Here is a 115,343-nt window from a genome sequence, read left to right on the forward strand (position 1 = left end):
ATCCCTTCCAGTTCTTCCAGGGCGGATTTATAGCTTTGTGTTTCCATATTTTAATTCACTGTACTTTCAATGGTATAATTGGCTGTTCGGGTTTGAATGACATCACCTTTCTCTGGTTTATTTTGCTCAGAGAGCACTTTTCCACCAAAGGTGGTCATAGAATAGCCGCGTTTTAGTAATTTTTTAGGATCGAGTAGTTGTATGTTTTTTTGTAACCACGCTAATTTTTGTTCTTCTTTTTCGATAATCAGCTTTGGCGCTTTTTTAAGCCGATCCCTGAGGCTTTCCAGTATCAGGTTTTCCTTTTGGAGACTCAATCCTGCTTTCTGTGGAATGATGCGGTATAATTGCTCCAGATACTTTTCCTGCGCCCGGATATGCCCCGTTGCTGAAATCTGCAACTTATTACTTAGAAACTGGAGTTTGTCCTTGTCCTGTTGAAGGCGTTGGGCAGCATTCTGGCTGATGGTATTGACCAGATTGAGCACATTTTCTTCATAGCTTCGGAAGCCTTCAATCAGGAATTCTGCTACAGCCGTCGGTGTCTTCAGTTTGGTATGCGCCACCAAATCAGCAATGGTCTCATCCCGTTCATGTCCAATTCCGGTGAGCACCGGAAGTGGAAATTGGGCAATATGTGCACAAAGATCGTAATCGTCGAAACAATCCAGATCCGTTTGTGCTCCACCACCACGGATGATCACCACCACATCGAATTCCTCCACCCGGTCATAAATACTCATTAATGCCTTTATAATACTTTCCGGAGCGTTTTGTCCCTGCATCACCGAAGGGAAGAGTCTGCCCGTGATGGAGTAGCCGTAAATGTTATTTTTGATCTGATTTCTGAAATCCCCGAAGCCGGCCGCATTTTCCGCACTGATAATGGCGATGCGTTGCGGAACAGTGGGCAACAGGTGTTCTTTATTTAAATCAAAAATACCATCGGCCTGTAGCTGATCAATGGTTTCCTTACGTTTTCTGGCCCTTTCTCCAAGCGTATAGTTGGGGTCCAGATCCAGAATATTGGCAGAGATGCCATAAACCTCGTGAAACTGTACTTCTAACTTCACCAGCACTTTCATGCCATTGGCTAAATCAGAGCCGGTGTGTGTTTTAAACCAGGCGCTTAGATTCCGAAAGGTATAGGCCCAAATAGTGGCCCGAATCTGAGCTAAAAACTGCGATCCCTTTTTTTCTACCAGATTCAAATAACAGTGTCCTGCACCGTGTATCCGCATTTCGGCAATTTCTGCTACGACCCAATAGCTGGGGGCCATGCTACGTTGCAATACGGATTTGATTTCCTGATTGAATTGGGAAAGACTAATATGGGATTTGACTTTTTCCATAGGCGCCCAATTTAAGCATATGGGCACCGCTGATCAAGTTTTACTTGTTGCGGCTTCCGCCTCTTTTACGGTTTTCCGCATTCTTTAATAATTTTCTTCTGAATTCCGCCTCTAGTATCGGTACTTGCAGGGCGATGCCGGCGTCTAAAGCTTCCGCCATTTCGCTCAGGTATTTTTTTTGAATATCCACTTCTCTGGTTTTTAGCTCAAATACTTCCTGCAGGCCCTGTTCTTCTTTGTCGGCATAATTGCCCGTTTTAATGTCCTCAACCAGTCGGCGCATTTGTCTGCGCAAAGTTTCGGCTTCCTTATTCATTTTATTATAAACAGGCCAAAAGACTTCTGCATCCTGACTGCTCAGGTCAAGCTGTTCCGTAAAATAAGCCACTTTATAATTGTGTATTTTCTCCCGGTTATTACCCTGGGCAAAGCTCAGCTGTATCGTGCTACAGAACATTAAAACGAAAATCGTTTTGATGCTATTGGTTATAAATTGACGTTTCATTTTAAAAAATGTCATTGGTATAGTGAAAGTAATCGATTTCATATTGTAAATCCTCCTCCGTGATTTTCATTTTCAGATCCTGCTCCTCCATGGGTAGTGATTGGATCAATTCCTGTTCTTCAATATCCAGCCCAAGGGGCTGATTTTCTTCTCGCAGATAAGCATAAACTTCTTCTGGGGAGAATTCGGGTGTTGTCAGTCGCTGGTGACCAAAAGGCCAGCTGATCAGCAGGGCCAGCGTTGCGGCAATGCTGATGGAAGCCGCCACCCTGATGGCAGGATAATCCCATAGGGAGGGTTTTTCCTGCTGATGAATGCGCTGATCAATTTTTTCCGCTAATTGATTAAAATACCCATCCGGAGTGGAGTAGGGGTTCTTTTTGGGAATATCTGAAAGTTTCATAATGCCTTTATTGCTTTGAGGTTTCTAATCATCAATGGTTTAATGCTTTTCCAGTTGGGCTTCAATTTTTTTTACCGCATGATGGTAGTTCGCTTTGCAGGCGCCCACGCTTTTTTCGGTAATGCGTGCAATGTCCTCATATTTCAAATTCTCATAATATTTCATATTGAACACCAACTGTTGTTGCGGTGGAAGTCCTAATATAGCCTTGTGCAAGATCCTCTGAATTTCATCTCCATTAAAGGTGTTGCTGTGATCTATTTTTTGAATAAGCTCATTTTCCGCCTCCATCCAGGGCAGAAAGTGGCGCTTTTTCTTTTTGCGTAAAAAGTTGAGGCATTCATTACTGGCAATTCTATAAATCCAGGTAAAAAGGGCGGCATCTCCACGGAATTGGTCAAAATTCCGGAAAACCTTTACAAATGTTTCCTGCGTAAGGTCATCCGCATCCTCATGATCCACCACCATTTTTCTGATGTGCCAATACACCCTTTCCTGGTAATTTTCCACCAACTTGCGAAAGCCCAGCTCTCGCAGGTTGCATTGCTCAGATTTAAGGTGATAGAGGAGTGTTTCTTCTTTCAATGGAATATAAAAAATGATTTTTCCTTGGATGCGTTCAAAGTTAAAAGGTTTAACAGGCCAACTCAAAAAAATCAATTTTTCTTTTTTGTTATAGGGCAGGAGGTGCTGTTAAAGGAATGCTCCTTTTTGGCAAGGTGTTTGAAATCAGTTAATTGTAAACATCAAAACCAAAACAATGATTGATTTCAGCGCATATCTAAACGGAGAGAAAAAAATTTCGAAAGAGGAAGTTAATGAATTGCCATTGTGCAGATACGAAGGGAAAATCGTGACGGTGTCCAGTCGGGAAGCATTAATGGAAGCCGTAAAAGATTTAGCGCAATATCATCGTATAGGTTTCGATACTGAGACGCGACCATCAACCCAAAAGGGGTTTTCCAATAGTGTGGCATTATTGCAATTGTCTACACCCAAAACTGCTTATCTGATTCACCTTCACAAAACCGGTTTTCCCATAGAACTACAGTGGTTAATGAGTAGTGCGGATCACTTGAAAGTGGGAATTGCGCTCTTAGATGATATCAGAGGTTTGCAGGAATATGCTGATTTTGAACCTCAGGGTTTTGTGGATTTAGCGGAGGTGGCAAAAGAGAAAGGTTTTCAACAAACCGGAGCAAGAAATTTAGCGGGTATTTTGATGGGCGTTAGAATTTCCAAAACGCAACAAACTTCAAATTGGGAGAAGTATCCCTTGAGTCAGGGGCAAAAATTTTATGCGGCTACAGATGCTTGGTTAGGCCCGGAATTATTGCAGCGATTCGAGCAAATTTAAGTTATAATAGTAAAGTAAAAGAATATACTAAAGGCGACCAATTTGGTCGCCCTTTTTATTGTATCAGACAAGTCAGGAAGTGTGGTAATCGTATGCAACGATTCGGACGCACAATTTTTTTTCCAAGTTTTGTACTTTTTTCAATTCCTCATCGGTTAACTGGGCGGGTTTTGGAGGGGTATAGTAGGCCAAAAGCGTTTTGCCTGTTTCTTTTTCCAGCGCTTTGATTTTTTTCAGATCTTTCTCGGATAAATAATCCGCATACTTTCTTTCGAATTCCGGTAAATCTTCCATGAAATTGAATGGTTATGGTGTTGATAATGTTTGTTTGATTATTGTTCTATCATAATATTCGAGTTGCGGAAGTTTTTTGTTTTCACATCGGGATTTTTATTTCCTAACCTGATTGATCAGAAATTTCCTGTATATTTGACGCCATGAATCAGAAAAATCCCAAATTTTTGGTCATGCAGTCCGCATTTATAGGAGATGTCATTCTCACCACGGCTGCATTGGAAAAATTGCATCTATATTATCCCCACGCACAAATCGATTTTTTAGTAAGAAAAGGCAATGAAGGCTTGGTGAAAGATCACCCTTTCTTAAAAAAAGTATACGTTTTCGATAAGAAAGGTGGGAAATTCAAAGAAATGCGACGTTTGATCAGTGAGATCAGGGCGGAAGAATATGATAAGGTGATTAATTTCCAGCGCTTTTTCTCATCCGGATTGATGGCGGCCGCATCCGGTGCAAAGGAAATCATTGGTTTTAAAAAGAATCCATTGTCCAGTGCATTTGATGTGAAAGGGGAACACCACTTTTCCAGTATGGACTCGGACTATTATATACATGAAGTAGAACGGAATCAGGCTTTGTTAGCAGCTTTTACTGATGATGAAAAAAATCAGCCTAAGCTGTATCCCACTAAGGAGGATTACGAAAAAGTAGCACCTTATAAAAACAGCGATTATGTTTGTATGGCGCCTACCAGCGTTTGGTTTACTAAGCAGTTTCCTGCGGAGCGTTGGGTGGAATTGATGGATAAAATGCCTGCAGATCTGACGATTTATCTTTTAGGAGCTCCTTCGGATAAAGACGTTTGTGAGCAATTAAAAAATCAGGCTAGGCATCCCCATATTGTGAACCTGGCAGGTGCTTTACCTTTGTTAGCATCGGCGGCATTGATGAAAGATGCTTTGTTGAATTATGTGAATGATTCAGCCCCCATGCATTTATGTTCAGCCATGAATGCCCCGACGGTGGCGATTTATTGTTCTACCGTTCCGGCTTTTGGTTACGGGCCCTTGGCGGATTTTAATCGCATCGTAGAGGTGGAAAAGCCTTTGGAGTGTCGACCTTGTGGCGTTCACGGGCATAAAAAATGTCCGAAAGGACACTTTAAATGTGGTTTTGATATTGAAATGAATGCTTTGCTGAAAGCTTTGGAGGAAGCGAAAGCCTGGCGTTCTGATTTAATGGCGTAATGGATAATAAAAACCAACCAATTGGCATTTTTGATTCTGGTATCGGAGGGCTGACAGTGGCCAAGGCGATCAAAGAAGTGTTGCCTCAGGAGCGTATTGTTTATTTCGGGGATACAGCACATTTGCCCTATGGGGAAAAGTCTACGGCGGCCCTGCAGGCTTATGCCATTAAGATTTGCAATGTGCTGTTGAGCATGTCCTGTAAAATGATCGTGATTGCCTGTAATTCTGCCTCTGCCGCGGCTTTTGATTTGGTGAAGGAGTATGTAGGCTCGAAAGCGGTGGTGATGAATGTGATTGACCCGGTGGTGGATTATGTAGTAGAGCATTATCCGGATCAAACCGTAGGGCTCATCGGTACGCGCCAAACGATTTCCTCCAATATTTATCGCCAGCGAATACACCATTTCCAAAAAGGAGTTAGTCTGAAATCATTGGCGACTCCTTTATTGGCGGGTATGATTGAAGAAGGCTTTCACCATAATCAGATTTCTCGCTCGGTGATTAATGAATACCTGAGCCAAAAAGAGTTGGCGGACATTCGTTCTTTGATTCTGGGTTGTACTCACTATCCTTTGATCAAGGATGAAGTGGAGGACTTTTATAAAGGGAAGGTGGATGTGATAGATTCCCCGGCGATTGTGGCAGCCGCTATTAAGGATAAATTACTTGAACAGGGGATTCTAAGGAATCAGAAGCCGGCTCGTCAGGATTATTTCATGGTGTCGGATTATACCCAGTCTTTTGAAATGAGTTCAGCCCTGTTTTTTGGTGAAAGTGTTCAGCTCAACAAATACCCGCTTTGGGAATAATATGCTCAAAATTGCCTTTGATCAATCTTTTATTTTGCCACTTCCGGAAGGTCACCGGTTCCCCATGGCCAAATATGAATTGCTTCCCCAGCAGCTGTTGTATGAAGGAACGGTAAAAGAAGAGAATTTTTTTGTTCCTGAAATAGATGCTAGCCCATGGATTAGTCAAACGCATCAGGCTGATTATTTGGAGCGATTGGTCTCTGGAAAACTAAGCAAGGCCGAAATTCGTCGTTCCGGATTTCCATGGAGCAGAGAAATGGTAGAACGGGAATTTTTACTGGCTGCCGGTACGGTACAAGCCACGAAATTTGCTCTGAACTACGGCCTGGCCATGAATATTGCCGGAGGAACGCACCATGCTTATTCAGACCGGGGAGAGGGCTTTTGCCTCTTAAATGATCAGGCGATCGCGGCTCAATACCTTATTCAGGAGAAAGGATTCACGCGGGTATTAATTCTGGACCTGGATGTGCACCAGGGAAATGGCACAGCGGAAATTTTTCAAAATGAAGATAGGGTCTTTACTTTTTCCATGCATGGCGAAAAGAATTATCCGATGCATAAGGAAAAGTCTGATCTGGATGTGGCATGCCCCGATGGAATGGAAGATGCCGCCTACTTAGCTTTGTTGGAGGAAAAGCTGTTGGAGGTACTGGATACTTTTCGTCCAGAATTCGTTTTTTTTCAATCCGGGGTGGATGTGCTGGCTTCTGATAAATTAGGTCGACTGGCCTTAAGCATGGACGGCTGTCGGCGTCGGGATGCCATGGTGTTGCAAAATTGTTATCAAAGAAGTTTGCCTGTCATGATTTCCATGGGTGGCGGCTATTCCGAGAATGTATCCACCATTGTTAATGCGCATGCGAATACTTACCGTTTGGCTCAGGAAATTTATTTTTAAGCCGAATTAATAGGCTCAGATGTAGTAAATACTAAATCGTCTATTGTGAGGGTGTTGTGATTGATTTTGCTGATTTTTTAGCCGTTTAAATTTGCGGGACGATTCTTTCTCTTCAATCATCGGCTTTGTTAGGAAAAATTAGAGGTAGGTAAAATTTTTTCATTTTTCTCAATTTCACGGCTTTTCCTAAAACATTCAAATGAAGAGATCTTAGTAAGATCCAGTTCCATAAGAGGTTCTTTTTGGTTTGACTGCTTGTTAATAGTCAGGCTACGGTTTTTTACGGTAAAGACTTTATAAGGCAAAATCTATTTTTATCAACAGTCGGTCTTGGTCAATTGGTGAAAAACCAACGACGATGCTGCTGAAGAGATTTATCCTATCATTATTTTCTTCTATTTTCTCCCATTATCAATTATCGCCTTGATGGATTACGGAAGAAGGTTTGGTGACTCTCCGGAATTGATCATCGCCTTGATTTTTGCTTCCTTTTTTATCAACGAAGCTGAAGAAAAAGCGAGCTTGCCCAAATTGGGGTAGTCAATAAATTAGGAAGTGTAATCTTATTGTGTTGAAAATGAGTAGTCTGAGTTGGGTTGATGAATTTGGCGGGGAATAACTCGGCTTAAAGATTGGTTAATAAATAAAATGTATTGAATAGCCGATAGAGTTTTTTATGAGAAAGCCCTTTTTGCGCCTTTTAGCTGCAAGCGTATATAAGCATGAATAATTCGGCCTAAGTCAGATTACAATACTCCGTAGAGTTTTGAGCTATTGTAAAAAAAATGGTGACCTGTATATTTGTATCGCCAAACACCAACATACTAAGTCACCATCAAGAGCATCGAAACACTCCTAGCGCAAATATTCCATAAAATGTTAGACATTAACAAATGGGAGAGGGATTTCATGATAGAAAATTTGAAAGGACTACTGTCTTTCCGTGGTCGTAATAATTTCACCAACATGAGTCGGTATCTGCGGTACAATGAGGCCACGATTAGATCATGGTATGAAAAATATTTCAATTACCTTTTTTTCAATATTGAGCTCATTAAGACACTTAAAGATGAATTGCGCATCATTGCCTTTGATCCAAGTTATGTTTCCAAAAGTGGTCAACTCACCCCAGGTTTAGGGTACTTTTGGTCAGGCTGCGATAATTCAACAAAAAGAGGTCTAGAAATTACTGGAATAGCAAGTGTTGGCCTCGAAAGTAAAACCGCAATGCATTTAGAGGCCCATCAAACCTTTAAGAGTGAGGACGAGTCATTTAATTTGCTGACCTTTTATGCCAATTTGATTTTGTCAAATGTTGAATTGTACAAGCAAGTATCAGATAGTGTGGTTGTTGATGCTTACTTTTCGCGCTTTACATTCGTCGATCCAATAGTAGAAAAAGGGTTTATTGTCATTAGTAAATTGGCTAAAAACGCATTTCTTCGTTACAGAAATACCGAACCACCTACCGGAAAAAGAGGGCGACCCAAGGTCTATGGAGAAAAAGTGAAATTTAATAATCTTGACCAAAGACACTTTACACTATGTTTCAAAAATGAAAACTCGGAGGCTTTCGAAGCAGAGGTTCATAGTAAAAGTCTTAAACGATGGATCAAGTGTGTGGTCGTCGTTACTGAGCTTGACAATGGGAAAACCAGACGAGAAATTTTATTCAGTACAGACATTAATCAAAGCGGTTCCGCAATAATTGAGCGTTATCGACTTCGATTTCAAATTGAGTTTCTATTTCGAGATGCCAAACAATTCACCGGTTTGACTCACTGCCAAGCAAGGAGTAAAAATAAGATACATAATCACATCAATATGTCCCTAACGGCGGTGTCCGTGGCAAAAGCGCTTCACTATTTTGATAATAAAACCGAAGAAAAGGAACCCTTCTCATTATCAAGTATTAAGATGCTATATTTTAATCGAAACTATATCCAAAGAATATTTAAAGGGTTCGGGATTGCCCCCGAACCGTACAATAATTCAGAGCAAATGCTCCAAATAGAGAGATTTGGCTGTATTGCGGCCTAATTCTTTACGGAGTATTGAGATTAGAATGAGTGATGGAATGTACTTTTTAAGTCATTTATATAAAATCTTTTTGTTTTGTCCCTTTGGGAGAATCCTTTCAGGAATGATTACAGTTTATTAAATAGAATTGTAAATAAATATGAATCCATGATCGAGCAAGAATCCAAAATATTTTACAAAAGCCTGATATATACATTTGGCTTCGTTTCTCTATTGTGGGTAGTTCGGATTTTTGAATGGATAATGGGTCTGGACTTGGGCTTTTTGGGTATTTTACCCAGAACACTGAATGGTTCTATTGGGGTTATTACCTCTCCATTAGTGCATGGTGGATTTATGCATTTGTTATCCAATACTTTTCCCTTACTGGTTTTGGGTATTGGCCTTTTTTATTTTTATGAGCAAATCGCCAAACAGGTTTTCATCTGGATTTATCTGGTGACAGGTCTTTGGGTTTGGATGATTGCGCGTAGTGCCTACCATATTGGAGCCAGTGGGGTGGTGTATGGCTTAGTGGCTTTTATGTTTTTTTCGGGTTTGCTGAGAAAAGATTCGAAATCCGTTGCCATTTCTTTATCCGTCTTTTTTCTATATGGAGGGATGGTTTACGGGGTGTTGCCTACAGATCCTTCCGTTTCCTGGGAAAGTCATTTATTAGGTTCTTTTGCAGGTATAGTGGCCGCCATTCACTATCGGAATGTACCAGTCAGAATGTTGGATGGAAGTATTCCTACACAGGTAGTACATTCAGAGGTAGATCCAGCGCCTAAAGATCTGTTTGAAACTAAGGAAGTTCCCTTTTTTTATAACGCTTCAGATAATGTGAACTATCAGTATTCCTTTAAGTCCAAGGTTAAGTCCCAAAAAAACATTCCTCCCACCACACCCCATGCTGGGAATGAAGAAAGTTAAAAGCTTTCAGACTCTTGTAAAAATTACGGTGGTATTTTAAATAAGGGACTTTTTTTATTATTATTGCCCTCTCGATTAGGTGCGGGGCGCACCTTATTTTTAATACTAAATGATTAACCGTGAAAAATTTCAAGTTGGCAATTAATGGCCTTTTGGCAGGTGCAGTATTATCTTTATACGCGTGTAACCAACCGACTACCCCCGCTGGAAGCACTGCCGAAGTAGCCTCCGTAAACGCTTCTTCTGCCGCTGCTGCAGGCATGAAAGTAGCTTATATCAATACTGATACATTATTGAACAACTACGGATTTTTTAAAGAGAAGCAAGATGATCTTGCCAGCAAGACCGAGAAATACCAAAAAGAATTCCAAAATCGTGCGGAAGGCTTACAGAGTGAGTTTGAAGCGTATGATAAGACCCGTGGAAGTCTGACCATCAATCAGGCAAGATCTAAAGAAGAAGAATTAATGCGTAAGCGTGATAATTTGGCGCAATACGAAGCTTCATTGAATCAGACCCTGGCAATAGAACGTAACCAAATGTTGGCAGAATTAGACTCTGTAGTTACGGATTACTTGCAGAATTATGGTTCATCCAATGCATATGATTTGGTGTTGACCTATACAAAAGGGTCCGGCGTACTTTATGCTAATCCTAAGTTTGATATTACCAATGAGGTATTGAAAGGCTTGAATACTGAGTTTGAAGCCAGCAAGCAAAAATAATTGAACGGCAAAGTTCATTGAAAAGGCTCCCATTTGGGGGCTTTTTTTATTTATTTGGTTTTTATTGTACTATACATATTGAAACAATCCATGTTCACGTTACATTTTATTATATAGAGGGATAAAATTAATAAAAGTGAATATTTTATGCTCCATTCTAAATTTGGCACCACCCTTGTGTATTATAAACTGATATTTAATCGCATATGAAAATACTGTATTTAATATTTCTTTGGGTGAGTTTATTTGGATTCAATGGGGCTTCTGAAAAGAAGAAGCTTGCAAATGAAGGCGTTGCCGTGTCTTTAGAAGAGCAAATGTTGGGGAATAAAATTATTCCAGAAGAAATACTAGATATAGTGGAGGAGGTGATGCCGCAGTATCCGGAATTATGGGATACGCCGATTGAGTTTAAATTCACCAGCATAAAAGGAATGACCATGTGTGCGCAGCCCAAAGCCTCTGTTCTTTACAGGAGTACGGATAAACGTGGATATGTGATAAAAATGAGTAATAATGCAGATCCACTGAATGGAATGGTAGTGGCTGAAGCCCCCAGAGAAGTTTTGGTTGGTCTTATAGCCCACGAACTGGGGCATATTATGGATTATCAGCATAAAAGTAAATTGAGCATGCTGAGATTTGGTATTGGGTATGTTTGTTCCAAAAACTTCATGAGAAAGGCAGAGTATGCCGCAGACAGTTTTGCTGTTTCGAAGGGCTATGCCGCTCACGTTACCGCAATAAAAAATTATGTAATCGGGACGGAATGCTTTCCGGAGTCCTACAAAGATCGCTTGAGAAATTTTTACCCTTCCCCAGAGCAAATTGCTGTTTTGGAGGAGGAGTTTTTGGTGAAGTAGATAATGAGTTTAAAAATGAATAGGTTATAACTGAAAAAGCCGACAGTTAATGTCGGCTTTTTTGTTTCTTATGTTCTATTCTTAAGCTAAATTATTCATTCGAAATCCTCCTTTAATTGTTAAGCGGGAAAACTGAAGGAATGGTTTCCTGTTTTGGTTTTTCCAGCAAAGCAGATGAATAAGCAGGACATAAGCCCATTCAAATTTGAGCGATTTGAAATTCAAGCATGGCGATATCAAAGGGTTGTTATCGCATTTTTTAGCTGGACTATCGGAATCTAACAATGAATAAATAATGTGAATGAAAGCAAAGTGTGCGCCTAAATTAAGCTATTTTCAATCGTTCCCCACGATTAAGATAGGGCGGAATTATTGGTAAAAAAAATCCCCAAATCGCCTCAGATAATTTAAATTAAGCCGGACCGTATGCTTTAATTATACCATTAGCCTTTTGACCACATTTGGAATTTGTGATCCATTAAATCTGAAATTTTCTTGTAATTTCTCCAATTATCCTGAACGTGGTAAATGGAGGGTAATCCATTGGCCAGAACACTCTCATAATCCTTGAGAAACTCACCTGATGCATAATAATAATCAGCAAAGCTTTTGCCTTTTTCGTTTAAAAGATCATGACTTAAAGCACCTCCCCAAATTTCGCTTAAAAGCATAGGAGAGAGTTCCCTTAGTTTAAATCTGAAGATTTCTGTTTCTGCTTCTTCTTCAAAATATTCTGAATACAGTTCCTGATCAATGATCCATCCCATAAACATCCCTATATGTAGATAGGCATTTTCTATGGGTAGGCTTTCCGGAAATTTGTTCAGAAAGTGAAATTTTGCATGGTCAAATAGGTCGTTTTGCATGGTTGAATCTGCAAAAATTGTGTTGGGTACCATAGGCAGTATATTTACTACTTTATAAACGACTCATTATTAATAAGTTCAAATAAAGTAGTTCTATAGGTCAACTAATGGGCTAAATGAAAGAATTTCTTACGAATAGAAAATATAATAAATATTTATGCCATTCACTTCGAATTTGGTCAAACTTGATGAAAAAACAAATAGGCAATGAATATTGCGGCAATAATTCCAACAAAATCTGCTATTAGTCCACAAGTGATGGCATATCGTGTTTTACGAATATTGACTGCCCCAAAGTAAAGCGCCACTACATATAAAGTAGTTTCTGTGGACCCCTGCATTACGGATGTCAGTCTTCCTACAAAAGAATCGGGACCGTAATTACTCATGGCTTCCACCATGAGTCCACGGGCTCCTGATCCGCTCAGGGGTTTCATCAGAGCAGTAGGCAGGGCTGGTAGAAAATCAGCGTTTACGCCTATCATTTCAAAAGCCAGGCTCAATTGGTCAATTACAAAATCCATTGCACCTGATGCCCGGAATGCACCAATGGCCACCAGCATGGCCACCAAATAGGGGATAATTGCCACTGCAATCCCAAAAGACTCTTTTGCCCCTTCTATGAAGGCTTCATACACATTCACCTTTTTTCTCCAGCCAAAGGCCACGAATAAGGTAATGATGGTTAAAATGATCGCATTGGAAAAAATACGACTGTAAGTAGAAAGTTCTTCAGGACTTAGCAATGAAAAATAATAGAGCAGTCCCAGGATGAAAGCTGAAACTCCTCCCAAATAGGCCAATATGGTCGGGTGAAATAAATTGATCTTTTGATAAATGGATACCGCTATCAAACCGGCCAGCGTGGAAAGGAATGTCGTTAATAGAATTGGTATAAAAACATCAGCCGGATTGGCTGCCCCCATTTCCAGTCGGTAAGCCAATATACTCACCGGAAGGATGGTTAGCCCAGAGGTGTTCAAAACCAAAAACATGATTTGAGCATTGGAAGCGGTATCTTTTTGAGGATTGATTGATTGTAAACCTTCCATTGCTTTTAATCCCAAAGGTGTGGCGGCATTGTCCAGTCCCAGCATATTGGCAGAGAAGTTTAATAAAATGGGCGTGAGAACAGGGTGGTTTTCAGGGATTTCCGGGAAGAGTTTTCTAAAAAACGGGCCAACAGCTTTATTGACCACATTTATTAAACCGGCTTTTTCACCAATCCTCATGAGCCCCAGCCAAAAAGCCATGATACCGGTGAGCATAATGGAAATTTCAAATCCGGTTTTGGCCATCTCAAAGATTTTGTCCACCACAGCCGAAAAAACCTCATAGTTTTGAAAAAACAGGGCTTGAATAATGGCGGAGAGAAAGGCCAATAGAAAAAGCCCAATCCAAATGTAATTTAAAATCATAGATTGAAATGCTCGGGTATAAAAACACAAATTAAGCAAAGGAATTTTTAAATCCGTCTTTCTTTCAGGCTAAAGAAGAATTGTTTTTCTTTGTGCAATGCGTAGTGACCCGTGATTTCGGTTTTAATGAAGGGAGTTTTTTCCGCTTAGGGAGAGTAGTGTTATTTAAATATGGACTGGTTTCGCATTTTAGTAATAATTTAAGACATGAGGAAGATCGTTTTTTTTGGCCTGATGCTCGGGCTTTTTTTCAGATGTAGTTCCATTGATGATCCGCAGTTTAGCCCTGTGGAAGTCAGCAGAATGATGACTAATGATTCCATCAAATACTGGACTGCAGTACAGTATTTGATAGATGGGGCTCCGGCTGCATTGGATACCTGCAATGCAAATACCTTAATTGGAAGTGATTTTGTTTTAAATGCCAAATATGATGAGTTGCAGGAAGATTTCGGTTTTGAACTTGAAAATCCATTAGGGTATTGGGTGAAGAGCACGGAGGATTGCCCTGATTTTGAATCAGATTCCATTGCCATTATGGGGGTTTGGAATGTGACACACCGATCGGAATATCAGCCCTTTGTTTCTGATATTTTATTAGAATATTCCGTGGATACTATTCGGACTGAAATGAAAATTCTGGATTTAACCTCGAATAGAATTTCGGTGGAGTATTTCGATAAAAGAGTGGGGGAAGGAGGGGCAAATGTCCGACTGGATTTTATTCACCAGCAGGGAAGATAAAAATAATTGTTTTAACCGGGTTTTTAATCCGGTTTTTTTGTGTCTTTTCCATTCTTAAAAAGGAAACTGATGGATCTTTTGGGGATTTTAAATACAAATTTGGTATTTCAAGTATTCAATTACATTTTTGCGGATTGATTGTACTTTTTTTCGTTATATTCTTATAAAAGAGAATTAAAGCCTGGTCAATTGTTGTTTTTGTGTCAGGTGAAATAACAGAACCCAATTATATCTTATGGAAACTCAGAAAGAAAAATATTTTTGGAGGAAAAACTATCCATCAGGAGTCCCCTTTGAAATCGATCCGGAAAAATACAGCTCATTGGTTGATCTGTTTGAGGAGACGGTTTCGGTTTATTCGGATCGGATTGCTTTTAATAATTTTGATAAAGAAATAACTTATAAAGAGCTGGAGGTGTACTCCGCTCAGTTTGCTGGCTATTTACAAGGCGAATTAGGTTTAAAAAAAGGGGATCGAATTGCTATTCAGGTTCCCAATCTGTTACAATATCCAATCGCACTTTGGGGAGCCATACGTGCAGGCTTGATTGTGGTTAATACCAATCCCTTGTATACGCCCCGTGAAATGGAACACCAGTTTAAGGATGCAGGTGTGAAGGCATTGTTGATATATGAGAATTTCGCTTTCAACCTTCAGGGGATATTGAAAAACACTCCGATTGAGCAGGTGATCCTCACCGGAACGGGAGATATGCTGGGAGGTTTAAAAGGCTGGTTGGTGAATTTTGTAGTTCGTCATATTAAGAAATTAGTTCCTAAATTCAATTTACCCCAGGCTATCAGTTTTAAAGAAGCCCTGAAGTTGGGGAAATCTCATCCTCTGAAAAAGGTGGAGGTGGAGTCTGAGGATATTGCCTTTCTGCAATATACCGGCGGGACTACCGGACTTTCCAAAGGGGCTATGTTGACCCACAGAAATATTGTGGCAGCACTGGAAGGCTCCACGGCCTGGGTCCGACCGGTTTTGCCGGCAGAGGGAGCGGTGATCATGACCGCCTTGCCAATGTACCATATTTTCGCCCTGACCGCCAATTGTTTATTAGTTTTTAAATTGGGAGGAAAGAATATTTTGGTTACTAACCCAAGGGATTTACCGGCTTTTGTGAAAATTATGAAGAATAATACCTTCAACATGATTTCCGGTGTCAATACCCTGTTCAATGCGCTATTAAATCGAGAAGATTTTAAAACCATTAATTTTTCCCAATTAAAAGTGACGCTCGGTGGAGGAATGGCAGTGCAGGATGCGGTTGCCCAAAAATGGGAAGAAGTCACCAAATGTCCTTTGGCTGAAGCTTATGGCATGACGGAAACCTCTCCGGGAATCACTATTAACCCACTGGATGGTTCCCAACACATGGGAAGTATTGGCCTTCCTTTTCCTTCTACTGAGGTGAAAATCATGAAAGAAGATGGCACAGAGGCTGAATTTGGAGAGCCGGGAGAACTTTGGGTGCGTGGGCCGCAGGTGATGAAAGGTTATTGGGAAAGGCCGGAGGCTACCGCGGAAGTTTTTGAAGGGGATTGGTTAAAAACAGGAGATATAGCGACTGTTGATGAGGAGGGTTTTTTCAAAATTGTGGATAGGAAAAAGGAAATGATCCTGGTTTCCGGCTTTAATGTTTATCCTAATGAGGTGGAGAATATTGTAGCATCTCACCCTAAAGTACTGGAAGTTGGTGCTATTGGTATCCCTGATGAACGATCAGGAGAAAAAGTGAAGGTCTGTGTGGTGAAAAGTGATGATACTCTCACCAAAGAGGAATTAATTGAATTTTGTAAGCAGGAATTAACGGCTTATAAGGTGCCTAAAGAGGTAGAATTTATGGAGGAGCTGCCTAAGAGCAATGTGGGGAAAATTCTCCGGAGGTTGCTCAAAGAACGGGAGGAGGGGAGTTAATCTAAATAGATAAAAATCAAGCTAAGGCGTTTCAATCATTTGGAGCGCTTTTTTATTTGTAATGAAAATGTGTTTCAATATTTGCCGCTCTTTAGAGATTAAATTTTAATTTTGCGCCTTCATTTATTATTTAAACGATTTAATGAAAGCCATTAAACTTCCCTCCGCTTATACAATTCTATTGTCGATTATTGTATTCGTAGCTGTTTTAACCCATTTACTCCCTACTGGTAAATATGCCTACCAAAATGGAGAAGGGAAAAGACTTTCACCCCAAGAAGCGATGCGAGGGGTAGAGGACGGATTTTTGCCGCTACCCAATACTTATGAAGCAGTAGAGTCAAATCCACAGGGAATTTTTGAGGTGATCCTGGCACCAATTCAGGGATTTTATAAAGCCATTGACGTTTCTGTCTTCATTTTAATGATAGGAGGATTTCTCGGAGTAATAATGGCCACTGGTGCTATTGATGCTGGTGTGAAACAAGTGCTGAAGAAGTTAAAAGGGAAAGAACAATGGATGATTCCTGTGCTGACTGCTCTTTTTGGTTTAGGTGGCTCCACCTTTGGGATGGCGGAGGAGACATTGGCTTTTTATCCGGTCTTAATTCCGGTTTTTGCTTCAGCGGGCTTTAATGCGAGAACGGCTGTGGGGACAATTTTATTAGGAGCAGGTTTTGGCGTTTTATCTTCCACTGTGAATCCCTTTTCAACGGCAATCGCATCAGGTTTTGCCGGAATTTCTATAGGAGATGGTTTGGGAGTAAGAGTATTTATTTGGTTCGTGATGTGGGTGTTGACTTCGTCCTTTCTTTTAAGATATGCTAAATCCGTAAAAACAGCGCCCAAAATCGAGGAGGAGCAGAAAGAAATTGCATTGCCAGCACTCAGTCAAAAACAAAGCCTGGCTTTAATCCTTTTTGCCCTGACTTTTTTGGTGATGATTGTGGGCGTTATTCCTTTTGCAGATTTAGGGATAACGATAATGCCCACTTTAGGCTGGTGGTTCAATGAATTGAATGCCCTATTCTTATGCTCTGCTATTTTGATGGGAGTTTTGGTGGGTATGAAAGAGGATGAGATTGCCTCTAATTTTGTGAATGGGGCCCGGGATATGCTAGGCGTGGCCTTTATTGTTGGGATTAGCCGTGGAATCACGGTGGTCATGAATGATGGTTTGATTATCGATACTATATTAAATTATGCCGAAATGGCTATTTCGGGGTTAAGCAGTTCTGTTTTTATCTGCATGATGTTTATCCTGGAGGTTTTCCTCTCTTTTTTCATTCCTTCAACTTCAGGTCTGGCAACGCTGACAATGCCTATTATGGCTCCTTTAAGTTCCTTTGCGGGTGTTGAAGCGCATTGGGTGGTGACCGCTTATCAAACGGCATCAGGTTTTGTGAATCTATTTACACCCACTTCTGCAGTAGTGATGGGGGGACTCGCCATTGGGAAAATTGGGTATGGTGAATTTTTTAAATGGGTTTTGCCCTACCTTGTTGTAGTTTTCCTTTTAGTGTTACTCGTGTTGGGAGTAGGGGTAATGGTTTAGTCCATTTGCTTTAAAGTTTTTGAAAAATTGTGGTTTCTAATGAATTAAACACTTTTTCTATTGAAGATTATGGAATACAAAGCATTTAGAAATCGATATTTAATTAAGTTGACCATTATCAATATTTTGATGAATGGTTTAGTGGCAGCGATCATGTACCTGCCCAAAGATGAAATTTCTGTATTTGAGGGTAAAGGACTTTATGTTGATTTTTTAGGGACTGCTTTTTTTATGCCCTTAATTTTGGGCACCATTATTCAAAAAGATATTAACAATAGTTTAGCTAATTATTCTTTTCTGTCAGACTATAAACCAATGCTGCATAAGTGGCTTAATAATAGATTAGGTTCATTGCTATTGAATAATAGCAGACCTCAGTTGTTATTCAGTATTTTTAGTCTCGCTTTTTGGGGGATTATTTCGGCCTTAGGATTTTATGGGGTTCATTTGGTGTTGGTACTTCCCTGGGAAGGTGTTATAATGAAGGCACTTTTTGGAGGAATGGTGGCCTTGTCTTTGAATTTTTTAATGGCAACATTCTTCCTTGAAAAGCAGATATAAAAAAAGCCCTCTTCAGAGGGCTTTGTTGTTTTATCTTCTTCTTCGTTTTTTCGGTTTGTATCTTCTGGTACTTCTTTTTCTCTTATGCATCTTTCCTCCGGAGCCAAAGGAGAAAAAGTATTCAACCCGGAAATTCATCAGGAAGTAACCATCATTATTGTCCGGGTTTCCTCTTACCTGACTTTCTTCTGGTCGGTTTGATGGCCATCGGTCAGGATCATTAGGCAATATCTCCCTGGTTCTATCCGAAAGCTGTGACTCCAATGATTCGTTATCGAACGGCATATATCTAGGGCCAGAAACATCATCTAAATAATCAGTCCCAGTAAATCTATATCCCCCGTCCACAGCAATATTGACAAATGGAGAGACTCTGAAACTACAGCCGAATCCCATTGGAATCGTATAAGTAACAGCACCGTAGGACTGTCCGGGCTCCGTTTCAATATTTCTAAGATTGTACTTGGTGCCCTCTAGTTTCGTGGTCGGGTTAACGGTTACTCCGCCAATGCCAATAAAAAAGTAGGGGTTAACTGCTCGACGTGCATAGAACCGTGAAGGCACCGGAAATAGATCCACATGGAGCGTAGTGGCAAATTCCACGTTATGTGACATGAAATTTAAATTCCTATTTTTACGGCCAATGTCATTGGCCTTCGCATCATCACCTCTCAAGGTGAAATAAGTGATGTCTCCGGCAATACTGAGGCGATCCCAAAATCTGTACCTTAATCCAACGGTAAGATTGGGTTGCACCCAAAACTGCCCATCATTTGCAAGGTCACCATAATAGTTGGCTATACCTGTACCCGCCGTAAAAACAAATTTTCTGTCGGCTCCTCTGGCATAAAATGATTGAGCTGTTACCTCCAGAATACTTAAACAGGAGAAAATAAGTATTAATAAGGGGTATTTTAGTTTCATAGAATGAATGTTGGATGCAATGGTGTTAAAATAACTATTACTTGAGATAATTAATGTCCAAATAATAAATGTCTTTTCAAAAAAGCGAAAAATTTTAAAATTTATCACCAAATAAGGCTAAAAAAATAGGCTTTCCTGTAAGTTTTTTATAATACTTGAATAAAAAATAAGCGTTTTTATTCTTTTGACTGCGCAAAAGTTGATTTTATCCATATTATTATCACTTTTCGTTAGCCTTCTTCTGAAGATGTAGCTAAGTTTCCAATAGATTGGTCTATCATATACAGCGCTACTCCTTCATCACCGGCCACTTCAAAGAAGTCAAGTATTCTTCTTGCAGTCATTTCCTCCTCGCGTTGCTCTGTGGCAAACCACTGTAAGAAATTGATGGTAATAAAATCATTTTCCTGATAACAATGGCTCATTAAAGCATTAATCGACTGAGTTACCGAAACCTCATGGTTAAGAAAGGATTCGCAGAGGTTTTTCAAAGATTCATAGTCCTGGGGGATGTCAGTGATTTCAGGACTGATCGCCTGCCCACCTACTTCATTGAGATAATTAAAAATTTTGAGCATATGCATTCTTTCTTCATCTGACTGGAGGTAAAAGAATTTTGCGGAATGTTCAAATGCGTTTCTTTCACACCAGGAGGCCATTCCGAGATAGATGGCGGAAGCTTTTGCCTCCATGGCGACTTGTTGGTTCAATAATTCTTCTGTTTTTTTGCTAAGGCTGCGATATTCCATGGTTTAGTAGATTTTGATGGGAGAAACTAATTAAATTTCTGCACATATAAAATCAGTACCCAATGTTAGTTGAAATGTTTCCAGTGATCTAAATTTACCCTTAACAAGTCTTCTAGCTTTTCAATATCCTCCAAATATATTTCTTGAGTGATTTTGTTTTTGAGCTCTTTTGGGAATGAAGGTTTTTCAAGATTGGCATTTCTGGCATTATTCAGCCATTTTTTGAGGTGCGGTTGTCCTTTAATCATGTTCAAAAGACCGGGAGTTAGCTTTTCAACGGACTTTTTGACCACACTATTTTGTCCGATAATGGCATCCAGCTTTTTATTTTTGATATATCCGGATTTATTAAATTGCTGGTTGGTTTCAAATTCAAAAGGGGCTAAATCCAGGAATTCAATTAGCTGGTTTAAAACTTCTGAAGGTCTTTTTAGGAGGTCTTCATGAAACAATATTTTTATCTGATGCTCAGGGAAAAGGTCAAAATAACTTTTTAAATGATCTGCATAAAAGCCACTTGGAATAAGGTCAGGCCTTTTCCAATATATATTTCCTTTTTTTATTACATCATTAAAACTAACCTCAGGAGTCCTGTTTTCTCTAGCCAAATGCAAATATCTGGACCATAATCTTTCTGCGGGCTGCCTCAGCACTGCAATAAGTTTGGCCTCCGGGATCCTTTGTTTAATGCCTTCGGCCGCTTTTTTGCTGTATAAATACATGGTAGAAGCTTCGGCTTTGAGCTGGTGGGGTTCCGCTGAAGCGAACAAATCAAGGTATTCCTGAAACTCCGTGACCGCCCATGGATAGTGGAACATCTGTTCGGGGTCGTCTTTTTCACTAACCGGATCTATTCCTTCCAATGCAAAAAAATTGGGCTCCTTTACCTCAGAAAAGAAAATATCAGGATGTTGATCCAAATAATGATAAAGAGAGGTGGTGCCTGATTTTCCTGCGCCTATAATCAGGAAGTCAGGTAAGGTGATGTTGGCAATGTCTTTCATGTTTTTTAATACTCCTTATAAATCCGTAAAGTTTTAACAAAACCTACTATTTATTGCATTTAAGTAAGTGTGGGTGATGTAACATTTTGATTCGTTTCTGCTTTAGAAAGTTATAAGTGAATCATTATGGAAATTATTATTAGCCTTCTCCTGCTTTATTTTACATTTAATGCCTGTTACTGGCTGTTCTTCAGTTTGTCAGGACTGTTTTATACGACCTTATCGCCAAAGGAAAAGTCCGGCGATTTGTCTTCATTTTTGGTCCTTATTCCTGCTTATAAAGAGGATGGGGTGATTGAATCTGTAGTGAAGGAAAATTTGAACCAAAATTATCCTAAAGAGAAATTTGATATTATAGTTATTGCGGATTCATTTCAGGAAGATACATTGAAGCGGTTGGAGCATTATCCTGTTGAGCTCTTGGTAGTGGAGTTTGAACAATCTACTAAAGTGAAGGCACTTAATGCGGCTTTTGAAAGTCTGAAGCGGGATTATGAATATGCGATGATTCTGGATGCTGATAATGTAATGGCGCCCAATTGCCTGATGGAAATGCATAAAGTTTTCTCTGCCGCTAAAGTTCAAGCGGTGCAGGGGCAAAGAACGGCAAAAAATGATAATACCTCCATGGCGGTTTTGGATGGAATCAGTGAGGCGATTAATAATCATATTTACCGTTCCGGGCATGCAGCAGTGGGAATGTCCTGTCCGCTAATTGGTTCCGGAATGGCATTTGAATTTCATTTAGTGAAACGGATCTTAAATGAAATGATCTCCGTGGGAGGCTTTGACAGGGAACTGGAACTACGCCTGCTACGGGAAAATGTGAGTGTGAAGTATCAGGCTACCGCTATTACCTTTGATGAAAAAATTCAAAATACTTCCGGTTTTTATAATCAAAGACGCAGGTGGATTTCCACTCAGTTTGTGTATTTAAAAAAATATTTTTTTGAAGCCCTTATGCTATTGATGAAGGGCAATCTTTCCTTTTTTGATAATGCCGTTATTCGGAATTTGCAACTTCCCAGGCTGCTGTTTTTGGGTTTAATGGGGCTTTTTACCCTGCTAGCCCTGATCATTCCTCAATTTGTAGGCCCATTTTCGGATTGGGTGAAAATTTGTATTATCACATTACTGTCCATAGTGGTCGCCTTTCCCCGGAGGATGTTGAACAGAAAGCTTTTCGGGGCAATACTGCTTTTGCCTAAAACTTTTTTATTGATGCTATTGGCCTTATTGAAAGTAAAAGGCGCTAATAAGAAATTTATTCACACCACTCATTCCTCCAATAATGTCAAGTAATAAAAGCAAGGTTTCCATTATCGCGATCAATTATAACTCCACAGCATACACCATGGATTTTATTGCCTCTATTGATAAATATCACGGTAAAGAAGTGGAAATCATCATTGTGGATAATGCCTCGGAGGTTTCCCCAAAGGAAGAAATTCTGACTAAGTTTCCTGATGTGGTGGTTTTAGAATGCGAGACCAACCTGGGATTTGCCGGAGGCAATAATTTGGGCTATCGTCATGCTTCGGGAGATTTTATATTTTTCGCCAATAATGATACGCTCTTTACTGCGGGGCTGTTGGACGGATTAATGCAAGTTTTTCAGGATTATCCGGGTGTGGGTCTGGTTTGTCCTAAAATTAAGTTTTTTGAGCCCTATGGACTTATTCAGTATGCAGGTTCAACGCCTTTAAATCCCTGGACTGCCCGAAACAGTACTTATGGCGCAAAAGAAAAAGACCTTGGACAATATGACAAAACATATGAGACGGCTTTTCCACATGGCGCAGCTATGATGGTTCCCCGGGCAGTCATTGAAAAGGCGGGCATGATGCCTGAAGATTATTTTTTGTACTATGAGGAACTTGACTGGGGCGCGATGTTGAAAAGGGCAGGCTATAAGCTGATATACAACGGAAAAGTGGAAATCATTCATAGGGAGTCTAGTTCCATCGGCAAAAGCAATCCATTCAAAACTTATTATATGAATCGAAATCGCATATTATTTGTGAAGCGAAATTTTCCCAAAATACACCAGCTGTTTTTCAGTTTGTATTTTGGTTTACTAGCTTTTCCTAAAGGCTTACTTGTTTTTGCGCTAAAAGGAGAGTGGGAGCATTGTAAAGCACTTTGGAGTGCGGTGCGTTGGCATTTTAAATCACCACTCAGCAGGGCTGTAAAATATGAAAGTGTATGAGAATTGGTATTGAAGCAAGGCGGATTTTTCGCCCCAAGAAGCATGGTTTAGAGATCGCTTTACTGGAAACGCTTAAAGCATTGCAAGTGCTAGACCAGGAAAATGAGTACTTCATTTTTGCCAAACCCGACAGCGATTTATCCTGCATCACTTTTCGCGACAATTTCAAATTGGTCCTATTGCCTTCCCTGTCAGAATTAGATTGGGAACAGGTGGTGCTGCCATCTGCGGTTAAAAAATATAAAATTGATTTATTGCACTGCACCAGCAATACTGCTCCCATATTGGTGTCTGTTCCTTTAATATTGACGCTTCATGATATCATTTATTATCATGCTCCTACTTTTGAAGGAAGCCCTTACCAGATTATCGGAAATGCTTACAGGCGTTTTGTTGTTCCTTTTGCGGTTAAAAACGCGACCCATATTTTCACAGTTTCATCAAATGCCAAGGAGCAAATAAAAGATCGATTCCCTGTTGCGAATAATAAAATTTCAGTGAACTATAATGGAATTAATCCGGCATTTAAACGCTGTCAGCAATTCAAGCCGCTGGAGATTGTCAGGCTGAAATATAATTTACCTGAAACCTTTATTTTTTTTATTGGGAATGATCATCCGCGAAAGAATGCGATAAAGATGATCGAGGCGTATTGTTTGTATTGTCAAAATGTGAAAAACCCTTTGCCATTAGTTTGCCCAAATGTTCCTTCCGAAATGATAATGAATGTTTTGGAAGAAAATCAATTACAACATCTATGGCAGGATTTTATACAGCCTGAATATATCACTTTTGAAGATCTTCCTTTGGTCTATAATTTGGCCGAATTATTTGTTTTTCCTTCTCTGGAAGAGGGGTTTGGCCTTCCCATCATTGAAAGTATGGCCTGTGGGACTCCCGTGATCACATCGAATATTTCCTGTATGCCGGAAGTGTCAGGAGCTGCAGCCAAATTAGTCGATCCAAATTCTATACCTGCTTTAGCGGAGGCCATGGAAGAAATTTTGAAAAATCAGGCTTTTCGGAATCAACTTATTTCGGCCGGACTACAGCGTAGCCGTGATTTTTCGTGGAAGGCCAATGCGGAGAATTTATTAAGTCAATATTTAAAAATCGGTCAACAATTCCTCTACAAAAAAACGTCCACCTTAACCTCTGATTACCAATGGAAATAAATTTACTGACGACATCTGATCAGCTGACAATGGCAGAATGGATCTTTTGGACTGCTTTGGCTTTGGTTTTTTATACCTACGTGGGTTACGGCATGCTGTTGGGCTTTTTAGTAAGCCTGAAGAAGAAATTTTTTCCCGAAAAAATTTTTCATTTTGAGCAGGAGGACTTGCCTTCGGTCACCTTTATAGTGGCTGCCTATAATGAGGAGGCCTACATTCAGGAAAAAATAGATAACTGTTTATCTCTCGAATACCCTCAGGAAAAAATTTCTTATTGGTTCGTGACGGATGGTTCTAATGATGGTACCATGTCGATTATTGAATCCAATCCGGAAGTGCGATTGTTGCATCGGGAGGAACGGGCAGGTAAAATAGCCGCCATGCATCGGGCCATGGGGGAGGTAGAAAGCGATATTGCGATTTTTTCAGATGCTAATGCTCTATTAAATCCAGAGGCGGTAATGGAAATGGTGCAGTGTTATGCCAACCCTCGGGTGGGAGCCGTTGCCGGAGAAAAGGGGATTGCCATGGATGCAGAGGAAAAAGCCAGCGGGGCTGGGGAAGGAATTTACTGGAAATATGAGTCCCAGTTAAAAAAATGGGACTATCAATTATACTCGGTTGTGGGAGCGGCAGGGGAGTTGTTTTCAGTCAGGACAAGTCTTTATGAAGGTGTTGAGCCGGATACCCTTTTAGATGATTTTATGATTTCCTTAAGAATTGCCAAAAAGGGCTATCGGGTGGCTTATGCGCCAAACGCCAAGGCTACCGAAAAGGCTTCCCTAAATGTAGAGGAAGAAATGAAGCGAAAGATTCGCATTTCAGCCGGAGGCTTGCAATCCATTTCCAGATTAATCCCTTTACTTAATATTTTTAAGCATGGGTGGTTGAGTTTTCAATATATTTCGCATCGGGTTTTACGTTGGACGCTGGCTCCATTGGCTTTGCCGTTCATTTTTATATCCAATGGATATTTGGCGGTTCAGTCCGAGGAGTGGATTTATAGCTTATTGTTGCTTGGCCAATTGGGATTTTATTTTCTGGCCTTTTTAGGGATGATTCTACAGGATAAAAAAGTCAGGATTAAAGGTTTCTTTGTGCCTTACTATTTTGCCATGATGAACTGGTCCGTTTATTTGGGCCTGATTCGGCTGTTAAAAGGCCGTCAATCGGTGAAATGGGAGAAAGCAGTAAGGGCAACCACCACCTCCTGATGATTGCCCTGCCTTTGATGGATTAACCGGGCTACTATGGAGTAGAACTAGCCCGAATTATTCACCGGCATATTTATTAGTTGATTGTAAGTAATTTAATTTTAGTTCATTACAATTAATTTTCTTTGCTTTATAATAGCCCAAATTTGGGTAGGCTTGCATTCTCCTCATTCATCTGTTTCGTTGGAAAAAACTCGAAATAGGAAAAATTCCATCATTTTTTCCGCCTTACAGCTAAACGAGGATTTAAGCATGAATTATCCGGGCTAGTAGTTAGAGGATGTTTTACGATCAATTGATCTGCTGGTAAATTTGAAAGATTGTCAGCGACTTTTCTTTTTTTACCGGTAGGGAAGATTTTCTTTTCCAATATTCCTGTGGTATAGCCGCTTTCCAATCAAATTTTCGCGAGGAATCTTAGCTTTTAGCTTTATTCCTAATTTCCAATCTGCTCAACCTGTGCGGCTCCTGAGGTGGCAGCGTCTATGGTAGGGTTTCCTTCATAGAATATATTTGAGCTACCAGAGGCCTCTGCTTTCAGGTATTCCTGAGCAGAAAGTTTCACCGAACTTGCACCAGAGGAGGTGACTTCCGCATTTTTCACCCAGAATTCCTGCGCTTTCACATTTGAGGCTCCTGAGGTATTGAAAGCACCGAATTTGGCTTTTCCCTTCAGACTGATATTGGAAGCACCTTCCGCATTACCTAGTACTTCCTCATATTCTCCGAAGAGGTCGATGTTGGATGCCCCATTGGCGTAAAGACTGATGCTCTCTTCCTCTTTGAAATCCTGAATGATAACGTGAGTGCTTCCACCAGCTTCTATTGCTTTAATAGTTGGGCAGCCCACTAATATTTTTATTCGCTCATCAGAAAAAATATTTTTTAAACCACCATTAGATAAATTCAATGTGCCGTTTCTGCTCTTTATTTTACAATCTGCTATAGCCTCCTCGTTTCCAATGGCGATGACTTCAAAATCCTCACTCGGAAAAATTTCTGCTTTCAGACTGCCATTTACTTCTATTTTTTTAAATGGCGCTACCTCGAATTCCTCATAATAACCCGAAATCTGATTTTTCTTCACATTGGAATTATAATGAAATTGTTCCTTGGTAATGCAGGTAACACATTGTAATCCATCTCCGGTATACACCCACTCATTGTCGGCTAGTTGATTGACGCGGTAACCATTAGGACTTAGGGTGTTTCTTAATACAGTTCCCAATGCCGGAGACATTTGAAAATGCAGGCCAAAGGGAAGGTAGAGGGTTGTTAAATGTTTCTGATTTCGAAATTTCCCATTTTTATCCAGTTGGAAGAAGCGATCCAGTGATATTATACTTTCATTAACGGTGTAACCGTAAAGGATTTGTCTGGCATTATCCTCGGCCTCATAAGTAGACTTGCCTCTTGCTTCTAAGGTTTGTACCACTTTGATGTTGTCACCGGAATAGCCTCTTATCTTGAGCTTGGTTTCCGCCCAGTCAAAGCCCTTGTTTTTGTTCAAATTTAAAATGAGTAAACTGTCAGCCGGATAAGGAATGACTTCTGAAATTTCCACAGATCCACTTTTCTTAAATTGAGCCACTGTTTTTGGAATAAGAAAAAGACCAACAATCATAGCGATTCCCCACAGAGAAAGCATGGTAATGTGAAAAGCCCTGTTTCCAATGGATCTTTTGAAGAAAAATATCATCCCCAAAATAATCAGGTAAAATGCCGGGATGGCCATCAGGAAAAATCCCGTCACTACTAATGCCGGAGAGGTAACGGTGGTGATTAGTTCGGTGGGGAGAGGGAAATCCCCCACCACGATATCATTGCCCAGCCAGCCCATGCTTGCCACTGCAATGATGAGTAAAACCACCAGTGTAACAAATCCGGTAAAGGAGGTAATAAATCCCAGGAATACTCTGAAAATATCGGCCAGGAAAGTCAATAAAGGCCCTAACACACTCTGTAGAACGGTAAGAAGTTCCGCTAATATCCGAAAGGGAAACAAAAGTATTTTTGTGGCAATATTTTCTTCTCCTTCAATATTATTTAAACGTTTGCGAATATTGCTTTCAATATTTTCCAGGGTGATGGGTTGCCCCTGCATTTTTACCTTTTGGCTAGGGGTTTGTGCTTCGGGAAGAATGACCCAAAGTGCTGCATAGATGAAAATGGCGGTGCCTCCCAGAAAAATCAGGGCGATGAAGATGAGCCTCACAATAGTAATGTCAATACCATAAAAGGCGGAAAAACCAGCACACACGCCACCTAAAACCTTCTGATCCGGATCTCGATAGATTTTTTTCTCATTTTTCTGCTCAGGGAAATCATTGCGAGCTGGCATAATGAATATCAGGCAAAGGTAGACTAGGGCCAGAACAGTAGCCACAGAGGGAATGAAACTAAATCCAAAGAAAAGAATCAGAAATCCCAGGCGCATCCACAGCGGGTCGATTTGAAAGTATTGGGCAAGGCCCGCCAACACCCCTCCAAGCACTTTTCTGGATTCATCTCGGAACAGCCTGTTAGGTTCTTCGAAAAATTGTTCTTCTTCATTTTGGAAATAATCCCGATCTGTTCCGAATTCTTTTTCAATGGTTTCGAAATCATCCAGGCTACCCATGGTGGAAATGAGCTCTTCTACATCCTCTAAAATAATCGCCTGTTTGTTATCGGTTAATTTTGAGAAAAACAGTTCTGCGATGCGGTTTTCAATGTCGTCAATGATCTCATGGCTGTCCGGGTAGGCAGAAAAATGCTGCCGGATACTCTCCAGGTATTCATTTAAAATCAGGTAGCCGTCTTCTTCTATATGGAAAATAATTCCTCCGATGCTGATGCTTATACTTTTTTTCATAGGTCTTATTGAGCTTCGTCGGTCATGAATTCGTGTGTGGTATCTTCGATTTCTCCCCATTCTGCTTTTAAAGCAGCCAATTTATCGGCCCCTTTAGGCGTAATGCGGTATAATCTCATGGTAGGTTGATCCTCCGAACTGCTGTTTTCCTTGAGCAGATATTCATTTCTTTTCAAGTCAAAAAGAATGGGGAAAATGACGCCTTCCACCCATAATAAAGAAACTTCTTTCAATTTCTCAATGAGTTGATGAATGTCAATTTGTCCCTTTGACAACAATTGGAGGATATAAAACTCAATAAATCCTCTCTTTAGGATAAGATGGGTATTTCTTCTAATCATGAGATGCTCACTTGTTGATATATTGATATTACGGGGATTTTTAAATTAATGCAAAATAATAAACAAGGAATCTTCACATAAATACCCATTTTATTGATTGTATTCAATTGTTCTTATTGTAAAAGTTATATTTTGTTCGTGAGGGGACAGTGCGTTCAGTGAAAATTCTTTAGTTGATCGATTTAATTTTAGGGATGGTTTTCAATTAATCTGGGCGCTAGTGACTATAATTATTTATTTTTAGCTAATGGCTTTGATTGCTTTCATTAGCTTATAATTGAGGGGGTTGTGGGGTGGGATATGGGTGAACTACTCGTCTTCTCGAATATTTATTTCTATAAAAAGGCTTTTTAATTGAATTTACTTAGTAATTAATCCTTATTTTGTCTTTAGAAATTTTTTAACCTTATTTTATACCCCTATTTTATCTCAAAGTGAAGCGCGATATGCTGGGTTTTGATGATTTGATAATCTGAATTAAATGGTCATTTAGGCTAAAAATGATTAATATTGCAGCTTCAAAAATTATGACCTGATTTCATGATATTGTTTTTTTGAAACAATTTGAGGATAGGGTTAGATTTTTCCATGTCTGCAGAAGCGGTATTGGAAATATAATGCATATATGAAAAAGTTTATTTCTAAAGAGGAGTTTTTCGGAGCCCTGAACAAGGGAGATATTAAGTTGGACACCAAGTCTTTGTTTCAACCATTACATGCTTTGCAACAAGATAGTGAAGAGGGATGGGAGGAGATTTTGGATACTTTTTTCCAACAAGTGGAAATTGAGTTGGAGGTAGATCGCAAGGAATTGCGCAGAATTCCTAAATCAGGAACATTTATCACCATCAGTAATAATCCATTCGGTTTCGTAGATTTTGTTTCTCTAATGAAAGTGGTGAGAAATCGCCGTTTTGATTTTAAAATTTACGGAGAGCATGTTACCGGAGAAGAAGTGCTGGATCATTTTATCGCAGAGGAAAGCAATAGCTTTGAGGAATCTATTCAGCAGGCCATCAAAGAAGGTCATGGAATTGGTTTGTTTCCTTCCGGAGATGTGGAAAGTTTTTATACGGACGATAAAGAAATTGCGGACCGTCAATGGGATTTGGATCATATTGCAGCGGTGAAAAAAGCCGGTGTACCCATCATTCCGATATATATTCAGGGGCAAAATGATTTGTTTTTTCATTTGATGAAAGTATCCAATGGCGAGCTGGATTTGAATGAATGGATCAGTGAAGGGCCAAAGAAGTTACGTGTTATTATCGGTAATCCGATCAGTGCCGAGGAGCAAAATGAGTTTAAGGACTTTAACCGTTTTTCAAGGTTTTTGAGAGTAAAAACCATGATGCTGGGTTGCCGATTAGAATCCGAAATTACTTCAGATAAGATATTTGCTAAGAAGCAGTTAGAGCAAAAGCCGGTAGGGGTGGAGGAGATTATCCCCCCCGTTAGTCTTGAATTAATTCAGCAGGAACTGGATAATTCCCAAGACCAGCTGGTTGTGGAAAACGGCCCCTTTCAGGTTTATATTTGCAGCGCCAGAAGAGTTCCGAATATTCTCCAGGAAATTGGCCGGCTAAGAGAGATAACTTTCCGGGCCGTAGGAGAAGGTACCAATAAGGCACTGGATTTGGACGAATACGATATGTATTATCATCACCTTTTTGTTTGGGATAAGGAGAATAATAGCATCGTAGGAGCCTATCGAATTGGGAAGGGCGAAGAGATTATGAACAAATATGGGATCAAAGGATTCTATACCAGTTCGCTTTTCCAGATTGATGAAAAGTTCAGTCCCTATTTGATTCACGGTTGTGAGTTAGGTCGTTCATTTGTTCGTCAGGAATATCAGTTAAAACGCCTTCCATTGTTTTTATTGTGGCAAGGTCTATTGATGTTAATGTTGTCTGAGAATCATTATCAGTATTTGCTGGGGCCGGTGAGTATTTCCAATGAATACACTACGCTTTCCAAAAGTCTGATTGCTGAGTTTGTGAAGAAGTTTTATTTTGATCACGACTTAGCCAAATTTATTCAACCGTTGAATGAATTTAAAGTGCAGTTTGATGATTTCGATCATGAGCCACTTTGGGATTTTACAGGGGATGATTTTCAACGCTTTGATAAGTTGATCGGAGATGTGGATCCTGTTCACCACGGGGTGCCGATTTTGTTAAAGAAGTATATTAAGCAGAATGGGAAAATTCTGGCCTTTAATGTGGATCCGGATTTTAATGATGCATTGGATGGCTTTTTGCTGTTAAATATGCAGGATGTTCCGCAGGAGCAAATCGACGATTTGAAAAAAAATATTGAAATGTAAAAAAAGGCAGTACTTTGGTACTGCCTTTTTTGTTTTACCTTCTTCTTCGCCTTTTCCCCTTTTTCTTTGGGTTAGCAGATTGGAAAACCAGGCCGATGGAAATCTCATATCCTGAATAATCCAGTTGAGCATTGGCTTCACTGAATGCTTCACTGACGAAATCACCATTGGTATTCACACCTTCGACCGTTCCTTTCCATGCCCATTCGCTTTGGCCGGAAAGGTAATTGCCTTCTAGCGTAAGGCTGACCTGGGGGTTGATTTCCACGAGATAACTTAAGCCAAAGCGATAGCCATAGCCCAGTCCGTTTTTATTCTCTAGATCGGCATTGGCTAATATCCAGTCATTTTGTTTTTTATAAGCCCGGTCAAAGTTGCCTAGATGGGTTTTGGCATCCAAATTACCATAAACAAATCCTCCTCCTTTGAGTTGAAATAAGCCGATGCCTGTAGGAAGGCTAAATACAGCTTCTACCGGAATCATTAAGGAAAAGAAAGGATCGGTAAGGCTTTCATTGGTTTTAATGGCAGTTTCCTTAATATTCATGCCGGCCATACGAAAAAGTGTGAAGCCCGTTTCTACACCAAATAGTCCCCAGGATTGGCCCAGGCCCCGAAAACTAAAAGGTGTAACCGGGTTGGAAAATGAGCCATTCTTTGGTATAAAGTAAGTGGCGGATAAGCCGTACTGGGCTTGGGAGAACTGGCTGCATAAAAGCAGTGAGAAGAGTAGAAGGCTTTTTTTGATCATAGGGGTTTTGAGGTTGGCTTTCTGAAAGTAAAAAAGCTGCCCTTACTGACAGCTTTTTTTGTTTAATGTATTATTTGATCATCTTTTTACTTTTGAAGAGTTCTTCCTCTAATTGTCGGATCTTGTCCTCAAATTCATACTTTTCTGTTTCGTCAAACTGAATCCCTAACAGGCCGGTGATGCCCAGGTAATCAATAAAAAACGGCATTTTGATGGTTCTCAGGTATTTGGTTTTACCTCCTGAAAGGTCTACAGCCTCTGTTTGGCGATATTCCCGCGCTCCGGTTCTCATGATTTCCTTTTCTTCCTCAACCATCGGACGGCCTATTTCCTCACCAAAGAAGTCAAGGTCTGATTTACCTAAAAGGTCTTCCTCCGAACAGTTATGAGCTTTACAAACGGCTTCATTGACCATTATCATGCGACACTCATCATCTTTCATGAAAATCTTGTTGGGCACCACATTGAATATTTTCTGGAAGACCTTAGCGTGTTGCTGTATTTCTGTCACCATTTTTTCATGTTGCTCCTTTTGTTCATCCTGCATCCGTGTGATTTGCTCGTGCGTAGCGTGAAGCTCTTCCATGTTTTGGCGCATCTCTTCCTCCTGAGCCCTTAGTTGCTCCGTGGCTAATTGAGATTCTTCCAGTAACAGCTGAGTGCGTGCATTTATTTTATTGTTGATCAGGTAAGAGGCGACTGAATGGGATGCTTTTTGCAGGTATTCCATATGGTATTCATCCATCACCTGAAAGGCCGCTAGTTCAATCACTCCGACAATTTCTTCATTGTATTTCAAAGGCATAATTAAAATACAATTCGGATTCGCTTCTCCCAGGCCGGAAGTGATGGAAATGTAGTTTTCCGGAACCTCCGTCAGGTAAATGGTTTCTTGCTCCAGGTAACATTGCCCCACCAGGCCTTCGCCAATTTCAATTTTTTGCTCGTGGTACTTTTTGCGATTGTAAGCATAGCAGGCAGTAAGTTGTAAATGCAGGTCCTCACTTTCTCCTTCCACACTGTACAGGCCTCCCTGAATGGCGCCGGCATAATTTACAATTTCCCTGATGATTTGATCCTGTAGTGCATCGTCCTTTTCATTGGTGCGCAGTAATTGATCAATGGCCGAAACTCCTTGAGTGATCCATTGCCGTTTTTCATCAATGGCCTTTTGCTCCTTAATTTTGGATACATAATCCTCCATTTCTTCTGATTGTTTTACCAGGTCTTTTTGCTTTTGATCCATGTTATCCACCAACTCTTCATTGGATTTTCTTTGGAGGTGAGCAAAGTATTCCATTAATAAAATAATGGCGAAAAGCAAAAGGGTGAAAAAGCCCGCGGTTATTTTTCGGCTGATGGTATCTACTGGTCCGAAAATCAATCCTTCCGGTTGAAATGTTCCCGCAAAGAACAAAGGCCCCGCCAGCGCTAAAATGCTCAATCCAAAAGCTAGGAGCAAGTCTTTTGGGTTTCGGAAAGAGAGCAATAAAAATGGTATTGTGGCAATATTGACCTGATATAAAATCATTTCCAGCGTGGGCTCGGCACCAGCCGGGGTATCTGCACAGGAAATGATGCAGGCAAAGATGATACTGCTGTAAATAAGAATAGAACGAGCCGTTCGGTATGACTGGTTCAGATTGAAGGCCAGGCTTAGCAGTAATAAAAAAATGTGGGTAATAGGAATCCAAAAAAGGTTGCCGCCATTCCAATAATTCAGGGAGGCCAGTCCTAAATTAATGAGGATTAATAATGCAGCACAAAATTTGGTCGCCATCATACTGTTTTGTTGGTGAATCCCGATATTGCTATTGGGCTCACTTTTAAATAACTTAGAAAAGTTCATAATAGGGGGCGATAGGTAAAAAAACTATTTCTTTATGCCCAAATTTAGACTATAAAATTAATTTTTCAACGATAATTAAATAGAATGAAGGCTTATTCTATCAATTTGGATCAAAAAAAAATTGGCGCTTGTTTTTCCGGTGGCGGGGTGAAAGGAGTGGCCCATTTGGGGATGATCAAGGCCTTCGAAGAAGTTGGTGTTCAGTTTTCAGCAGTTAGTGGGACTTCCTCCGGAGCCATTGTGGCAGCCTTTTATGCCGCAGGTTATCCGGCGGAAGAATTGCTTGGGATCATTAAGTCGCTTTCTTTGACAAAGCTGGTTAGGCCTGCCTGGAGCAAAAAGGGCTTATTAAATATAGAACAATTGAAGCCTTTGTTTTATAAATACCTGGCAGTTGACAAATTTGAGGAATTATCCATACCCCTGACCGTTGCAGCGATTGATTTGGTGGATGGTCAAATATGTTATTTTGATACTGGAGATTTAATTTTGCCCTTAATGGCCAGCTGTGCGATTCCGGCAATTTTTGCGCCGGTACCTATTGATGGAAAAATGCTTATTGACGGAGGAATGTTAAATAATATGCCGGTGGAAGCCTTGGTTGGTAGAATGGATGTGACGGTGGGTTTTAATTGCAATGTAATACAGAAGGGGTGTACAGATTTTAGTTTGAAAAAGAATCTAGAGCGGAGTTTGTTGTTGGCAGTTAATGTGAATGTTCAACACAGTCAGCGATATTGTGATTGGTACCTGGAAGCTCCACAATTAGCCGGCTACTCTCCGTTGAAACTGGAGGGCTTGGATGATATTTTTGAAATAGGTTATCGCTACGCAAAAGATTTTTTGAGGCAACAGGAATTAAACGCTTAAGCCGAATAATTTGCAGCTGAATTAAGGTTGTGCGCTAAGCGGCTTATTTTCATTTTTCTAAAATTGTAATTAATGATTTGTTAATAGCCCCAATTGGGGCAAGCTTGCTTTCTCCTAATTTATCTGCTTCGTTGGAAAATTGCAATAGGGAAGTATTCCATCATTTTTTCCGCCTTGCAGCTAAACGAGGATTAAAGCATGAATAATTCGGGTTAATTTCTTCCTGCCTTTTATTTTACCTACTGAAAACCTAAGTTTGCAGCAAATTAATTGATTCATGTGGAAATTCATTTCAAAAATAATATTTAAAGTTTCCGGTTGGAAAATTGAGGGCGACAGCCATATTGGTTTAAAGAAAGCGGTGGTTATCGCTGCTCCGCATACCAGTAATTGGGATTTTATTTATGCCCGGGCAGCTTTTTTTCTATTGGGCCTTCCGGTAAAATATACCATAAAGCGCGAATGGACGGACAATAAAGTGTTTGGGGGATTGCTAAAACGCTTAGGGGCCATCGGTATTGATCGTCGCCCCAAAGGGATGCGAGACGATCAGAAGTTATCCATGGTGGAGGCGATGGCAAATTTGTACAAGGAAAATGATGAAATGATGATCATGATCACTCCTGAGGGTACGCGAAAATATGTGGAGAAATGGAAGTCAGGTTTTTATCGCCTGGCAGAAATGGCGGAGGTGCCCATTGCTTTGGGGTATCTGGATTTTGAACGTAAACGTGCCGGTATTCATAGTGTGTATCATCCCACAGGAAATTATGATCAGGATTTGGAAGAGATTATGTCTTTCTACCGAACAGTAAAAGGAAAACACCCTGAACTGGGGGTAAAGTAAAGATTAAAATTCCCTGAGGGGAATTTTTTTTTGTCCTAAGCCGAATTCTGCTTTCGTAAATCGTTGTCTTGCAGTTAACCGAGTTTTAAAGCATGAATACTCCGGCTTAAGAATTTAGAAAAATATACACCTAAATCATATAAGATAAGCTCTTTGGGTGGATTTGTTGATTCCTGTGGGCTGTAATTTGGCTTAGCCGGCCACACCTTCTTTTTACAGAAAAGGAGCCAGAGCAACCCTGTTTAGGCTCAAACAAATAATTTTCGAAAGAGTGTTTCTTTTTTTTGGGATTTATAAAATTGCCTTTAACTTTGTCAATGAGGACGGTTCTTCCGAGGAAGATGAAAAGGGAAGTTTGTGCAATTCAAACACTGTTCCCGCAACTGTAAATCCGTATTTTGAATATTTTACATCCCTCACCACTGCCCGTATGGGTGGGAAGGTCGTAAAGTGTTTCGGAAAGTCAGGAGACCTGCCGTAGCTCAAAGCTAATGATTTAACATTGCCCGGGATTTGGTAATGGTGAATGTATAGAGTTTGTCATTTCTGCAATATGCAAAATGCTTTATTTTCTTGAGAATAATCCCTAAAGCGGTGAATTTGCCTTAATTGGCTAGGTTTCGCTCTATTGTGGCTTTTTTGTGAATGGCTATAAAGTGCTTTGAAGCTTAGGACCTGTTATGTGCTCAGTTTTAAATAATAGCCAAAATTGAGGTGGAAAGGATTATTGGAAAGTCATTTTTTATAAAATGACAGACCCAAGAAAAAATTAAGCAGTTGATAATTGTTGAATTACCTTTTTTAAAATTTTGATGACTGAGTGGATCAAAGGCTTTGTAGAAAAAATAATGATTGATATTAAATAAAAAATAGTATAGATAATAGATACAAAATCTCATTGAGATGAAGTAAACAGGGATGAGCTTGAAATTCTGTCTCGAGTATATTTGAAGGTGGTCATGCCAAGCCCGTTTAAAAGATCCTGGATAGTTTTTGAAATCGGCAGGTTCCTGTACCTGCCGGTTCTTTTTCCCATCCAAAAAGTTCGATAGTTAATTTTCTTTGAGCCGATGTTGAAACACATCGGTTTTTTTTGTGGAATTTTTTCTAGAATTCTTCCTCCTTAATAATTTTTCCGCTTGTATTGTAGGAGTACCAAATTCCGGTTTTTTTGCTATTCTCGTATTGACCTTTCTGAATCAGGTTCCCCTCCTGATCATGGGCAAAGTATTTTCCTGACCCTTCAGATAGTAATTGATTCCCGTCTTCATCGAAGAAATTTTTAATAATAAATTGTTCTCGCTCACGGCCATTTTTTTGTTTTACCACTTCCCAGTGTCCCTCTTCTTTTAATTGGCCATTCGAGTACCACCATTGCCATAATCCTATTTTCTTTCCCTTTTCAAAATATTTGACCCCTTTAATGTTTCCATTGGGGTGAAAGTAAAAGAATTTACCATTTTCTTTACCGTTGATGATGGCTCCTCGGCGCATTATTTGGTGGTCAAGGTTGAAATCCTCGCACATGCTTTCAAGGCCTTCCTGCCGGTAGTAGGAGGCATGAGCTTTATCGCAAACGTTAAATCGCTTGTCAAGGTAAGTGGTGTCAGTAGTGACTTCAGTTTGAATTTGAAATAATAGCGATAGTAATAAAATTTTCATATGGCAATTTAGTGCCGAAAACTATTCCAATTCTATTGCGGATACCTTTGAGGTGAAAATATGTCAAAATCGGATAGACTGAACCCAAAAAAAGAGGAGCAGGGCTCCTCTTAAAATTCTTCATCATCAGATTGTAGATTGTTAAGTTCAGAAATCGTCTTGTTGACGTATTGAATGAACCTTTGATCTACCATACGCCTTGAATCATCTTCTGTGCAATCTATTTCTTTATATACCTTCCCGATTATTTGTCTGATGCCTTTCCAGTGCAGATCAAAATGATCTGCAATCTTTTGGACAGGCCATCCGTTTAGGTAAAGCCGAAATATTTTGAGGTATTTAACTTGCATAGGAGGAGTTCGAGGCCAGTTTATTGGATGATTTGCGCCGTATGTTCTTTGGTTTTTACTTTTTCTATGATTTCCTCCAGCTTTCCTTCTTCGTCAATGATGAAGGTGGTGCGGATGGTACCCATATAGGTTCTTCCATAATTTTTCTTTTCCCCCCAGGTGCCATACATTTCATGAACGGCTTTGTCCTCATCTGCAATCAGAGGAAATGGAAGTTCATGTTTGCTGATGAATTTTTGGTGGGAAGTTTCAGAGTCAGTTGATACCCCAATTACTTCATAGCCTTTTTCCATCAATGCTTCATAATTGTCTCGCAAATTACAAGCCTGGGCGGTACATCCTGGGGTATTGTCTTTTGGGTAGAAGTACAATACTACTTTTTTGCCTTTGAAATCTGATAATTTAATCAAATTACCATTTTGGTCTTTGCCCTCGAATGCCGGAGCGGCTTTGCCAATTTCTAATGCCATGGTTTGGATCGGTTTATGTTTGTGAATTTTGGTTTATTTGATCAAATGGGATTCGCAATATAAGCTTTCGTATACGTAAATAAAAGGATATTTCAGTCTATGGTATGTGCTTTTCATATATCTTTTTATTCCCGATTTGATCTGTGACTTCCACCCGTAACAGTCCTTTTAATGGGATAGTTTTGTCCAGTCTTTCGGACCAAATCATATTTGTTTTGTAGTCATAATGTAGTAAAAGCCATTGGTCATTGATCCAGGCGTTGTAGCTGCTGATGCCGGAACGCTCATCGGTGATTCTAAACTTACATTTTTTATTGTTTACTATTATAGGATGAATTTTTGGAGGGATACTATCGTATTTAATAGTAAACTGACCAAATGATCTGCTCTTGAACTTTATCACTTTTTCTTCTTCCCAGGTGCCTCCTATATAGCTATAGCCCTTTCCAACTTTTCGGTACACTGCTGCTTTTTCCTGTTCATACGCTTGCTGTAATTTTAATTCTGCGTAAAAGTTGCTTTTTAGAGGGATAGTCGTTTCGCCAATACTGAATATTTCCTCTTTTAATTTCTCATCATACTGATAGTCTGTATTTAAGTATAAGTCCTGAAACAGTGTGTTTTTGGTGAATTTTAATTTTAAATTCTTATGAAAGAAATTGATGTTACTGGCCGCCGGAATCTCAATTTGAAAGGGGGGGCGGATCGTGTTACTTGAAATTTTAATGGAATCTGGGATGCCATCGTATAAATCAATTAGATAATACTGGCTGTTTTCGTTGCTATAATCCGCCGTTTTTATTCTTCGGGCATGTCCTTCATATAAAAGGCTCTCCTTGTATTCGTCCGCTGGCTTTTGCTCCCAATACTTCAAAATATTCCCCGCAAGCTTAAAGCCATAGGGGGCTTTTGATTTGTCCATGCCCGGGATTTCACTTCTGTCAGGGGTTTCTCCCTGAATGGTGAACCTGACTTCGCGTTTATTTTGATAAGCATCTGTCATCCGGATCCTGATATGGTAAGTGCTGTCGGGTTCTACCCAAAAAGTACCATCTCCATAAGCCTGTTGCTGAAAAGCCAAATGATTCCCCTGATCCAGATATAATTTTGCGAAGCGTTGTCTTCTTAGTTTTTCGATTTCATAATTGGTGTGAACTAAAATCTGTCGGCTTTCCACAAATGACAATAAGTCTAAATGATGCTGGTAAGTCAGGCTGTCATTGATGAAAAGCTCAAAACTGGAAACGCCATTTTTGTTGGAGGCTCCGTTCAATCGGTCAAAGGCCATAATCTCTATGCCGAGTTTTCCGTTTGCCGCTATGGGATCTGTAATTTCGTAATGCCCGTTTTTTAAGCTTAGCGGCCAGTCGGTCCATTGGAACCCGTGATTGATTCGGCTATCGATTTCCATTGGGCGAAGTGCCAGTCGAACGGCCGAAGGGGGGGTGTCGTCTTTGATTTCTTTAAAGCCGTAGGAGAGGGGGTTCACCACTCTTTGTTCCTTATCACGAATTTCGAAATGTAAATGTGGGCCGCCTGATCCACCTGAGTTGCCGGAAAGTGCAATGACTTCCCCTTGTTTCACCGGAAAATCTTTGGGGTCAGGAAACATTTCAATGGTATAGGATTTTTCCTGGTATTGTTTTTTTAGGACTTCCTGGGCAATTTTATCATTAAAGGAAAGTAAGTGGCCGTATACAGTGGTGGAGCCATTGGGGTGAGCAATGTATAATGCCCAACCGTAACCTCCATGGGAGATTTTGATTCTGGAAATATATCCATCCGCTGCGGCATATACGGGTAAGCCCGTGACGCCTTTGGTTTTAATGTCAATGCCGGCATGGAAGTGCCCGGGTCTGAGTTCTCCCATGGTGCCGGAGAGAAAGTTAGTTTTGCCGGTTTGTATGGGGAAGATATAATAACCTTTTTCTGCTTCCACCTGTGCAAGTAGTGGGAAAGACAGGAGGTAGAATAGAAAGCTGAAAAAAAGGATAGGGGAGCATTTCATATAATGTATTCGAAGGTTATGGGTTAGAATAGTTCGCAATAAAAAAAATGACTGTCTCTTTATCAAACGAAAAAAAAGCGACAGTCATTAAGAGCGTGTTTAAAAGCCAAAATTCGTAAGGAAAATTTGATTATGGCAGAAGCCATACCCGATTATATTGAGGGATTAGTAGCGCTATTATTGAGAAATTATCCAAAATCACTACCAATAATTCGAATTTGCAGTCGGATAGTGCAGTTTTAAACACGCGCTAAGTTTTTTTATTTTTTCGGGATTATTTCACATCCACCTCCAGCATTTTCTTTTCACCAATGAAACACTCCAGCTTATCACCGATGTTCACCTTTCCTACTCCGGCAGGGGTGCCGGTGAAAATCAAATCACCTTTTTTGAGCATAAAAAACTTACTCATATGGGCAATGATTTCATCGATACTCCAAATCATATGAGAAGTATTACCTTTTTGTCGTTCTTCCTTATTCACTTTTAGAGAAAAATCAAGATTGGACAAATCCAGTTCATCTTTTGGTATAAAAGTCTGGGAAACCGGAGCGGAGCCATTGAAACCTTTAGCGGTGTCCCAGGGTAAACCTTTCGCTTTTAATTTGGCCTGAAGATCTCTGGCCGTAAAATCGATACCAATGCCCACCTCATCATAGTATTTATGCGCAAATTTAGGTTTGATGTTTTTTCCATTGTGATTAATCTTCACCACTATTTCTACCTCATGATGGACATCATTGGTCCAGTCCGGAATATAGAAAGGGTCCACCGAGCGAAGATAGGCGGTTTCGGGTTTGGTAAAAATCACAGGTTCGTCCGGGCGTTCATTGTTCAGTTCTTTAATATGGTCTACATAGTTTCTCCCGATTGCGATGATTTTCATAAAAGACGGATATTTATAGGTATAGCGAGGGCAGGGCCTCTGGAAAAATTTTTCTGAAATTTCCGCAAAAATAACTTTTTAATAGGATAAAATTCCGTTCTTTGGATGCAGAAATTAATTGTATTATGAGTAAGGTACTAAAAAATCTTGATCCGAAGGCAGTTGAAGCATTGAAAGCTGAATTTGCCGCTGCTGGCGTAAATCACCAAATTGTGGATGAGGGCGACAATAATGACGAAATGGTCAACTTTCGTTTTGTTGGCAAGCATGAAGGAGAAGAGGTGATCTTTGATGTGATGATGTCCACCCTTCGTTTGGAGCATGCCGGTGAGCTCTATGAAGAGGCCGAGAAAGAGGTGTTGAAGCGTTTTCCTAATCTTCCGCAGAATTCTGAGGAGTGGAACCTGACAGATCAGCAAATCGAAGAAGTAGAAGAAGTTTTGGCAGATGCCATGATGGAAGCTGAGGCAGAAGGAACCGTGAAGGTGAAAGAGCATGTTACTTTGGATTACAATTCCGATTTGGATACGGAAATTTATGTGGATGTAGCGTTGAATGTGGATGCGATCGACAATCAGGTAATTGCCAAGTTTGTGGATGATTATAATAGCGGTGCATTAAAACTTGATGACCAATTGTATTCCTTCGTTCACGAAGAGGATGAGCAATAATCAAAAGCTTATAAAAAAGGAAAGGCTAGCAATTTTGCTAGCCTTTTTTGGTTCATAGTGGTTCTGGTTATACAGAAACGCTTTTGCGTTCCTCGTATTCCTTTAATTTTCTCCTTAATATTTTACCCACATTGGATTTGGGTAATTCTTCCAAAAATTCAATATGTTTAGGTCGTTTGTAGGCAGTTAAATGTGCTTTACAATAAGTGAAAATTTCTTCTTTGGTTAGTGTCGGATCATTTTTGATGATAAATGCTTTTACGGTTTCATTGGATTTTTCATCCGGTATTCCAATAACCCCGGCTTCTGCAACTTTGGGGTGAGAAGTGACGGCAGCTTCCACCTCATTGGGGTAAACATTGAAACCGGAAACATTGATCATTTCCTTTTTTCGATCGACTAGCTTAATATAGCCCTCAACAGTCATATATCCAATATCTCCGGTCTTTAACCAATCCCCTTCCATGACCAGCGCTGTTTCGTCTGTTCTGTTCCAGTAGCCCCTCATTACCTGCGGGCCACGCACCCAGACTTCTCCATGTTCCCCGAAATCCATATCCTTTCCTTCGTCGGAAACGATGCGCACGTCAGTACTTGGCAAAGGCATGCCGATCGTCCCGATTTTTTCGGAGCCATCAATCGGGTTGCAGGCTACCACCGGGGAAGATTCTGTTAATCCATAGCCTTCGGCCAATGGGCACCCGGTTACTTTTTTCCACTTTTCAGCTACATGGTCCTGTACTGCCATGCCGCCGCCAATGGCCACTTTAAAATTGGAGAAATCAATATTTAAAAAGTCCTTCTGTAATAATAAGGCATTGAATAAAGTGTTCACGCCAGTAAAAACCGAGAATGGATGCTTTTTTAGTTCTTTGATGAAAGCGGGTAAATCTCGTGGATTAGTAATTAAAATGTTTTTTCCACCGGTTTTGAAGAACAGCCAGCAATTCACTGTGAGCGCAAAAATGTGGTATAATGGTAAAGCCGTGATTACAATTTCCTTCCCAGCTACCAAACCGGTCATCATCCATGCGCCATTTTGCTCCATATTGGCGATGATGTTCCGGTGGGTCAACATCGCGCCTTTGGAGATTCCCGTGGTGCCTCCCGTATATTGTAAAAAGGCCAAATCTTCCGGAGCCAATTCTACTTTTTCCAGCCGGAGCTTGCTGCCTTCTTTTAACGCGTCTTTAAAAGAAACATGCCCGTCCAATTGATATGGAGGGACCATTTTTTTAATATGTTTCACCACAAAGTTCACAATGTTGCCTTTTAAGCCGCCTAGTAAATCACCTAATTTGGTGACAATAACATGCTTAATGTCCGTGTCCGCAAGAATTTCTTCCAGATTCGAGGCGAAGTTGGCAACGATTACAATGGCTTTCGCTCCGGAATCTTTGAACTGATGTGCCATTTCATGAGTGGTATATAACGGATTGGTGTTAACCACGATCAGGCCTGCTTTCAACGCACCAAACATGGCGATGGGGTACTGCAGGAGATTGGGCATCTGAATGGCTATTCGATCTCCTTTTTTAAGACCCAGAGATTGTTGCAGATAGGCTGCAAAATCATCGCTAAGTTGGTCGATTTGGTTAAAAGTCATGGCGGCGCCCATATTTTCAAAGGCGGTTTTCTCTCCGTAAGTGTTGACCGCCTCTTCAATAAGTTCAATAAGATTGGTGTAAACCGCAGGGTTGATGTGCTCAGATACTCCTTGGGGATAGTTTTGGAGCCAGGGTTTGTTGTTCATAAGGTAATAGGGTTTCGGGCTAAAGTTGTATTAATATATGGTTATTGTTTTAAGGTCTTCATTTAAAATACATAATTTCCAGCATAATGATAAGGGAATTATAAAAAATATGCTGATTTTAGGTAAATTTTTAAATTTAGGGTCGCTATTTATCCATTCTTTTATTATTCTTGTATCGCGCCTTGCGAATGGATACCAAATGTTTTTTGAAAGTCACCTCTTAACAACTCTTTAGCTCTTTGGCTTTTTCTTTTCGGTTTTTTTTTAGCTGATCGTTAATGAGGAATAGGAGATTTTTTTATGATTTGTTAATTGCTTGGTGATAAAGTCGTCAAATATTCGGTGGATTGATGTTTTTTTTGAGAATTCCTTAAAAAAATCGCCAAATAAATACCTCAATCGCTATATTTGACTTGAATAATTCGGGGAATGATAATATTTTTGTGAAATGATGAATAAAAATTATGAGATCGATAATGTGGATATGAAGATCCTTTCACTGTTAACGGAGGATGCCAAGATGCCTTATACAGAGGTAGCGAAGCGTGTTTTCGTGTCAGGGGGTACTGTCCATGTTCGTATGCGTAAACTGGAGGAAATGGGGATAGTTCGTGGAACTACCCTGGATATGGATTACTCCAAGATGGGCTATGATATTACAGCATTCTTAGGGATTTATCTGGAAAAGTCGTCTTTGTATGATTCAGTGATCGAGCGCCTGGTGCAAATTTCGGAAATCGTCACCATTCATTACACTACGGGGAATTACAATATTTTCGTAAAAATGCACTGTCGTGATACCATGCACCTGAAAAATACTTTGCACGATAAGATTCAGCAGATTGAGGGGATTGAAAGAACCGAGACTATCATTTCTTTAGAAGAGTCTATGAATCGTCACATAAAGTTTGGTGAATAATTGACTCCAACTATAGATTGTTCAAATACAATCATAACAATTTATAATTGAATAAGCCCATTTTTACGAATGGGCTTATTTGTTTGCCCCTGTTTCTAATTCTATATTTGCAACAGTGAACAAACAGGTATTTTGCTGCAAATAACTTTTAAGTTAATCTTTTTATTACCTTTGCAGTTGAGTATTTATAAATAGTCTAAATAACGACATGAGTAAAGACGATCAAATTCTTGAGGAATTTACCCAGTCGGAATATAAGCATGGTTTCGTGACCGATATTGAGCAGGAATTTGCTCCTAAAGGTCTTAACGAAGATATCATTCGCTTTATTTCCGCCAAAAAGGAGGAGCCGGAGTGGCTGTTGGAGTGGCGCTTGAAGGCCTTCCGTCATTGGCAGACCCTCACGGAACCAGAATGGCCTAACGTAGATTACCCTAAACCAGACTTCCAGGACCTTCACTATTATGCGGCACCGAAAAAGAAGCCGGAGTTGGAGAGCCTGGACCAAGTGGACCCTGAATTACTAGATACTTTCAAACGCCTAGGAATCTCTCTGGAAGAACAAAAGAGATTAAGTGGCGTGAAAGTAGCGGTGGATGCAGTATTAGACTCTGTTTCCGTTGCCACTACTTTCCGCGAAACTTTGGCAGAGCAGGGGATTATTTTCTGCTCTTTTAGTGAGGCGGTAAAAGATCACCCTGAGCTAGTAAAGAAATATTTGGGTTCCGTAGTACCCTATACGGATAACTTCTATGCCGCTTTGAACTCGGCCGTATTCTCGGACGGTTCATTTGCCTATATTCCTAAAGGGGTACATTGCCCTATGGAACTTTCTACTTACTTCCGAATCAACGCAGCCAACACCGGTCAGTTTGAGCGTACGCTAATCGTTGCGGAAGAAGGTTCGAAGGTTTCTTATTTAGAAGGATGTACTGCACCTCAGCGTGATGAGAATCAATTACACGCTGCCGTGGTAGAGATCTTTGTAGAAAAGGAAGCTGATGTAAAATATTCCACTGTACAAAACTGGTTCCCTGGTGATGCAGAAGGAAAAGGAGGTATTTATAACTTCGTAACCAAGCGTGGTATCTGTAATGGCGCGCACTCGAAGTTGAGCTGGACGCAGGTAGAAACCGGTTCCGCAGTGACCTGGAAATACCCTTCTTGTGTATTGAAAGGAGACTATTCTATTGGTGAATTCTATTCTGTTGCAGTAACGAACAACTTGCAGCAGGCCGATACAGGTACCAAAATGATTCACATTGGAAAAAATACCAAGTCGCGTATTGTATCCAAAGGGGTTTCTGCCGGTAAATCGCAGAACTCTTACCGTGGATTAGTAAAAGTATTGAAGCGTGCGGAAGGTGCTCGTAACTTCTCTCAGTGTGATTCTCTTTTGATGGGTGATCAGTGTGGTGCACACACTTTCCCTTACATTGAGATTGACAATAAAACTGCACATGTAGAACACGAGGCGACTACCTCCAAAATTGGTGAAGACCAATTGTTCTATTGTAACCAGCGTGGTATAGATACCGAAGCAGCCGTAGCCCTGATCGTAAACGGTTACTGTAAAGAGGTATTGAACCAATTGCCAATGGAGTTCGCAGTAGAGGCGCAGAAATTGTTAGCCTTGACTTTGGAAGGATCCGTAGGTTAATTTTTTATCGCTGATTTATCGGCGGGGATGGGGAAGCCCATCCGAATCAAAAATATTCATAAGACAATCATAAAAATCAGATAAATGTTAAGCATTAAGAATCTGAAGGCAAATATCGGTGAAAAGGAGATCCTGAGAGGGATCAACTTGGAGGTAAAGCCGGGGGAAGTTCACGCAATCATGGGACCGAACGGTTCTGGTAAGTCCACTTTGGCCTCTGTATTGGCAGGTCGTGAGGATTTTGAAGTTGTTGGTGGTGAAGTAGATTTTCAGGGCAAAGATCTTTTGGATTTCGGTCCTGAGGAACGTGCGCGTGAAGGTGTATTTTTGGCATTCCAGTATCCGGTAGAGATTCCGGGCGTGAGTACGATTAACTTCATGAAGACTGCTTTGAATCAGGTGCGTGAGCATAGAGGAGAAGAGGCTTTGAGTGCAGTTGATTTCCTTAAAGTGATGAAGGAAAAAATGGAGTTGGTGGAGATTTCTCAATCGCTTTTGAATCGTTCTTTGAACGAAGGGTTCTCCGGTGGGGAGAAAAAGCGTAATGAGATCTTCCAAATGGCCATGTTGGAGCCAAAACTTTCTATTTTGGATGAGACGGATTCCGGTTTGGATATTGATGCCTTGCGTATCGTGGCCAATGGCGTGAATAAGTTAAAAAATAAAGACAACGCGACGATCGTAGTGACGCACTACCAGCGTTTGTTGGATTACATCGTGCCGGATTATGTGCACGTACTTTATAACGGTCGTATCGTGAAGTCCGGTACCAAAGAATTGGCTTTGGAATTGGAAGAAAAAGGATATGACTGGATCAAGGCCGAGGCCGATCAGCAATTTGCTTAATGTTCCACTTTTAAGATCATAGGTATGTCCATGACTCTATCCCAAAAGGATGCCATGAACCAGATCGCTGAGGTACATGAGCAAACCGTCGCTAAAATTCCTGCTGTTGTAGCTGAAAAAGCGAAAGCTGCCTGGGAAGCATTGGCTACGGAAGGTTTGCCAGCGCCAAAGGCGGAAGAATATAAATATACGTCCATTACAAAACAGATTGAAAAGCACTTTGATTTTACTGCGGAAGTACCAGCAGGAAAGTTGACTGCAGAGGAGGTGGAAGCGCTTCGCTTTGCAAGTGTGGATGCGGATGTTTTTGTAGTGGAGAACGGTGTTTTCAATCCGGCAATCTCTCATTTCGATGCAGCCAACTATACGGCTTGCTCATTGGCAGAGGCTGCAGACCAGCACGCTGATCTATTGGCGGCGCACTTTGCAAAACACCCTCATCAGGAAGATCCTTTCCTTCAGTTAAATACCGCCATGACGGCGAATGGTGTTTTCATTCATGTGGCAAAGAATAAAGTGGTTGAAAAACCTATCTTATTGTTGCACATCAATGATACCCGTGAAGGTCAGGTGATTGCACAGCCTCGTAATATGGTGATTGCAGCGCAATCGGCTGCAGTGACAGTATTCGAAAGATATCGTACCATCGGGGAGCAAAAGAGTTTGAATAATGTAGTAACTGAAGTTTTCGCGGAAGCGAATGCGAATGTGAACTATTATAAGATTGAAGATGAAGGGGATGCCGCATATCACGTGGGTAACACCATGATCGTCCAGTCGCGTGACTCAGTAGTTTCTACTTTTACCATGACGCTGAATGGTGCCATGGTGCGTAACAATATCAACTTCGTATTGGATGGGGAGAACATCACTTCCAACATGTACGGGTTGTCATTGTTGAAAGGAACTTCTCACGTGGATAACCATACCACCGTAGATCATACCCACCCGAATTGTGAGTCCAATGAACTTTACAAAGGGGTGTACGATGAAAAATCTGCCGGAGTATTCAATGGTAAAATCTTCGTCCGTGAAGGTGCACAGAAGACCAATGCATTCCAGTCCAACAAGAATATCCTGTTGACCGACGATGCTTCGATCGATACCAAGCCTCAGTTAGAGATTTGGGCCGATGATGTGAAGTGTTCGCATGGTTGTACAAACGGTCAGTTGGATCCGGAGCAGTTATTCTACTTGCGTGCTCGTGGTATCGACAAGAAAACCGCACATGGCATGTTATTGTATGCTTTTGCAGCGGATGTATTGGAGAATATCCACATCGATGCACTTCGTGAAGAATTAGAAAAAATTATTCACGAAAGAGCAGGTTATTAATCTGACTTTTGCAGACCGCACAGTCTGTTTATAATATTTAAAACGGTAACCATAATTTGGTTGCCGTTTTTTTTGCCCTTGATTTTCAGGATTACAAATCGTGCAGGTTACTCTTCCTTTTGCCGCTAGTGGGGAAATCAAGGAATTTTTCCTATTTCATTTTTTCCAACGAAACAGAGGAATGAGTGGAAAGTCAGCTTGCCCAAATTTGGGCTATAATAAATTAAAGAAAACAAGTTGCAATGTATTGAAAATGAGTTACTTGTGTTTAGTTAATGAATTTAGCGGTGAATAATTCGGGTTATGAATGAGAGGAAAGCAAACTTCGCCGGAATTAGTCCATAAAATAATGCGATAAAATTATTTAAAACGTGCCAATATTGAGTCCTTTAGACTGGTTGAGTCTGTCAGTGATCATAGGGTTAAGACGGATTATTTTAGCACCCATCCAAATGGTATTTCCTGGAATCTGAATGGGGAACAAGCTGATTTTTTTCGAGCCTACGTTTCTGAGGAAATTATGCCCAATAAATTCTGGTCTTTGTCACTTCAGCTACCTTTGAATGAAGGTGGTTCCGGTAGCTTTACCCTGGTTTTACCTGAAGAATTGGAAGAGGAGCTTCAAATTGATTTTGAGAAGATATCATCCCTGAACTCCTGGACGGTTATGGATAGTGAGGAGCGTGTCATTGAGGGTAAATGGTATCGTTTTGAGGATAGAGTGGGCAAAACGATTTACTTCAAAGACTAATGAAAAATCTGACGGGTGCGCTCAGTAATGCCTTCTGTTGAAAGGGTAAGACCTGAAAATTGATGCCTCAAAGGTGCTTTGTTTTATTCCATTGATGGGCTTATCATTTTTTTTTATCCATCTGATCCCCTTCAAAAAACAAACAGTTGTTGAGATATTGCACTATTCCTTCGTAAATTGGATCGATTTTAAATAGCAAACCCTTATGTTGGGCGGCAGACCTTTGATTTGCAGTGATTTGCCCAAATTTGAGTTGGCTTTCTATTAATGAAGCATCACCCTGGAATTAGAAAATATGTCCAATACACTAGATATTCAGCAAATTCGCGCTCAGTTTCCGGTCCTGCACCAGGAAGTGAACGGAAAACCACTGGTTTATTTTGATAATGCCGCCACCACCCAGAAACCACAGGTGGTCATTGACGCATTGGACAATTATTATAAGGGATACAATTCCAATATCCACCGCGGCGCACATGCTTTGGCGGATAAGGCCACACAGGCTTTTGAAGAAACCCGTAAAACGGCAGCTGAATTCCTGAATGCGGAAACACCAGAGCAGGTGATTTTCACCAAAGGAACCACGGATGGGATTAATTTGATCGCATCTTCCTACGGACGTCAAAATATTCAGGCAGGAGATGAGATCATCGTCTCTACATTGGAGCACCATTCTAACATTGTTCCCTGGCAGATGCTTTGTCAGGAAAAAGGGGCGACTTTGAAAGTGATTCCGATTAATGCCAAGGGGGAGTTGATCATGGAAGAATTTGAAAAGCTGCTTACTGCCAATACCAAGATTGTGGCGGTCAATCATGCTTCCAATGCTTTGGGAACAGTGAACCCTATCGCTGAGATGATTGAAAAGGCACATACGGTTGGGGCTGTTGTAGTGGTAGATGGAGCACAGTCCGCTTCCCATTTTGATATTGATGTTCAGGCGCTCGGAGTAGATTTCTTCGTGACTTCAGCCCATAAAGTTTATGGCCCGACAGGCATCGGCTTATTGTATGGTAAGCGCGTCTTTTTGGAGGAAATGCCCCCTTATCAGGGTGGTGGAGAAATGATTAAGGAAGTCTCTTTTGATGGGACCACCTTCAATGAGATCCCTTATAAATTTGAGGCCGGCACCCCGAATATCGCAGATGTCATTGCCTTTGATGCGGCCATGAAATGGGTGCAGGATTTAGGCAAAGAGGCCATCCGTGCGCATGAGGCGGAGCTATTGGCTTATGCCAATGAGAAGTTATCGGAAATTCCGGGCATCATCTTCTATGGAACTGCAGCCGAAAAAGTGTCCGTACTGTCATTTGGTCTTGAAGGGGTGCACCCTTTTGACATTGGTATGATGTTGGATGCTCGTGGGGTGGCTGTAAGAACAGGCCATCACTGTACGCAGCCATTAATGAAGCACCTTGGCATTGAAGGAACGGTTCGCGCTTCCTTTTCCGTCTACAATACTAAAGAGGAGATTGATACTTTAGTGCAGGGCGTGGCCAGAGTGGCTAAAATGATGGCTTAAATTTTGTAGTTTAAGTAATAGATTTTCAGAGGGTTAGACTGTGTGAGTTAATCCTTTACCATAAAGTATTTTCATGGCGACTATTAACGAAGTTCAAGACGCAATTATTGAAGAGTTCTCCCTTTTTGCTGGAGACCGTGAAGCAATTACAGAATATATTTTTGAGATGGGTCTGAAGCTCGCTCCATTGGCCGAAGAGCATAAGGTGAGTCAGAATGTCATCAAAGGATGTCAGTCAACAGTGTGGCTGGTAGCTGATTTGGTGGACGGGAAAATCATTTTTTCCGCGGACTCCAATACCGGTATTACAAAAGGGTTGATCAGTATGTTACTTCGTATATTTTCTGATCGCAGCCCTGAGGAAATCCTGAATACAGAATTGTATTTTCTCGAAAAAATCGGAATGAGCGGGATTATATCTTCTCAACGCTCGAACGGCTTAACCGCCATGATCAAACAAATCAAACTTTACGCCCTGGCTTTTCAGGCAAAGGCCAAGGCAAACGCATAATCACGATAATATTGGAAGTAATGAGTGATACAAGCTTAAAAGAGAAGATCGTAGAGGCCATTAAAACGGTATACGATCCGGAAATTCCGGTGGACATCTATGAATTGGGACTAATTTATGAAATTGAGGTTTTCCCTATTAATAATGTCAACGTAACGATGACCCTGACTTCTCCATCTTGTCCCGCGGCAGAGCATATCCCGAACGAAGTGAAGGAGAAAGTATCGGCTTTGGAAGAGGTGAATGAGGTTAATGTGGAAATCACCTGGGATCCTCCGTATTCTCAGGACATGATGTCAGAAGCCGCAAAACTGGAGTTGGGTTTTATGTAAGCCTCTCCTTGTAATAAGATAAAATGGCCGTCGGGCCATCAAATTTGTATAAACAACAATTAATATAACCCTATTATGTACCCAGAGGAATTAGTAGCTCCAATGCGTCAGGAATTAGTAGACGCAGGATTCGCAGAATTTAAGACAGCGGAGGCCGTTAATGAGCATTTTAAGGATCATAAAGGAACTACCCTGGTAGTTGTAAACTCAGTTTGTGGTTGTGCAGCCGGTGCTGCCCGTCCTGGTGTTCGTTTTGCATTGCAAAATGCTGCCAATACGCCTGATAACTGTGTAACGGTATTCGCAGGTAACGATCGTGAGGCAACACAAGCTGCACGTGATTTGATGTTGCCTTACCCTCCTTCTTCTCCATGTATCGCTTTGTTCAAAGACGGTGAGTTGGTGCAGATGGTGGAGCGTCACCATATCGAAGGTCGTAATGCCGAGTTGATCGGATCATTTTTGGTAGGCGCTTTTGACGAGCACTGCGCATAAGATTCGATTGCTTTAAAAGCATACTTATAAGATGCCTGTTCCTTCATTGGGGCAGGCATTTTTTATTATATAAACCTTTGGCTTAAGCCGAATTATTCACCGCTAAACTCAATTATAAACACAAGTAATTTTTAGTTAGGCGAATACGAGTCATCCTCTTAGATTTGAAATAGCCCAAATTGGGGTAAGCTTGTTTTCATCCTATTCCTTTACTTCCTTGGTAAAAACTCGAAATAGGGAAAATTCCTTCATATTTTTCGGCCTTGTAGCTAAGATTTAGGTCGAAACTTCTATTAATCGGTTGGTGACTTTACGCTTTTAGTCGCAAAAACCATCTCATTTAATTCGGTTATCACGCCTTGAGTTTACGTATTATCATTAACTGACTAATGATAAAGGCGAAAATGGAATTCCCAAAGTTTATTTTTAGGCTTTGATTCATTGCCTCCTTTTATCATTCCTACAAAGGCTCTTTTTTCAGAGCAATATTGCAGGTGGAGAATTGATGCGTTTTAATAGTTAGCAGCGTTTCCTTTCGATTTTTGATGCTTTTGATTATGTCGGTTTTGGAACCAGCCGATCATCTGATAAGCTTTTTTTACCTTAGTGAAATTGATGATTTTTGCATTTTTTTTAGGGGAAAAGCTATAATTATGGCTTTAATTTGAGACCTTTTCTGAGGATGATTTGAATCGATATATAAAGCGATACTCTAGACCAATTGTGTATTATTCAAATTTTATTTTGTTTTAAAGGTCGTGGCGCCTGATTTGCATGTTTTGATTTTTTGGGATTGCCTTAATTAAGCTTTGCTTAAGATTTTGCATTTCATAAGAAAGGTATTATTATTGCAATTGAAATTATTGCATTATTTTAACAATATTTGGTGATAAAACCACCAAAACCATGTAGGTGATTGCGCCTTTCTATTGCGTATTTGCGTAATTTAGCCTTATTTCTTTCGTCAAGGGGTTTTTATTGACCTCTGGAAAGTTGTTTGAGTTAACTTTACACTCCTTTATCTTTTCACCATCTCTTCCTTAAATTCCATTACTCTTTTTGAAAGGAGTGCCCAAATTGTTCCAATTTCCTGTTTTTATCTTGTCTATTCAATCCGCTTAAAATGAGGGTTTATATCTTTGTTATTCGCTTAAGACAGGCATTTTTTGGGTTAAAAAATCAAGATTGCCGATAACGCCATTTAGGCTGCTCAATCTGGTGAAAACGCAAAAGGCAGGTCCTGAGTGAAACCTGCCTTTTGGGTCTTATTGTTTTTTGTAATTAGCGAATGAGTAACAGACCCTTTTCGCGTAGTTTCTGCCAAAGTTTTGTGCTGATCAAACTCAAAGCCGGCAGTTGAAAAGCTTCCTCATATTGTTTTCCCAGCGCTTCTAGCGTTAAATTTTCCCCGTTTTTCAGCATGAACTGAGGAATCTGTTTTTCCATCCAACGGATCAATTCTGCCGAAGCATCCACCCGAATAGTGGAGGATCTTTCATGGATGATTATCCGGCCTTTTTCCTCGGTTTTCATGCCCTTTCGGTTTTTCTTTTTCACCTGGAAATATTCGAAGGAAACATTGCCCCAAATCCATATCACCCAGTGATTGAGCTTTTCTGCATCGGTCTTTTCCGGGATTTGCAGGGCGTGGTGCAGCAGGTTTTTGGGGATGGTAGTCGACGGGACTTCAAAATCAAACCATTCGTCTGCCTTCCAATCCACTCCCACGGCATGCATGAAGTTGTAAAGGGACTTTTTTAGGGCAGCCCCGTAGGCATCATGATTGCCACCTTTCGGGTCCTCATGGAAAAGGTCATTTTCAGCAAATCCGTCAAATTCCGGCCCTGTTCGAATGACGTCAAAGGCCTCCGGATTTCTGCCAATTGGGCTGTGGGCTGTCATGGCGAAACGATGCCAGAAGCCAGATTGAATAATATTATGCTTAAAGAGCTGGCGGACCACCTCAAGGGAATCCACCGTCTCCTGTTCGGTTTGCGTAGGAAAGCCATACATCAGGTAAGCGTGTACCATAATATTGGCTTCGGTAAGGTCCCTGCACACTCTGGCGACCTGTTCAATGGAAACCCCTTTTCGCATCATCTTCAGCAAACGATCGGAAGCCACTTCCAGGCCACCGGAGACAGCAATGCAACCTGATTTGGCCAAAAGCTGGCACAGGTCCCGCGTTAAGGTTTTTTCAAACCGGATATTGGTCCACCAGGTGATTTTTACGTTCCGGCGGATGAGCTCCAGGGCCAGATCACGCATCAAAAGTGGGGGAGCCGCTTCATCAACGAAGTGAAAGCCGGTCTCTCCGGTCTGTGCAATAATGGTTTCGATTCGATCCACCAACATTTTTGCCGGAGCCTCTTCATAACGCCCGATATAGTCCAGATTGACATCACAAAAAGAGCAATTTTTCCAATAGCAACCGTGCGCGAGCGTCATCTTGTTCCACCGGCCATCACTCCAAAGGCGATGCATCGGGTTGACCATTTCAATGATGGAAAGGTAAGATTTTAGAGGGAGGCCCGCATAGTCCGGATAGCCTTGCTCTGTATGTGGAACGGGCTTTTGATCGCCTTCAATATAGACTACCTGATCCTTTTCACAATAGAACGTGCGGGTGAGTGCCTCAATTGGACGATTGCCGGCTAAATGTTCAAGCAAATGGAGCACCGGCCCTTCGCCATCATCAAGGGTGATATAGTCAATGTAATTAAATACGCGCGGATCATTAATACTTCTCAATTCTGTATTGGGGTATCCGCCGCCCATCGTGATTTTAACGTCAGGATATTCTTGTTTCAGGTATTGAGCGATGCGAAAGGCGCCGAAAAGGTTCCCTGGAAATGGTACTGAAAGCCCCACAAGGTCCGGACTAAATTGCTCCAAATGCTTTTGCAGGCATTCGATTAATAGTTGGTCAATCCAATTCAGAGGTTGTCTCAAAGCATCCTCAATGGGAGAGAAACTCGAGGCGGTACGTCCAAGGCGTTCAGCATATCGGCTAAAGCCAAAGTCAGGGCTGATATTTCCCTTAATTAAGTCCCCCAAATCCTCCAGATACAGGGTGGCCAGATGGCGGGCATGGTCATGAATACCCATGGTTCCGAAGGCCCAGTCTAATTCCTGCTCTTGTTTGAATCGAGCTCCTCTTGGAAGGTAGTCTTGCCCACAAATTTGATAGGCCAGAGAGGGATCTTTTTCTTGTAAGAAGGCGATTACCGGATCAATGGTCGCCAGGTATTCATCTTTAAGTGCCAGGACTCTTTGAGTGTTCGCATTTTGCTCCTTTTGGGCTTCAATTAAACCAAACAGTTCAGATAATCCTGATTTGTTGAAAATCCGAAGGACTAAATCAATGCCCAGATCTGCTTGCTGTACGTCGAAGCCTTTCCTTTTTAAATATTGGGTCAAATAAGCAGTCGCCGGATAGGGCGTATTCAACTGCGTAAGTGGGGGGGTAAGAAGTAGTACCTTTTGAGGCCTCACAAGCTTTTATTTTTATGGTCAATCGCGACAAGAAATAGGCCAAATAGCGGTATCATTTCAATATTCTTTCATCAATACTTATTTGACGGCCCAAAATTAGAGATTTTGACTGAAAATCCATCAAAATGAAGGAAAAGCAGGGGAGTCTGATTTCTCTTAGGTCGGCAAGGAGTTAAGGTTTTTCCTACCTGTAGGGAATTGTCGCCTTTTGCCTTCCATATTCTTCGCTGAGCTCAAGCCGGAGAGGTAGCGAATTTTTTAGTCTCTGCCATAGCAAATAGCATTTGTTATTCCGATTTGATAGAATTTGACTGGGCTTTTTTTGAAAATGGGAAGGTTAGGGGAATTGCTGTTTTGCTTTATAATCAAAAGCCTTCCCGGGATTTCAAAAACTTATAATTTCCCCTTAATTTTTATCCATTCGCTCCCGATCCATTGTGTTTTCGGTCTCCACCAGTCTCTCTCTTTTCCCGGGATGCCCATTCTAACGAGCTACTTTAAGCCGGATTATTCATACCTAAATTCTCCTTTAGCTACAAGGCGGAAAAAATGATGGAATTTTTCCTATTTCGAGTTTTTCCCAACGAAACAGATGAATGAGGAGAAAGCAGGCCTGCCCAAATTTGGGCTTTCAGAAACTTGGTGGACTAAATAATAAATAATTGATAATGAAACCCTTATTGTGATCTCTGAAAATGGCGGTGAATAATTCGGGTTTAAGAGTTGTTTTCTCGCCCCACGCCATGGGCATAAAAAAACTCCCCGACCTTTTACAGCCAGAGAGTTTAGGATAGTTGTCCAATTAGTTTATCCTTCTATCAGATTGCAAGGGTAATCAAAACAGATCCACCGATGTAAGCAAAAGCTTCAATGATGGCTGCCCCAATATTCGGATGCTCCTGATTCACAATTTCGTCCGTTAAGTTTTGTCCGGGTAATAAAATTTTATCCGTCACCAATCGACAGATTGGTAAGAAGATTAGTCCTAGTACCAATTCGTAGGAAATAATTACGATGGTAGAGGTCCAGTCTTCAAAAGGGTGCATAATGGCCGCTCTCATAATATTTGCCAAGCCAATAAGGGCACCTGCTTTACCTATTCCTACTGCCACATTCAATTTTGAAAGATGCTCATGGGTGTCATAGGGAACAATGGCATTATATACCATGCCGGTTAATACGAAAAGGATTTGTCCGACTACCCAAAAGCCGATGGCGGTCCCTAAACCAAAACCTTCCGTATACAAAGCGGCGAAAATAATCATACCGGAGCCGGCAGCAACAGCACCTTCTACCAAACCAACCCCTGCATTCTGACGGCCGGTAATCTCTTCAGTTACCTTGAATTTTGCCAGTAAGAATTTATCAGAGATAATGGTAGACAGGTTTAACAAAATGATGCCCACCAAACCATAAGTCATGATGGCGATCAGGTCGGCCACTAAACCATCAGATTGACCAGACATTGCCCCCGCAATAGCGAATAGCAAACCGATATAATAGCCCGTATTCGAAAGGGCAAAGGCCAGATTATCTTTAATCACTAATTCTTCATTCACCTTAATGTTCCGGTGAAAAAGCTGATAGGCCACTTTACCTATAAAAAACAGCAGGAAACAGCTTACCAGGTAAGCCAGTGTAAGCATTAAGCTTGTTCCAATTTCTTGTATCATGATCCGTTGGGTTGATTAAATGTTAATTTGATTACTTTCCAAAGCCACCGCCACGGCTTCGGAAGGAAGAGGAGGATGAACGACTGCTTCTGGAGCTTGAACTGCTACTGGTGCTTCTGGTAGAGCTACTGCGGGAAGTTCTGCTGGATACCCGACTCTGGAAACTGCTGTTTTTTGACCAACTGGAACCTGAGCGTGCTCCCTGAGATCCGTAAGTACCGTAATAGGTACGGCCATTACTGCCTACAGGCCCGTAGTAATCACGTCCTCTTGTGCGATAATTGCTGTAGTAATCATTGTAATAAGAATAGCGTACTGGGTAAGTCATCATGTTAAACATGGAATTCATAAAGGCGAATCTTCCATAGAACTCCCAAAAACTGGTGCCTCCGCGGTCCACCCAATGGCCATATTGTTTATTCCCTACATAATTGGAATAACCTGCCGGCACAATGGATTTGCTTACCTTGCCCTCTTTCTTAGAGGCGATCTCCATGCCCATGGCATCTTCGTATTGGTAGAAGAACCTTTGTGACACTTCTTTCCATGGGGTGATTTTTTCTTTTGGCTCCCCATTTACCTCAGTAATCACCTTATATTGATGCTTATAAGTAGTGGAAAACATGCCCTCGGTGTCCATATCATATAAAATGATCGTGTAAATGGGTTCTGAATCCAGGTCGCGGATCAATACATCCAGCGGAGATTTGTAATAACGCTTTCCCCCGCAACTGCTCAGGAAAAGCGCCATAAAGAAAAGTAATAAGTATCTTGATTGATGTTTCATTATAAAAGTCTTAGCCGTTTTGGGCTGGAAGAATGTTGGATATTTCAAATGCTTTGATAGGTTTACCTATGGAAGCTTCAAATTCGCGCTCATCCCACTGGCTAACCGCTATCATTTTACTTTCATCCTTAGTATAATATTCCCATTCTATGAATTCTGCCCAGGCATCATCATAGTTGTTTTCTTCCATGTCCTTGCAGTATCCGGCAGAGTCCCCATCCAGATAATAGGTGTCCCCGTCAAAAATAATTTTGGTTGGGCCTTCCTTATGCTTGACAATATATTCCGGCAAGTCCTCATCTATACTGCGAATTTTCACAGATCTGCTGACCGACAGGTCCAATCCATCATTGGCATCCACGGAAAGGTAAAGTTCCAGCTCTCCATCAAATAGTTTAAACTCCTTGGTGAAGTACTCCTTTCCCCAATCATAATCCCAGGCCTGAGTCACTTTCCAACTCTTCAAATCATAGTCCAGCATAAAGCCCACTTGCAAATCCGTTATTTGGATATTGGTAGGGTCATAGGCGGGCTCTTTGTCTTTTTTCTTAAAAAAATCGAACAGTCCCATATTTTATATTTTTTGATTTCGAATATTACTATTCAAACATAAGAAAAAAATATTCCAAATACACCTAATTGCCCTTTCCTGTAAGTTAACGGCGATTATTTGGTTTTAATGGTCTTCCAATTCTGACGGTCATTTTTGCTTTATGTCCTGAAATGAACAAAAAGGGGCCGATATTTATCTTATTTGGGTGAGTGGGACTTGTTTGAGGGGATTTTATTGGTAATGAAGGGCTTGGGGTTTATCATTACTTGTCCTGCATCTTGAATTAGGTATTTCGAGCTTGCCTCATGGGGGGCAGTTTCTTTAGAAATGTTCCAATTTTACTTTAAGTGGGTGGGCTGTATTTTTCTTCTGTATTTTTCTTCTGTTTTTTTATACTACTTTTTCTATTTGTGGATTTTGGCCGTGTTATAAAAAATGATCCCCGGAGCTAAAAGTAAAGAAGGAGGGAAATAAATATGGGGTAAAGCAAAATTGGTCAACTCATTCGTACATTTGAACTTTAAAGAGAAAGTTCGACTTATCAATTTGAAATGGAATCTTTCGTTTTTCACCCACCGGAATCTCTTCAGGAATATATTGATATCCTTTGGTTGGGCAAATCAGCTGATTTGTCGATTACTTCCGTGCACTATGCTCCCGAGTTCACAGAATTAATATTTAATTATGGTGATCGCTTCGAAATAAAAGGTGAAAATGTGGCGCAGAAACGAAGCCGGGAAAGTTGCACCATCTGTATTTCCGGATTAAAAAAACAGCCCTTTATCACCACCACCGAAGGGCGCTATTGTAGTGCTGGATTATTATTAAAACCCTACTGTTTCCGCTTCCTGCAAGAGCTACTGAAGGCTCCAATACTGGAAAAGGTGGAACGATGCATCTTCAGGGATTTGATTAATACCCAACGGCCCGACGCCAGCAAGGTTTTTACACTCCTGGAGGCCTTCTTTTCCCAAATCAAGCTGGATCCCATTCTGCAAATATTCGAACAGCAAATTTCTGCTACTTTTTTAGAACGGGGTGCCCTCAAACGGTTTAGTCAGCGTCAGCAGCTGTCCTCCAAAAGTTTTATTCAGAAGTTTAAAAAACATTATTTTATAACCCCGGCCCAGTATGTTAAGCTCCGACAGATCAATTATGCCCGGAGTTTAATTCATCAGCGTCCAGATCTGTCATTAGGGCAGATTGGTTTGGAGGCAGGTTTTTATGATCAGCCCCATTTTGTGCGGGTATTTCAGCAGTACATGGGCAGTAGTCCCAAAAATTTCTCTGAACCGAAAGTTCCCGGGTAATTTTTATACAATTTAGAGAACATCCGTTCTCTTACCTTTGTAGCGTAATATAAAATAATAGCCATGGAAGAACGTAAGCTTAAGTTGTATATTAGTATGAGTGTGGATGGTTTTATTGCGACTAAGGATGATGATTTATCCTGGCTGTCTATTGCCGAAAAGGAGGGAGAGGATTACGGCTATGCTGCATTCACCAAAGATGTGGACACTTATATTGTGGGACGCAGAACTTACGAAGTAGTCCTTAAACTTTGTGAAGGGAAATTTCCGCCAGCGGAAAAATTTGATTGTTATGTCATCAGCAGAGAAGAGCGAGCGCCAGAAAACGGGGTGCAATTTTACAATGGAGATCTTGAAAAATTAGTATATGAGTTGAAGCAACGGCCGGGCGGTACGATTTATTGCGATGGCGGTGGCGCAATTGTGAAGCTGCTCATGGCAAAAAGCCTGATTGACGAATATATCATTTTTATGATGCCAACCATGCTGGGAGACGGTATACGTTTGTTTCAGGGAGGGGTGAAGCCGATAGGATTGAAGGCGCTGGAGCCAAAATTCTTTGAGGCCGGAGTTGTCAGGTTGCACTATGTGAATCAATAATGGATGAGGCCCGGGAATTGCACGTGCAGTTTCGTTGTCGGTGAAAATATACTCATGAATTGTGCCTTCCGCGATTTGAAACGGGAGGCATTTTTTATATTCAGGTTTTTCCTTTTTTCGAACCTGCCTGTTTTTTAAATCTTTCCCGTGAGAATTGAGGGAAGTGATTGGGACGGTCCTTAAAGCAGGGGGTTGTCGAAGGTTTTGCTTTTTCTCAGAAAGATCGACTGATGTTTCTCTTTTCCAATAGCCGTGTCCATTTGATTTCCTTGCCTTCTTTGGCTACAGGTTCTTCAGAAGGGGGAAAGGTTTTCCGATCTTCTGTTTTGGTGCTATTTCATTTTAATGTTTTGGGTAAATTACTCTTATTCAGGCTGAATCAGCTATCTGGAATTGACTCCTTAATGTCTGAAAGTGATGGGAATTTTCTTTCCGTATTGCCTTCTTCATTATAAAGTATTGATAATGAATCAAGTAGGTTGAATCTCCTACCGTGGAATGATACCATTAGTGCCCTTTAATTGCTGGCTAATACGAATTTAAGTTGATCGAATGACCAAATCCTTAAATTTGTATTATATATCAAAAGGCAAAAAGATGATGTGGATAAAAATCAAATTGCTCGCATGGGTGGTGTTGCTGTTTTGCTTCTATGTATCAATGATATAGAATGTCCCTGCTAGGTTTTGTAGCATTCTGTTTTCATATGTCAGGTTAATCCTTCTGGTCGAATACTTTTCCTGAAGGATTAATCAGATTTTGATCAAATTCGTTTTATTGTATAGCACTTAGAGCTGATTTTGTTGTTGAGCTTATGCTTTAATTCCTATTCCCTTGAATTCAGCTAAGGAGGTTGGCATTGCTGTTGACCTTTTTTCTTGATTTGAAAAGACGGGCGTTCTCTCTGAGGAATTGCAGGCTGCCGGAAATGAAATACTATGCTCTGGCAGAGCGGTAAAGTGAGGTAGGAAGAAAAGGAAAGCCCGGATTTCCTTTGCTTACATTTTAATAAAATCAGGCACGGGAGTGTTTCCCGCACAGATGCCTGACATTGAATATTTCCTCAGGGGAGATTAAGGGGCCGGTTTTAAATATCAGCTCTGCTACTGTAGCGAATTAACAGACCCCTTTTGTCCGGAATTTTTCCTGCTAATCATGCCATCCTGTGTGAAGGGGGGCAGGTATTCACATGGATTGATCAGAAGCGATAAAGGTTTGTATGTTCAGGCAGGTTAAAAAGAAAAAGCACCGTTTGGTGTGAAAAATACAAGATAAAATTTAGGTAAAAGATGAAATTGAGCGGATTATTTATTCTGGGCTTTCTGATGGCCTTGGGGCAAAATGTTGAGGCGCAGTTCTTAAACAACCTGCAGTACTATTTGAGTGGGGCAGGTCAGATGGAGAATGTTTTTAATGGTAAGCATGAGGCGAAGCTCTACTATAAAGATGGTACTATTTCCCATGGAGAAGTAAAAATGCATCGTGCAAATGTCTCTGTTTTTGGTGTTGCTCCTTCTGGTATATCATTGAGGGCTGAAGGGGAAAAGAATTTTAAAAAACTTGAGTTAAAAGAGCTGCTGGGGTTTAGGGTATCGAATGATTCTTTTGCCATTGCTTCGGATGTGCGTATTCATGATTTAAAAAAGAAAAAACTGCCTACGATTATTTTAGAGTGATAGTGGATGCTCCTCTGGTCTTTGGTATTCAGCATACTGCTGCCAGTGACGCACAGTCTACTCGTATCCTTAATCAGGCGGTGATTATGAGTAAGGCCACAGAAGAGGTGGTTGTGTCGGTAGCACCTAAAAAACAGAAAGAGGAGCTGTTTGATTTGCTGAAATTCAATGAAAATTTTGTTATGTACACCTCCAGAGTGCCTAATTGGTACACGAAGCTGGATAAGTCCAATAATATTTTTAATGAGGGGCGGGAATTTAGTTGGGACACCACCCGCCCGCTTTATATCACAGAAATATTATACCTGATTTATAAAGATATGGAAGACCCGACGCAACGACCAGAAGGTTTGTAAAGGTTCCGCTTATAGCGAATAAAAGAAAAGGGAAAGCAACTTACCGGTCACTTTCCCTTTTTCTATATCTGACGGCAATGTTTACCGTGTCAACTATTGTTTATCGCTTTCTCCTTAGGAAAGAAGCATCTCCATAGCTTAAAAATCGATAATCCTTTTCCAAAGCATTGGCATATATCTTCTTCCAATCCTCACCCACAAAAGCAGCCACCAACATGATGAGGGTAGAACCTGGTTGGTGGAAGTTGGTGATAATTCCCTCGATGATCTGGAAAGGATAGCCTGGGAAAATAAAGATTTCCGTGCTTCCCTGTAGCACATCGGTTTGGTCACGGTCCATTTTGGTCATCACCGCTCTCATGCTGTCTTCCACAGAAGGCATTTCCTGCATTTCATATTGATAAGGGCGCAATTTCTCCACAAAAAAGGCGGCAGAAGGATCCTCCATCAGCTTTACCCCATACCAATACAAGCTCTCCAGCGTCCGCATGGAAGTGGTACCCACGCAAAAGACTTTCCCGATATTGTTCAGGATGGTCTGCACGTTTTCCCGGCTGATGATAATCTGCTCCTCATGCATCGGGTGGTTCACCGCATTGGCTTCCTTTACCGGTTGGAAGGTTCCCGCACTTACGTGGAGGGTCAGTTCCTGACGCTTGATATTTTTAGCGTCCAGCTTGTTTAATATTTCATCCGTGAAATGCAATCCAGAGGTAGGGGCCGCCACAGCACCTTCATGTTTGGAGAATACCGTCTGATACCGCGGCTTGTCTTCTTCTTCCGCCTCCCGATTCATATAAGGGGGCAGCGGTACAGTTCCTGCGCCTTCTACTATATCCACAAAGGCAATTTCTTCGGGCGTCCATTCGAAAGTTACTTCAAAAGGGGCGCGGCTGGTGATGCGGGCCTTCAACATTACCTTCGTTCCGTTAATGTCCATCTCTCTTTCCAGCACCTGATCATCCTTCCACTTCTTGGCATTACCTACCATGGCCGCCCAGGTAGCCGAACCTTTGGCTTCCATCGCCAGGGTAATTACCGGGCTTGGCTTCAGTGGGTTCAATAGGAAAACCTCGATCTTCGCCCCGGTATCTTTACGGAAAAAGATTCGCGCAGGAATTACTTTTGTGTTGTTAAAAAACAAGGCGGAGTCCGCAGGAATCAACTTTTCAATCGCAGGGAATTGCAAATTGTCAATCTGTCCTTCCTGGTAATATAATAACTTAGAGGCATCACGATTTTCCAGCGGGTATTTTGCAATACGCTCGTCCGGTAAGTCGTAAGTATATTCTTCTAATTTAATTTCTGGCAGTGTCGTTTTCATAGCCTGCAAATATAATTCATAATTAAGGGGTGTCAAATACTTTGCCAGCCCCAAAATGCAAAACCCTTTGGTTAATTGCCGTTATTGTCTATTCCGATGATAAAATCGTCTGGAATAACCTCTATTTTCGAGGGCTAACAAACCTTAGACTCCTCAGCATAGCCTAATTGGTGTACTTTTTTAATTATTGGGGGGTGCCCTCCTGGGCAGTCGGTCGGGCTGGAGGCGGCTCGCTCTTTATTGGGGACCGAAAGTGGTGATAAATAGGCCAGACTTTCGCTCACCAATAAAGGAGCTCAGGCAGGCCCGCCCCATCCCTCACCCAAGCGCTATGAAAGCGCAGGCCATCGAGAAGGCGCCCACCGTAGGGGGTTGGCAGAGGGATAGAGGCATTGTTGGAGCTCCTTTTTTCCGCCTAAAAGCGTAGCGGGCTGGGAAAAAGAGCGACTGCCGAAAGCCCGACCGGAGCGTAGCGAAGGGCTGCCCCAAAAAAATACCTATACCGTCCTTTTTAAAGAGCAGTATAGGTAGGTAATGAAATGAATCGCTTGGCCTTCAGGTTTAGAAGAAAACAGCAGCAGTAGCTCCGGTTCTGATAAAGCTTCCGGTGTGATCTGCAGCGGAGATTTTCACCTCTGGAGCGATAGAAAAACGATTAGCGATTCGGAAATCGATGCCAATCCCCAAATTAATACCGAAATCCACAGCAGATCCGTCAAAGGAATGCTGGCCACCTTCAATTTTTTCTTTAATAGCCATCATGTTGGCTCCAATAATACCGTAAGGACGTACAAGTCCGGTTTTAATGAAAAATCTATGGTAGTCGGCATCTAAAACAAAGCCACCAAGTGTACGTCCTGGCTCCACTTCAGTCGTGGAAAAGTTTGTTCCGGTAACTTGTACCAAGGATTTCTCAGACCACTGGTATCCTACTAAAAAACCGAAGACTCCTTTTTCAGTGAAACCCAAGTCATGGGAATAATTCAGGCCGACCTGAAATTTGTTTTCGATGTCGTTACCCTCAGCAAAGGCGTTGATAGATAGGGTTGTAGCAAAAATTAAAGCGTAAATGCTCTTCATAAAATAAATGTTTTTGAAATGATAATTGCGATTTTAAATTATGCTACAAACATAGAGGTTTCTTAAGGTTCTATAATTAGGGAGGGCTTGGCTGGGGGGTAAGGACGGGTGAAAAGGGTTCTAATGTGGGGAATACATGCGGGTGATATCGAAAATGATAAGTGTTATTTCAGAAAAGGCCTTCGAAAACGTTGAAATGGCGTTGGAAAAGGGCTAGCTGGTACAAAAGTGGCAAGAACGCGCTAGTTTTTTCGCAAAATGAGATACAAATAGGTGAGCCTCGCTTATTAAATTGGAAATCGCGGGCTGTTTAGGAATAAAAATGTGAATGAAGCCCGGGATAAGTGGAACAACACTTCCAAATGGTGTATAGATTACAATAATTCGCCATGCTCTTCATGGATAAGTTGTTTTTCCAGGTGTATTTCCCGCAAATACAGAAACAGGGGCAAGCCGAAGGATACTCCGACTAATAAACAGCCCAATATGGGTGCCCAAAGCCCTTTCATATTGAGGCGACGAGCCTCCAGCACAATGAAAGCCAATAGCGTACAGGCCGAAATGATCACGTCCCATCCAAAGAAGGCGGAGGACGGTTTTTCAAAAACGCGTTGGAACAAAAGGGTGACGTCCACGCCATTTTCAATGAAAAACATCATCAGACTTTCGTAGGGAAGGACAATTCCGAGGATGGTCAGGATCAGGAAGGTTCTTTTGGCCATGGTACTAGCTTTGTATTGGAGAATTCACAATTCAGGCAGATGAGGTTTGGGCGTTCGGGCTCAAGATTAAAAGCCTGTTTCGCCCAAATTGGTTTGGTCTACTACCTTAGAGAATATGTGAAAAGATAATTAATTTCCTGATGATGCAGATCATCCCCTAAAGGATTAATATGCTTCGGCAACTTGCTGAAGGTAGGCCATCATTCGACTACGGTAGGGGTGGTAGCTTCCATGGATGTTATTGTTTAACCAGCTGAAGGTGAGTATCCGACCACTTTTGCATTTGAGATAGCCACTCAGGCAATAGATGCCCGACATGCTGCCACTTTTTGCAAATAGAAAAGGGGCTTGGCCATTCGTAAGATCCTGAAGAGTGCCTTCGCCACCATTGTGCGGCAAAAGAGAGAATAATCGCTCATGATCTATTTCCGCCCAGGCTTGTTGCAGTAATTGGTTAAAGTGAAGGGGAGTGAATTGATTGTATCTCGAAAGGCCGGAGCCGTCAACCCATTTTGGGCTGGGCAAGCTGTCGGGGATGATGTTTTGCTTGGCCCAATCCAAGGCCTTATCAATGTTGATGGTATCCGACAGCTGGCCTGAGCACATGAGGAGGAGTTGCTCGGCGAATAGATTGTCTGATGCTTTGAGCATTCGGCTTTGAAGGCTGTCGGTAGGTAGGGTGGCGAGGACATCCCATTCTTTGCCTTCCGGCAATTCATAATGCAAGGGCATGGGCATCAGTCTTTTGTTCAGGGCTTCAGCCAATAGTGGCCCATTGACGGTGAGCTGATTGGTGGCAAATGGTATTTTTTGCCGCTTGCTGCCTATCGGACAGGCTGATGGATTGTAATATACCTTACCGCTATTAATATCCCGAAACATACACTTACCTTCGGTGGTCGGTTGAGGGCTATTGTTGAACCAGGCCAAATCTGCTTTGGGCTTTAGGGCGAAGGGGTCCCAAGTGTATTCTACAAGATTTCCATGTATGGGCATCAAAGAGCGCTCCGGGCAATAGGCATAGCCGAAGTCATCCCAAGTCCAGCCATCACCCCAGGGGGAAGTCTCAAAAACCCGCGGAGCCAGGTGAATCATTTCCGGAGCTAGCAGGAAAAACTGTCGCGCCAGCTCATCTTCAAAGTCCGGGTGGAAAAGGGTGGGATTGGCCGTGGGCTGAAGGATCAGATTTTGCCCCTCCCAGTGATAACGGAAAAGGGGAGCCTTTTTAGGCAATAGCTTTTCTCCGGTCATAAAGGTAAAGAGTTTTACATTGGAGGCCGGGGTAAACCACTGCGCGGCATTATATTGATCCAATAGTTCACCACTTTGGGCATCAGCCAGGACAAAGCCCATATGATGGGGGAATTGATCCGTTAGGTGCGCAATTCCGGATGGGGCTTCCACCCTTGCCTGTGGCGCCTTCTTACAGGAAAAAAAAAGCAGGAGGCTCAGGCTTAAAATCCAGGGAAAGGGGAAATATTTGGGGCAGATGCAAAATATATTTGGCACTATGAGGAAGGCTAAAGGACTGACGAATGATTACAGGGGTCAATTTAGAGAATATTTCTGAATGATAAAGGAGGGGGAGCGGTATAATGAGGCCTTTATGAGAGTGACGACAATTTTGGAAAGGGAGTTTAAGGGCTTTGGTGTTGGAAAATGGGTATTTGAAAACAAATATTTTATCTTTGGATTACTTCAATAATATAAAGCATGCGCAAAGCACTTCCGATCGGTATTCAGACTTTTGAAAAGATAAAGGAAAAGGAATTTGAATTCCTTTACGTGGATAAGACGAAAGAAATTTTACAGCTGGTCAACCACCCGGGCTATATCTTTCTCTCCCGTCCGCGCCGTTTCGGTAAATCGATGCTGGTCTCTACCATGGCGGCTTTGTTTGAAGGTAAAAAAGATTTGTTCGAAGGACTGTATATTGAAGAGCATTGGGACTGGGGTAAAACTTATCCCGTGATCCGGATGGATATGAGCGGGATTAATTATCAGTCCATCACGGATGTTCGGGGACAGCTGCAAAATATGCTGGCGCAAAACTGCCGGAAGTTTGAAGTGCCTGTAGAAGCCCTTTCTCATGCGGGTTTAGGCCCGAAGCTTGGGCAGTTGATTCAACTCATTTCCGAAAAATACCAGCAACAGGTCGTAATTCTGATTGACGAATACGATAAAGCCATTCAGGATACCCTGAGTAAGGAAGGGGATCTGGCGGCTGAGGCGATGGAAGAGCTTCGGGGTTTTTACAGTGTCTTTAAACCCTACGATGAGTACATTCGCTTCTGCTTTATGACAGGCATCACTAAATTTGCCGGCATGGGGCTCTTTAGCGGGGCGAATAATTTTAAGGATATCACGCTTTCATCCAAATTTGGGAGCATTTGTGGCTTTACACAACAAGAGCTGGAAGAAAACTTTGCTGATTATTTAACAGAGGTTGACCTGAACAGGGTGAAGCAGTGGTATAATGGTTATCAGTATCAGGGAGCCAAAGTTTATAATCCCTATGATATCTTATTGTTTCTTAGTGAGGAAGGGGTGTACAGTAATTATTGGTGGGAAACAGGTACTCCGGGCTTTTTGGTGAAGCTTTTTGAGCAGCAAAATTATCGTCCGCAGGAATTGGGAAAGATGGAGTTGAAGGAGACTCGCCTAAAGCAATTTACCTTGAAGAATCTGGATTTGGTTTCTCTGCTATGGCAAACAGGTTATCTGACCATAACAGGAGTAAAACAAAACAGGGCGGGAGTAAATATTTATGAATTGGGTATTCCGAATCTGGAGGTACAAAATGCCCTGAACGCGCTGTTTTTTGAAACGATATCCAGTACTCAGGTAGACGATTACACTCCTGATCATGTTCTTGATTCATTAAGTGACAATAAAATGGAGGCTTTCGGACAGGCAATCCGTTCTTTATTCGCTTCCATTCCTTATGAGAACTATTCCAAAAGTAATATTCAGCAGTTTGAGGGGTATTATGCCGCCATTCTCTTTACTTTTCTCTCCTCCTCCGGTTTGAAGGTGTATCCTGAGAAAAGTATTGCCATCGGGCGGGTGGATATGACCATTGAAACGCCGGATTACCTCTATGTGTTGGAATTTAAAGTCGGAGGGGAAGGTAAAGCACTGGAACAGATTCATGAAAAGCGTTACTACGAACCTTATCTGTCTGATGGGCGGAAAGTAATCCTGATCGGGATGGATTTTGATGCGGAGCAAAAGAATCTGGGCGGATTTGAGTGGGAGGAGCTACCGGAAAATTTTAAGGGGAATTAATTTACTGTGGACATTATTCTATTTGCTATATAAGGAGATGAGGTGGAGAATTTCTTTTGAAAAATGCTTAATTTTACCTCTCAATAATGACTTTCAATATGCGCAAAGCACTTCCGATCGGTATTCAGACTTTCTCTGAGGTTCGAAATTCTTCTTCAGATTTCCTCTATGTGGATAAGACCGAGTCTGTTCATTTAATGTGCAGGCACAAGGGATACTATTTTCTCTCCCGTCCGCGCCGTTTCGGTAAATCGATGCTGGTCTCTACCATGGCGGCTTTGTTTGAAGGTAAAAGGGATTTGTTCGAAGGACTGTATATTGAAGAGCATTGGGACTGGGGTAAAACTTATCCCGTGATCCGGATGGATATGAGCGGGATTAATTATCAGTCCATCACGGATGTTCAGGGACAGCTGCAAAATATGCTGGCGCAAAACTGCCGGAAGTTTGAAGTGCCTGTAGAAGCCCTTACTCATGCGGGTTTAGGCCCGAAGCTTGGGCAGTTGATTCAACTCATTTCCGAAAAATACCAGCAACAGGTCGTAATTCTGATTGACGAATACGATAAAGCCATTCAGGATACCCTGAGTAAGGAAGGGGAGCTGGCGGCTGAGGCGATGGAAGAGCTTCGGGGGTTTTATAGTGTCTTTAAACCCTACGATGAGTACATTCGCTTCTGCTTTATGACAGGCATCACTAAATTTGCCGGCATGGGGCTCTTTAGCGGGGCGAACAATTTTGATGATATCACCCTTGATCCGGATTATGCTTCCATTGTTGGTTTTACGCAGGATGAATTGGAACACAGCTTTGGGAGTTACTTCGATGGGGTTAACATGGAGAAGGTGAAACAGTGGTATAATGGTTATGCTTATCTGGGAGAAAAAATTTACAACCCCTTTGATGTACTGTTGTTTCTGAAAAAGAAAAATACCTTTGCCAATTATTGGTGGGAAACGGGTACTCCGGGCTTTTTGTTGAAGCTTTTTGAGCAGCAAAATTACCGCCCGCAGGAATTGGGAAAGATGGAGTTGAAGGAGACGCGCCTAAAGCAATTTACCCTGAAGAACCTGGATTTGGTTTCTCTGCTATGGCAGTCCGGATACTTAACCATTACAGGCGCCCGACAGGATTTTTTGGGGATGACTTACTATCAATTAGGCGTGCCTAATTTGGAAGTTCAAAATGCACTCAATGAGCTCTTTTTTGAGACCATAGTAAAGGCACCGTCGGGAGATTTTGGAATTGAAAAGGGAGGTTTGGCCTTATATGAAAAGGATATGGAGGATTTCGAACAAGCAATTCGTTCTTTATTCGCTTCCATTCCTTATGAGAACTATTCCAAAAGTAATATTCAGCAGTTTGAGGGGTATTATGCCGCCATTCTCTTTACTTTTCTCTCCTCCTCCGGTTTGAAGGTGTATCCTGAGAAAAGTATTGCCATCGGGCGGGTGGATATGACCATTGAAACGCCGGATTACCTCTATGTGTTGGAATTTAAAGTCGGAGGGGAAGGTAAAGCACTGGAACAGATTCATGAAAAGCGTTACTACGAACCTTATCTGTCTGATGGGCGGAAAGTAATCCTGATCGGGATGGATTTTGATGCGGAGCAGAAGAATTTGGGCGGATTTGAGTGGGAGGAGCTCGAATCCGGATTAATTAAATAATTAAATTTAAAATCAAATATTATTATTATGGACGAATATGAGCAGTGGGAGGCAGAAGTGAAAAAACTTCAAGAGGAGAATGAAGGTGTTTTGAAAGGATTTCAGGATTATCTTGAACGATCAGGGCTTTCGGAGAAAACCATCAGAGTACATGTGGGTAATATTGAATTTTTTGGCAATGATTACCTTACCCGCGAAGACCCTACTTCACTGGCTGATGGTTGGTCGATGATTGATGAGTTTTTAGGATACTATTTTGTCCGAAAATGTATGTGGTCTAGCCCTGCAACGACCAGACAATATATCACTAGCTTCAAAAAATTCTACGCTTATTACTATGAGGTTGGAGGTATTAGTAAAGAAACCTTGGAAAAGGTGAAATTTGAATTGAAGGAGGGAAAAGAAGATTGGATAGATGCTCATGGGGAGCTGGATGAGCTTTTGGGCTGGGATTGGTAAGTGATATTGTTTGTTTCTTTTGTCGAATTAATTACCGACAAGGGAGGTTTACGATAGGCTTCCCAATGTTCAAGTAGTATCGCCCCGTCGGTGTGATTCAGCCGGAATCTTACTTTTATCGGAATCAACAAAGTGAACTTCATGGAACTTTTTAAGGATGCTCTCTGGCTTTCCTGGGTAGAGAGTTGTTCAATATCGGTGTAGGGAATGTAAAGTGGTGACTTACCAAAGAGATTCAGCTGAATGCCTTCGCGGCCGATGAGTAGCTGATCTAATCCCTTTCTACTTTGATAAGTGTATAGGGTTAAATTCTTGATTTGACAGCTATGGCTGATCTTTAGGTCCTTTGGCTGCCAAACTCCTCCTGAAGCAGGTCCATTATTCTGTGCGTTTTATAAAGGGAAAAAGCAAATAAACCCACGACAGTTAAAAATGGAAGAATGCTGATAATGTGCTCCATGGTTTTGATAGCGTTAAAAAGCGTTTAAAAAGTAACCACGGACATTGGCTTTCCAGCCTTAAAAAAATAAGATATCAAAATCGGTAGAGTAATAAAACAGAGAAGATCAATAATGATAGGTGGGCCGGGCAATTTCATATTGAAGCCTATTTTTTGTCATTATAATGAAAGCTTCCCTTAAAATAAGCATAAAAAAATCCCCCGCACCGGACTGGTACGGGGGATTGTCATTTTATTAAAAAGCTAAAGCTTATTTCTCTTCTTTTGTTGCTTCTACCCATTGGCGAGCATTAACGAATGCTTCGATCCACGGAGTAACTTCATCATTCTTACGGTTGGTTGGGTATTTGGCCCAGTTCCAAGGGAAGATCGCACGCTCCAAGTGAGGCATCATCGCTAAATGACGGCCATCGTTAGAAGCGATACCGGCAACATTGTAATCAGAACCGTTAGGGTTCGCTGGGTAAGTCTCGTAAGAGTATTTACCGATAATGTTGTAGGACTCTTCTGCGTAAGGCAAGTTGAATTTACCTTCACCGTGAGCAATCCATACACCCAAACGAGATCCTGATAAGCTGGAAAGCATCACAGAGTCGTTTTGAGGAATGGTCATGTTCACGAAGCCGGATTCGAACTTATGAGAGTCATTATGCAACATGGCAGGTTTCTCTTCATGATCAGGGTTGATCAATCCAAGCTCAATCATCAACTGACAACCGTTACAAACACCCAAAGAAAGGGTATCAGGACGAGCGAAGAAGTTATCCAAAGCTTCTTTTGCTTTCGGGTTGAAAAGGAAAGCTCCAGCCCAACCTTTAGCAGATCCTAACACATCAGAGTTAGAGAAACCACCAACGAAAACGATCAGGTTTACATCTTCCAAAGTCTCGCGTCCGGCGATCAAGTCGGTCATGTGAACGTCTTTCACGTCGAAGCCTGCCAAGAACATGGAATAGGCCATCTCACGATCACCATTTACTCCTTTTTCACGGATGATGGCCGCTTTGATACCGGACTCACCTTTGCGATCCTGCGTCAAGCCATAATCAGCCAATTTACCAGTGAATTCGGTATTGAAAGTGAAGCGAAGTGGAGATTTTTTGTAAGATTCAAAACGCTCTGAAGCCAATTCCTCACCTGACTGGTGACGATCCAACAAGTAAGAAGTCTTGAACCATACATCACGAAGCTCCGCTACAGGGATGAAGAACTTGGTGCCGCCATTGCGAACTGCCAATTCTTTATCTTCTACCGGGATACCGATCAATTTAGCATTGATACCTGCCTTCTCGAAGAATTCAGTAACATAAGCCTCATCATTCACCTGCAACAACACACCGCTGTTTTCTGCGAACAATACTTTGATCAAGTCTTCTTCCTCAATGCCGGTCAAGTCTACATCAGCAGCGATATTTTGCTCTGCAAAACACATTTCCAACAAAGCGGTAATCATACCACCAGCAGAAATATCGTGTCCAGCCACAATTTTATCTTCCATGATCAACGTCTGAATAGCGTTGAAGGCATTTTTGAAGTATTCAGGATCCTTTACGGTAGGAGCAGATTCCCCCAATTTGTTTTGTGCCTGCGCAAAAGCAGATCCACCCAAATTCAAGGCGTCGGAAGAAAGGTCGATGTAGAAGATTGGCTTATCTTCGCCTTTCTGCAATACCGGCTCCACTACTTTTTTCACGTCTGCTACTTCACCAGCAGCAGAGATAATAACTGTACCCGGCGCAATAACGGTTTCGTCCTTGTATTTCTGCGTCATCGACATGGAATCTTTACCAGTCGGGATGTTGATGCCCAATGCAATGGCGAAATCAGAAGCTGCTTTTACCGCATCGTAAAGACGGGCGTCTTCTCCTTCGTTTTTACATGGCCACATCCAGTTCGCAGAAAGGGATACGCCGTTCATTTGGTGGGTTAATGGAGCCCAAACCAAGTTGGTTAAAGATTCCGCAATAGAATTTACAGAACCCGCCTTAGGATCAATCAATCCGGATACCGGATCGTGACCGATCGCCGTAGCTACACCACCTTTACCTTTGTAATCCATCGCCATAACACCGACGTTGTTCAAAGGTAATTGCAAAGCACCAGCAGTCTGTTGCTTGGCTACTTTACCCGTTACAGAACGGTCTACTTTGTTCGTTAACCAGTCTTTACAAGCTACAGATTCCAGTTGCAATACGTCAACCAGGTAATCCAATAGCTTCTCTGAGCTATATTCCAAAGCAGCATATTTTTCATCTTTGGCATTGTCTTTCATGATGGTCTTCGGTGGGTTACCGAACATGTCCGCCAATTCCAAATCAATAGGATTTTCTCCTGTCTGCTGATCCTCGAAAGTGAATCGCATGTCGCCTGTGGCTTCTCCTACATCATAAATAGGAGCGCGCTCGCGATCACCAATTCGCTTCAGCTCCTCGATGTCTTCCGCTTTCATCACAAGCCCCATACGCTCCTGAGATTCGTTACCAACAATCTCTTTTCCGGAAAGAGTAGGGTCACCTACAGGTAATTTGCGAAGATCAATTTTACCACCTACTTCCTCTACCAATTCAGACAGGGAGTTTAAGTGTCCACCTGCACCGTGATCGTGGATAGAAACGATGGTGTTCTTATCTGACTCTACCAATGCACGGATGGCATTCATGGCACGCTTCTGCATCTCCGGATTGGAACGCTGAACGGCATTCAATTCGATAGCGGAAGAGAACTCTCCGGTATCTACAGAAGAAACGGCGCCACCACCCATACCAATACGGTAGTTGTCACCACCCATCACCACGATGCGATCACCTTTGGAAACGGCCTTCTTCAATGCGTGCTCGTGTTTGGCAAAACCAACACCACCAGCAAGCATGATCACCTTATCGAAACCTAATTTGCGGTTGTTTTCTTCGTGCTCGAAGGTTAAAACAGAACCGGTGATCAATGGCTGACCAAATTTGTTACCGAAATCAGAAGCTCCGTTGGAAGCTTTGATCAAAATTTCGATAGGAGTTTGGTATAACCAAGGACGTGGTTGAATATTCTTTTCCCAGTTACGACCTTCCTCCAAACGAGAGTAAGGCGTCATGTAAACTGCAGTACCTGCCAATGGCAAAGATCCCTGACCACCCGCCAGACGGTCGCGAATCTCTCCTCCCGCACCGGTTGCCGCACCGTTGAATGGCTCCACAGTCGTTGGGAAGTTGTGAGTCTCTGCTTTAATGGAAATTACTGAATCAATCTCTTTGGTTTCAAAGAAGTCCGGCTTGTCCTGAGTCTTAGGCGCAAATTGCTCAATCTTCGGACCTTTGATAAATGCCACATTATCTTTGTATGCAGACACCAAATGGTTCGGATGTTCATTTGAAGTCTTGCGAATCATTTTGAACAAAGACTCTTCCTTTTCTTCTCCGTCAATGACGAAGGTCCCGTTGAAGATTTTGTGACGACAGTGCTCTGAATTTACCTGAGAGAATCCGAAAACCTCAGAGTCCGTAAGCTTACGGCCTAGTTTCTCGGTTAATCCTTCCAGGTATTTGATTTCTTCCTCACTTAATGCCAATCCTTCTGATTGATTGTAAGCGGCGATGTCCTCGATATACACAACCGCCTCAGGCGCTTTGTGAATATCAAAAACTTCCTGATCCAGCCCGTTGTATTTGGCCTCCAGCATTGGATCAAAAGTAGCATTCTCTTCTTTTAGCAGAAATTGCTCGATACGAATGATACCTTCGATACCCATATTCTGGGTGATTTCCACCGCATTGGTGCTCCATGGGGTGATCATCTCCTTACGCGGGCCGATGAACGTGCCTTCGACTGTTGTTCCGTCAACTTGTGTTGCGTTACCAAACAGCCATGTTAATTTGTTGCGGTCTTGCTCATTTAAAGGCTTCTGAGCTTCCACCACAAAGAAATTTTTGTGTACGCCTTGATAGAATGTGATCATCCTTATAAGAAAATTTGAACGGTTAAGGGATTGATTCCTTTCAAGCGGCAAAAATAGCAGTTTATATTGGAAGGAGAATGATTTGTGAAGGAAAAAACAGCTGTTTCTGCAAGTTTTTTTGTTATGAGGTATGGGGTGGGTTAGAAAAGTATCCTGTTTTTATGATTTTTGTCCGCTTTTAGTGTTTTGTAGGATGTGAAAATACCTCTGAATTACGGTGTAGGGTACTTGATGTTGATTTTGGGCGTCATTTCGTATGCTGTCCTTTACAAGGTTTGAATAGGATATTTTCTGAATAGCGGCTAAAGTTCTATTGATCAGGTGAATTGATAAATGAAAGGAGAAGTGTATATGGAAATGCGTCTTGGGGATTTTGTTTTTATTGATCTGGTGTAGCACTTTATGGGAAAGACGAATGTTTTTCGTAGTTTATTCTGTTAGGAAAAACGTTTGCATAAAATGAATCGCAAAAACCGCTTAATTATAGCTGCTTTAATTGCAGCAACTGTCATTTTTGGCTTGGTTTTTATACCCTTAGCGGAAAAACCTTCTCAGACAGTAAATAATCCTTTCATGCTAATCTATTCAGCAGACCGTCCGATATACCGTTTTTTTCAGGCGGTTCAGCTTTCGGGAATTTTTCCGGATAGCAAAACTTTTGTGGATGCCCGCTTACGTACTTCGGAAGAAGAAGTATTGAAGGATTTTAGTGTTATTGATCCAGAAGATCGCCTGGCACTGGAATCTATCGTTCTGCGTCATTTTGAATTACCACAGGCTTATCAGGTGAAAGAAGACACCCTTCGTGTGGGCTTTACGGAACACTTGCAGCGGATGTGGCATCGGCTAAAGCGCCCTGCGGATATGCCTGTGGAAGGTAGTACCCTCCTTCCATTGAAGGAGGAATATGTGGTTCCCGGGGGGAGGTTCCGTGAAGTTTATTATTGGGACAGTTATTTTACATTATTAGGTCTGCTTGCCTCTGATGAGATAGCGTTGGCGGAAAGTCTGGTGAAGAATTTTGCTGATCTCATCAATAGGGTAGGTTTTGTGCCCAACGGCAACAGGAGTTATTACCTGAGCAGATCGCAGCCACCGGTGTTTTCTTTAATGGTGAAAGCTTTGGAGGAGAAAATGGGGAAAGCATATGCCTTACAATATCTTCCGGCCATGGAAAAGGAGTATGCTTTTTGGATGGACGGAGCAAATGAAGAGCAGTTGAACGGTGGTTTTCGTCGAATCGTCAAATTACCATCAGGTGCGATATTGAATCGTTTTTGGGATGATGATGACGCTCCAAGGCCGGAGAGCTATCAGGAAGACCGGGAGTTGGCGGAAGGTTTGCCTGAGGAAGATCGCAGAAAACTATATCGTAATATTCGTGCTGCGGCAGAGTCGGGTTGGGATTTTTCTTCCCGCTGGTTTGGGGACGCTCAACGCTTCGACCAGATTCAGACTACCGATATTTTACCGGTGGATTTAAATGCTTTGATGTATCATTTGGAGCATCAACTGGCAGATTATTATAACCAAAGCGCACAATTTGATATGGCCCGAACTTTTGCCTTAAAGGCTTCCCTGCGAAAGCAGGCCATGCAGCAAGTGTTTTGGTCAAATGGCGATGGATTTTATTATGATTATGACTGGGTGAAGGGGGAACATACTCATATTCCTACACTAGCCGGATTATGGCCGCTTTATTTAAAGCTGTCAACGGATGCTCAGGCCCTTAAAGTCGCTCGTGTGCTGGAACATGATTTCTTAAAGCCCGGAGGGTGGATTACCACTTTGCATCAGACGGGTCAGCAATGGGATGCGCCCAATGGCTGGGCACCACTGCAATGGATTACCTATCAGGGGCTGATGAACTATAATCAAAAAATGCTGGCGGAAGAAGGAGCAGAGCGTTGGTTGTTACTGAATGAAAAAGTGTATCAGCGCACCGGTAAAATGATGGAAAAATATAATGTGGTCGATACCAGTTTGATTGCCGGAGGAGGGGAATACCCCAATCAGGATGGCTTTGGCTGGACGAATGGGGTCGCATTAAGACTATTGGAAGAAGGAATTGCGGTGGAGTTGCAGCCAATGCAGGCGGAGCGTTAGTATTTAACCCGAATTATTCACCGCTAGATTTAGTGACTCACTATAAACATCTTTAGGTCAGGGTGTTGGGATTGATTTTATCGAATTTTCAATAGCTCAAATTTGGGTATGCTTGCTTTCTCCTCATTCATCTGCTTCGTTGGAAAAACTCGAAATAGGCAACTATTCCTTCATTTTTCCCGCCTTGCAGCTAAAGGAGGATTAAAGCATGAAAAATCCGGCTTAAGGTAGCCCGGAAATTTCCGGGCCAGTGCTTTTAAGCATGATCATCCTGCCTTATTGGAGGATGATTTTTTTTGTCTTTTGCTGTCCTAATTTAACATAATACACCCCAGTGGGCTGATTCTTTAGGTTGATTTCTATTGGCTGGCGGCAATTCAATGTTTGTCGTAAGACAATCCGTCCTTGTTGGTCCATAACGCGCAGGTCCTTGGCTTCCCCATTTCCCATGGGATCATGTATAGTGAAGATGCCCTCATTGGGGTTAGGAGCCAGGGTATATTCCATATTGTAAATATCTTCCGAAAAAGAACGGCTGTTCATTGGCCCGACACGTTTAAGGGAAAATTTATCCATATTAGGTCCCCAGCTTGCTCCCTGGTTTGTCAGGCGGATCAGGTGGTTGCCTGCAGTGAAGTTGGCATTTTTAGAAGCCTTCACGCTTTGATAGTTATTGTAGCCACCAGTGTAGGGAAGGTTGGTGGAGTTGAAATAAGTGTTGGATACAATAAAATCGATTTGGGAATCTGCTGAAGGAGTAGCGACTAAATAATTTATTTCGTAAGTTCCCTCTTCCGGAATGTTTACGAAATATTCTACCCAATCCCCATCATTATTATAATCGATAATACTGCCGGAATTTTTAACGCCATATCCGGGTCCTCCAAAAGCCGAATCGTTAAATGTCCCTCCGGTAGCATTAAAGGTCTCGGCTTCTATCTCTATCGCGGCTTCTCCAGTCACCACCTCCGGTGTATAGACTCTAATCCAGTCAACTTTCATAATATGGTCTTCCGGCCTTCCATAGATTTCTCCGTCTGTAGGATATCGACCTGCCAGAGCGTTCCAGTCCTGAGCTTCGATATTAATGATAAGCTTCATTGGTTTGGTGAGCCCCTTTCCGTTGGTGTAGTCATATTTATCCAATATATTAAAGTCAGCAGATGCTTCAATCAACTTACCATCCGGATCCAGATAGGCGTAATTTTTACCGGAAAGCGTTCTTACCCATTTTCCATTGATGTAATATTCTAAATGGTTAGGGTCCTTCCAGTAAACGCCTATGGTAGAATATTCTCCGGCCCAGTCTGTTCTTCCGTTTTCATAATACCAGGTACCGTAAACCCCCTCTTCGTCACGTGGCTGGTAGTCATCAAAGTTGGTTAGGTGGCGATTGTTAAACACATGATGGCTCAGGTGAATGTGTTTGGCAAACCAGGCGTTCATCGCTGTACCCGTTCTTCCAGAGTCTCCCAGACCGCCATAATTTTCACAAATATCAATTTCTTCATAGTCATCATCACTGATCATCCATACATTATTGGCGAAAACGGCATCAGCAATTTTAACACGCGCCTCTACAAATACAGGGTACTGGACATGCCCTTTGGATACCACACAGCCCATCTGAGTGGCTGGCAGTGTATGATAAGTACCATCATGACTATTTCGGAAAGTCTTGGTGTCGCCATTTCGGGAAGCCACGATATTCATGTGTCCATTTGAGACGGAGACGTTTTCATGTCGCCACTGAGTAGGGCCAGGGCCATCCCAGCTGTTATGCCAGAAGTTTTTCCATTTTCCTGCAATAAAAGTCTCTTGATTGTTGGCTGGAAAATCATAATTAAAATCATCGGACATATCGGCCTGCAGCTTCCATTGTTTTCCATTTCCCGGATCCGCAGGGACAGGTATACCGGCCCAGTCTTGCGCCTGTGAAGGTGAAAGCATTCCAGTGAAAGTCAGGAAGAATGAGGCAAGTAAACTGGTGTTTAGAGAGGCCTGAGATAGGCCTTTCTTACTTAAAGAAGTACTGGTAAAGACTTTGAGGTCAGGTAAACTTAAGGGTGGAAAGGCGATAATTTTATACCAGAAATGGTTAGCTGATCGAAAGGATAGGTTCCTTTCCATGTCATTTTTAGTTTCTTTTCGTAAAGAGCCGTACCAGCTTCTTTTTTGAAAAGCACCAATAAAATAGGTTAAGGGCTTTTTCATTATTATTGAATTTAGGCCCTTGCAGAAATCAGAAAAGTAGAAAGGCTATATTCCAATAGCCTGATAATGGTGGTATAAATGTATTGATAAAAAAGGAATTGCCAGCAATTATGGCTGATGAAATTTGAATTATGGTTGAATTAATATTTCAGACCAGCAAAAATGAAATTTTACCAGGAAAATTTAAAATAATAGTTTTATTCTAGAGTGCATTTTTTTGATGATCTATATCATAAAAACTTATTTTTCTTGTTGCAATTGTCCATGTCCCCGTCTATGTTTGCATTAATGAAGCAACTCCTGACAATATTTTTAATTGGAAATATCCTGTTAATGTCCCTTTCACGGATTGGGGTGGTGTTTTCCTATGAAATGTTTCAGGACTATATCGCCGAAAACTGGTGTGAAAATCGTGATGAACCCATCACGGTCTGTTATGGTAGTTGTTTTGTAAGAAATAGCATGGAGCTGATTGATAATTTTGAACATCAAACAGGACAGGAAGGAAATGCTCCAGCGGTTAAGGTCATTACAGATTTTTTTGTTCCTGCTTCAGTTCCTCTTATTATTCCGGAAAACACTGCTTTGCTAAATATTAAGCACCGGAATTTTTATGCTAACTTTTATCAATCTGTCCATACTTCTTCAGTGTTTATACCTCCCTGCGCATAATTTCCCTTCACCTTTAGAGCGTGTTGTCTCTTAGTCGATGGTAGATTAAGAGTGCTATGGATTTGCCTGTCTTATTCATGGCATTGCTGTACCTGAATTCCGGTAGTGAAATCAGCAATTGCTGCGCTTTCGCTGGCTGCTTTGAGCTAGTTTATTTCACCTTTTATTAATTCAGACTTTCGGATTCGGTTTCCAAATTGATTTGTGTGGCCTTTTCCGTTGGTTATTCTATTATTGAGATTTTCTCAAACAGATTATGATGCGCAATTTTTTTTCAATTTATATATTGGTCGCTTTTGTGACCGTCTTTTCGTTATTTTCCTGTTCTAATGAAGGAGCAGATCCTGCTCCTGAGGATCAGGGAACGATGATCGCCCACTACGATATTCCGGATACCGATTTTCAATTAGAAATTTACGGTCAGCAGGCCTACCAATCCGGTTATAATGTGATGGGTTTGCGGGTAGTGGACGCTAATAAGGACCGAGTGGAGGCCAATATTACCGTGAATCCCATCATGTATATGGATGGTGGGCATTCACATGGATGCCCCGTGGATGTTCCGGCTGTTTCACTTCCTGCAGGGCAACAGGCTGTGGGTGTTTTCTTTATTATGCCTTCCATGAATGGATATTGGGAGTTGAATTTTACGGTGGAAGGTGCCGGTGTGGAAGCCACATTTACCGAGAGGATAACGGTAATAGATCCCACAGATTGGGAGACCAAATATGGTAGCCATTTTCTTAGAACAACTTACCAGGAGGAGTCCTATTTCTTTTCTTATTACTGGATGAATGGAAAGCCTGCAGCAGATGCCAATACCTGGGTAGGAATAGCCTATAAAGCGGTGCGCATAATGCATGGGGACCATATGATGATGACTTTTGAACCGGTGAAAGATTTGGAGTGGAATACCATTTCCTGGATGGCTTCCATGGATCATGGTGCTCCTGAAAATCCAATGGCAATGGAAATGGAGGGCTATGCCGGGCATTATGAAGGGAAAGTGAATTTTACGATGACCGGTGACTGGCAAATTGCTAATCACGTGTTATTGAATGGGGAGTCGGTCCTCACCTCAGAAGAAGTGCCCGCTGAAGGAGATGGAATAGATTATTTCAGTGGAGATGTATTTTATCTGGAGTTTTAATCTGATTTAATCATGCTTGCGTCCTCGTATAGCTGCAAAGTAGGAAAAATGATGAAATAGGAATCTATATCGAGTTTTTCTCAAAGAAACAGCTAAATGAGGAGCAGGCAAACTCCCTCAAAATCGGGCTGTTAAAATCAGCTAAGACCACTCAAAACGTACTGAAGATGATGAGTTTTTGGGGTGGTTTTCTGAGCCTGTCGGTAAATTTTTAGGCTTCAGGGAAGCGTATCCGTCAGCCCCTAGAAAAGGAATGAGGATTATTTGTTCATTCTCTTTTTACATGACTTCTTATGGCAGCCCTCTTTTTCTAAAGATTTACTTCTACTTTAAATCCCTCCTGACATGCGCCTCTTTATAGCTTTTTTGTTTTTATTATCATTTATTTTCCTCGGATTAACGCCCACAAGTGGTCAGGATTCCCTCAGAACGGTGGAATTAAAGCAGGTGATTATTAGGGAGGGGAGAGCAACCAAGCCGCAGATTTCCCTTTCTGCGGGAAATAGTTTGGATCAGGCGTTGGAGTCAAATGGAGCCGTTCAGCTACAGAGAAAAGGAGTTTTTGGGGCGGATCCGGTGATTAATGGCCTCTCGGGTCATCGGATTAGTATGAGTCTGGATGGTATTCGGGTGTTTGGCGCCTGCGCTGACCGGATGGATCCTATGACGAATTATCTCGGAATGGCCTCTGTTGCAGGTATGGAAGTGATGGAAGGCATGGGTTCCGCTTTAGAAGGAAACAATATTGGTGGACATATCAATTTTTCGGTTTTTAATTTGGCAGATTTACCCCGGTCATGGTCCGGAAATGTAGGTCTTTTGGCGCAATCCAACGGTTTCGGAGGGGCCATGAATATGGCCTTAGCCTATAAGGGAGAGCGTTGGGGCTTCAGGTATACTGCAGAAGCACAATCGGCAGACAGCTACCGATTCGGAGGTGGCGAGCGGGTAGATTTTTCCTATTACCGGAAGATGAATCATCATTTAGCTTTGGAGAAAAATATGGGCAACCATCATTTTCGATTGAACATGCTTTGGGACAAGGCCCATGATATAGGCTATCCGGCCTTACCAATGGACACGGGCTTTTCGGAGGCTTACATCTTCTGGTTGACGCATCATTTCGTATTTTCAGATAATATTTCAGTGGAAAACAAGTTGTATCACAGTCAGATTTACCATGAGATGTCTGATGAGGAGCGTATAGATAAACTAGTGGACATGGATATGCCTAACTGGAGTCGATCCTCCGGCGGATATAGTCGTTGGAAATATCATCAGGGCAGACTGGCCACGGAGGTTAAAGGGGAATATTATCAATATTATTCTTTTTCGGAGATGAAAATGTACCCGGAAGATTTTATTGCGTCCTATATGCAGACCTTACCCGAAGTTAAGCGATCGGTTTTTGCTTTAAGTGCAGTTTTGGATTATCGATTAGGGCTGAATTATTGGTTGGTATTAAACGGCCGGGGAGAATTCTTGGTAGATGAATTGTTGGATGAAAGAGGCATAGCCCAATGGCGGGTTTTAGGTTACGATTTGTCCTCTCCAAGAAATTTTGAGGTCTATAATGCTAATGTAAGGATTGGAAGGCGCATTGGTGAGGCTTCTACCATTGATTTTGGCTTAGCTTTTGGAAAGCGGGCGAGTTCATTATCGGAGCTTTACGCTTATTATTTATTTAATACTTTTGATGGTTATGACTATAGAGGAAATCCAGATTTGGAAGGGGAGTCCGCCATTCAATGGCAGCTGAACTATCAATATCAGCAGGGTTCACATTCCGTCAGTTTAGATATTTTTTCGCATTATTTTTTCAATTTTATCATGGGAGAAGTGGACCCGGCATTGATCAGGATGACGCCGGAGGCAAATGGGGTGAAAGCTTTTGGAGACGAGCAAGCCGCCATCATCAGTGGGTTGAACTTTCAATATATTTATGAAAAGGATAGCTGGAACTTCTCCCTTCCAATTCATTACCAATTGGGTCAACGAGCGAATGGCGAACCTTTACCATTAATGTTGCCTTTAAGTGTGCGTCCAAAAATTCAAAAGCAGAGGCAAAATTGGAGTTTTGAAATGGAATATGAAGCGGCTTTAGGACAATTTCGAATCAGTAAGTCTTTTGGGGAGCAATCAACAAAGGCTTATCATTTGGTGCATCTGGGCCTGCAATGGGAAAAAGCAAACTGGAAAATAAAAGGGCAGATTCAAAATGTGATGGACCAGGCTTATCGTACCCATTTGGATTGGGGAGGGATTTTAAGACCAGGTCGAAATTTTGTGCTTGGGCTGTCTTATGGATTTTAGAGGGTAATTAACTGCCAAAATTTAGACGAAAATATGGATGGGGCAGCATAAATACCAGTTTATTGGCAGGGAGAGGCTTTGTTGAAAAATTAACCATAAATCGTTGCGTATATTTTGAATTTGCTTCCTTCGTTGTGCCTTAACCTGAATTATTCACCAGTAAATTTATTTTGGCGCAAGGAGTTTATTTTTCAGTTCATTATTATTTGTTTTCTATGATTTATATTAGCCCAAATTTGGGCAAGCTCGCATTCTCCTCATTCCTCTTTTTCGTTGGAAAAAACTCGAAATAGAAAACGATTCCTTTATTTTTTTCGCCTTACAGATAAACGAGTATTTAGGCATGAATAATCCGGCTTATTTCACGACAATATTCCATGCAATATTGAATGTTAAATTACATCTTATTTAAGTCCAAAGCATTTGCTTCTATAATAAAGATCTTCGTTATCAATTTATGGCCAAATGTTTTGTTATGAATCGTTTACTGATTCCAAGCTTTTTATTTTTATTTTTAATGTGGACTTCTTGTAATAAGAATTCCGAGCCACAACCGAATTTGCCGGAAATTCCCAATTTTCGCTTAGACCAACAAACGATTGTCTATACTTTCGATGGTGTAGAAAATCAAATTGATTTGAATTATGAATACGGGGGGGATGGCGCCTCTAAATTATTGTCCGTCTCTGGAGGGGATTATCAAATGTCGCTGGCCTACGAATCAGCTAGTAATTTAGTGAAGCGAATTATTGAAATTACGGTTGATGGGGCGAAAAGCGATTTTAGCTGTTCCTATGATAATCGAGGGAGAATCATTAAAATGACGGGAACCTCTAACCTTCCAAATGTGCTGAATATGGATTTTGGGATGAGTAAATTTTTTGATATCGGGGGATATGCCGGTGGGGCTAAACAAGAGCATGAATACGAATATAAATTTATCTATAATACCTCCACTTATTTTCCTGATCAGGTAAATATTTATAAAAAACATGGGACCTCTTTTTATGAGGAGTCCACATTAGATTTTTTATATGATCAGGGTTCTTTAAAAGAAACCCAATGGCAAGATTATCAATATTATGGGGGAGTGGCTGATCCTAGGGTATTGGGGTCCTCTATTCAAGCGCAAATGGAAGAAGTTTTTCACCCAATGGCCAAACTGCCTTATGTTTTACATTTTTTTCTTCCCCTGGCAGGTAATATTTATGCTATTTCTTCAATAAAATACAGTGGTGCACTGAGATTAGAAAATCCGGATGTCCTTTTTACCAATACCACCGGGAGTGGAGTCGCTACTCAAATTAATTTTGCTCTTCAAGATAGTGCTGATGCTGAAGAAATGACTTTTCGCATGCGCTTTAATATCAGTAGTTTACAGGATTAAGCTTTTTTGGCAACTTTTTTGATCTTGCTAATTCGTCCGAAAATCCAACAGGATTTTAAGGCGAAGTCAAAAATTCCTTTATTTTTGCAGGCTGAAAAATCTAAACATAGCAGCATCGGGGTAGGTGTTGTTGAGTTTTTCATCAAAAATCAAACAAAGTTGAAACAAAGAAGAGCACTGGCATTGTATTCCGGAGGACTTGATTCTCTGCTAGCGATGAAACTTATCAAAGATCAGGGAATTGAGGTGATTGCCCTGAATTTCGTATCCCACTTTTTTGGCGGGGAAAATGATCGTTCAAAAAAATTGTGTGAACAGATTGGTGTAAAACTAGAATATGTAGATTTCAAGAAGGAGCACACAGAGGTCGTGAAAAATCCGGCCAATGGCCGTGGAAAAAATATGAACCCTTGTGTGGATTGTCATGCTTTGATGATGAGTTTTACCTCTGAGCATTTGATGAAGAAATATGATGCGGATTTTTTGATTTCGGGTGAAGTTTTGAATCAGCGTCCGATGTCACAGACTCGGGGGCCATTGGAAAAGGTACAGAAGCTTTCGGGCATGGAAGATTTAATTGTCCGTCCGATGAGTGCGAAATTACTTCCTCCTACAAAGCCTGTTCGAGAGGGTTGGGTGGATATTGAGAAATTAGAGAATATTAGTGGTCGAGGACGTCATCGTCAGATGGAAATGGCGGCTGAATTTGGGATTACTGATTACCCAAAACCTGCTGGCGGGTGTTGGTTGACGGAGCCGGCCTATTCGGATCGCCTTCGGGTATTGGAAGAAGATGGTTTGCTGGAACATGAGCATGCGCCACTGTTTAAGTTGATTAGAAATAGCCGTTTTCTACGCTTGGGAGAGCAAAAATACTTATTTATGGCCCGTAATCAGGAAGAGGAAGCAATTGTAGAGCGATATGCAAATTTATCCTCTTTCATGGTGGAGGGAACGGATAAAACTCCCGGGCCTGCAATTTTGGGTTATGGAGAAATGACTCCTGAGGATATGGAACTGGTGAAGGATCTGTTTTCTCGTTATTCCAGAGCGAAAGGGAAGGTGGATGCTCATTTAAAAATCAATCAGGAAGATGTCGTGCATGCTCCTTTTGAGGTAGAAACTTTGCAGGATCGAGTTAAAGATTTAATGATAGGATAAAAAAATTAGCCGCAATTTGCGGCTATTTTTTTGCTGTATTTAGTTAGAAGCTGGAGGTAATAATACCTGATCAATGACGTGGACCACGCCATTGGAAACTGCTACATCAGGAATCACTACGTCTGAATTTCCATTAATAGTAACACCATCTGCCAAAGAAACGGAAATATCATTTCCATCCAGCATGGTATAGGTGGTTTCCTCTAACATATCGGAAGTAACTTTAGCCGCTGCTACATGATATTGCAATACCGCTAATAAGGTGGCCTCATCAATATCATCTAAAGAATTCCAATCATCATTAGAGTCAAGAAGCGCCTGGAAAGCATCATTGGTTGGGGCAAAAACCGTCAATTGTGCTGATTCGTCTGATAATGCAGACACAATATCCGGAAATTTGGTTACTGCTGCCACCAAAGTGGATAAATCATCCACCGCTACCGCTTCCTCCACGATATTATTCAAGGGAATTAATACTTTATCGATTACGTGAATAACACCATTTGTCGCGTCTACATCCGCGGTGGTCACCATGGCATCATTAATCATTACCCCATTGTCAATATTGATGTCAATGTATTTACCATTGAGTGTTTCTGCTCTGGAATTGCTCAAGGCCGAAGAAAACACCTCTGAAGTCAAAATGTGATATTCCAGCACCGCTTCGAGTGTCGCTTCATCAATATCATCCAGCGTGTTCCATTCCGGATTGGAGGCTAATAAATCAGCAAAAGCCGCATTAGTCGGAGCAAATACAGTTAGCATCGAAGACTCATCCGAGATAGCAGTTAGAAGATCAGGGAATTTTGAAACCGCTTCTACCAAAATGGAGAAGTTCTCATCCTCAACGGCAATTTCGGCTATACTCATAGGCTGTGGAGGAAGAATAACCATATCGATCACGTGAACCACGCCATTTACAGCGAAAATATCTGCTGCAGCAATATTTGCATCTTCAATCATATGCCCATTCTCTAAAGTAATGGTGGCAACAGCGCCATTCAGCATGGTAATTTCTTGTCCTTCGGATAAGTCGGTGGAAGCAATTACCTCAGCAGCTACATGAAACTCTAATACATCTTTGAGTAATTCGTCTGAAATATCGTCCAAAGAATTCCAATCATCATTAGAGTCAAGAAGCGCCTGGAAAGCATCATTGGTAGGTGCAAAAACCGTCAATTGCGATTCACGGGATGAAATAGCCGCGGTTAAATCATCAAAACGGGTAACGGCTTCTACCAATAAGGAAAAGTCTTCATTACCTACGGCAATCTCCGCGATAGTTTGAGTTGGTACTGTACTTGGAACCAGTACCATATCAATTTTGTGAATCACTCCATTAACCGCCTCTAAATCTACTTCCGTCACATTCGCATCATTGATCATTACGGAAGCACCATCAATACTGACAATCAAATTTTCACCTTGTAGAGTGGCTAAGGTTTGTCCATCTGATAAATCGGCAGCCATTTCAATAGAAGCCAAAACGTGAAAGGTTAGGATTTCTTCAATTTGATCGTTCGTTAAATTAGGATACAATTCAAGAAAATCTGTGAAGGCATCGTTTGTGGGAGCAAACAGCGTTAATTCAGCATCCGGGTTATTCAGTGCATCAACCACATCTGGAAATCCACTGGCTACCGTTACCAGCGTGGAAAGATCATCCTCTCCGGAGATTATGTCTAAAATGGAATTTTCCTCAATCGGAGGAGTGGGGTCCACCATGCCATCATCATCATCACTACATGCTGTAAATACGATAAAAATGCTTAATAGCATTAAGAGTTTGAAGTTGAATGTTTTTAAAGCCATCATGATACATGTTATAGTTTAGGTTTTCTAATACAACCTGCCCAACATGTTGTTTAAGAGATATGATGAGAGATTTAATCTTTTGCGATAAAAAATTTCAAAAAACATTCGTTTAACCTTGTAAGTGAATAAGTTAAACACTCGTGTTTATTTTTACTATTTTGGAATTAATTGTGCAATCACGGTTTCAGCTTCTAAATAATCCCCTTTTTTTACTTTTAAGTGGCTGATTTTACCATCCTTGGGCGCTAAAATTATTAAACTTTCTTTGAGGGAACGCCAATATTTTTCATCTTCTCTCAGATCATCTAATTGATATTTTAAAGCTTGCTCCTTTTCATTAAAGGATTTCCTAATGTCTTGCATTTCATTTTCAATGGCACTTTTCATTTTAGTGTCCAAAGAACTGTTTAAGGTTTTCGGATGGTCGTTTTTAAGAATCCTGAGAAGCGCCTTTTTTTCCTGTTGTAGTGCAAGTATTTGTTTCTTCGTATTGGATATTTCATCCAGGGTTAGCCATAAATTTTTATTTACAGTAGGACTCTCTAATGAGAATAAAAGATCCCCTTGTTTTACGGGTTCTCCTGTTCTGACGTAACTGTCCACTACTTTCACCTCAATCAGGGGTACTTTCAATGAAATATATTTATCGGATTTCTTTTTGAGTGGAGGAGTTACGCATAAATAGCCTAAAACTAGTGAAAGTAGGAGTATTGGGAGAGTATAAATGGTAGTTTTCCTGCTCATAATCAATCATTTACTGTGAATTGATTTGATGTAAGAAAAGTAACCAATGAGAATGTTTTTTTTGCCCAAAAAACTTAAAGTTGATCCTTTTTGACCCTTAGGATTTGGTGTGATCCGTCTTTATATGTAGGTCTCTTTGAGGGAAAGGGATTTCTATTTGATGTAATTTGAATTGTTTGAAAATTTCGAAATAGACTTCACTTTGTAGAATATCAAATTTATGCAGGTAGGATTCCGTCCAAACATCCAGCGAAAAGTCCAGGGAACTCTCTCCGAAATTGGTGAACAATACCTGAGGTGTGGGCTGTTTCAGAATGCCATGATGTTCCTCGACAATTTTTAATAAAACTTCTTTTACTTTTTCAGGGTCTTCCTTATAGCTCACGCCCACGGGAAAACGTAGGCGTATTTTGTGATTGTTGTGAGACCAATTGGTTACCTGCTGATTGGTCAGGTAGGAGTTGGGTAAAATGATGGAGATATTATCATTTGTTAATACGGATGTAGCGCGCGCCTCTATATTTGTGATAATGCCAGAAATCCCATTGACATCAATTCGGTCGCCCACTTTTACCGGTCGCTCAAACATGATTAATATTCCCGAGACAAAATTTTCGGTAATGTTTTGAAGCCCAATACCAATCCCGACGCCCAGCGAACCAAAAATAACGTAAAGGGAGGATAAATTGAGCCCCATGGAGTGAACCACAATCATAAAACCCAAAACCAATGTAATGTATCGGGCAATATTTCCGATGGAACTTCCATAGGGTTGGAGTTTTGGCGAAGTTTTAAACAGCCGGTGGCTTATGAAATAGCGAATGTATTTGGCAATAATCAGTACCAGTGCGGTAAAGATGATGAAGTGTAAAATATCCCCCAAACTAAGGTTGAGCCCGCTTTCTGAATTTACAAGCTGAAAATCAAGGATATGATTAAACTTTGTCCAAAAATCATTGATAATTTCCATGACTGATTGGGATTTAAGAAAATGGAAATCTAAATATATTCATTTTTAGGCTGGAAAAAAGGATTTTTAGTAGGGCAAAAAAAAAAGCGATTCACCGGAGCGAATCGCTTTTATACTACTATAAGGTATTCAATTAATCGTTTCCTTTATTCATTTTGGCTTTAAGGGCTGCCAAAGCATCAACGCCTTTTGCATCACCACCCAAAGCTTTGTCTAATTTGTTGTCCAGGCTTTCGTTGCTATCTGCAATGTCGCCATAGGCTTCTGCCAAAGCTTCGTTTTCGTCTACCTTAGCTTTCATTTTTTCCAGCATGGAGACGGTGGAAGTGGTGTCGATTTTCGCCATTTGTTTATTCAAACGCTGCGTAGACTCACTTACTTTTACTCTGGCTTTTAGTGTTTTCAACTCATTTTCCCACTGGTTGATTTGAGAACGTAATTTTTTCACGTTTCCTTCCAGTTGAGGAACTTTTTGGTCGAAAAGGGCCTGTTCTTTTTTCGCTCTTTCCAAATCAGCGTCGATGTCAGCTTTTTTAGCCAAAACTTCCGTGGCTAATTCATCCGCTTCTGTTTCGCTAATTTGTCCTGACTGCGCCTTTTGGATTAAAAGCATGGCCTTGCTTTCATAATCAGCTGATTTTTCTTTCAGCTGATTCACTTCGTTTTTAGAACGAATCGCCATGGATTTTACTTCCGCTAAAGATTGCAAGCTGGCATCCAGATCTTTTTTCATATCACGAATACCCTGCTCGGTCAACTTAATAGGGTTTTCTAATTTGTCCACGGCGGAGTGGGCTTCTGCTTGTCCGATTTTGAATAATCTCTTAAAAACGTTCATGTTCGTATCTTTTAATTTTCTATTTTTTTAGGCTTTGGAGAAGCTGATCAGCTCTTCGGTGTATTCACTCAAAAGTAAACCAAGGGCGTTGAAAGAAGCTTCTATCTCATTTAAGTCCAGATTTTCCAACTGAAGGGTGTCTCTGAAGATCACCTTTTTTCCGGATTCATCCAGTACAAATGCACCGTGCACCATGTCACGATTCTTTTGAAGTAAGGCAATCAGGATATCCGAATCAGCGGAGGTGAGGTCGAATAAAAATTGTTCCATGATCAGGATAGGCTCTGCTACTCCCAACATCATGTTTTTGATTCCGTTCTCTTCATGATTCACTACGAATATTCCGTCTATTTCACTTTCGTAGTGGATGGCGTAGTCTAGTTCTACTAAGTATTCTCTTACTTTTTCAAAGTTGCTCATTGGGAAGGCTTTTTTTGATGTTTATTTGTTTTCCCTTTTGTTTATATAGGGAAGATACGAAACAAAATGACAAGAGTTTTGTCATGGCTCAAAAAATTAGCTAAAATTTTTAAATAATTTTTTCCGGCCATAATTTTGATTAATTTCAAGAATTAAAATTTAACTTTTTCTGATATATGTCATACATAGGTCGAAATATTCGCAAAATCCGGTCGGTCAAAAATTTGAGCCAGGCAAAATTTGCAGAATTGTTTAATCTGGCGCGGCCTTCGGTAGGAGCCTATGAGGAGGGGCGTTCGGAACCAAAAATTGAAACTTTGATTCAGATCGCCAAGCATTTTGACCTCAGTATTGACCTTTTGTTGACAAAGGAAATAACGGTTAACCAGCTGTACCATTTCGATTTGGAAGGCACCTCTACTTTGTTGGATAAAAAAGAAGAGATCCCGGCTACCGGCATTCCGGTGCTGGAAGGGAAAGATTGGCTGAATTATGTGCTGGGGCAAAGAAAGGCTGATTTTTTGAGCAGATTACCAAAAGTGCAGGTGCCCGGGGTAAAGGAAGAGGATCATTTGGTTTTTTCACTGACGGAAAATCAGGGCGGCAGTGGGGCAGGCCTGAAAAAAGGGGATTGGCTGATATGTAAAAAAAAGGCCCTTAATGAACTGGAGGAGGGGAAGTTGGTAGTGCTTTTCCATTCCCGAAAAGCCTATGTTTTACGATTCACAGCCATTGTACAGGGGCAGCTGAAGCTTTCTTTGTGGGAAAATCCGGGAGAGCACATTGTACTAGAAGAAACAGGATTGGAAGAATGCTGGGAAGTGCGAAAGCGGATTACCAACGATTTAGCAGAGCCCCATTTGCTCGACCGACGGGTGCTGAAACTGGAAGAGCAAATGGAGCAGTTACTTAAAGGCTTAAACTAGGCTTGCTCAATTTTTGAGCTGCTTGAATTCCGCTGTCCATTGCCTCGAAAAGCAGTGGCAGGCGGAAACAATCCACTCCTGCAAATGCTAAATTTTGTGGCAGGTTTAACGCTTTAAACAGGTAGCCAGGCTTGGGCAATGGCATAGCATGCCCCATAAAATGGATGTATGCGGCCGCCGTATTTTTTTGAATGTTTTCGCTGGTGAGTGCTTCCACGGCTTTTATTCCAAACCTGATCAGGTGTTCGGGAGACTCCTTTATTTTTAGCAACTCTTCTCTTTCTTCCATCTGATAGTTGTGATAGAGGGAAAGGATTTGTTGATTTTCATTTTGATGTACTTTGGAGTTGACCATTCCTAATAATGGGCTGTTTTCTTGTATCCATTCATTTTGCCAGACCGCTCGATTTTTTTCCAGAGGTTGTTTCAAGACAAAATTGATCACCAGCCATGGACTGTATTCCTGTCCGATAAAGGGTGCTGCATATTTTGGAAATAGTCGACTCAGTTGGAACTTTGGAGCAGCGAAGACCAAATTGGCGGACCGGATTTTTCGCAGGCTTTGAGCCGTCATATCCACTACGGTGGTTTCAAAGCCATCTTTCACTTCTTGGATGTTGACGACCATTTGCTGGCATTGTATTCGTTCCTGAGGCAATCTTTCCTTCATTTTTTTGATGAAGTAGTAATTTCCCTCCCCCGGTGAAAAAATTTCCGCATCCATACTGCCATAGGGGCGGCAGGTAAAATAATGGATGCCCGCCAGTGCAGAGACTTCCTCGATGCCCGCCCCATAATCATCGCGCATGGCATAGCTTAAGGCCAAAAGGGTTTCATTGGAAAAGGCATAGTGCTCGTCCAGAAATGATTTAAAAGTGATGTCATTTAAATAATGGAACTCTTTTTTGATCAGCCTCGCTGGCATGGGCATTTTTCCCTCAAAAGGAGCCATCATTTTTTGAAACTGGTGACGTTCCCAGTGATCGGCGATAAGATTTCCACCTCTTTCCCCGTTTTGTAAATATTGGCCTTCCGCTGAAAATGGGACAATATGTTCGCGGTCTGTAAACCGGTAAGTTCTGGCCAATGGATCAAAATCAATGATATTCATCGATTTCAGGAAGCTCAATACTTCCTCTCCATAATAGGCAGGATAGGCCACATCGTAATGTGCTCCCTGCGCCATCCATTGCCCCTGATGGTTTTCTGCCGAGGCGGTTCCTCCTAAACGATCTGACATTTCCAGCAAAAGAAAATCCTGATCCTCCAGATGGCAAGCCGTACTTAAGCCTGCCATCCCACCGCCCACAATAAGGGTTGTGGTGGTTTCGGTGGCTTTTTGAGGCCAATCCGGTAATCCGAAACGAAGAAAATGCCCTGCTTGATCCTCCGATCTTAAATGAACCGGAAAAGGAAGCGGCTGATTTTTATGTTGACAAGCCCATTGCCAAAGCGGGGCTGCTAATAATCCGGTGCTGCTTATTTTTAAAAATTGTCTGCGTTTCATTAAATACTTCCCAGGGTTTCAGATTTTAAAGAGGAGAGGAGTTGAGGATCGTCCAGTCGATTGACAGGAAGGTCTGATTGGTTTTTTGCTTTTGGAAAACTCCTTAATAGCGTAATGGCTTCTTTGTTGAGCCATTCGCAGGTGGTGGTTTCAAAATTGAACTCATAGGAGCTCAATTCCTTCGGACTACCAATCAACCAGCATAATTCCCCCATGCTGGTGCCGGCATTATGGATTTTTTCGGTTTGGAAACCAGCGGCACTAATGGTTTTGTTAATAATTTCAATGCCCCGCTCAAAAAGAAAAGGATTGCCGGCGGAAGTAATGAAAATGCCTTTGGGATGGAGGTTTTTAGCCAGTAATTGATAAAATTCTAAGGTAAAGAACCTGTTGTCTTCTACCGAATTCGGGAATGGTGTATCGACAATAATTAAATCATATTGGTGATTCGATTTTTCTAAATAAACGCCAATCGGTTCCTTCAGTGTGCTTAGCCGCTTGTCTAAGAATTCCGATGAGTATTCCTTTGGGAGGTTAATGTAATCCAGGGGCAGGTGATGGATGTTTTTCCAGTTTTTTTGGTGGATCAGTTTTTTAACAGCTGTTCTAAATTCATCACCAATCACCAATACCGATTCCGGATTTTTTAAGTAGCCCTGAGGGTAATAAGTTAAGGGTTCCCGGTAAAGGGCATCATCTGCAGTGCAATGTATGATCTCATTTTTACGGTAAATCCATTGGTGGTTTCGGTATTTTCCGATAAAATAAGAGTGTATATTCCCATTCAATTGATGGGTGATAACATCCTGAAATTGAGCTTGTTCGGGCTTTGGGGTAAAGTTAAAATGTATTGCAGCATAAGCGGCTAAGCCACAGCTGCTTATTAGTATCCAATCGCTCCGTTTTTTGCTCAGAGGCTTAATTTGTTCTTTTTGAAAAAAGGCATAAAGAAAGGCCAGCGCAATCAGTAGTAGTGGAATCCAGTCGATTTTGAATGTTATGGGATAAAGGGAGAAGGCGATAAAAGCAGGGAATAGCAAAGCGGAAAGTCGAAAGCTATTTAGCTGTATTTGAGGTGCTAATGTGCCCAGTAGGATGCAGTAGGCATAAAATGCTGGTTCAAAATAGAGTGTATTGATTTTTATTAAAAATATAATTTTAGGCAGGAGTGCGATCCCTATAAAGAACAAGGGGAGGCTAAATTGACTTCCAAAATATTGCGTTTCAGACTTTGTAAACTTTTTAAAGAATTGATTTATGATATTTCCTGATAAAAAAGCCAATAGGGCAATGATAAATCCGTAATTTTTGGGTCCATGCCATTGGAACCAAATACCTCTTATCCATATAAATAAAAACAGTAATAGGGATGATGTCAGTAATCCTATGAGCTTTGATCTGTGGTTGGATCGGGTGTTATGCATTATGAGTTCTGCTCGCGTAATTTAAAAATCAGTTCACGTTTTTGTTGGTCTAATTCAGGTTCCAACCCTACAGGATAGCTGTGTGGATTGGTAAACCTTTTAACAGAGGCGTCTAAGGTATGTAAGCTTTGAATTGTCCTTTTCTGCAGGTGCTCTAAAGCCGGTGGCAGGTATTGCAGTTTTCCGCCTTCAAATACCGGGACCAAAAGATCCTGATATAACCAGGTCTTTTTTATTTTCTTTCTTCGGGTGGCATCGGAAGGGTCAATGATCTTTTCCGCATCGGCACCTATTTCCTGATCATAAATCATATCGGCGACCATTTTTCCTTCTTCATCATAAAATCGCCGGATCTGATGGCTGCCCTGAGTGGTGACTTTTACGGCTTGCTCTGATAATTTAATTTTAGGTTCCCATTGGCCGTCTTTATTTTTGATTTGGGTAAGTTTATATACACCCCCCAAAGCGGGTTGGTCATAAGCCGTTACCAGTTTGGTGCCCACTCCCCATACGTCGATTTTAGCACCCTGTTCTTTTTTGAGCGATCGGATAATATGTTCGTCCAAATCATTGGAGGCTACAATTACAGTATTGAAAAAACCTGCTTCATCCAGTAATTTTCGTGCTTTTTGGCTTAAATAGGCCAGGTCGCCGGAGTCCAGCCGGATGCCATGAAAGGGAATTTTCTTCTTGCTTAAACGTTTCATGACTTGAATGGCTTTTTTTACCCCCTCCAAAGTGTCGTAAGTGTCCACCAGTAGTATGGTGTTGTCGGGCATCGCAGTGGCAAAAGATTCAAATGCCTCTTCTTCAGAATCGAAGGCCAAAACCCAAGAATGGGCGTGTGTCCCTTTTACTGGTATACCGAACAACATGCCTGCCTGCACGTCGGAAGTGGCATTGACCCCACCGATAAAAGCTGCTCTGGAGGCGGTAATTCCTCCATCAATTCCCTGGGCTCTTCGTAATCCAAACTCCAGCAGGGTGTCAGTCTCTGCAGCCAGTCGAAGTCTGGAAGCTTTTGTGGCGACCAAAGTCTGGAAATTGATGATGGTCAGCAGGGGCGTTTCAATTAATTGGGCTTGTAGTAAAGGTCCTTTGATCTTCAATATGGGTTCCAGGGGGAAGATTACCGTTCCTTCTTCTACGGCCTCAACATCACAGGTGAATCTTAATGTTTTTAGATAATCTATGAAAGCGGTTTCAAACAAAGGATTGCCTGAGGGACCTTTTAATCCACTTAAATATTGGAGTTCAGGTTCATCAAAAGACCAATTTTCCAGATAATCAATGACAAATTGTAATCCGGCTGCAATGGTAAAGCCGCCATCAAATGGATTTTTACGAAAGTATAATTCGTAAACGGCCTCCTGATCCTGTTTGCCTTCCTTCCAGTAACCATATGCCATGGTCAGTTGATAAAGGTCGGTCAGCAAGGCCAGGTTGGATTGATATATCTGGGACAAATGGTTCATGCTTCCTTTTGGGGCAAGTTAATCAGAATGTTTTGATCAAAAAAAAGCGCCATAGAAATATGACGCTTTTTGCTGTATTTTGAGGCTAATGCTCTCTTACCTGAATAATATTCACCGGACAAGCTTTAGCCGCACGTTGGTTTTCTTCCAACTCATCCTCGGTCACCTTTACGGTCCAAAAGCCCTTTTTTTCCTTGGCGCCCAATAAAACACTCTTTCCGTCTTTCTTGGACATCCGCCAGCGGCTAAAGGCCATTTCCACGCAATAGTGGCAACCTATGCATTTTTCTCTTTGGTGAATAATGGTGATCATACTACTTCTTCGTTGGCCACCATTTTATATAATTTATCAGAAGGACGCACGCGATCCGGTACTTTGATCGAGCAAAGATCTCCTCTTTTAGCCTCTTCAACCGGTTGGCCATCTACATGGATTTCTTCTACTTCGACTTCCATCACTCCGGTGGTGACCCCTGTGATCAGAAGCTTGTCGCCAACACGCATTTTTTGTGCCTCAATCTTAAACTCTGCTACCCCTATTTTGGTGTAGTAGTGTTTTCCAACGCCTAAATACACTTTTTTCTGGCTAGCCTGTGATCCGGCCTGATCCGTCCATTCGCCTAATTCCTGCCCCAGGTAATATCCGCCCCAGAAATCACGATTGTATACCGAACGTAAGCGTTCCATCCAACCCTCTACTTTCTCAGGGGTGTAAGTGTCCTCATAAATGGCATCTACGGCTTCCCGGTAACAGGAAACCACTTCCTTTACATATTCAGGTCCCTTACCACGACCTTCAATTTTCAGAACCTGGACACCGGTGTCCAGCAGTTGATCCATGAAGTTCAAAGTACATAGGTCTTTTGGAGACATGATGTACTCATTGTCGATCTCAAATTCAATATTCGGATCTTCCGCATCCATCACCTTGTATTTGCGACGGCAGTTCTGGTTACATGCTCCGCGGTTGGCCGAGGAATTGTAAGTGTGCAGAGATAGATAGCATTTACCGGAAACGGCCATGCAAAGCGCTCCGTGAGCAAAAACCTCAATTTCTACCGGTTTGCCATTCGGTCCGCAAATATTTTCTTTTCTGACCTGATCACAAATATGATTGATCTGCATCAGACTTAATTCTCTCGAAAGTACCATCACATCTGCAAAAAGCGAGTAGAAACGGATGGTCTCTACATTGGTGATATTTACCTGCGTAGAAATATGAATTTCAATGCCGATGGATTTGGCATAGGAAATAACGGCCTGGTCAGAGGCGATGATGGCGGTGATACCCGCTTCTTTTACGCGATCGCAAACATGCTTCACGATCGACATATCGTGATCATACACGATGGTGTTTAGTGTCAAATAACTTCTAACGCCATGCTCCTGACAAATGGCTGCTACTTTTTCCAAATCATCCAATTTGAAGTTCATAGTAGCTCGGGCACGCATGTTTAACTGCTCTACACCAAAGTATACCGAATCTGCGCCACCTTGTATGGCTGCCATTAATGACTCGAAGCCCCCTGCCGGGGCCATGATTTCAATATCCTTTCTTAGGGGTGCTCTCATGATTTTGTCTGTGGTTATCTATTTGTAGTAGAATCCTGAACAATATACGATTTTAGGCTAAATTACTGAAAATCAAATGATCGTCGGAGTCAGTAAGTAGCGCAAGAAAAAAGCCTGACCATTGGGTAAGGCTTTTGTTTGAGTTCAAATATTGTGCAATTTATCCCGCTGAGGGAGAAAAATCTACTTAATACCTAATTTGTTAGAGATTTCTAACATTTTAAGAATTGGTTTTTTTGCTTTTTCTATTTGGTCGTCAGTCAATTCGATTTCCGGAAGTTCAAATTTCAATGCATTATAAAGCTTTTCCATAGTATTCAGCTTCATAAAGGCACAATCGTTACACCCACAAGTTGCATCCACTGATGGTGCCGGGATGAAAGTCTTCTCCGGAGCCGCTTTTTGCATTTGGTGTAGAATACCACTTTCGGTCGCCACAATAAACTTTTGCGCTTTTGAAGCTTCTGTCGTGTACCTCAACAAGGCAGTGGTTGATCCTACAAAGTCCGCAGCCAAAAGCAAAGGGCGTTCACACTCAGGGTGAGCGATAAATTCCGCATCGGTATGCTCTTCCTTCAGGTCCAGAATTTTCTCCAGGGAGTACTGCTCATGTACAATGCAGGCACCATCCCAAAGGACCATTTCGCGGCCGGTTAGGTTGTTGATATAACTTCCCAGATTTTTATCCGGAGCAAAAATGATCTTCTGATCTTTAGGGAACGATTCTACAATCTGAACGGCATTGGAAGAAGTTACAATCACGTCGGAAAGTGCCTTAATGTCTGCAGTACAGTTGATGTAGGAAAGAACAATATGGTCCGGATGTTGGGCTTTGAAAGCAGCAAATGCATCCGCAGGCGCAGATTCAGCCAAAGAACAAGAGGCCTTAAGATCAGGAATGATCACCTTTTTGTTCGGATTAAGGATTTTGGCAGTTTCTCCCATGAAGTGTACTCCAAGGAAAACAATAATGTCTGCGTCGGTCTCCTCCGCTGCTCGGGCCAATCCAAGGCTATCTCCCAAATGATCGGAAATATCCTGTAAATCGCCTGTAATATAATAATGCCCAAGAATTACGGCATTTTTTTCTTTTTTGAGTTTTTTGATCTCCTCAACCAGATCGAGATCGGGATCCACGGGGGCGTTAATAAAGCCCTCTTCACTTAAAGCGGATTGAATACTGTCCATTTTAGCTATTGATGCAATAAATAAGAAGATCAAAGGTAATTAAAAAAAATGAAATTTCGGATATAAAAGGGTATGGGGGCGGACAGATATAAAAAAAATCCCACAAGTCGGGAGGACTTGTGGGATGAGTGAGCGCGTCGAATAATGGTTAAACACGTTTCTTTTCTTTTGCCTGTTTTTCTGATGTCACCTTTTTAACTAGTTTTTTTTGACGCCATTTTTTATAAAATTCAGCAGCATCAGAGATAGCGGTCGTGGGGGAGAATTCTGTTTGCATGAGATTATCTTTTTAAAAAATAATGGGGGATTATTTTAGGAGCAGGTTAAACCATATAAAGATCTAATAATCACCAATTATGGACTTGGAATGCAAGGGGATTTCGAGTCTGGTAATATGCTATACCTATTCAAATACCCTTAGGTCAATAAGGCAATAATTATATGTGATTAAGCAGAACGATTGGTTTATTTGCTCTAATGCAAGTTAAAAAATGTCTGCTTTATTCCTCCAAATCAAAAGAGATAAAAAGGTGTAAAAAGCAGAAAAAAAGCATGTTATCTTCTTTTTTGGAAAATGAAAGCAGCAGGTCCAAACTTACCCTCTACCCTGATACATTGGTTTCCGTCATAATAAAATTTACTTTCCTTCATCATGCTCACCTTAAGCGAATAGGCAGAGGGCGCGACTTTTTTACAGGGAAGAAATTCACCTAATCGTTCACTGAAAATTTCCTGATGTTTCTCCGGTTTCTCAAAATAGGCCCTAATTACAGAAAAAGGTACTTCAGGAATAGTCCACTGATGCTTTTCTTTGCTAATGTGTAGTTTGCCATTTTTACTGACTACCTCTGTGCGTTCTTTCAGGCTTTGATTCATATAGTTTTCAAAAAAAGAATGGCTCAGACGACCGTTTTTATAGTGGGTTTTGATGATGAAATTGTTCTCAATTTCTTTGAAGAGGTTGATTTTTAGCCTGGATTCCATGGTGTAGATTTCAAGATCATTAATGATTTTTTTTTCTACGGTCATGCTTCCTACAATTTCCTCTCCCATAAAAATGTCATAAAAATGCTTTTGCGCCTGTGCCAATGAAAAGGTGTTCAAGTTAAGCAGCAGCAGAAAAACATATTGGGTAAAGCGCATTAGCAGGGAAAATTATCTTTAAGAGGTTACTTATTTAAAAAGGAGATTTTGGATTCAATGTTTTATTCTTCATTAAAAGAATGGAATATCAGGGCTTTTGGAGTAGTATTTAGTCCAATTTTGTATTTTTGTCGGATCAAAATCTGGAAACTATCGCTGAGCGCTGTCGCTCAGTTAATTAAATAATATGGACTATCAGCAAACGCTTGATTTTTTATATCAGCAATTACCCATGTATCAACGACAAGGGGCGGTTGCTTTCAAAAAAGATTTAACCAATACGCTCGCGCTGTGCGAAGTATTGGAAAATCCGCATCAAAAATTTAAAAGTATTCATATTGCCGGCACCAACGGAAAAGGGAGTAGTTCCCATATGTTGGCCGCGATATTACAATCTGCAGGATATAAGGTCGGGCTATATACTTCTCCTCATCTTAAGAGCTTTCGGGAACGCATAAAAGTCAACGGAAAGGAAATTAGTGAGGAGCAAGTGGTCTCTTTTGTAGCGGGGATGATGTCGGAAATAGAACGCATTCAGCCTTCATTTTTTGAAATGACCGTTGCCATGGCGTTCGATCATTTTGCTAAAGAGAAAGTGGATGTGGCCATCGTGGAAGTGGGGCTGGGCGGAAGGTTGGATTCCACCAATGTGCTGTCTCCAATCGCTTGTTTGATAACGAATATTGGATTGGATCATCAGGCCATGCTGGGGGAGACGCTTACAGAAATTGCCCAAGAAAAAGCGGGCATCATTAAAGAGAAGACGCCCATAGTGGTGAGTCGCAAGCAGTCGGAAGTGCAGGAGGTTTTTGAGCAAATCGCGGAGGAGAAAGAAGCGCCCTTGATGTTTGCTCAGGATTATTGGAAAATGAAAGCCCAAAATGGCTTGCTGTTTATCCAGTCTGATGATGAAGTGGTGGCCTTTGGGGTAGACCCTGAACTGAAAGGGGATTACCAAAAGGAAAACCTGTTGGGGGTAATGGAGATGGTTTACGGCTTGCAGTCCATTGGTTGGGAAATTGGCCTGGAAGATATTGTCCATGGGCTGGAATCAGTCGTGGCATTGACCGGCCTTAAGGGGCGCTGGCAACTTTTGCAACAGGATCCGAAAATGATTTGCGATACCGGCCATAATATCGATGGCGTTCAGATGCTGGTGAAGCAATTGAGCCGGCAGACGTATAAGCAGCTTTGGATGGTTTGGGGAGCGGCGAATGATAAGGATTTAGATCCGATACTGGCCCTGCTTCCGAAGTCGGCAAAATATTTGTTCTGTCAGGCTGATGTTCCCAGAGCTTTGAAGGCGGAGGAATTGGCGACAAAAGCTAAAACTCATGGTTTGGTTGGGGAAGTTATTCCTTCTGTAAAAGAAGCTATCGCCAAAGCGAAAGCAGCAGCTGATCCGGGAGATTTAATATTTATTGGAGGGAGTACCTTCGTAGTAGCAGAAATAGAAGAGTTATAAAAATATACAATGGGGAGAGCGAGTAAATTAGCGCGATTTGCAGATAATTCGGTAAGGTACAATACCATTGAGCCGGGGAAAGAAAAGTTTGAGACCATTAAAGGAAAGTGGAATGCGGAGCATTTTCAGGAGGAAAAGCCTTTAGTAGTAGAATTAGCCTGTGGACGTGGTGAATATACGGTGGGATTAGGGAGGACTAACCCAGATAAAAATCATATCGGTGTGGACATAAAAGGTGCCCGAATTTGGGTTGGCGCCACCATGGCCATTGATGAGGGATTGGAGAATGTGGCTTTTTTACGAACAGAAATTCTTCATATCGAAAAGTTTTTCGCAAAAGGGGAAATCGATGAGTTGTGGATTACTTTTCCGGATCCTCGTCCGAAAGACCGTGATGAGAAGCGTCGATTGACGCATCCAAGGTTCCTGGAAATGTATAAAAATATGGTAGATGCAGATGGTTGGGTAAAATTTAAAACGGATAATACCCCGCTGTTTGAATATACCCTGGAGGTGTTGAAGGAACGGTCTGATATTTTGGATCTTACCTATACCTTTGACCTTTATCAGGAAGAGGAGCTGATGAAGGAACATTATGGTATTAAAACTTATTATGAGAAATTATTTACCGAAAAAGGTGAAGATATTAAATATTTAAAATTTCGATTTGATCAATCAGTGACCACAAGCTCATGATGAAAAAAAAGCTCAGCATTATAGCCCCCATTTATTTATCCCTGCTCATTATTGATGGGGTTTTGCTTTTGATGTATGGTAGGGGACCCATGGAAGTATGGGTGAATCAGCATCATTTTCCCGCCGGAGATGTGTTCTTTAAATACATTACTTATTTGGGCGATGGCATAATTCTGGTTTTATTTTTTCTTGGGCTCTTAAAAGTGAAAAAGTATTATGCCCTTGAAGGAGGACTGGTGGTGCTTTTTCAAACCTTGGTCACCACTTTTGCGAAAAGAGTGATCTGGGCTGATGTGAAACGGCCACGGGTCTGGTTTGAGCTGAATGAAATTCCCATGAATGTGGTAGAAGGGGTGAGCTTACATAGTAAATGGTCATTTCCTTCGGGGCATACTGCTATGGCTTTTGGAGTGGCAACCTATCTGGTCATTATTTCCAATAAAGTTCACTGGGCGTTGATGTGGTTCTTATTAGCACTATTGGCCGCCTTTTCCCGGGTATATCTGGGGCAGCATTTTGTGGTGGATATCTATTTTGGTTCTTTGGTGGGAGTAGTGAGTGCTTTTGCCGTTCATTACCATATGGAATATTGGCATCCGGAATTGAAATTGAAAAAGGGGCTCAAGGGAGGCTTGCTGTAGCTGTGAAACTAATTCAAAACGATAAAAGACGCTGGAAAGCGTTTTTTTTTATGCGTAATTTTTTCATGATTTTTGGTTAGTTGCTTAATAGATAGCTGGTTATAGTATTTTGTTTTAGGTATAATCATTATTAATTACTGTAGGTGACCTTTTAGGTTTTAATCGAAATCTTTTTTTTCTAATTTAGAATGCAATTTGATAATATTCATTCAAATGATTAAAAAGAATAACATCTCCTACTATACATATTTTTTCCTGTTTTCCTTATTTTTTCATGCTCAGGTATTGGTTTATGGTCAAGAGGTATCCAATATTAAACTTTATGACTATTCTCAACCCTGGGCGAAATATGAAAGGGAGGTGCTGAAGCAACTCGTTTATCAGGATCCAAAAGGGTTTATTCATGTAATAGATGAATTCAGTCGTCCAAGGAGGTTGCAGGGGAAAGAATGGTCGGTTGTTCATGATTTTGATTTTGTCGGAAAGGTGATTAATCATGTTTTTGAGGAAAACAAAATGGTTATAGCTCATCCTGATAAAATTTATTGGAGGGATTATGGGGAAGATCAGCCACAGATATATGACTCCCTTGAAATTCCACCAAACTTTAAACCGATCTACGCCAAAAAATTAAGGCAATTAGCCGTTCAGGGGGATTATTTTTATTTTCTTTCCGCTGAAGGTTTATTGATGCTGAATTGGAAAACAAAAATCTGGAGTATGCATGAGCTTCGCTCTGGTTTTCAGATTTTTAAGCAGAAAGAGGGCCTTTTTATCACTGATATTTTTCATGGACCTTATTATGTGAAGGAAAATAAAGTACATCTCCTGGAATTTTTGGGGAAGTCTTTTCGATTGCGGTATACTCCGATTGGTTTTGTGGAAGTGGAAAAAGGGAAGTTTATGACCTTTAACCGGCGGGGACAGATTTATAATTTTGACCTGGAAGGTAATGTCGAGTTGCTAAATGCCTATGATCAACTTACCGCAGAGGCGGGTCCCAATGGAGCATATTTGTTAAATGATGGATTAATCGCCTTAAAAACGGATTCTGAGGGACTTCTTTTTTATACTCAACAAGGAGAGTTTGTCGCAAAGGTTAATGGTGAAAATGGCCTCAAGACTGATTTTGTTCGGGGTTTCATGCAGGATCGGGAGGGTAATATTTGGATTGTAGGAAATGGAGTTATCCAATGTTGGCCTTATTCCAGTTTCTTAACCCAGGTCATGGGGCAAGACAACGGCTTTTGTATTGGCGCAAGCCGATATGATTCTGCTATTATTTATGCCAGTGACAAAGGTTTGTTTAGGTTTAAGCAAAACGATCATAATTTTATGTTTCATTATGATGAATTAAAAGAAATTCCCGCCAGAAGTAAATCTATTTTTTCGGTGGGGAATCATTTCTTTTATTCTTCATTTAATTTTTTCTATTCCGATAGCGGTCTCGATAACCTTAAGCAGGTTAATCTCCGGGCCTATGAGGGTTTTCGTCTATTTTCTTATAAAGGAAATCAATATTTGGCCTGCTTTGGGGCGGCACGCATTGATATATTTGATTTTGAGGGAGAGCAAAAAAGACTTTGGTATTCTAACTATGAAAATGCTTTTAATCCGACTGACTTAGAGTTTGTCCTGGAGCAGGGCCATCCGGTATTTTATTTTACCACTAATGAAAATTGGGGGAAAATAAGGCTCGATTCCGATTGGGATACCAAAAATTATAAAGCTTTCCGTTTAACCGACCCCTTGGTTAGTTCCAGTCAGGACAATAAAGTACTGGTTCCGGATGTTTTTACTGAACATTTCCTGGATTATAAAATCGAGTATATAGATCGGGATCTTAAATTAATAGGCGATAAAAAACTATATAAACGGGATGATCAGTTGTTTATGGTGGTTAATGATAAACAATATGCACTTCGTGAGGATCAATGGGTGTTTGATCAGGCTGTCATTCAGGGGGAAGTGCTTTCGAAATCAACTCAAGATACTTATCGTTTGCTTCATTTTGAAAATGAAAAGTATGTCATCCAGACCTTTGGGGAAGAGGAAGAGCACATTAAAAAAGTGGAGGTGAGTCTTCCCGATAAAGTGGTTGGAAAGGTAATAGATATCCTCGATGTGGAGGATGGGAAAAAATGGATTTTCAGCCGAAAAGGGGTTTTCTTTTTAGATCCGAATAAATCTGAACAGGAATATACATTTAAAATTTTCCCTTTGCGTGTTGAAAGTGAAGAGCAGAAATTTAAAATTCAGGACTGGGGCTCAGTGCCTCAATTAGCTTATAATAAACCCTTACATGTAAAGGCTGTTGCGCCTTACTACCAATGCCCAGAGGCTTTACATTATCGATATCGTATAGATGACCAAAGCTGGAGTGCTTGGGCGGATCATGCCGAATTCACAATTTACGATATGAGTCCTGGGGGGCACAGTTTGGAGATTCAGGCCAAAAGTAGTTTTAGTACCGATATTGAACCCTTATATATTCCTTTTGAGGTGAGGTTACCGTGGTTTTTACGTTGGTGGGCCGTGCTCCTTTATATTGTCTTATTATTATCCATTTTATCGATGGTAGTGAAATGGTACACTATCAAATTGCGAAGACAAAAAATCCAATTGGAAAGGCGTGTGAAAGAACATACCCTGGTGCTTGAACAAAGGAATTTTGAACTAGCGCAAAACCGAAATGAGTTGCTGAAAAAATCTTCGCTTTTGACGAGCCTCAATAAAACCTTAGCGGACCGTAACTCTTCCATTGAGGCGAGTTTGAATTATGCAGACCACGTCCAGCGGATGTTCTCTCTTTCAGAAAAAGAGATAGAGAAAATTATTCCTGACTATTTTCATTTTTCTGTTGCTAAGGATGTGTTAAATGGAGACTTTCTCTGGATTACCCATACTGCAAAAGGGGTTATCGTGGCTGTGGCGGATTGCACCGGGCATGGGGTTCCGGCAGCATTACTTACTATGTATGGGCGTCAATGTCTTCAGGAAATTGTGCATGCCCGGGATATTCACCAACCGGCATTAATATTGGAAGAATTGCAAAGGAAGTTTACCCATACTGAAAGTGGAAAACAGACCGAGTTACCCGATGGAATGGAAATTGGCGTGGTTTTAATCCAGCAAGATCAGGCATTATTTGCTGGGGCAAATTTAGATTTGATAGTTGTCGAAGAGGAGGAGTTGCAAGTGTTTCGTTCAGATCGTTTATATATAGGAACTCCCCTGGAGCAATCCAGTGCGCAAAAATTTACCCAAAAGGAAATTCTTTTGAAAGAGAACAGTACTTTCTATATGGTTACCGATGGTTTTTCGGATCAGTTTGGTAAAGTAAGTGGGAAGAAGTTGATGCGTAAAAATATGAGAAAACTCATTTTTGAAAATTCACATCTTCCTTTAAAGGCTCAGGGTATGGTGATACAAAAGTTTTTTGAAGATTGGAAAGGAGGAGAGGAGCAGTTGGATGATGCCACCGTAGTGGGTTTTAAGCCTTCCTCAGTCATTTTATCTAAAGTAGTGAAACAGGCGCACAGGTTGTCTGGTTACGTATCATGATTTAATAAAATTATAATGTTATAAAATTTTATATATTTTCATAAATTATAATTTTCATTTACTTTTGAGTATTCTTTCTTAATTATAATCATATGAAGATTTTTTTTAACACTTTTATTTTATCTAGTCTATTTGTTTTAAGTGCATGCCATTATGAAGAGGTGTTGCCGGTTGTAAATGAAAATGACGATTTAGAGGTTGAACAGGTGGAAGATATTCCACAAGAGGAAACAAAAGTAGATATTGCTCCATTTTTCGATTCGATTGACAATGCACCGGATTACCAAACGAATCCAGTTAAAAAGTAGATCCGCTCAAATAGGGATCGTGAGATAAAAACTATTTGCCTGCTAAAAAGCAGGTTTTTTTGTTTTTTGCACCATCAATTGGGTGTGATGTTTCCTGGTAATTGTGAAAATTAATAGCATGATACGTATGAAATTACTTTATCATCCAGTAATAACTAAAAATTCTACACAGAATTTCATATCTTAAAATTTTTGTAATTATTTTTATCATTATGTTGGATATAGAAGAAAAAAAAGATTCAAATACAGTGGTTAATCACGGAACTAGTGTTAATGCACCGTCAAAAGTTTTTATAGCGGCTGGCTGGATTGCTCTGGGTGTGGGATTTATTGCATTTCTTATTGGGCTTTATAATGCCGAAATGCAATTAAACGAAAAAGGTTACTATCTCACCGTTTTGCTTTATGGGCTCTTTGCTTCGGTTTCGCTTCAAAAAAGTGTAAGGGACCGATTGGAGGGAATTGCAGTTACCGATATGTATTTTGGAATTTGCTGGTTTGCGTTGATAAGTGCGATAGCCCTTTTAGTAGTGGGCTTGTTTAATGCCGACTTGGAGCTGAGTGAGAAAGGCTTTTATGGAATGTCCTATACCCTGGTGATGTTCGCTTCTATTGCCGTTCAGAAGAATGTGCGGGATGCGCAATAAGTGTAATTTATAATAAAGTATAAAAGGCCGGAATTTCCGGCCTTTTTTTATTGATACTTAATTTTAGAGATAACGAATACTGTTTATGGGGTTGATCGGAGAGATTGAGCTCCAAGCTTAGCCAAAATGGGGGTATTTAAAATTATCAAATCTCATTTATTATGATATTCAGGGGGCTAGGATGGTTTAATGAATTAAGTGGTGAACCCTTCAGGTTTTGCTATTTTGCTTAAAAAAATTGATAATCATTTGGTATGGTTGCAGTTGTTTGGGATGATTTTATCAAATTGCAGCTCTAACAAAAGAATTGCTCATTATGCGGTGGATATTTTTAACGATATCAATTATTTCCGAGGTTATCGGAACCAGTGCCATGAATGCAAGTGAAGGGTTTACAAAACCCCTGCCTTCTATCATCACCGCAGTAGGGTATGGCGTTGCTTTTTATTTCCTGTCATTGACTTTGAAAGAAATTAATGTCAGTGTCGCTTATGCTATATGGTCCGGGGCTGGGATTGTACTTTTGGCCATCATTGGGTATTTTTGGTTTGGTCAGCAATTGGATTTAGCCTCCATTATTGGAATCGGCTTTATTATCGCAGGGGTAATCATTATTAATGTTTTTTCCAACAGCGTTAGTCATTAAGTCGGATATTGTCGGATTAAATTTTTATTGAGCGGCAAGGCTGGGATATTTGAAGATTAGTCTTACCATTTGATCTTTACCATCGAGGTAAAGGTATGAGGGAAAAGCAAGTTCGGCCAAATAATAATAAATAGCATAGATCCCCTTCAATGGTGCTTATCGAAGGGAATTTATTTTTGCGCCTATTTTTTAATGTTCAACCTTACCTTTTCAGATTCAGCTTCATAATTAAGGTAAGAAATCCACCAACGCCCCTTCTTGAAAACCATTTCATATACACTGACTCCGCGGGCAATTTCTCCTTTTCCCTCAACAGAAGCACCGTAGGGCTGAAAAACTTGCGCGATATGCCCGAAAGATTTTACCTCCGTTTCAAAGGCGTATTCTCGAAAGCCATTAGCGCTATAAAAAGGTTTGGTCCGTTCAATGAATTCCTCTACTGAAAATGATTGATGAATTATGCTGTCGCCTTTTAGCCGAATGGCATGAAGTTGGGCGTCTGGTGTGAATAAATTTTGAAATCTTTCCCAATCCCGTGGTTCTCCCTTTTTTCCGGAGATGGTTTCCAGTAAGGCCAGTGCAAGCTTTTCGGGATTTTCGTAATCTTTATTTGAGGGATTTTGTCCCATTGAAAGAAGGGGGAAGGACCAAAATATAATAAAAAGTAAGGATTTCATTAAGCGGTTTTGAATAAATGGAGTCATGTGGGTGTTTATAGACTGGTTATGTTTAGTTTTATTCTTTTTTGAATATTTTTGGGAAATTAAGTTTTATACCAAGCTTCCGTTAAATACAGCGGTCAGAATTATTAAAATCTGGGCAGACATTTATCTCTGCAATCCGCTAATGGATCTGCAGGGGATTTCAAATGAATTCACCTGATGTAAATATAATGGAGAGCGGGAGATATTTTTAGGAGCGTGAAATTATTATTAAAAAGATATGACATTTAATCAGGGTGTTTTTTCTAAGCGGTGGGTGGTTTTGAGTTTCGTTATTTTTGTAGCGGTGGAGTTATTTTTGGGGAAATATTTGGCTGAAATGTTAGCAGGCAGAATTGTTTCGGTCAGTTTAAGGTACCAGCTTCAGGGTGGACTGAATTTGATCAGTTATTTATGCGGAGGTTTTATTATTGGGATTATTTCTCCGGGAGTCCGGATTTTAGAACCCGCAGTGGGCGCTTTTCTGGCGGTTGCCTTGATGCTGATAGTATCCGTTTTTACGCCTTATTCTTTTATTTATTTTAGTTTGAGCAAGCTTCTTATCGGAGGAGGAATAGCCTTTTTTCTGGCCCTGATCGGAGCACATTACGGAGAACGATTAATGGGGAATTAAATGCAGAAAAGCCGGGGGAGATTTCGTGAGGGAAAAATTTAGGGCCTTGGGTGATGATTTTTCTCGAGGACTATCTTCTTGATAAATCGGTCTTTCAGGGGGGCTTATTATTATTTGGGTAAGCGAGGTGCTTTATTGAGGGGGATAAAGTAGTCCTCTGGAGGCCAACATTTTTAGCGGAGTTTTCGGGCTATCCTTATACAGGTTCTGAATGGGCTATAACCTCTATTTCCACCCGTGAGGTAGTGATGGATATTTTTATCTCAGAATTTTGGCTGTTAAAAACTACAAGTTGCAAATTGTGGACTATTTTCCACAACCATAAAAAAACCACGACTTTCAAAGCCGTGGTATTTTGATTATTTCCTTCGGAGGAAATTTCAATATTTTATGCGTTCACCTTCAACAGGTAGTAGTTTTTCTTTCCTCTTTGCATCAACAAATATTTGTCCTGCAATAAACTAACTTCCACTGCGCCGTTAGGATCAGCAATTTTATTTTTGTTGATTGATACTCCACCGCCTTTGATCATCTTCCGGGCTTCCCCCTTTGATGGGAATACTAAGCCTTCGTAAGATACCAAATCAGTATAATTTTCAATTGCTTCGAAATCCGCCTTGGAAATCTCCGCTTGGGGAACGCCCTCGAAAACAGCCAACAAAGTATCTTCATTCAAGGAAGCTAAGTCCTCAGTGGTCGATTTTCCGAACAAAATTCCAGTAGCCTTAATCGCCATGTCTAGTTCATCCTGTCCATGAACCATACGGGTTACTTCCTCTGCCAGACGTTTCTGCAAAATCCTGGTGTGTGGAGCCTCTTCATGCTGAGCAATCAGCTCATCAATCGTGGCTTTATCCAGCGTAGTGAAAATTTTAATATTTTTCTTTGCATCATCATCGGCAACATTCAGCCAAAACTGATAGAAAGCGTATGGCGAAGTACGCTTCGGATCCAGCCAAACTGCACCGCCTTCGGTTTTCCCGAATTTGGTCCCGTCAGATTTTAGCAATAATGGACAAGTAATCGCAAATGCTTCTCCCTGCGCTTTACGGCGAATTAACTCTGTACCGGTGGTGATATTCCCCCACTGATCAGATCCACCCATTTGCAGTTTCACGTTTTCGTGATTATATAAATGAAGGAAATCATATCCCTGCAAAAGCTGATAGGTGAACTCAGTGAAAGACATGCCGTCTCTCGCTTCACCAGTGAGTCTTTTCTTTACAGAATCTTTGGACATCATATAGTTCACCGTAATATGCTTTCCAATATCACGGGCGAAATCCAAAAAGCTGAAATTCTTCATCCAGTCATAGTTGTTCACTAAAACTGCTGCATTGTCAGTATCAGAATCAAAGTCCAAAAATTTGGCCAGCTGATTTTTGATGCTGTTCACATTATGCTGAAGAATTTCTTCCGTCAAAAGATTTCTTTCTTCCGACTTTCCTGAAGGGTCACCGATCATACCAGTCGCACCACCTACCAAAGCATATGGTTTGTGGCCTGCTTCCTGAAAATGTTTCAATAACATCACCCCAACAAGGTGACCGATATGCAGGGAGTCTGCTGTAGGATCAATGCCTAAATAACCGGCAGTCAACTCTTTATTCAGTTGTTCTTCCGTTCCGGGCATTACATCGTGAAGCATGCCTCTCCAGCTTACTTCTTCAACAAAATTCTTCGCCATTGTCTTTTAAAAATTCAATTATAATATAGTCTGCAAATATAGGTTTTTTTGGGAAATCCGAGCGTCTACATTGTGGATTATCCAAACAAATATTCCACTTTGAAAGGATTTTTTCGATCTAAACTTTTGAACATTCAGGCCGTTGGCAAAAATAAAAACTTTATGAAAGCCATTTGGAAAAATCAAATCATTGCAGAAAGTAACGAGACCAAACTGGTAGAGGGTAATCATTATTTTCCTGCCGAAAGTGTGGTACAGCAATTTTTAAAACCATCGGGCACGCATACCAGCTGCCCCTGGAAGGGGCAGGCCTCCTATTATCATGTGGAAATAGAAGGAGAGGTCAATACCGATGCGGCCTGGTATTATGAACATCCGAAACCTGCGGCGGAAGAAATTAGAGATCATGTGGCTTTTTATAAGGGAGTGAAAGTTGTAGAATAGTTTAGAAATTTCCCACTGGATTTGGTGAGTTACACGGAGGCGTTACAGTTTTGAGCATGTTTAAAAGCACATCGTCTGTCTGCAAAATCGAATTATTGGAAGCGATTTTGGATAATTTCTCATCAAAAGCGCTGCTATTCTCTTAAATTAATCGGGTATCGCTTTTGCAATAATTCCAATTTTCGTTACGAAACTGAGCTTTTGAATATGCTCTTATTGGATTGGAAAACAAGTCGCTTTTTCGGGTTGGGTATATTCATTAGGAGCAAAATAGGATTCAACCAAATCGCCTGTCTAAAATTTGGTTATAGGGTGGTTGAATTTTTTGATTGAACCGTTGCGCTTTCCAACGGCTCTCTCTTTGGCCTATTCAAAATCAAAGTAATTATTTGAAGGCGTAATTATCGATAGGATAGTATGGGGGTTGAATTTTCTTTCCCTCTACATGGAGTAATATATGGGTGGCTCCGTGTTAATATAAAAAAGAGCGCATTCTCCTTCAGAGTAATTAGCCATGAGGCCCTGTGAATCGGTCTGACTTCATTGGGGTAATTTGCGCTTGCCTATGTGTTTTCGAACTAAATTTTTAATTTTTTTTTGGTCCTCGGCATGTGGGTTTTAAGCTAAACGGAGTCGTTTTAAGAAAATTCCATGTGCCTGTTGTTGCATTTTTCGAAGTGTGGTTGATATGATAATTTATTTTTTAGGAATAAATACCTAAATTATAACCAACTTATTATCAATCAATAGTTGAATATTGATTCAAAGATTATCAACCAACCTACTTACAATGCATAAAATTTTACAGCATTACCGGACAATCGGATTAGGATTGATCGGCATTTTTTTGGCGCTCTCTCCCTTAAAAGCTCAGGAATTTTCGATGGTGACCATAGAAAATATCCGACAAATCCCACCAAGATATGAAGTAGTAGATTACGCTACCTGGATTCAAATTAATGGATCAGAATTGGTGTACCGTTTCAAAGGGAAGACCAAAATCTTACAATTGGATGCAGAACAAATGGCCCACTTGGCAGAGTGTTTAGATCAGGGACGTTTTTCCGGGGTGAATAAAAATTGGAACAAAAAAGGGATGCCTACTTTCACACGTGTGAGCCGGAAGGTGAATAATATGTCCGAAGAGTGGATCCTGGAAGGAATGGAGGGAGATGGCCGGTCTGTGGATTTTTTTCTGGAAGTCCTGAATAATATTTTGCCTGAAGAGGTTGAACTGGTGGTGGAGCAGGCGGTATCACTTTAGGGTGGCTTATTCATTCTTTAAAATTAAATGCCCAAAAGCGGATGATTTTTAGCTTAAATGGTTCATGAGCATTTCTGATTCGGGATAGCTTGAAGCCTCCTTTTTCATCCGCTTTTTTTTTATCAATAATCCCATTAGGATAGGCTGCATTCATTGCCGGGAAGGGAAGCTATTGCACGGTGTTCAGCATATTTTTTGAAGGCAATATCGGAATACCGGGGCAATTTTGGATTATTTCTTATTTTAATTCCGTTGGCTTTTAAACATCCTCTAAAGCATGGCCTCTTGCCAATTAATATTTTCACATTCCAAATTCATCAGTTCTACTTTTTCATTCACCATCCATAAAATTTGGGCGGCATAAGAGGAATCTGCCTTTTGTCGGATGGAAATTTTCGCCAAGGAGGTGTGGACGCGTTTTTCAAGCTGCCATTTCTGCAAGTCAAAGGCTTTAGGGATGGAATCATTGGTAGACATCCGGCTGCTAAAGAAGTAAGGTGCTTTAACAATAGCATAGTCTGGGACACTCCGGGATTGGAGTGGCTCAGGCCATGATCTTTTGTTGGGGTAATAGTGGGTATAATCACCACTAATCGTTCCCTCCTGATCAGCGAAGAGGTAAAATTCTACATAATAGCCATTTTCCTCAAATGTCCTGCTATAGTGTCCTTTTTCCATTCCTTTGGTATAAAGAGTGAGCTTATAGGCCCGATCACTTCCATAAATTTCATCAGGTGATATTTTTGCTAAAAATCCGATGGGATAATGGGCACAAAGCTCCTGATATTTGGCGATTTCGAGGTAGTCTTTTTTCCCTGGAGATTTTGAACAGCCCAAAAAAATGGTCAGACTAAGGAGCAGTAATAAATTCTTCATATTCTGGCTTAATGTTTTTCTTAAATACGAGAAGCAAGCCTAGGAGTGTTCATGAAAATCTTTACCGCAATGAGGACAGGTATGTTTTGAACCGGTTTTATTTTGTTTTTTTTCCTTATGGATTTTTTCCATAAAGCCCGCAGAGATGAGTCCGGTAGGTAATGCAACCAGGCCAATCCCAATGATGGCAATCATTCCACTAATAAATTTTCCCAAGCCGGTAATGGGATAAACATCTCCGTAACCCACGGTTGTTAAAGTGGCTACCGCCCACCAGAATGCCGCCAAAATGTTTGGGAAAGCCTCAGGCTGATGATGTCCTTCCGCGTAGAACATCAAAAAAGAAGCAATTACTAATATCATGATGGTTAAAAAACAGGTCATGTATAGCTCATTCTTTTTTTCGGAGATTACCTGGAAAATTAAGTCGACAGAATGGGTGTAACGGTTTAATTTTAATACCCGAAGAAAACGAAATAGTCTTAATATTCTCAAAAACCGGAGATCAATAGGAATGATTAGTGGCAGATAAAAAGGCAATATGGAAAGGAGGTCCACCATTCCATAGAAAGAAAAGATAAATAGGAATGCTGATTTCCAATTATTCGATGCAGGATGGGTCATGTCAGCAATGTAAATTCTCATTACGTATTCCAACGTGAAGATGATGATGGAAAAATATTCGATGGCCTGAAAAAGCAGGGAGTATTGTTGCTGAAATTCCGGTATGGACTCTAAGATGAGCGCACCGATATTTATGAAAATTAGGCTCATGATGCCGTAGTCAAAATATTTATTGATATCAGCGCCATGGGTTCCTTTTTGCAATAAATTATAGCTTAATTGTTTCATGTTGGGGAAGGTGAAATTTTCCCACAAAATGATTATTATTATATAAAATTGAAAAGAATTGACATGATTTTCAATAGTATGCTTTTGTGAATCAAAATTTGGGTAAATATGGAATTGACAGCATCACAGATAAATGGTATTTGGCAGGAATTGGAGATGGGCCTGGAACGTCTCTTTTTGCATAAAGCAGATGGGCGTTTGATTAGATTACCTTCGCAGGAGCTAATTGATAATTCATGGGATGAAGAAGAGATGGAAGAACTAAGAGGCAATTATGATTTCGTAGAATTTGAGAAAAACCCGGATGATTTTTTTGAGCTGGAGCCGATGGATAGCCGGGAGAGTTATGAAGTGATGCTTTCTTTTGTTGAGGGGCGAAATGGTGAAAATCAAAGAAAAATGTTTGATATTTTGGAAGGAAGAAGGCCTTTTGCGAAGTTTAAAAATTTTCTTTCTTATCATCGGGATTTGCAAGAAGATTGGTTCAAGCATAAAGCAAAATGTTATGCAGATTATGTGAAGGCTCAGGTAGAGGACTTTAATGATTGGAGGAAATAAGCATGGATGTGAATTTTGGCCTTTTTCTTCTTGAAAAAGGCCTTCCTGGGAGAAAATGAACAGGAGAAGTGTAGATGCTCCCTGTTCCTATTCGTTTTAGTTAAAATGTCGAAAATGAAATAGCTTTCTTTTTTTCAGTTTTTTCAAAGGAAGCTGATGATCTAATTTACTGAAATTGGCTCATGGATTTAATCATATTGCTAATTGAGGGTTTAAGTTTGCATCAT

Annotated in this window: 102 protein-coding genes and 1 riboswitch (1 of these 103 only partly in view); of the genes, 55 read left to right on the plus strand and 47 right to left on the minus strand. The window is 41.1% G+C overall.

Annotated elements, in window-relative coordinates:
* The 5 genes in view from xseB to AAA970_RS06980 are tightly spaced (at most 40 nt apart) and all read right to left on the minus strand, a layout consistent with a single transcriptional unit that may run on beyond the window.
* Positions 1-47 carry the beginning of an exodeoxyribonuclease VII small subunit gene (xseB, locus tag AAA970_RS06960; RefSeq protein ID WP_060686184.1) on the minus strand. 163 nt of this gene lie to the left of the window's left edge, so the window shows 47 of its 210 coding nt (coding positions 1-47); it begins with the start codon at positions 45-47; its stop codon lies beyond the left edge, outside the window.
* Positions 48-50: 3 nt separating this feature from the next.
* The gene (gene xseA / locus AAA970_RS06965; protein ID WP_338236504.1) at positions 51-1,352 is read right to left on the minus strand and encodes an exodeoxyribonuclease VII large subunit; all 1,302 of its coding nucleotides are present in this window, start codon (positions 1,350-1,352) and stop codon (positions 51-53) included.
* A gap of 40 nt (positions 1,353-1,392) precedes the next feature.
* Positions 1,393-1,857 (minus strand): hypothetical protein, encoded by a 465-nt coding sequence (locus AAA970_RS06970; RefSeq protein ID WP_338236505.1) that lies wholly within the window; start codon positions 1,855-1,857, stop codon positions 1,393-1,395.
* A 1-nt stretch (position 1,858) separates the two neighbouring features.
* Positions 1,859-2,260 carry a hypothetical protein gene (locus AAA970_RS06975; RefSeq protein WP_338236506.1) on the minus strand — a complete coding sequence of 134 codons (402 nt, stop codon included), beginning with the start codon at positions 2,258-2,260 and terminating at the stop codon, positions 1,859-1,861.
* 39 nt (positions 2,261-2,299) lie between these two features.
* A complete protein-coding gene (locus tag AAA970_RS06980) occupies positions 2,300-2,845 on the minus strand; it encodes an RNA polymerase sigma factor (protein ID WP_420916723.1) in 546 nt (181 codons plus the stop codon).
* 175 nt (positions 2,846-3,020) lie between these two features.
* Between AAA970_RS06980 and AAA970_RS06985 the strand changes: the two genes are divergently transcribed.
* Positions 3,021-3,617, plus strand: coding sequence for a 3'-5' exonuclease (locus AAA970_RS06985; RefSeq protein WP_338236507.1), 597 nt, complete (start codon positions 3,021-3,023; stop codon positions 3,615-3,617).
* Positions 3,618-3,689: 72 nt separating this feature from the next.
* Here the strand turns inward: AAA970_RS06985 and AAA970_RS06990 are convergent, their stop codons facing one another.
* On the minus strand, positions 3,690-3,911 hold the full coding sequence (locus tag AAA970_RS06990) for a hypothetical protein (protein ID WP_053404734.1): 222 nt from the start codon (positions 3,909-3,911) through the stop codon (positions 3,690-3,692).
* A gap of 143 nt (positions 3,912-4,054) precedes the next feature.
* Between AAA970_RS06990 and AAA970_RS06995 the strand changes: the two genes are divergently transcribed.
* From AAA970_RS06995 to AAA970_RS07025, 7 genes are all read left to right on the plus strand, one after another.
* Entirely contained in the window at positions 4,055-5,101 is a 1,047-nt protein-coding gene (locus tag AAA970_RS06995; protein ID WP_338236508.1) for a glycosyltransferase family 9 protein, read from the plus strand.
* Positions 5,101-5,913 (plus strand): glutamate racemase, encoded by an 813-nt coding sequence (murI, locus tag AAA970_RS07000; protein ID WP_338236509.1) that lies wholly within the window; start codon positions 5,101-5,103, stop codon positions 5,911-5,913. Before AAA970_RS06995 ends, murI begins: the two co-directional genes overlap by 1 nt.
* 1 nt (position 5,914) lies before the next feature.
* Positions 5,915-6,817 carry a histone deacetylase family protein gene (locus AAA970_RS07005; RefSeq protein ID WP_338236510.1) on the plus strand — a complete coding sequence of 301 codons (903 nt, stop codon included), beginning with the start codon at positions 5,915-5,917 and terminating at the stop codon, positions 6,815-6,817.
* 876 nt (positions 6,818-7,693) lie between these two features.
* Complete coding sequence (locus AAA970_RS07010; protein ID WP_338235692.1) at positions 7,694-8,857, plus strand: transposase; 1,164 nt, start codon at positions 7,694-7,696, stop codon at positions 8,855-8,857.
* Between the two features lie 147 nt (positions 8,858-9,004).
* Positions 9,005-9,769: a rhomboid family intramembrane serine protease gene (locus AAA970_RS07015; protein WP_338236511.1), complete on the plus strand. Its 765-nt coding sequence runs from the start codon at positions 9,005-9,007 to the stop codon at positions 9,767-9,769.
* A gap of 119 nt (positions 9,770-9,888) precedes the next feature.
* Positions 9,889-10,494 (plus strand): OmpH/Skp family outer membrane protein, encoded by a 606-nt coding sequence (locus tag AAA970_RS07020; RefSeq protein WP_053404739.1) that lies wholly within the window; start codon positions 9,889-9,891, stop codon positions 10,492-10,494.
* A 206-nt stretch (positions 10,495-10,700) separates the two neighbouring features.
* On the plus strand, positions 10,701-11,357 hold the full coding sequence (locus tag AAA970_RS07025) for a M48 family metalloprotease (protein ID WP_338236512.1): 657 nt from the start codon (positions 10,701-10,703) through the stop codon (positions 11,355-11,357).
* 443 nt (positions 11,358-11,800) lie between these two features.
* Here the strand turns inward: AAA970_RS07025 and AAA970_RS07030 are convergent, their stop codons facing one another.
* Both AAA970_RS07030 and AAA970_RS07035 read right to left on the minus strand, forming a co-directional pair.
* Positions 11,801-12,223, minus strand: coding sequence for a DUF7832 domain-containing protein (locus AAA970_RS07030; RefSeq protein WP_338236513.1), 423 nt, complete (start codon positions 12,221-12,223; stop codon positions 11,801-11,803).
* 179 nt (positions 12,224-12,402) lie between these two features.
* Positions 12,403-13,641: a nucleoside recognition domain-containing protein gene (locus AAA970_RS07035; protein WP_338236514.1), complete on the minus strand. Its 1,239-nt coding sequence runs from the start codon at positions 13,639-13,641 to the stop codon at positions 12,403-12,405.
* 207 nt (positions 13,642-13,848) lie between these two features.
* Here AAA970_RS07035 and AAA970_RS07040 point away from each other — a divergent pair, with 207 nt between their 5' ends.
* The 4 genes from AAA970_RS07040 to AAA970_RS07055 all read left to right on the plus strand — a co-directional run bounded on the left by AAA970_RS07040 (position 13,849) and on the right by AAA970_RS07055 (position 18,422).
* The gene (locus tag AAA970_RS07040; protein WP_338236515.1) at positions 13,849-14,385 is read left to right on the plus strand and encodes a hypothetical protein; all 537 of its coding nucleotides are present in this window, start codon (positions 13,849-13,851) and stop codon (positions 14,383-14,385) included.
* Between the two features lie 235 nt (positions 14,386-14,620).
* Positions 14,621-16,306: an AMP-binding protein gene (locus tag AAA970_RS07045; RefSeq protein ID WP_338236516.1), complete on the plus strand. Its 1,686-nt coding sequence runs from the start codon at positions 14,621-14,623 to the stop codon at positions 16,304-16,306.
* Between the two features lie 142 nt (positions 16,307-16,448).
* A complete protein-coding gene (locus AAA970_RS07050; RefSeq protein WP_338236517.1) occupies positions 16,449-17,861 on the plus strand; it encodes a YfcC family protein in 1,413 nt (470 codons plus the stop codon).
* A 69-nt stretch (positions 17,862-17,930) separates the two neighbouring features.
* Positions 17,931-18,422: a hypothetical protein gene (locus tag AAA970_RS07055; RefSeq protein WP_338236518.1), complete on the plus strand. Its 492-nt coding sequence runs from the start codon at positions 17,931-17,933 to the stop codon at positions 18,420-18,422.
* A gap of 30 nt (positions 18,423-18,452) precedes the next feature.
* Here AAA970_RS07055 and AAA970_RS07060 read toward each other — a convergent pair whose 3' ends face one another.
* From AAA970_RS07060 to AAA970_RS07070, 3 genes are all read right to left on the minus strand, one after another.
* Positions 18,453-19,346 carry a DUF6089 family protein gene (locus AAA970_RS07060; RefSeq protein ID WP_338236519.1) on the minus strand — a complete coding sequence of 298 codons (894 nt, stop codon included), beginning with the start codon at positions 19,344-19,346 and terminating at the stop codon, positions 18,453-18,455.
* 230 nt (positions 19,347-19,576) lie between these two features.
* Positions 19,577-20,095 carry a ferritin-like domain-containing protein gene (locus tag AAA970_RS07065; RefSeq protein WP_060686202.1) on the minus strand — a complete coding sequence of 173 codons (519 nt, stop codon included), beginning with the start codon at positions 20,093-20,095 and terminating at the stop codon, positions 19,577-19,579.
* Positions 20,096-20,160: 65 nt separating this feature from the next.
* Positions 20,161-21,099: a sulfotransferase family protein gene (locus AAA970_RS07070; protein WP_338236520.1), complete on the minus strand. Its 939-nt coding sequence runs from the start codon at positions 21,097-21,099 to the stop codon at positions 20,161-20,163.
* A 126-nt stretch (positions 21,100-21,225) separates the two neighbouring features.
* On the opposite strand from AAA970_RS07070, the gene AAA970_RS07075 reads away from it, so the two are divergent.
* Genes AAA970_RS07075 through AAA970_RS07090 form a run of 4 tightly spaced genes read left to right on the plus strand, consistent with a single transcriptional unit; the run spans position 21,226 to position 25,697 of the window.
* Entirely contained in the window at positions 21,226-22,401 is a 1,176-nt protein-coding gene (locus tag AAA970_RS07075; protein WP_338236522.1) for a glycosyltransferase family 2 protein, read from the plus strand.
* Positions 22,391-23,308, plus strand: a complete 918-nt coding sequence (locus tag AAA970_RS07080) for a glycosyltransferase family 2 protein (RefSeq protein WP_338236523.1) — start codon at positions 22,391-22,393, stop codon at positions 23,306-23,308. Before AAA970_RS07075 ends, AAA970_RS07080 begins: the two co-directional genes overlap by 11 nt.
* Positions 23,305-24,483, plus strand: coding sequence for a glycosyltransferase family 4 protein (locus AAA970_RS07085; RefSeq protein ID WP_338236524.1), 1,179 nt, complete (start codon positions 23,305-23,307; stop codon positions 24,481-24,483). Before AAA970_RS07080 ends, AAA970_RS07085 begins: the two co-directional genes overlap by 4 nt.
* Complete coding sequence (locus AAA970_RS07090) at positions 24,474-25,697, plus strand: glycosyltransferase family 2 protein (RefSeq protein ID WP_338236525.1); 1,224 nt, start codon at positions 24,474-24,476, stop codon at positions 25,695-25,697. The genes AAA970_RS07085 and AAA970_RS07090 overlap by 10 nt, the downstream gene beginning before the upstream one ends.
* Before the next feature lie 436 nt (positions 25,698-26,133).
* Here AAA970_RS07090 and AAA970_RS07095 read toward each other — a convergent pair whose 3' ends face one another.
* Positions 26,134-28,551, minus strand: coding sequence for a PspC domain-containing protein (locus AAA970_RS07095; RefSeq protein WP_338236526.1), 2,418 nt, complete (start codon positions 28,549-28,551; stop codon positions 26,134-26,136).
* Between the two features lie 5 nt (positions 28,552-28,556).
* Entirely contained in the window at positions 28,557-28,892 is a 336-nt protein-coding gene (locus tag AAA970_RS07100; RefSeq protein WP_338236527.1) for a PadR family transcriptional regulator, read from the minus strand.
* A gap of 625 nt (positions 28,893-29,517) precedes the next feature.
* On the opposite strand from AAA970_RS07100, the gene AAA970_RS07105 reads away from it, so the two are divergent.
* Positions 29,518-31,221 (plus strand): lysophospholipid acyltransferase family protein, encoded by a 1,704-nt coding sequence (locus tag AAA970_RS07105; RefSeq protein ID WP_338236528.1) that lies wholly within the window; start codon positions 29,518-29,520, stop codon positions 31,219-31,221.
* 34 nt (positions 31,222-31,255) lie between these two features.
* Here the strand turns inward: AAA970_RS07105 and AAA970_RS07110 are convergent, their stop codons facing one another.
* Both AAA970_RS07110 and AAA970_RS07115 read right to left on the minus strand, forming a co-directional pair.
* A complete protein-coding gene (locus AAA970_RS07110) occupies positions 31,256-31,972 on the minus strand; it encodes a hypothetical protein (RefSeq protein ID WP_338236529.1) in 717 nt (238 codons plus the stop codon).
* 70 nt (positions 31,973-32,042) lie between these two features.
* Positions 32,043-33,821: a GAF domain-containing protein gene (locus AAA970_RS07115; protein WP_338236530.1), complete on the minus strand. Its 1,779-nt coding sequence runs from the start codon at positions 33,819-33,821 to the stop codon at positions 32,043-32,045.
* Positions 33,822-33,905: 84 nt separating this feature from the next.
* Between AAA970_RS07115 and AAA970_RS07120 the strand changes: the two genes are divergently transcribed.
* Entirely contained in the window at positions 33,906-34,691 is a 786-nt protein-coding gene (locus AAA970_RS07120) for a patatin-like phospholipase family protein (RefSeq protein WP_338236531.1), read from the plus strand.
* Between the two features lie 277 nt (positions 34,692-34,968).
* A complete protein-coding gene (locus tag AAA970_RS07125) occupies positions 34,969-35,538 on the plus strand; it encodes a 1-acyl-sn-glycerol-3-phosphate acyltransferase (RefSeq protein ID WP_053404761.1) in 570 nt (189 codons plus the stop codon).
* A gap of 310 nt (positions 35,539-35,848) precedes the next feature.
* Positions 35,849-36,030: riboswitch (cobalamin riboswitch) on the plus strand.
* A 615-nt stretch (positions 36,031-36,645) separates the two neighbouring features.
* Here AAA970_RS07125 and AAA970_RS07130 read toward each other — a convergent pair.
* The 4 genes from AAA970_RS07130 to AAA970_RS07145 form a co-directional block, all read right to left on the minus strand.
* Positions 36,646-37,200: a toxin-antitoxin system YwqK family antitoxin gene (locus AAA970_RS07130; RefSeq protein ID WP_338236532.1), complete on the minus strand. Its 555-nt coding sequence runs from the start codon at positions 37,198-37,200 to the stop codon at positions 36,646-36,648.
* Positions 37,201-37,570: 370 nt separating this feature from the next.
* On the minus strand, positions 37,571-38,020 hold the full coding sequence (gene bcp, locus AAA970_RS07135) for a thioredoxin-dependent thiol peroxidase (protein WP_338236533.1): 450 nt from the start codon (positions 38,018-38,020) through the stop codon (positions 37,571-37,573).
* Positions 38,021-38,117: 97 nt separating this feature from the next.
* Positions 38,118-40,028: a M23 family metallopeptidase gene (locus AAA970_RS07140; RefSeq protein ID WP_338236534.1), complete on the minus strand. Its 1,911-nt coding sequence runs from the start codon at positions 40,026-40,028 to the stop codon at positions 38,118-38,120.
* Positions 40,029-40,302: 274 nt separating this feature from the next.
* Positions 40,303-40,914: a fumarylacetoacetate hydrolase family protein gene (locus AAA970_RS07145; protein WP_053404768.1), complete on the minus strand. Its 612-nt coding sequence runs from the start codon at positions 40,912-40,914 to the stop codon at positions 40,303-40,305.
* A gap of 125 nt (positions 40,915-41,039) precedes the next feature.
* Here AAA970_RS07145 and AAA970_RS07150 point away from each other — a divergent pair, with 125 nt between their 5' ends.
* Entirely contained in the window at positions 41,040-41,585 is a 546-nt protein-coding gene (locus AAA970_RS07150) for a hypothetical protein (RefSeq protein WP_063790916.1), read from the plus strand.
* Between the two features lie 67 nt (positions 41,586-41,652).
* On the opposite strand, the gene AAA970_RS07155 is transcribed toward AAA970_RS07150, so the two are convergent.
* The gene (locus tag AAA970_RS07155) at positions 41,653-43,338 is read right to left on the minus strand and encodes an AMP-binding protein (RefSeq protein ID WP_338236535.1); all 1,686 of its coding nucleotides are present in this window, start codon (positions 43,336-43,338) and stop codon (positions 41,653-41,655) included.
* Between the two features lie 451 nt (positions 43,339-43,789).
* Here AAA970_RS07155 and AAA970_RS07160 point away from each other — a divergent pair, with 451 nt between their 5' ends.
* From AAA970_RS07160 to AAA970_RS07200, 9 genes are all read left to right on the plus strand, one after another.
* Positions 43,790-44,257: an Lrp/AsnC ligand binding domain-containing protein gene (locus tag AAA970_RS07160; protein WP_053406889.1), complete on the plus strand. Its 468-nt coding sequence runs from the start codon at positions 43,790-43,792 to the stop codon at positions 44,255-44,257.
* Positions 44,258-44,465: 208 nt separating this feature from the next.
* Complete coding sequence (gene sufB / locus AAA970_RS07165) at positions 44,466-45,917, plus strand: Fe-S cluster assembly protein SufB (protein WP_338236536.1); 1,452 nt, start codon at positions 44,466-44,468, stop codon at positions 45,915-45,917.
* Positions 45,918-46,001: 84 nt separating this feature from the next.
* Positions 46,002-46,763, plus strand: coding sequence for a Fe-S cluster assembly ATPase SufC (gene sufC, locus AAA970_RS07170; RefSeq protein ID WP_053404772.1), 762 nt, complete (start codon positions 46,002-46,004; stop codon positions 46,761-46,763).
* A gap of 24 nt (positions 46,764-46,787) precedes the next feature.
* The gene (gene sufD, locus AAA970_RS07175) at positions 46,788-48,098 is read left to right on the plus strand and encodes a Fe-S cluster assembly protein SufD (protein ID WP_338236537.1); all 1,311 of its coding nucleotides are present in this window, start codon (positions 46,788-46,790) and stop codon (positions 48,096-48,098) included.
* A 541-nt stretch (positions 48,099-48,639) separates the two neighbouring features.
* Positions 48,640-48,849, plus strand: a complete 210-nt coding sequence (locus tag AAA970_RS07180) for a hypothetical protein (RefSeq protein ID WP_338236538.1) — start codon at positions 48,640-48,642, stop codon at positions 48,847-48,849.
* A 295-nt stretch (positions 48,850-49,144) separates the two neighbouring features.
* Positions 49,145-50,371 (plus strand): aminotransferase class V-fold PLP-dependent enzyme, encoded by a 1,227-nt coding sequence (locus tag AAA970_RS07185; protein WP_338236539.1) that lies wholly within the window; start codon positions 49,145-49,147, stop codon positions 50,369-50,371.
* A 73-nt stretch (positions 50,372-50,444) separates the two neighbouring features.
* Complete coding sequence (locus AAA970_RS07190; RefSeq protein WP_053404777.1) at positions 50,445-50,882, plus strand: SufE family protein; 438 nt, start codon at positions 50,445-50,447, stop codon at positions 50,880-50,882.
* A 20-nt stretch (positions 50,883-50,902) separates the two neighbouring features.
* Positions 50,903-51,214 carry an SUF system Fe-S cluster assembly protein gene (locus AAA970_RS07195; protein WP_060686226.1) on the plus strand — a complete coding sequence of 104 codons (312 nt, stop codon included), beginning with the start codon at positions 50,903-50,905 and terminating at the stop codon, positions 51,212-51,214.
* A gap of 75 nt (positions 51,215-51,289) precedes the next feature.
* The gene (locus tag AAA970_RS07200; protein WP_053404779.1) at positions 51,290-51,709 is read left to right on the plus strand and encodes a BrxA/BrxB family bacilliredoxin; all 420 of its coding nucleotides are present in this window, start codon (positions 51,290-51,292) and stop codon (positions 51,707-51,709) included.
* 1,281 nt (positions 51,710-52,990) lie between these two features.
* Here AAA970_RS07200 and AAA970_RS07205 read toward each other — a convergent pair.
* The 4 genes from AAA970_RS07205 to AAA970_RS07220 form a co-directional block, all read right to left on the minus strand.
* Positions 52,991-55,204 (minus strand): B12-binding domain-containing radical SAM protein, encoded by a 2,214-nt coding sequence (locus tag AAA970_RS07205; protein WP_338236540.1) that lies wholly within the window; start codon positions 55,202-55,204, stop codon positions 52,991-52,993.
* Between the two features lie 818 nt (positions 55,205-56,022).
* Positions 56,023-56,877, minus strand: coding sequence for a DUF350 domain-containing protein (locus tag AAA970_RS07210; protein ID WP_053404783.1), 855 nt, complete (start codon positions 56,875-56,877; stop codon positions 56,023-56,025).
* 31 nt (positions 56,878-56,908) lie between these two features.
* The gene (locus AAA970_RS07215) at positions 56,909-57,664 is read right to left on the minus strand and encodes a hypothetical protein (RefSeq protein WP_338236541.1); all 756 of its coding nucleotides are present in this window, start codon (positions 57,662-57,664) and stop codon (positions 56,909-56,911) included.
* A gap of 10 nt (positions 57,665-57,674) precedes the next feature.
* Positions 57,675-58,235 (minus strand): DUF4178 domain-containing protein, encoded by a 561-nt coding sequence (locus AAA970_RS07220; RefSeq protein WP_053404785.1) that lies wholly within the window; start codon positions 58,233-58,235, stop codon positions 57,675-57,677.
* 533 nt (positions 58,236-58,768) lie between these two features.
* Between AAA970_RS07220 and AAA970_RS07225 the strand changes: the two genes are divergently transcribed.
* The 5 genes from AAA970_RS07225 to AAA970_RS07245 all read left to right on the plus strand — a co-directional run bounded on the left by AAA970_RS07225 (position 58,769) and on the right by AAA970_RS07245 (position 62,159).
* Positions 58,769-59,527 (plus strand): helix-turn-helix transcriptional regulator, encoded by a 759-nt coding sequence (locus tag AAA970_RS07225; protein WP_338236542.1) that lies wholly within the window; start codon positions 58,769-58,771, stop codon positions 59,525-59,527.
* A 63-nt stretch (positions 59,528-59,590) separates the two neighbouring features.
* Complete coding sequence (locus tag AAA970_RS07230) at positions 59,591-60,127, plus strand: dihydrofolate reductase family protein (protein WP_338236543.1); 537 nt, start codon at positions 59,591-59,593, stop codon at positions 60,125-60,127.
* Between the two features lie 167 nt (positions 60,128-60,294).
* On the plus strand, positions 60,295-60,582 hold the full coding sequence (locus AAA970_RS07235) for a hypothetical protein (RefSeq protein ID WP_338236544.1): 288 nt from the start codon (positions 60,295-60,297) through the stop codon (positions 60,580-60,582).
* 834 nt (positions 60,583-61,416) lie between these two features.
* Positions 61,417-61,803 (plus strand): hypothetical protein, encoded by a 387-nt coding sequence (locus AAA970_RS07240; RefSeq protein ID WP_338236545.1) that lies wholly within the window; start codon positions 61,417-61,419, stop codon positions 61,801-61,803.
* A gap of 2 nt (positions 61,804-61,805) precedes the next feature.
* Positions 61,806-62,159, plus strand: a complete 354-nt coding sequence (locus tag AAA970_RS07245; RefSeq protein ID WP_338236546.1) for a hypothetical protein — start codon at positions 61,806-61,808, stop codon at positions 62,157-62,159.
* 100 nt (positions 62,160-62,259) lie between these two features.
* Here the strand turns inward: AAA970_RS07245 and AAA970_RS07250 are convergent, their stop codons facing one another.
* From AAA970_RS07250 to AAA970_RS07265, 4 genes are all read right to left on the minus strand, one after another.
* On the minus strand, positions 62,260-63,483 hold the full coding sequence (locus AAA970_RS07250; protein WP_338236547.1) for an S-adenosylmethionine:tRNA ribosyltransferase-isomerase: 1,224 nt from the start codon (positions 63,481-63,483) through the stop codon (positions 62,260-62,262).
* Between the two features lie 561 nt (positions 63,484-64,044).
* Positions 64,045-64,563 (minus strand): outer membrane beta-barrel protein, encoded by a 519-nt coding sequence (locus tag AAA970_RS07255; RefSeq protein ID WP_338236548.1) that lies wholly within the window; start codon positions 64,561-64,563, stop codon positions 64,045-64,047.
* Between the two features lie 374 nt (positions 64,564-64,937).
* Positions 64,938-65,285: a DUF2834 domain-containing protein gene (locus AAA970_RS07260; protein ID WP_338236549.1), complete on the minus strand. Its 348-nt coding sequence runs from the start codon at positions 65,283-65,285 to the stop codon at positions 64,938-64,940.
* Positions 65,286-65,450: 165 nt separating this feature from the next.
* Positions 65,451-66,794, minus strand: coding sequence for a D-alanyl-D-alanine carboxypeptidase (locus AAA970_RS07265; RefSeq protein ID WP_338236550.1), 1,344 nt, complete (start codon positions 66,792-66,794; stop codon positions 65,451-65,453).
* Between the two features lie 204 nt (positions 66,795-66,998).
* Here AAA970_RS07265 and AAA970_RS07270 point away from each other — a divergent pair, with 204 nt between their 5' ends.
* The 3 genes from AAA970_RS07270 to AAA970_RS07280 all read left to right on the plus strand — a co-directional run bounded on the left by AAA970_RS07270 (position 66,999) and on the right by AAA970_RS07280 (position 70,702).
* Positions 66,999-68,573 (plus strand): ATP-binding protein, encoded by a 1,575-nt coding sequence (locus AAA970_RS07270; protein ID WP_338236551.1) that lies wholly within the window; start codon positions 66,999-67,001, stop codon positions 68,571-68,573.
* Positions 68,574-68,671: 98 nt separating this feature from the next.
* Positions 68,672-70,243: an ATP-binding protein gene (locus AAA970_RS07275; protein WP_338236552.1), complete on the plus strand. Its 1,572-nt coding sequence runs from the start codon at positions 68,672-68,674 to the stop codon at positions 70,241-70,243.
* Positions 70,244-70,270: 27 nt separating this feature from the next.
* A complete protein-coding gene (locus AAA970_RS07280) occupies positions 70,271-70,702 on the plus strand; it encodes a hypothetical protein (protein ID WP_338236553.1) in 432 nt (143 codons plus the stop codon).
* A gap of 710 nt (positions 70,703-71,412) precedes the next feature.
* On the opposite strand, the gene purL is transcribed toward AAA970_RS07280, so the two are convergent.
* Positions 71,413-75,108 carry a phosphoribosylformylglycinamidine synthase gene (purL, locus tag AAA970_RS07285; protein ID WP_338236554.1) on the minus strand — a complete coding sequence of 1,232 codons (3,696 nt, stop codon included), beginning with the start codon at positions 75,106-75,108 and terminating at the stop codon, positions 71,413-71,415.
* A 573-nt stretch (positions 75,109-75,681) separates the two neighbouring features.
* Between purL and treF the strand changes: the two genes are divergently transcribed.
* Positions 75,682-77,214, plus strand: a complete 1,533-nt coding sequence (gene treF, locus AAA970_RS07290; RefSeq protein WP_338236555.1) for an alpha,alpha-trehalase TreF — start codon at positions 75,682-75,684, stop codon at positions 77,212-77,214.
* Positions 77,215-77,490: 276 nt separating this feature from the next.
* Here the strand turns inward: treF and AAA970_RS07295 are convergent, their stop codons facing one another.
* Positions 77,491-79,428, minus strand: a complete 1,938-nt coding sequence (locus AAA970_RS07295; RefSeq protein ID WP_338236556.1) for a carbohydrate-binding protein — start codon at positions 79,426-79,428, stop codon at positions 77,491-77,493.
* Positions 79,429-79,761: 333 nt separating this feature from the next.
* Here AAA970_RS07295 and AAA970_RS07300 point away from each other — a divergent pair, with 333 nt between their 5' ends.
* The 5 genes from AAA970_RS07300 (at position 79,762) to AAA970_RS07320 (ending at position 86,111) form a co-directional block, all read left to right on the plus strand.
* Positions 79,762-80,100: a hypothetical protein gene (locus AAA970_RS07300; protein ID WP_338236557.1), complete on the plus strand. Its 339-nt coding sequence runs from the start codon at positions 79,762-79,764 to the stop codon at positions 80,098-80,100.
* Positions 80,101-80,356: 256 nt separating this feature from the next.
* A complete protein-coding gene (locus AAA970_RS07305) occupies positions 80,357-81,250 on the plus strand; it encodes a FixH family protein (RefSeq protein ID WP_338236558.1) in 894 nt (297 codons plus the stop codon).
* A 345-nt stretch (positions 81,251-81,595) separates the two neighbouring features.
* Positions 81,596-83,563, plus strand: coding sequence for a TonB-dependent receptor domain-containing protein (locus AAA970_RS07310; protein WP_338236559.1), 1,968 nt, complete (start codon positions 81,596-81,598; stop codon positions 83,561-83,563).
* 475 nt (positions 83,564-84,038) lie between these two features.
* On the plus strand, positions 84,039-84,950 hold the full coding sequence (locus AAA970_RS07315; RefSeq protein ID WP_338236560.1) for a hypothetical protein: 912 nt from the start codon (positions 84,039-84,041) through the stop codon (positions 84,948-84,950).
* 159 nt (positions 84,951-85,109) lie between these two features.
* The gene (locus tag AAA970_RS07320; RefSeq protein WP_053406890.1) at positions 85,110-86,111 is read left to right on the plus strand and encodes a tRNA (5-methylaminomethyl-2-thiouridylate)-methyltransferase; all 1,002 of its coding nucleotides are present in this window, start codon (positions 85,110-85,112) and stop codon (positions 86,109-86,111) included.
* Between the two features lie 39 nt (positions 86,112-86,150).
* Here the strand turns inward: AAA970_RS07320 and AAA970_RS07325 are convergent, their stop codons facing one another.
* The 5 genes from AAA970_RS07325 to AAA970_RS07345 form a co-directional block, all read right to left on the minus strand.
* Positions 86,151-87,926: a fasciclin domain-containing protein gene (locus AAA970_RS07325; protein ID WP_338236562.1), complete on the minus strand. Its 1,776-nt coding sequence runs from the start codon at positions 87,924-87,926 to the stop codon at positions 86,151-86,153.
* Positions 87,927-88,079: 153 nt separating this feature from the next.
* Positions 88,080-88,670 carry an efflux RND transporter periplasmic adaptor subunit gene (locus AAA970_RS07330; RefSeq protein WP_053404807.1) on the minus strand — a complete coding sequence of 197 codons (591 nt, stop codon included), beginning with the start codon at positions 88,668-88,670 and terminating at the stop codon, positions 88,080-88,082.
* 97 nt (positions 88,671-88,767) lie between these two features.
* Positions 88,768-89,640, minus strand: a complete 873-nt coding sequence (locus AAA970_RS07335) for a mechanosensitive ion channel family protein (protein ID WP_053404808.1) — start codon at positions 89,638-89,640, stop codon at positions 88,768-88,770.
* A 133-nt stretch (positions 89,641-89,773) separates the two neighbouring features.
* Positions 89,774-90,478: a PspA/IM30 family protein gene (locus tag AAA970_RS07340; RefSeq protein WP_053404809.1), complete on the minus strand. Its 705-nt coding sequence runs from the start codon at positions 90,476-90,478 to the stop codon at positions 89,774-89,776.
* A gap of 27 nt (positions 90,479-90,505) precedes the next feature.
* Positions 90,506-90,898 (minus strand): YbjN domain-containing protein, encoded by a 393-nt coding sequence (locus tag AAA970_RS07345; RefSeq protein ID WP_053404810.1) that lies wholly within the window; start codon positions 90,896-90,898, stop codon positions 90,506-90,508.
* Between the two features lie 176 nt (positions 90,899-91,074).
* Between AAA970_RS07345 and AAA970_RS07350 the strand changes: the two genes are divergently transcribed.
* Positions 91,075-91,824: a helix-turn-helix domain-containing protein gene (locus tag AAA970_RS07350; RefSeq protein WP_338236563.1), complete on the plus strand. Its 750-nt coding sequence runs from the start codon at positions 91,075-91,077 to the stop codon at positions 91,822-91,824.
* Here the strand turns inward: AAA970_RS07350 and AAA970_RS07355 are convergent.
* The 8 genes from AAA970_RS07355 to AAA970_RS07390 all read right to left on the minus strand — a co-directional run bounded on the left by AAA970_RS07355 (position 91,808) and on the right by AAA970_RS07390 (position 100,133).
* Positions 91,808-93,331 (minus strand): FAD-dependent oxidoreductase, encoded by a 1,524-nt coding sequence (locus tag AAA970_RS07355; protein WP_338236564.1) that lies wholly within the window; start codon positions 93,329-93,331, stop codon positions 91,808-91,810. The two genes, AAA970_RS07350 and AAA970_RS07355, sit on opposite strands and share 17 nt — an antisense overlap.
* Positions 93,331-94,119 carry a spermine/spermidine synthase domain-containing protein gene (locus AAA970_RS07360; protein ID WP_338236565.1) on the minus strand — a complete coding sequence of 263 codons (789 nt, stop codon included), beginning with the start codon at positions 94,117-94,119 and terminating at the stop codon, positions 93,331-93,333. The genes AAA970_RS07355 and AAA970_RS07360 overlap by 1 nt, the downstream gene beginning before the upstream one ends.
* A 635-nt stretch (positions 94,120-94,754) precedes the next feature.
* Positions 94,755-96,230, minus strand: a complete 1,476-nt coding sequence (locus tag AAA970_RS07365; protein WP_338236566.1) for a nicotinate phosphoribosyltransferase — start codon at positions 96,228-96,230, stop codon at positions 94,755-94,757.
* A gap of 85 nt (positions 96,231-96,315) precedes the next feature.
* Positions 96,316-96,543, minus strand: coding sequence for a ferredoxin (locus tag AAA970_RS07370; RefSeq protein WP_053404815.1), 228 nt, complete (start codon positions 96,541-96,543; stop codon positions 96,316-96,318).
* A complete protein-coding gene (locus tag AAA970_RS07375) occupies positions 96,540-97,802 on the minus strand; it encodes a U32 family peptidase (protein ID WP_338236567.1) in 1,263 nt (420 codons plus the stop codon). Before AAA970_RS07375 ends, AAA970_RS07370 begins: the two co-directional genes overlap by 4 nt.
* A gap of 183 nt (positions 97,803-97,985) precedes the next feature.
* Positions 97,986-98,990: a quinolinate synthase NadA gene (nadA, locus tag AAA970_RS07380; protein ID WP_060686261.1), complete on the minus strand. Its 1,005-nt coding sequence runs from the start codon at positions 98,988-98,990 to the stop codon at positions 97,986-97,988.
* A gap of 148 nt (positions 98,991-99,138) precedes the next feature.
* Positions 99,139-99,267, minus strand: a complete 129-nt coding sequence (locus AAA970_RS07385) for a hypothetical protein (RefSeq protein WP_301280964.1) — start codon at positions 99,265-99,267, stop codon at positions 99,139-99,141.
* 278 nt (positions 99,268-99,545) lie between these two features.
* Positions 99,546-100,133: a DUF6134 family protein gene (locus AAA970_RS07390; protein ID WP_338236568.1), complete on the minus strand. Its 588-nt coding sequence runs from the start codon at positions 100,131-100,133 to the stop codon at positions 99,546-99,548.
* Between the two features lie 187 nt (positions 100,134-100,320).
* On the opposite strand from AAA970_RS07390, the gene AAA970_RS07395 reads away from it, so the two are divergent.
* The 7 genes from AAA970_RS07395 (at position 100,321) to AAA970_RS07425 (ending at position 108,100) form a co-directional block, all read left to right on the plus strand.
* Positions 100,321-101,598, plus strand: a complete 1,278-nt coding sequence (locus AAA970_RS07395; protein ID WP_338236569.1) for a bifunctional folylpolyglutamate synthase/dihydrofolate synthase — start codon at positions 100,321-100,323, stop codon at positions 101,596-101,598.
* Between the two features lie 9 nt (positions 101,599-101,607).
* Complete coding sequence (gene trmB / locus AAA970_RS07400) at positions 101,608-102,294, plus strand: tRNA (guanosine(46)-N7)-methyltransferase TrmB (RefSeq protein WP_053404819.1); 687 nt, start codon at positions 101,608-101,610, stop codon at positions 102,292-102,294.
* Positions 102,291-102,935, plus strand: a complete 645-nt coding sequence (locus AAA970_RS07405; protein WP_338236570.1) for a phosphatase PAP2 family protein — start codon at positions 102,291-102,293, stop codon at positions 102,933-102,935. Before trmB ends, AAA970_RS07405 begins: the two co-directional genes overlap by 4 nt.
* Positions 102,936-103,148: 213 nt before the next feature.
* Positions 103,149-106,499, plus strand: a complete 3,351-nt coding sequence (locus tag AAA970_RS07410; RefSeq protein WP_338236571.1) for a SpoIIE family protein phosphatase — start codon at positions 103,149-103,151, stop codon at positions 106,497-106,499.
* Between the two features lie 92 nt (positions 106,500-106,591).
* Positions 106,592-106,807 carry a hypothetical protein gene (locus AAA970_RS07415; RefSeq protein ID WP_338236572.1) on the plus strand — a complete coding sequence of 72 codons (216 nt, stop codon included), beginning with the start codon at positions 106,592-106,594 and terminating at the stop codon, positions 106,805-106,807.
* Between the two features lie 212 nt (positions 106,808-107,019).
* The gene (gene yiaA / locus AAA970_RS07420; RefSeq protein ID WP_053404823.1) at positions 107,020-107,454 is read left to right on the plus strand and encodes an inner membrane protein YiaA; all 435 of its coding nucleotides are present in this window, start codon (positions 107,020-107,022) and stop codon (positions 107,452-107,454) included.
* A gap of 313 nt (positions 107,455-107,767) precedes the next feature.
* A complete protein-coding gene (locus AAA970_RS07425; RefSeq protein ID WP_338237709.1) occupies positions 107,768-108,100 on the plus strand; it encodes a DMT family transporter in 333 nt (110 codons plus the stop codon).
* A gap of 182 nt (positions 108,101-108,282) precedes the next feature.
* Here AAA970_RS07425 and AAA970_RS07430 read toward each other — a convergent pair whose 3' ends face one another.
* Entirely contained in the window at positions 108,283-108,777 is a 495-nt protein-coding gene (locus tag AAA970_RS07430; protein WP_338236574.1) for a hypothetical protein, read from the minus strand.
* 265 nt (positions 108,778-109,042) lie between these two features.
* Here AAA970_RS07430 and AAA970_RS07435 point away from each other — a divergent pair, with 265 nt between their 5' ends.
* Complete coding sequence (locus AAA970_RS07435) at positions 109,043-109,435, plus strand: hypothetical protein (RefSeq protein ID WP_338236575.1); 393 nt, start codon at positions 109,043-109,045, stop codon at positions 109,433-109,435.
* Positions 109,436-109,823: 388 nt separating this feature from the next.
* Here AAA970_RS07435 and tyrS read toward each other — a convergent pair whose 3' ends face one another.
* Positions 109,824-111,122 (minus strand): tyrosine--tRNA ligase, encoded by a 1,299-nt coding sequence (gene tyrS, locus AAA970_RS07440; RefSeq protein ID WP_338236576.1) that lies wholly within the window; start codon positions 111,120-111,122, stop codon positions 109,824-109,826.
* Between the two features lie 162 nt (positions 111,123-111,284).
* Here tyrS and AAA970_RS07445 point away from each other — a divergent pair, with 162 nt between their 5' ends.
* Together AAA970_RS07445 and AAA970_RS07450 are read left to right on the plus strand one after the other, a co-directional pair.
* On the plus strand, positions 111,285-111,566 hold the full coding sequence (locus AAA970_RS07445; protein WP_338236577.1) for a DUF427 domain-containing protein: 282 nt from the start codon (positions 111,285-111,287) through the stop codon (positions 111,564-111,566).
* Positions 111,567-112,356: 790 nt separating this feature from the next.
* On the plus strand, positions 112,357-112,830 hold the full coding sequence (locus AAA970_RS07450; protein WP_338236578.1) for a hypothetical protein: 474 nt from the start codon (positions 112,357-112,359) through the stop codon (positions 112,828-112,830).
* A gap of 270 nt (positions 112,831-113,100) precedes the next feature.
* Here AAA970_RS07450 and AAA970_RS07455 read toward each other — a convergent pair whose 3' ends face one another.
* Both AAA970_RS07455 and AAA970_RS07460 read right to left on the minus strand, forming a co-directional pair.
* Entirely contained in the window at positions 113,101-113,706 is a 606-nt protein-coding gene (locus AAA970_RS07455; protein WP_338236579.1) for a hypothetical protein, read from the minus strand.
* Between the two features lie 39 nt (positions 113,707-113,745).
* Entirely contained in the window at positions 113,746-114,558 is an 813-nt protein-coding gene (locus AAA970_RS07460) for an ion transporter (RefSeq protein WP_338236580.1), read from the minus strand.
* A gap of 108 nt (positions 114,559-114,666) precedes the next feature.
* On the opposite strand from AAA970_RS07460, the gene AAA970_RS07465 reads away from it, so the two are divergent.
* Positions 114,667-115,116, plus strand: coding sequence for a UPF0158 family protein (locus AAA970_RS07465; protein WP_338236581.1), 450 nt, complete (start codon positions 114,667-114,669; stop codon positions 115,114-115,116).
* Positions 115,117-115,343 lie beyond the last annotated feature (227 nt).

It is taken from the genome of Persicobacter diffluens (assembly GCF_036244895.1).
Lineage (GTDB): Bacteria > Bacteroidota > Bacteroidia > Cytophagales > Cyclobacteriaceae > Persicobacter > Persicobacter diffluens.

Excerpts from the sequence above, each read along its gene's own strand:
- AAA970_RS07215 (WP_338236541.1), bottom strand. The coding sequence starts at position 57,664 with ATGAAACATCAATCAAGATACTTATTACTTTTCTTTATGGCGCTTTTC.
- AAA970_RS07210 (WP_053404783.1), bottom strand. The coding sequence starts at position 56,877 with ATGATACAAGAAATTGGAACAAGCTTAATGCTTACACTGGCTTACCTG.
- bcp (WP_338236533.1), bottom strand. The coding sequence starts at position 38,020 with ATGGCATTAGAAATTGGCAAAGCCGCTCCGGCATTCGAGGGCAAAGAC.
- AAA970_RS07065 (WP_060686202.1), bottom strand. The coding sequence starts at position 20,095 with ATGGAATATCGCAGCCTTAGCAAAAAAACAGAAGAATTATTGAACCAA.
- AAA970_RS07090 (WP_338236525.1), top strand. The coding sequence starts at position 24,474 with ATGGAAATAAATTTACTGACGACATCTGATCAGCTGACAATGGCAGAA.
- AAA970_RS07345 (WP_053404810.1), bottom strand. The coding sequence starts at position 90,898 with ATGAGCAACTTTGAAAAAGTAAGAGAATACTTAGTAGAACTAGACTAC.
- AAA970_RS07140 (WP_338236534.1), bottom strand. The coding sequence starts at position 40,028 with ATGAAATGCTCCCCTATCCTTTTTTTCAGCTTTCTATTCTACCTCCTG.
- AAA970_RS07390 (WP_338236568.1), bottom strand. The coding sequence starts at position 100,133 with ATGCGCTTTACCCAATATGTTTTTCTGCTGCTGCTTAACTTGAACACC.
- murI (WP_338236509.1), top strand. The coding sequence starts at position 5,101 with ATGGATAATAAAAACCAACCAATTGGCATTTTTGATTCTGGTATCGGA.
- AAA970_RS07200 (WP_053404779.1), top strand. The coding sequence starts at position 51,290 with ATGTACCCAGAGGAATTAGTAGCTCCAATGCGTCAGGAATTAGTAGAC.
- AAA970_RS07325 (WP_338236562.1), bottom strand. The coding sequence starts at position 87,926 with ATGATGGCTTTAAAAACATTCAACTTCAAACTCTTAATGCTATTAAGC.
- tyrS (WP_338236576.1), bottom strand. The coding sequence starts at position 111,122 with ATGGCGAAGAATTTTGTTGAAGAAGTAAGCTGGAGAGGCATGCTTCAC.
- AAA970_RS07305 (WP_338236558.1), top strand. The coding sequence starts at position 80,357 with ATGATGCGCAATTTTTTTTCAATTTATATATTGGTCGCTTTTGTGACC.
- AAA970_RS07295 (WP_338236556.1), bottom strand. The coding sequence starts at position 79,428 with ATGAAAAAGCCCTTAACCTATTTTATTGGTGCTTTTCAAAAAAGAAGC.
- AAA970_RS07375 (WP_338236567.1), bottom strand. The coding sequence starts at position 97,802 with ATGAGAGCACCCCTAAGAAAGGATATTGAAATCATGGCCCCGGCAGGG.
- AAA970_RS07225 (WP_338236542.1), top strand. The coding sequence starts at position 58,769 with ATGGAATCTTTCGTTTTTCACCCACCGGAATCTCTTCAGGAATATATT.
- AAA970_RS07130 (WP_338236532.1), bottom strand. The coding sequence starts at position 37,200 with ATGAAAATTTTATTACTATCGCTATTATTTCAAATTCAAACTGAAGTC.
- AAA970_RS07155 (WP_338236535.1), bottom strand. The coding sequence starts at position 43,338 with ATGAACAACAAACCCTGGCTCCAAAACTATCCCCAAGGAGTATCTGAG.
- AAA970_RS07385 (WP_301280964.1), bottom strand. The coding sequence starts at position 99,267 with ATGCAAACAGAATTCTCCCCCACGACCGCTATCTCTGATGCTGCTGAA.
- AAA970_RS07005 (WP_338236510.1), top strand. The coding sequence starts at position 5,915 with ATGCTCAAAATTGCCTTTGATCAATCTTTTATTTTGCCACTTCCGGAA.
- AAA970_RS07330 (WP_053404807.1), bottom strand. The coding sequence starts at position 88,670 with ATGAGCAGGAAAACTACCATTTATACTCTCCCAATACTCCTACTTTCA.
- AAA970_RS06990 (WP_053404734.1), bottom strand. The coding sequence starts at position 3,911 with ATGGAAGATTTACCGGAATTCGAAAGAAAGTATGCGGATTATTTATCC.
- AAA970_RS07300 (WP_338236557.1), top strand. The coding sequence starts at position 79,762 with ATGTCCCTTTCACGGATTGGGGTGGTGTTTTCCTATGAAATGTTTCAG.
- AAA970_RS07060 (WP_338236519.1), bottom strand. The coding sequence starts at position 19,346 with ATGAAACTAAAATACCCCTTATTAATACTTATTTTCTCCTGTTTAAGT.
- AAA970_RS07230 (WP_338236543.1), top strand. The coding sequence starts at position 59,591 with ATGGAAGAACGTAAGCTTAAGTTGTATATTAGTATGAGTGTGGATGGT.
- AAA970_RS07035 (WP_338236514.1), bottom strand. The coding sequence starts at position 13,641 with ATGATTTTAAATTACATTTGGATTGGGCTTTTTCTATTGGCCTTTCTC.
- AAA970_RS07460 (WP_338236580.1), bottom strand. The coding sequence starts at position 114,558 with ATGAAACAATTAAGCTATAATTTATTGCAAAAAGGAACCCATGGCGCT.
- AAA970_RS07350 (WP_338236563.1), top strand. The coding sequence starts at position 91,075 with ATGTCATACATAGGTCGAAATATTCGCAAAATCCGGTCGGTCAAAAAT.
- treF (WP_338236555.1), top strand. The coding sequence starts at position 75,682 with ATGCTAATCTATTCAGCAGACCGTCCGATATACCGTTTTTTTCAGGCG.
- AAA970_RS07410 (WP_338236571.1), top strand. The coding sequence starts at position 103,149 with ATGATTAAAAAGAATAACATCTCCTACTATACATATTTTTTCCTGTTT.
- nadA (WP_060686261.1), bottom strand. The coding sequence starts at position 98,990 with ATGGACAGTATTCAATCCGCTTTAAGTGAAGAGGGCTTTATTAACGCC.
- AAA970_RS07075 (WP_338236522.1), top strand. The coding sequence starts at position 21,226 with ATGGAAATTATTATTAGCCTTCTCCTGCTTTATTTTACATTTAATGCC.
- AAA970_RS07455 (WP_338236579.1), bottom strand. The coding sequence starts at position 113,706 with ATGAAGAATTTATTACTGCTCCTTAGTCTGACCATTTTTTTGGGCTGT.
- AAA970_RS06995 (WP_338236508.1), top strand. The coding sequence starts at position 4,055 with ATGAATCAGAAAAATCCCAAATTTTTGGTCATGCAGTCCGCATTTATA.
- AAA970_RS07145 (WP_053404768.1), bottom strand. The coding sequence starts at position 40,914 with ATGAAAATCATCGCAATCGGGAGAAACTATGTAGACCATATTAAAGAA.
- AAA970_RS07445 (WP_338236577.1), top strand. The coding sequence starts at position 111,285 with ATGAAAGCCATTTGGAAAAATCAAATCATTGCAGAAAGTAACGAGACC.
- trmB (WP_053404819.1), top strand. The coding sequence starts at position 101,608 with ATGGGGAGAGCGAGTAAATTAGCGCGATTTGCAGATAATTCGGTAAGG.
- sufD (WP_338236537.1), top strand. The coding sequence starts at position 46,788 with ATGTCCATGACTCTATCCCAAAAGGATGCCATGAACCAGATCGCTGAG.
- sufB (WP_338236536.1), top strand. The coding sequence starts at position 44,466 with ATGAGTAAAGACGATCAAATTCTTGAGGAATTTACCCAGTCGGAATAT.
- xseA (WP_338236504.1), bottom strand. The coding sequence starts at position 1,352 with ATGGAAAAAGTCAAATCCCATATTAGTCTTTCCCAATTCAATCAGGAA.
- AAA970_RS07055 (WP_338236518.1), top strand. The coding sequence starts at position 17,931 with ATGGAATACAAAGCATTTAGAAATCGATATTTAATTAAGTTGACCATT.
- AAA970_RS07270 (WP_338236551.1), top strand. The coding sequence starts at position 66,999 with ATGCGCAAAGCACTTCCGATCGGTATTCAGACTTTTGAAAAGATAAAG.
- AAA970_RS07395 (WP_338236569.1), top strand. The coding sequence starts at position 100,321 with ATGGACTATCAGCAAACGCTTGATTTTTTATATCAGCAATTACCCATG.
- AAA970_RS07125 (WP_053404761.1), top strand. The coding sequence starts at position 34,969 with ATGTGGAAATTCATTTCAAAAATAATATTTAAAGTTTCCGGTTGGAAA.
- AAA970_RS07415 (WP_338236572.1), top strand. The coding sequence starts at position 106,592 with ATGAAGATTTTTTTTAACACTTTTATTTTATCTAGTCTATTTGTTTTA.
- AAA970_RS07250 (WP_338236547.1), bottom strand. The coding sequence starts at position 63,483 with ATGAAAACGACACTGCCAGAAATTAAATTAGAAGAATATACTTACGAC.
- AAA970_RS07105 (WP_338236528.1), top strand. The coding sequence starts at position 29,518 with ATGAAAAAGTTTATTTCTAAAGAGGAGTTTTTCGGAGCCCTGAACAAG.
- AAA970_RS07190 (WP_053404777.1), top strand. The coding sequence starts at position 50,445 with ATGGCGACTATTAACGAAGTTCAAGACGCAATTATTGAAGAGTTCTCC.
- AAA970_RS07240 (WP_338236545.1), top strand. The coding sequence starts at position 61,417 with ATGAAATTGAGCGGATTATTTATTCTGGGCTTTCTGATGGCCTTGGGG.
- AAA970_RS07185 (WP_338236539.1), top strand. The coding sequence starts at position 49,145 with ATGTCCAATACACTAGATATTCAGCAAATTCGCGCTCAGTTTCCGGTC.
- AAA970_RS07260 (WP_338236549.1), bottom strand. The coding sequence starts at position 65,285 with ATGGCCAAAAGAACCTTCCTGATCCTGACCATCCTCGGAATTGTCCTT.
- AAA970_RS07050 (WP_338236517.1), top strand. The coding sequence starts at position 16,449 with ATGAAAGCCATTAAACTTCCCTCCGCTTATACAATTCTATTGTCGATT.
- AAA970_RS07405 (WP_338236570.1), top strand. The coding sequence starts at position 102,291 with ATGATGAAAAAAAAGCTCAGCATTATAGCCCCCATTTATTTATCCCTG.
- AAA970_RS07430 (WP_338236574.1), bottom strand. The coding sequence starts at position 108,777 with ATGAAATCCTTACTTTTTATTATATTTTGGTCCTTCCCCCTTCTTTCA.
- AAA970_RS07435 (WP_338236575.1), top strand. The coding sequence starts at position 109,043 with ATGACATTTAATCAGGGTGTTTTTTCTAAGCGGTGGGTGGTTTTGAGT.
- AAA970_RS07085 (WP_338236524.1), top strand. The coding sequence starts at position 23,305 with ATGAGAATTGGTATTGAAGCAAGGCGGATTTTTCGCCCCAAGAAGCAT.
- AAA970_RS07025 (WP_338236512.1), top strand. The coding sequence starts at position 10,701 with ATGAAAATACTGTATTTAATATTTCTTTGGGTGAGTTTATTTGGATTC.
- AAA970_RS06985 (WP_338236507.1), top strand. The coding sequence starts at position 3,021 with ATGATTGATTTCAGCGCATATCTAAACGGAGAGAAAAAAATTTCGAAA.
- AAA970_RS07255 (WP_338236548.1), bottom strand. The coding sequence starts at position 64,563 with ATGAAGAGCATTTACGCTTTAATTTTTGCTACAACCCTATCTATCAAC.
- AAA970_RS07335 (WP_053404808.1), bottom strand. The coding sequence starts at position 89,640 with ATGGAAATTATCAATGATTTTTGGACAAAGTTTAATCATATCCTTGAT.
- AAA970_RS07040 (WP_338236515.1), top strand. The coding sequence starts at position 13,849 with ATGAGGAAGATCGTTTTTTTTGGCCTGATGCTCGGGCTTTTTTTCAGA.
- AAA970_RS07365 (WP_338236566.1), bottom strand. The coding sequence starts at position 96,230 with ATGAACCATTTGTCCCAGATATATCAATCCAACCTGGCCTTGCTGACC.
- AAA970_RS07120 (WP_338236531.1), top strand. The coding sequence starts at position 33,906 with ATGAAGGCTTATTCTATCAATTTGGATCAAAAAAAAATTGGCGCTTGT.
- AAA970_RS07015 (WP_338236511.1), top strand. The coding sequence starts at position 9,005 with ATGATCGAGCAAGAATCCAAAATATTTTACAAAAGCCTGATATATACA.
- AAA970_RS07220 (WP_053404785.1), bottom strand. The coding sequence starts at position 58,235 with ATGGGACTGTTCGATTTTTTTAAGAAAAAAGACAAAGAGCCCGCCTAT.
- AAA970_RS07030 (WP_338236513.1), bottom strand. The coding sequence starts at position 12,223 with ATGCAAAACGACCTATTTGACCATGCAAAATTTCACTTTCTGAACAAA.
- AAA970_RS07340 (WP_053404809.1), bottom strand. The coding sequence starts at position 90,478 with ATGAACGTTTTTAAGAGATTATTCAAAATCGGACAAGCAGAAGCCCAC.
- AAA970_RS07450 (WP_338236578.1), top strand. The coding sequence starts at position 112,357 with ATGCATAAAATTTTACAGCATTACCGGACAATCGGATTAGGATTGATC.
- AAA970_RS07010 (WP_338235692.1), top strand. The coding sequence starts at position 7,694 with ATGTTAGACATTAACAAATGGGAGAGGGATTTCATGATAGAAAATTTG.
- AAA970_RS06975 (WP_338236506.1), bottom strand. The coding sequence starts at position 2,260 with ATGAAACTTTCAGATATTCCCAAAAAGAACCCCTACTCCACTCCGGAT.
- AAA970_RS07110 (WP_338236529.1), bottom strand. The coding sequence starts at position 31,972 with ATGATCAAAAAAAGCCTTCTACTCTTCTCACTGCTTTTATGCAGCCAG.
- AAA970_RS07045 (WP_338236516.1), top strand. The coding sequence starts at position 14,621 with ATGGAAACTCAGAAAGAAAAATATTTTTGGAGGAAAAACTATCCATCA.
- AAA970_RS07370 (WP_053404815.1), bottom strand. The coding sequence starts at position 96,543 with ATGATCACCATTATTCACCAAAGAGAAAAATGCATAGGTTGCCACTAT.
- AAA970_RS07315 (WP_338236560.1), top strand. The coding sequence starts at position 84,039 with ATGAATCGTTTACTGATTCCAAGCTTTTTATTTTTATTTTTAATGTGG.
- AAA970_RS07100 (WP_338236527.1), bottom strand. The coding sequence starts at position 28,892 with ATGATTAGAAGAAATACCCATCTTATCCTAAAGAGAGGATTTATTGAG.
- AAA970_RS07115 (WP_338236530.1), bottom strand. The coding sequence starts at position 33,821 with ATGAACTTTTCTAAGTTATTTAAAAGTGAGCCCAATAGCAATATCGGG.
- AAA970_RS07280 (WP_338236553.1), top strand. The coding sequence starts at position 70,271 with ATGGACGAATATGAGCAGTGGGAGGCAGAAGTGAAAAAACTTCAAGAG.
- AAA970_RS07465 (WP_338236581.1), top strand. The coding sequence starts at position 114,667 with ATGGAATTGACAGCATCACAGATAAATGGTATTTGGCAGGAATTGGAG.
- AAA970_RS07355 (WP_338236564.1), bottom strand. The coding sequence starts at position 93,331 with ATGAAACGCAGACAATTTTTAAAAATAAGCAGCACCGGATTATTAGCA.
- AAA970_RS07310 (WP_338236559.1), top strand. The coding sequence starts at position 81,596 with ATGCGCCTCTTTATAGCTTTTTTGTTTTTATTATCATTTATTTTCCTC.
- AAA970_RS07150 (WP_063790916.1), top strand. The coding sequence starts at position 41,040 with ATGAGTAAGGTACTAAAAAATCTTGATCCGAAGGCAGTTGAAGCATTG.
- AAA970_RS07080 (WP_338236523.1), top strand. The coding sequence starts at position 22,391 with ATGTCAAGTAATAAAAGCAAGGTTTCCATTATCGCGATCAATTATAAC.
- AAA970_RS07160 (WP_053406889.1), top strand. The coding sequence starts at position 43,790 with ATGAATAAAAATTATGAGATCGATAATGTGGATATGAAGATCCTTTCA.
- AAA970_RS06970 (WP_338236505.1), bottom strand. The coding sequence starts at position 1,857 with ATGAAACGTCAATTTATAACCAATAGCATCAAAACGATTTTCGTTTTA.
- purL (WP_338236554.1), bottom strand. The coding sequence starts at position 75,108 with ATGATCACATTCTATCAAGGCGTACACAAAAATTTCTTTGTGGTGGAA.
- sufC (WP_053404772.1), top strand. The coding sequence starts at position 46,002 with ATGTTAAGCATTAAGAATCTGAAGGCAAATATCGGTGAAAAGGAGATC.
- AAA970_RS07275 (WP_338236552.1), top strand. The coding sequence starts at position 68,672 with ATGCGCAAAGCACTTCCGATCGGTATTCAGACTTTCTCTGAGGTTCGA.
- AAA970_RS07195 (WP_060686226.1), top strand. The coding sequence starts at position 50,903 with ATGAGTGATACAAGCTTAAAAGAGAAGATCGTAGAGGCCATTAAAACG.
- AAA970_RS07070 (WP_338236520.1), bottom strand. The coding sequence starts at position 21,099 with ATGAAAGACATTGCCAACATCACCTTACCTGACTTCCTGATTATAGGC.
- AAA970_RS07095 (WP_338236526.1), bottom strand. The coding sequence starts at position 28,551 with ATGAAAAAAAGTATAAGCATCAGCATCGGAGGAATTATTTTCCATATA.
- yiaA (WP_053404823.1), top strand. The coding sequence starts at position 107,020 with ATGTTGGATATAGAAGAAAAAAAAGATTCAAATACAGTGGTTAATCAC.